This is a genomic window from Streptomyces sp. NPDC050610, assembly GCF_040654875.1.
Lineage (GTDB): Bacteria > Actinomycetota > Actinomycetes > Streptomycetales > Streptomycetaceae > Streptomyces.
The window spans coordinates 163,486-276,882 of sequence record NZ_JBFAIV010000001.1; the positions used below are offsets into that span (position 1 = coordinate 163,486).

Here is a 113,397-nt window from a genome sequence, read left to right on the forward strand (position 1 = left end):
CCCCGCCATTCAGCGACGGCCCACGACCGGCGGCGCCGCACCCATCCACACCAGCCACACCCCGAGCGGCGACACCACGCCCGTACGCCCCACCGAATCCCAACCGGCTGCTCCCTCGACAAAGCCCGCCACCGACAACCGCATCGGGGACACCGTCCAGCGTTCGGCGACGAGCGGCGGCCCCGCGCCCATACGCGCCACCGGCCCCCAGGCCGCGCCGCCCGCGACGGGCCCCACCATCCAGCGGCGGCCCACCACCGGCAGCGCCGCACCCATCCACACCAGCAACACCACGGCAAACAGCGGCACCACGGACCCCGCCACCCCGGCCGTACAGCGCCGGTCGGCCGCGCCCGACGACGCCTCGCCGCCCGTACGCACCGGCCCGACCCCGGGCAGCGACGCCGCGCCCTCAGCCCCCGCCCCCTCCGCCACCACCACCCCGGCCCAGCCCGGCCCCGCCGTGCAGCGGCGGCCCGTGGCCGGCGACTCGGCGCCCCTGCGCGCCGTGGACACGAGCGGCCCCGCCGACACCGATGCCGGCCGCGCCCCGGCCGAGGCGGTGCAGCGGTCGGCGCGCGGCACTGGCCCGGCCCCCGCGCCCGTACGCGCCAGGCCCGTCGTCCAGCGGCGCGCGACCACTGGAGCCCCCGGCAACCGGCTGACGTCCGCGCACGGCGTCGGTGCGGTCGGCCGCGCGCTCCAGCCGGCGGGTCCCGCGGCCGGCCCGCAGCCCGTCAGGCCCGTACAGCGCACGGCGCCCGCGCCCGGCCCCGCCGCCGCCGACCCCCCGGCGGACACCGCGCAGGCAGCCGCGCCGCTCATCCAGCGCAGCGCCGACCCCACATCCGGCGCCCTGGCCAAGAGCCTCGGGCTGGCGCAAGCGGCCGCGCCGCTCGTCCAGCGCCGGACCGACCCCACCGTCAGCGCCCCGGCGGCCCCCCGCTCCCTCGGTGCGGGCACGGTCCCGGCCCCCGAGCAGCAGTCCGCGCCCGTCGTCCCCCTCCGGAGGCCCGTCGCGCCCGCCGCCATGCCCGCGCCCGTACAGCGGCGCACCGCCGAGATCCCGGTGTCCGCGCCGGCCCCGGCGCCCGCTCCCGAGCCGGCGCCCGTTCAGCCGCCGCCGGAGCCGCCCGCCCAGCAGCGGGCCGCCGCTCCGCCACCGTCCCGAACGGCGCCCCGGGCCGCCGAGCAGTCGGCGTCCGCGTCGGCGTCCGCGTCCGCATCGGTGTCGGCGGCCGCGGCCACGGGCTCCAAGCCGAGGCCGGCCACCGCCGCCAGTCCCGCCGAGCTCGACGATCTGGCGCGCCGGCTCATAGCGCCGCTGTCCCGGCTGCTGCGAGCCGAACTGCGCGGGGACCGTGAGCGCGTCGGGCGGCTGCGCGACCACGGGCGCTGAGCGCGACGGCACCACCTCGACACCGGCCCCCACCCCGTACCACTAGCGAGAGAACCCACGCATGCCGAACACCCAGGATCCCGGTTCAACCGTCTTCTTCAAGCTGACCATCGACGGTCAGGACCTCGGGCTGTTCAACGGCTGCGAGGGGCTCGCCTCCGAGGTCGAGGTGGAGCAGCGGCAGGAGGGCGGCAACAACGGCTTCGTCTGGCAGCTGCCGTCCCGCGTGACGTTCTCCACGATCCGGCTCACGCGCCCGCTGACCCACGAGACCTCGCGGGTGGCCGCCTGGATCTCGTCGATCGCCACCGGCATCAGCCGGCCGACGGCGCAGATCGCGGCGCTCCGCGCGAACGGTTCGATCGTCGCGCAGTGGGGGCTGGTGGAGGTGCTGCCGGTGCGCTGGCAGGGTCCGAGTCTCAATCCGGAGAGTCCGAGCGTGGCGACCGAAACTCTGGAGATCGCCCATCACGGTTTCACTGACGCGGGAGGTGCCTGATGGCCGCGCCGACCGGCGGCAAGGCGGGAGCGAGCCTGGTACGGGCGTCGCTCGCGATCCATCAGCCGCCCACCGACCTTGGCGGGTCGATGGGCGGGAGGATCGGAGAAGTGGAGTTCCAGTTCAACCCGACGCAGCTCCAGATGGGGCGCGAGGCGGAGTGGCAGACGCGGCAGGCGGTGGCGTACATGCGCGGCGCGCCGCCGAAGTTCACCGGCACCCGGCCCGCGACGCTCCAGCTTGAGGTGTTCCTGGACGCGTCCGGCACCCCGAAGTCGGGGAAGGTGCAGAAGCAGGTCGAACTGCTGCTGTCCTGCTGCGAGGTGACGTCGCAGAGCTCGCAGTCCAAGCGGCCGTCGCCGCCGTGGGTGCGGTTCTCGTGGGGGTCGTTCAACACGGTGCAGTTCATCGCGTACGTGACGTCCGTCAACGCGAACTACACCCTGTTCAACCCGACCGGCGAGCCGATCCGCGCGACGTGCACGCTGTCGCTCACCGAGGTGGCCATGTCCACCAAGGGGCAGAACCCGACGTCCGGCGCGCTCTCCGCGCGCCGCATCACCCGCACCGTGGCGGGCGACTCGCTGGCCTCCCTGGCCTGGCGGGAGTACGGGGACGCGACGCGCTGGCGAGTGATCGCCGAGGCGAACGGCATCGACGACCCGATGCGGCTGCGCCCCGGCACCGAACTGCTGCTACCGGCCGCCGACGAGGTACGCGCGCCGGACCTGGCCGAGGAGGGCTGATGAGCGAGAAGACCTTCACCACCGTCCTCCACGCGGAGATCGGCGGGGCGGTGCTGATCGACAAACTGGCGGCCCACCTCATCGAGGGCTGGGTGGACGCGAGCGTCAACGTGCCGTCCGCGTTCCAGCTGACGTTCGACGACTCGGGCAGCGACATCCTGAAGAAGTTCCCGCAGATCAAGGTGGGCGCGGAGGCGAAGCTCAGCCCGTTCACGGACGGCAGGCGCGGCGACCCGATGCTGACCGGCGAGGTCACCGCGCTGGAGGCGGACGTCGACGCGGGCGGCAAGTCGCTGGTGGTGCGCGGCTACGACCTCGGGCACCGGCTGCTGCGCAACCGCCGTGTCGAGGGGTACCCGAACATGACGGCCGGGGACATCGTCAAGCGCCTCGCCGGCAAGAACGGCCTGACCATCGGCAAGGTCGACCCGACGCCCACGGTGTACGAGCTGGCGACCCAGCCCAACATCACCGACTGGGACTTCCTCTCCCGGCTCGCCGTGGAGAACGACGTCCACCTCTACTTCGACCAGTACGGCAAGCTCCATTTCACCGACCTGCCGTCGGCCTCCGGCGCGCCCTCCGACACCACCCCGGCCGCGCAGTCCCCGTACGTGCTCGAATTCGGCCACAACACCACCCAGGCGCGGGTGTCCGTCACCGCCGCCGGGCAGGTCAAGCGGGCCTCCGCGCGCGGCTGGGACATGACCGCCAAGCGCTCGCTGTACGCCGACTCCGCGGCCACGAAGAGCGAGGACATCCTCGCGGACATCACACCGGGGAAGGTGTCGTCGCCGTTCGGATCGTCCGAACTGACCGAGACGCAGACCCCGTACACCAAGTCGGGGCAGGTCAAGCACGCCGCGAAGGCGCTCGCCGACGACGTCGCGAACTCCTTCGCGGAGCTGGAGGTCGCGATCACCGGCAACCCCGAGATGCGGCCGGGCCACCCGGTCGCGCTCAAGGGCGCCGGGTTCCCCTTCGAAGGGAAGTACACGGCGACCGGCGTCCGCCATGTCTTCGAGTCGGGGCGGCCGTTCACCACCTGGCTGCATGTCTCGGCGCGCCAGTTCCGTTCGCTGTACGGGCTGGCCTCGGGCGGCTCGGAGGAGGCGCCGGCCATGCCGGGCGTGGTCGTGGCGCTGGTCAGCAACGCCAAGGACCCGCTGAAGCTGAACCGGGTGAAGCTGACCTTCCCGTGGCTCTCGGACACGTACGAGAGCGACTGGTGCCGGGTCGCGCAGTTCGGCGGGGTCAAGGGCGGCGGGCTGCTGATGCCCGAGGTCGAGGACGAGGTGCTGGTCGCCTTCGACCGGGGCTCGCTGGAGCACCCGTACGTCATCGCGGGGCTGTACAACGGGAAGGACAAGCCGACCCCCGACCCGGACGGCATCGCCCCGGTCGACGGGCTCAGCGGCAAGGTCAACTGGCGCAGCCTGACCTCCCGTTCCGGGCACACGCTGGAGCTGGTGGACGCCAAGTCGAAGATGAAGAGCGGCATCCGGCTCCAGACGGGCAACGGCAGGCTCGCCGTGCACCTCGACGAGATCCGGACGAGCGTGAGCATCCTGGCCGACGGCAGCGTGCACATCAGGGGCACCGGCAACGTCGGCATCACGGCCGGCGGCAATCTGTCGCTGAAGGCCGGGGGAGCGATCAGCATCACCGCCGGGGCCGCGGTGGACATCAAGGCGGGGATGAAGTTCGGCGTCACCGCGGGGGCCGAGGCGGACATCAACGCGGAGGGCGCCGTGAACATCGACGCGGGCGCCGCGGTGGAGATCCAGGCAGGTCTCACGGCCGGGATGAAGGCCGGCGGACCGGTGACGCTCACCTCGCCCGCGATCGTGGGTATGGAGACGCCGGTGGTGGTCGTCAACGACATCCCGCTGCCGATCTGATCCATCCGATCCATCCGATCTGCCCGACCCGTCTGATCCATCTGTCCCGTCCGACCCGTCCGACCCGTCCGACCCATCTGATCCGTCTGATCCGGAGGAAGAAATCCGAGTCCATGTCCGAGACTGAGCGCCGACCCGAGACTGAGTGCCTATCCGAGCCTGAGGGGGCCACGGCAGATGAGTGAGCAATTCGTCGGTGCGGGCTGGGCGTTCCCGATGCGCACGGATGTCTCCGGCGGCATCGCGCTCGTCCGCCGCGAGCGCGAGATCGAGGAGTCCATGCGGCTCGTCCTGGCCACCGCGCCGGGCGAGCGGCCGATGCGGCCCGAATTCGGGTGCGCGGTGCACGACATGGTCTTCGCGCCGGTCAACGAGGCGACGGCCGGCCGTATCCGGTACGAGGTGAGGCTGTCGCTGGACCGGTGGGAGCCGCGCATCGAGGTGCTGGACGTGCTGGTGAGCCCGGCGCCGGACGACCCGTCCGTGCTGTACATCGACGTGCAGTACGCGGTGCGCGGCACCAACAACCCGCGCTCCCTCGTCTTCCCCTTCTACGTGATCCCGTCCAGCGAAAGCGACGTCTGATGGCCCTGCCCGCCCCCCACCTCGACGACCGGCGCTTCCAGCAGTTCGTCGACGACGCCAAGCGCTACATCCAGCAGCGCTGCCCCGAGTGGACCGACCACAACGTCTCGGACCCCGGCGTCACGCTCATCGAGGCCGTCGCGCACATGGCGGACCAGGTCGTCTACCGGCTCAACCGGGTGCCGGAGAAGAACCACCTCGCCTTCCTCGACCTGCTGGGCGTCAACCTCTTCCCGCCCGCCGCGGCCCGCGCCGACGTCACGTTCTGGCTCTCCGCACCGCAGGACGAGCCCGTCGTGCTGCCCACCGGCACGGAGGTGGCGACCAGCCGCACCGAGTCCGAGGAGGCGGTGGCCTTCGCGACGGAGAACGATCTGACGATCGTGCCGTGCGAGCTGGAGACCGTACTGCGGCAGGCGGCCGGCTCCTCGCCCGAGGACCGCAGCCATGACATCTTCGGCGGCGACGACGTGCCGGTCTTCGGCGAGACGCCGCAGCCCGGCGACATGCTGCTGTTCGGGCTGTCGGCGGCCGTGCCGCGGTGCGTCGCGGTGCTGAACCTCGACAGCCGGGTGGACGGCGTCGGCGTCGACCCCCGGCAGCCGCCGCTGTGCTGGGAGGCGTGGACGGCCGACGGCTGGATCGAGTGCGAGGTCGACGAGGACTCCACCGGCGGCCTCAACCGGCCCGGCGAGGTCGTGCTGCACATCCCCTCCGGCCATCTGCTCTCCCGCGTCGGCCGCCGCGAGGCGGGCTGGCTGCGCTGCCGGGTGACGGAGGCCGCGCCGGGCCAGCCGTTCTACAGCGCCTCGCCGACCGTACGGGCCGCGTCCGCGTTCACCATCGGCGGCACGACGATGGCCGCCCACGCCGAGGTCGTGCAGGACGAGTCGCTGGGCGAGTCCTCGGGCGTGCCGGGGCAGCGGCTGCGGCTCGCCAACGCGCCCGTCGTCGGCGACCACCCGCCGGTGCTGCTGGAGGTCTCGGACGGCGAGGGCTGGCAGGGCTGGGAGGTCGTCGGCGACTTCGCGCGCTCGGGCCCCGAGGACCGCCACCTCACCCTGGACGCGGCCACCGGGGAGATCGCCTTCGGCCCGTCCGTACGCCAGGCGGACGGCGAGATGCACCAGTTCGGCGCCGTGCCCGCCAAGGGCGCGATGATCCGCGCCACCCGCTACCGCACCGGCGGCGGGCGCGGCGGCAACGTGGCGCGCGGCGCGATCCAGGTACTGCGCAGCTCCATCCCGTACATCGCGCGCGTCGTGAACCGCGAGGCCGCGCGCGGCGGCGTCGACGGCGAGACGGTCGACGAGGCGAAGGTACGGGCCCCGATCGCGCTGCGCGCCCAGGAACGGGCCGTCACGGCGCGGGACTACGAGGAGCTGGCGCGCCGCGCCGCGCCCGAGACCGCCCGTATCGCGTGCCTCGCGGCGGACCAGCACGACCACGGCGACAACGCGGTACGGGTCCTCGTCGTCCCGCAGGCCGTCTCCGACCGGGGCGGCCGGCTCCGCTTCGAGCAGCTGGTGCCCGGCGACGAACTGCTCGGCCGCGTCACCGAGTTCCTCGACGAGCGCCGCCCGCTGGGCACCCGGCTCTCCGTCGGCCCGCCCTTCTACCAGGGCGTCACGGTCGTCGCCACGCTGCACTCCTTCCGCGCCGCGCAGGCCGAGCGGGTACGGGCCGAGGCGCTCGACGCGCTCTACGACTACCTCGACCCGCTGACCGGCGGCGCGCACGGCGAGGGCTGGCCGTTCGGGCGTCCGCTGCGCTCCGGCGAGATCTTCGCGGCGCTCCAGCGGGTGCCCGGCGTGGAGCTGGTGGACGAGGTGCTGCTGCACCCCGCCGACCCGCTGACCGGGCGGCGCGGCGACGCCACGGACCGCATAGAGCTGGCGCCGTCGGCGCTGCTGTTCCCCTTCGACCACCGCGTCCGCGTGATTGAGGCCCGGTAACCGCGATGACGACACCGATCGAGGCGGTACCGCCGCCCGCCTGCCGGGGAACGGTCGACGGGCTCGGCACCCCGCACCCGCTCGGCGACCGGCTCCCCGGCATCTACGCCGAGGACGACTTCGCGCTGCGCTTCGTCGAGGGCCTGGACGTGGTGCTGGCGCCGCTGTTCAACGTGCTGGACTGCCTGGAGGCGTACTTCATGCCGTCCCTGGCGCCGGACGACTTCATCGACTGGCTGACGACCTGGGTGGGCGCGGAGCTGGACGGCACGGAGCCGGTGCCGCTGCGCCGCCACGCGGTGGCGACGGCCGTGTCCCTGCACCGGGTGCGGGGCACCTACCAGGGGCTGTCCGACGCCGTGCGGCTGGCGTTCGGCGTACGGCCAGAGATCGCGGAGAGCGGCGGCGCCACATGGTCGGCGCGCCCCCTCGGCGCGTTCCCGGGCGACCCCGAACCGTATCTGCGGGTGACGCTGCACGTCCCGGACCCCGCGGCGGTCGACGCCCACCGGTTGCAGGCCATCGTCTCCGCGGCCCGGCCCGCACATCTCCCTTTCACAGCCGAGGTAGCCTCAGCCCCCGCTCCCCTGGAAGGAACCGACCATGTCTGACGCTCCCGCCGCCACCTGCCCGGACTGCGGTACCCCGGCGCGCCAGGAGGGCCAGTCCTTCTGCGACTCCTGCGGCGGCTTCCTCCGCTGGGACTCCTCCCCGGCCACGTCGCGGGACGACGACTCGTCCGCGAAGAACACGCCCGAGGTGGACACGACCCCGCCCCCGAGGTCGGCCCCGGCCCCGAAGGACGGCGGCACCATCCAGGGCGGGCGGCCGGCCCCGGCGGACGGCCCGGCCAGGGGCCAGGCCGCCGGGCCGTCCGCCGGGCGGACGTCCGGGGAGGCCGGCGGCGGTACGGACGCGGGGCCGGGAGCGGGCTCCGGCCCGCAGGGCGGTCCGCACGGCTCGCACCCCGCGCCGGCTCCCCACCCGCGCTCCGCTCCGGCCCCGGGCCCGTACACCGAGCAGCAGGCGCCCGGCCCGGCCGGCCGGCCCGCTTCCGCGCCGCTGCCCCCCGCGGGGCCCATGCCGGGCGAAGCCGCACCCGGCGCTGCGCCCGCGCAGCACGGTTACCAGGAGCCCGACACCGAATCCACCGTGCCGCTGCCCCCGGCGCCCGGCGACCGGCGCGCGCGGCGGGGCGCCGACGACGACTGGCCCCTCGCGCAGAACTCCGCCGAGCCCGCCGCGCAGAGCCCCGCAGAACCAGCCGAACCCGCCGAACCCACGGAGCCGACGCAGCCCACCCCCACCGCGCCGCCCGCGCAGCCCGGCGCCGACTGGGAGCCGCACCGCCCCGCGGAGCCCCCGAACCGGTCCGACACCGCGATCCGCGCGCTGCTGGTGCCCGTACCGGAGGCCACGCCGCCGGCCGCCCCGCCGGAGGCGCCCGGCTCGGTGCTGCCCGGCCGGCCCGAGACGCAGCGGCCCCGGGTCCGTACGCCGGGCGTGCCCATGGCCGACTTCGGGGACCCCTGCCGGTACTGCGGCACCGTGAACCCGCCGCGGCGGCACTTCTGCCGGCAGTGCGCCAGCCCGCTGTCCGACGAGCGGGATGCGATCGCCGAGGGCCCGTACGCCGGTCAGCGCCCGCGGCTGCACCGCGAGCACGGCCGCTGGGTCACCCGCATCCTCCTCACGCTGCTGCTGGTCGGCGTGATCGTCGGCGGCGTCTTCGGCGGCCCGCCCGCCGCCCGCGCCATTCAGGACCACTTCGCCAAGCGGGTGCCCGTGCACCCCACGTCGTGGGCGGACAAGCACCACTCGTCCAAGCACGAACCGGAGCAGGCCGGCGACGGCTACTCCAACACCTGGTGGGGCACCGGGTACGCGGGCGACTCGGCGGGCCAGTGGATCGAGGCGCGGTTCCAGCAGCCCACCGACCTGCTGGCGATGCTGGTCACGCCGGGCTCCTCGGCCCGTTCGGCGCAGTCCGCGGACGAGGCCCGCCCGATGGACTTCGACCTGATCGTGACGGACTCCGCGGGCAAGACGCACACCTCGCACCACACCCTCAACGACGGCGGCGTGCAGAAGGTCGACGTACGGGTGCGCAACGCGGTGACCGCGCGGTTCGTCATCCGCTCCGCGTACGGCACGGGCAAGGACAAGCAGGTGGCCATCGCCGAGCTGGAGTTCTACCGCCGCGCGACGAACTCGAACTGAGCACGCGAAGAGGGCCCCTGAACCGCGAGGTTCAGGGGCCCTTCTCCGTCTCCGCGGCGACTACTTCACTTCAGCGGCGGCTTGCGCAGCGACAGGTGCAGCTCCTTGAGCCGCGACTCCTCCACCTCGCTCGGCGCGCCCATCAGCAGGTCCTGAGCGTTGCCGTTGAGCGGGAACGCGATGGTCTCGCGGATGTTGGGCTCGTCCGCCAGCAGCATCACGATGCGGTCGACGCCCGGGGCGATGCCGCCGTGCGGCGGGGCGCCGAACTTGAAGGCGCGGAGCATGCCGCCGAACTCGTGCTCCACGGTGTCCTTGTCGTACCCGGCGATCGCGAACGCCTTGTACATGACCTCGGGCTCGTGGTTGCGGATCGCGCCGGAGGACAGCTCGACGCCGTTGCAGACGATGTCGTACTGCCAGGCGAGGATGTCGAGCGGGTCCTTGGTCTCCAGCGCCTCCAGGCCGCCCTGCGGCATGGAGAACGGGTTGTGCGAGAACTCGATCTTCCCGGTGTCCTCGTCCTTCTCGAACATCGGGAAGTCGACGATCCAGCAGAACCGGAACTCGCCCTCGACGAAGTGGCCGGTGCGCTTGGCCGCCTCGACGCGGACCGCGCCCATGATCTTGGAGACCTCGTCGAACTCGCCGGCGCCGAAGAAGATCGCGTGGCCGGGCTTCGCGTCCAGGGCCTCGACCAGCGACTTCACGTCGTCCTCGGTGAGGAACTTGGCGATCGGGCCGGTCAGCGTGTTCTCCTCGCCCACGCGGACCCAGGCCAGGCCCTTCGCGCCCTGCTGGACGGCGAAGTCACCCATCTGGTCGAAGAACTTCCGCGGCTGCTCCGCGGTGTCCGGCACGGCCAGCGCCCGTACGTGCTTGTCGGCGAAGGCCTTGAAGCCGGAGCCGGCGAAGACCGACGACACGTCGACCAGCTCCAGCTCGGCGCGGAGGTCCGGCTTGTCGGAGCCGTACTTCAGCATCGACTCGCGGAACGGGATGCGCGGGAACGGCGAGGTGACCGTGCGGCCGCCGCCGAACTCGGTGAACAGCTCCGTCATGAGCTGCTCGATCGGCCCGAAGACGTCCTCCTGCTCGACGAAGCTCATCTCCACGTCGAGCTGGTAGAACTCGCCCGGCGAGCGGTCGGCGCGGGCGTCCTCGTCGCGGAAGCAGGGCGCGATCTGGAAGTAGCGGTCGAAGCCCGCGATCATCAGCAGCTGCTTGAACTGCTGCGGGGCCTGCGGCAGCGCGTAGAACCTGCCCGCGTGCAGCCGGGAGGGGACCAGGAAGTCGCGGGCGCCCTCGGGGGACGTCGCGGACAGGATCGGGGTCGCCATCTCGTTGAAGCCCAGCGCGGTCATCTTGTGCCGGATCGCGGAGATCACGGCGGTGCGCAGCATGAGGTTGCGGTGCATGCGCTCGCGGCGCAGGTCGAGGAAGCGGTATTCGAGCCGCTTCTCCTCGTTGACCCCGTCCTCGGCGTTGATGGTGAAGGGGATCTGCTCGGCGGCGCCCAGCACCTCGACGGCGGTGACCTCGACCTCGACCTCGCCGGTCGGCAGGTCGGGGTTGACGTTGTCCGCGCCGCGCGCGCTGACCCGGCCGTCGACGCGGACGACGGACTCCTTGGTCAGCGAGGCCAGCGCCTCGTTGGCGGGGGTGCCGGGGCGGGCGACGAGCTGCACGAGGCCGTAGTGGTCGCGCAGATCGATGAAGAGGATGCCGCCCAGATCACGACGATTGTGCAGCCAGCCGCTCAGCCGGACGTCGGTGTCGACGTCAGCCGCACGGAGCTCGCCGCAGGTGTGGGACCGGTACCGATGCATCGTTCATCCAAGTCGTCTGATCGGGGGCGGGTGGCCGGCGGATGGCCGGGGGCGGGGGCCTGAGGTCGTCCAGTACAGGCCAGTGTGCAAGCCTACCGTTACGCCCCTCGCTGGTATCCCTGACTTAAGTCCACATAAAGTGGGGCAATGCGCACCGAGGATGTCCTGGCCGCCGTCGCGACCGGCCTGTGGCGCTGGAACAACGTCACGGGCCTCGTGACCTTCGACGCGGAGGCCGCCCGGCTGATGGGGCTGCCCGCCGAGCCCGTGGAGGTGGCCGAGTCCGCCGCGCGCGCCCGCTTCCACCCCGTCGACTGGGTCGAGGTCCAGGGCATCGTCAGCCTCGCCGTCGCCGAGGGCACCCTCGCCGAGGCCCGGCTGCGCGTCGTCGACCACGAGGGCCGGGTGCTGCGCACCGTGCGCAGCCGCACCAAACCGGTCGCCGTCGACGGCTCGTACGAGCTCGTCGGCACCCTGGCGGAGGTCCCCGAGCCGCAGCCCGGCACCTCCGCCGCCCGCGCCCCCGTCACCGGCGACTGGCGGCGCAACCGCGAGGCGTTCCTGCTCGACGCGGGCCGGGCGCTCGCCGAGGCGCGGTCCACGGCCGAGGTGCTGCGGGTCGCGGCCGGGCTGTCCATGCCGGGGTTCGAGCCGGCCGGGCTGGCCGTCTTCGGCATCGACGGCGACCGGATACGGGTCATCGGCCACCACGGGCACCGGCAGGGCGAGGAGGAGCCCTTCCTGGACATGCCGCTGGCCACGGACTACCCGGCCGCCGAGGTCATCCGGACCGGCCGGGCGATCTACCTGCCCGAGCCCGACGAGTACCGCCGCCGCTTCCCCACCACCTGGCCGCTGGCCGAGAAGTTCGACCGCCGCTCCTGGGCCTTCCTGCCGCTGATCAACGCGGGCCGCACCATCGGCGCCTGGATGGCCGGCTTCTCCATACCGGTCACCTTCAGCCCCGACGAGCGCTCCGTGCTGACCACGGTCGCCCGGATGCTCGCCCAGGCCCTCTCGCGCGCCAGCGTCCACGAGTCGGAGCGGGAGCTGACCGACGGGCTCCAGCGCTCGATGATGCCGACCGTGCAGCCGGACATCCCCGGCATGGCGGTGGCGGCCCGCTATGTGCCGACCGGCGGCGGGCTGGAGGTCGGCGGCGACTGGTACGACATGATCACGCTGCCGTCCGGGAAGATCGCCCTGGTCATCGGGGACGTGCAGGGCCACGACGTACGGGCCGCCGGGCTGATGGGGCAGCTGCGGATCGCGCTGCGCGCCTACGCCTCCGAGGGCCACCACCCCGACGCGGTCCTCTCCCGCGCCTCCCGCTTCCTGGCCGGCATCAACGACCTCGACCAGACGGCCGACCCGCGCTTCGCCACCTGCCTCTACATCGAGGTCGACCCCGGCACCGGCCTCCTCGACATCGCCCGCGCCGGCCACCCGGACCCGGCGATCCGGCTGGTCGACGGCACCATGCTGGTACGGGCCACCGCGGGCGGCCTGCCGCTGGGCATCGACCCGGACACCGACTACCCCACCACCCGGATCGTCCTCGAACCCGGCGAGACGATGATGGTCTGCACCGACGGCCTCATCGAGACCGGCGGCCACGACCTGGAGACCGGCTGGAACCGGCTCCGCTCCATCATCGAGGGCCACGACCTGTGGGAGGCCGAGGGCTCCGGCGGCCTGGAGACCCTCGCCGACGCGCTCGTACAGGCCGTGCACGGCCCCTCCTCGCACCACACCACCGGGCCGCTCGTGGACCGCCGCGAGGACGACATCGCGGTGCTGCTGCTGTGCCGCGAGGGCGGCAGCTGCGGCGTCGGCTCGTACGGCCAGACGCCCGCGCCCGTCCGCCGCACCGTCCTGACCGTGGCCCAGGCCGAGCCCGAGCGCATCGCGGCGGCCCGCCAGCAGCTGCGCGACCTGATGCACGACTGGGCGGACGAGGACCAGGTCGACTCGGCCGTCCTGATGGTCTCCGAGATGGTCACCAACGTCCTGGTGCACACCGACGGGGACGCGCTCCTCGTCGCCGAGATCACCGGTGAGCACGCCCGGCGCCGCATCCACGTCGAGGTCGCGGACGCCAGCGACGACATGCCGCACCTGCGCCAGCCGGGCGAGATGGCCTCCTCCGGGCGCGGGCTGGTGCTGATGGAGCTGCTCGCCGAGACGTGGGGGGTGGACCCGCGGGGCGAGGGGAAGTCGATCTGGTTCGAGCTCTACGAGGGCTCGTCGGCCCCCGCGGCCCCCTCCGTGGAACCCGCCGCGTAGCGCTCCCGCAGCTCGGAGACGACGCCGAAGGCCGCGGCCGTCAGCGGCACGGCCAGCAGCATCCCGACGATCCCGGCGACGCTCGCGCCCGCCGTGATCGCCACCATCACCACGGCGGGGTGCATCTGCACCGTGCGACTCTGGATCACCGGCTGGAGCACATGCCCCTCCAGCACCTGTACGGCGAGGACGACGCCGAGCGCCCACAGGGCGATCACGAACCCCCGGTCCGCGAGGGCGACGAGGACGGCCACCGCGCCGGAGATGAACGCGCCCAGGTACGGGATGTACGCGCCCACGAACACCAGCGCCCCCAGCCCCACCGCCCCCGGCACCCCCAGGATCAGCAGCCCGACGGTGATGCAGACCGCGTCGATCAGCGCGATGACGGTCGTCCCCCGCATGAACCCCTCGACCGCCCGGAACGCGCGCCGCGCGATGGCCTCCAACTGCGGACCGCTGGACCCCGGCGCCATCGACCGCAGGGTCGCCGCCGCCCGGTCCGAGTCCCGCAGGAAGAAGAAGGTCAGCAGCAGCGCGAGCACGGCCGCGGCGGCAGCCTGGCCCACCACGCTGATCCCGGACAGCAGCCCGGAGGCGGCGGTGCCGCCGAACTTCCCGAGCCAGTCCTTGGCGTTCGACGCCATGTCGTCGAGGGAGGTGCCGGCGGTGCCGAAGTGATCCGACAGCGAACGCGACGCGTCCTTCAAGGACGCCACGATCTCGTCGCCGGTGTCGATGAGCGCGCTGACGACGATGTACCCGGCGCCGCCGACCACGGCGACGAGCGCCGCGCAGGTCACCCCCGCGGCCAGCGACTTCTGCACCTTCATGGCCACCAGCCGCCGGTACAGCGGCCCGAGCAGCCCGGCCCCCAGCACCGCCAGCAGCACGGGCGTCACGGCGGCCTTCAACTGCACGCACAACCACACCCCGACCGCCCCCACCGCGGCCAGGAGCAGCACCACCACACTCCACGCCGCCACCCGCCGCGCCGCCTCGGGCAACAACGCCCGCCCGGCCTCCACCTCGTTCTCCACCACCTCACCGGATCATGGGGGCGGCGGGGCGGCGCGCTGGGCGGGGCAGGCGGGTGACGGAGCGTCATATGCCGTACGCGAATGACACCTCCGAACACTCCATCGAACAATCGGCCTGACCAGCCCACTCATACGAGTGATCACACGCCGAACGCCGGGATTAGACGTTTAAACGGTCCTACCGTCCGCTCATGGTCAACTCCTCGCACGAGGCCTCGCACCGGATCTTCCAGGACCGGCCCGAACTCGTGACCCCGGTCTTCCGCATCCTGGGCGTGCCCCTGGCCGCGAAGGTCTCCATCGACGTACTCACCGGCGACGTCACCGAGATCCGTCCGCTGGAGCGACGAGTCGACAGCGTGCTGCGCGTCGAACCGTCCGACGGCGGCGCGTTCCTGCTGGCCATCGAGGCCCAGGGCCGCCGCGACCCGGACAAGGCGGCGAGCTGGACGTACTACCTGGCGTATCTACGGGCGAAGTACGGCATCCCCGCCCTGCTACTGGTCATCTGCCAGGACCGGGCCACGGCCCGCTGGGCGACCGGCCCCTTCCGCACCGGGGTAGAAGGCTGGACCGCCCTCAGCACCCACCCACTGGTCATCGGCCCCGACAACATCCCCGTCATCACCAGCCCCACCGAAGCCGCCCGCAACCTCGACATGGCCGCCTTCTCCGCCATGACCCACGCAAAAGCCCCGGACGCCACGGCCATACTGGAAGCACTCGCGAACGCCCTGGGAACGGCCGAGTCGGCGACTCTGCAGTACTACACGGAAATGCTGGAGATCGGCCTGGGTGACACCCCGGCAAGAGACATTTGGAGGAACCTGATGCGCTTGGACCCCAATGCCCCCGGCACCTACTTCCCCGGCCGCGGCACTCTCATCGAGGAGACCTACCTGAAGGGGGAGGCCAACGGAGAGGTCAAGGGAAAAGCTCAGGCAATTCTGCAACTCCTGGCGGCCCGTGACGTCTCCGTCCCCGAGCCCGCCCGGGAACGCATCACCACCTGCACCGACCTCGACACCCTGAACCACTGGTTCAACCGCGCCGTCACAGCCACCGACGCCGAGGAACTGTTCGCCGACGCGGACGTCGAACTCGGGCAGTAGCCGCCGCTCCTCACCCCAGCCGCCTGGCCACCCCGGCGAGACAACATGGAGGAACCTGATGCGCTTGGCCCCCGACGCCCCCGGCACCTACTTCCCCGGCCGCGGCACTCTCGTCGAGGAGACCTACCTGAAGGGGAAAGCCAAAGGATGGGCCCAGTCGATTCTGCGGCTACTGGAGGGCCGCGGCGTCCCCGTCTCCGAGTCCGTCCGCGAACGCATCACCAACTGCACCGACCTCGACACCCTGAACCACTGGTTCAACCGCGCCGTCACAGCCACCGACGCCGAGGAACTGTTCGCCGAAGAGGAGGACCAGCCCTCGCCGTGACCGCGCGGCGTGGCCTCATACAGCGGAGGGCGGGCTCCCCGAGGCAGGGGGCCCGCCCTCCGCTGTCGTGCTCGCCGCGAGGCGCTGGGCGCTGGGCGTCACGACTCGTCGGCCGGCACCGTCCCCAGCCGCCCCGCCTGGAAGTCGTCGAAGGCCTGGGCGAGTTCGGCGTGGGTGTTCATGACGAACGGGCCGTAGTGCATCATCGGCTCGCGGATCGGGCGGCCGCCCAGGAGGACGACCTCGAAGTTGGGGCTGCGGGACTCCTGTGTCGCGTCGGCCTTGATGGTGATCGAGTCGCCGTTGCCGAAGACCACCGACTGCCCCATCCGGAACGGCCGACCCTCCGCGCCCGCGGTGCCGCGGCCGGCGAGGCCGTACGCGAGGGCGTTGAAGTCGGGGCGCCACGGCAGCGTCAGCTCCGCGCCCGGATTGATGGACACGTGCATCATCGTGATCGGCGTGTGCGTGATGCCCGGCCCGGCGTGCCCGTCGATGTCACCCGCGATCAGGCGCAGCAGCGCCCCGCCGTCGGCCGAGGTGAGCAGCCTGACCTGGCCGCCGCCGATGTCCTGGTAGCGGGGCGCCATCATCTTGTCGCTCTTGGGCAGGTTGACCCACAGCTGGAGGCCGTGGAAGAGCCCGCCGCTCATGACGAGCGACTCCGGCGGCGTCTCGATGTGCAGCAGTCCGGACCCGGCGGTCATCCACTGGGTGTCGCCGTCGTTGATGGTGCCGCCGCCGCCGTGCGAGTCCCGGTGGATGAAGGTGCCGTCCATGATGTACGTGACGGTCTCGAAGCCGCGGTGCGGGTGCCAGGGGGTGCCCTTGGGCTCTCCGGGCGCGTACTCCACCTCGCCCATCTGGTCCATCATGATGAACGGGTCGAGGTACTTGTAGTTGATCCCCGCGAAGGCCCGGCGCACCGGGAAGCCTTCGCCTTCGAAGCCGCTGGGCGCGGTGGCGACGTGCAGCACCGGTCGCTGCTCGGCGGCCGCCGGCGCGGCCACGCGCGGCAGGGTCAACGGGTTCTCCACGGTCACTGCTGGCATGACGGGCCTCCTCGGCTCTTGCCCCCAATTTAGTTGAACAGTGAACATCCAGCAAGGCGGCAGAAATTCCCCGCGGAGCGCGAGGAGGGAGCGAGAGGGGTCCGGACCGCGCGAAAAGGCCCGCCGCTTCACGCGGCGGGCCCTCATAAAAGGCGGAAGAGCAGGACTTATCCGTACATGCGGCGCATCGCGAAGTCGACCATCTGCTCCACCGCCTTCGCGTCGAACACCATCCGGTGGTCGCCCTCCATGTCGAGGACGAAGCCGTACCCGGTCGGCAGCAGGTCGATCACCTCGGCGCCGGTGATCACGAAGTACTTGGACTCCTTCCCGGCGTACCGCCGCAGCTCCTTGAGCGAGGTGAACATCGGGATGACCGGCTGCTGGGTGTTGTGCAGCGCGAGGAAGCCCGGATTGTCACCGCGCGGGCAGTAGATCTTGGACGTCGAGAAGATGCCCTGGAAGTCCTCGGCCGACATCGAGCCGGTCGTGAAGGCGCGCACCGCGTCCGCGAGGGACGGCGGCGACGGCTCGGGGTAGAGCGGCTGCCCGCCGTAGCCGCCGGGCTGCTGCGGCGGCGGCGCGGCGTACCCCTGCCCCGCGCCCGCGTTCTGGTCGTAGCCGTACATGCCTACGAGCGTACCGAGCGTGCTGGGTCACAGTTGGCCCTTTGGGGGTTGCCTGTTATTACCCACGGGTAGCATCATGGTGGTTACCGATTGGTATGCATAAGAGATCACTGTCTCCCGAGCCTTACGGAGCCGTCGCCATGGGGCATTACAAGTCGAATCTCCGCGACATCGAGTTCAACCTCTTCGAGGTCCTCGGCCGCGACAAGCTGTACGGCACCGGCCCGTTCGCGGAGACGGACGTCGACACCGCCAAGAGCATCCTCTCCGAGATCGCCCGTCTCGCCGAGAACGAGCTGGCCGATTCCTTCACCGAAGCCGACCGGAACCCGCCGGTCTTCGACCCGGAGACCAGCACCGCGCCGGTTCCCGAGAGCTTCAAGAAGAGCTACCAGGCGTACATGGACGCCGAGTGGTGGCGGCTCGGCATCCCGGAGGAGATCGGCGGCACCACCTCGCCCCGCTCCCTGCTGTGGGCCTTCGCCGAGACCGTCCTCGGCGCCAACCCCGCCATCTGGATGTACGCCTCCGGCCCCGCCTTCGCCGGCGTCCTGCACGAGGAGGGCACCGAGGAGCAGCACGCCGTCGCGCAGCGCATGGTCGACCGCCAGTGGGGCTCCACCATGGTGCTCACCGAGCCCGACGCGGGTTCCGACGTCGGCGCGGGCCGCACGAAGGCCGTCCAGCAGGACGACGGCTCCTGGCACATCGAGGGCGTCAAGCGCTTCATCACCTCGGGCGAGCACGACATGTCCGAGAACATCATCCACTTCGTCCTCGCCCGCCCCGAGGGCCACGGCCCCGGCACCAAGGGCCTCTCCCTCTTCATCGTGCCGAAGTACGACTTCGACTGGGAGAGCGGCGAGCTCGGCGAGCGCAACGGCGTCTACGCGACCAACGTCGAGCACAAGATGGGCCTCAAGGCGTCCAACACCTGCGAGCTGACGTTCGGCGCCAACGGCCCCGCCAAGGGCTGGCTGCTCGGCGAGAAGCACGACGGCATCCGCCAGATGTTCAAGATCATCGAGTTCGCGCGGATGATGGTCGGCACGAAGGCCATCGCCACCCTCTCCACCGGCTACCTCAACGCCCTGGAGTACGCCAAGGACCGCGTCCAGGGCCCCGACCTCGCCGCCTTCACCGACAAGTCCGCGCCGCGCGTCACCATCACCCACCACCCCGACGTGCGCCGCTCGCTCATGACGCAGAAGGCGTACGCCGAGGGCATGCGCGCCCTGGTGCTCTACACCGCGTCCGTACAGGACGACATCATCCTCCGGGAGGCCGCCGGCGAGGAGGCCGAGGCCAAGGCCGCGCACCGGCTCAACGACCTGCTGCTCCCCATCGTCAAGGGCTACGGCTCCGAGAAGTCGTACGAACAGCTCGCGCAGTCCCTCCAGACCTTCGGCGGCTCCGGGTACCTCCAGGAGTACCCGATCGAGCAGTACATCCGGGACGCCAAGATCGACACCCTCTACGAGGGCACCACCGCCATCCAGGGCCAGGACTTCTTCTTCCGGAAGATCGTCCGCGACCAGGGCCAGGCGCTGACCGCCCTCTCCGAGGAGATCAAGAAGTTCCTCGCCGAGGCCGCCGGCGGCGAGGACCTCGCGCCCGCCCGCGACGAGCTCGCCAAGGCCGCCGTCGACCTGGAGGCGATCGTCGGCGCGATGCTGACCGACCTCGCCGCCACCGAGCAGGACGTCAAGTCCATCTACAAGGTCGGCCTCAACACCACCCGGCTGCTGCTCGCCTCCGGCGACGTCGTCATCGGCTACCTGCTGCTCAAGGGCGCCGCCGTGGCCGCCGGCAAGATCACGGACGCCAACGCCAAGTCCTCCAAGGACGCGGCGTTCTACGCGGGCAAGGTCGCCGCCGCGAAGTTCTTCGCGCACAACGTCCTGCCGAACGTCTCCGTCGCCCGCTCGCTGGCCGAGTCCGTGGACCAGTCCCTGATGGAGCTGGACGAGAGCTCTTTCTGAGCCCTCCGCCCGGCCGTCCGGCCGTCCCGGGCCTCCGCCGAGCCGCGGTGCGCTCTCCCCGATCACGTTCTGAATACTTTCCGAGCGCTCGGTGAGCCACCGCGGCAGCCATGGTGGAGGCCACGGCGGCAAGGCTCGTACGAGCCGCACAGCGAGCCGCACAGCGAGCCGCACAACGGGCCGGTGAACGGGCCGGTGAACGGACCTCCGGTCCGAAAACCGACGGCAGTCCCCGCGGGCGGGGTCCGATTCCCTCACAGAGGGGACCGGACCCCGTCCGTTCTCCAGTTCTGATCCTTATCCTGAGGCCATGAGCTCTGCGCACCGCTTCGACCGCGGCCACACCGACGACATGATGTCCTTCCTCGCCGCGAGCCCGTCGCCGTACCACGCGGTGGCGAACGCGGCCGCACGGCTGGAGAAGGCCGGATTCCGCCAGGTCTCCGAGACCGAATCGTGGACCCCGCCCGCCGGCGCGGCCGGGTCCGACGAGACGGCCGGCGGCAAGTACGTACTCAGAGGCGGCGCGATCATCGCCTGGTACGTGCCGCGCGGCGCGACCCCGGCCACCCCGTACCGCATCGTCGGGGCCCATACGGACTCCCCCAACCTGCGCGTCAAACCCATCCCCGACACCGGCGCGCACGGCTGGCGGCAGGTCGCCGTCGAGGTCTACGGCGGCGCGCTGCTCAACACCTGGCTCGACCGCGACCTCGGCCTCTCCGGCCGGCTCTCGCTGCGCGACGGCACCACCCGGCTCGTCAACGTGGACCGCCCGCTGCTGCGCGTGCCGCAGCTCGCCGTCCACCTCGACCGGTCCGTGCACACCGAGGGCCTCAAGCTCGACAAGCAGCGCCACATGACGCCGATTTGGGGCCTCGGCGACGCCCGCGAGGGCGACCTGATCTCCTTCGTCGCCAACGAGGCGGGCGTGCCGGCCGCCGACGTCACCGGCTGGGACCTGATGGCCCACAGCGTCGAGCCCCCCGCCTACCTCGGCCGCGACCGCGAGCTCGTCGCCGGGCCCCGGATGGACAACCTGCTGTCCGTACACGCCGGGACGGCCGCTCTCGCGGCGGTGGCCGGCGCCGCGGCGGCCGGCGGCGACCTCCCGTACATCCCGGTGCTCGCCGCCTTCGACCACGAGGAGAACGGCAGCCAGGCCGACACCGGCGCCGACGGCCCGCTCCTCGGCAACGTCCTGGAACGCTCCGTGTTCGCCCGCGGCGGCGGCTACGAGGACAAGGCCCGCGCCTTCGCCGGCACCGTCTGCCTCTCCTCCGACACCGGCCACGCCGTGCACCCCAACTACGCGGAGCGCCACGAGCCGGGCCACCACCCGCTGCCCAACGGCGGCCCCATCCTCAAGGTCAACGTCAACCAGCGCTACGCCACGGACGGCAGCGGCCGGGCCGCCTTCGCCGCCGCGTGCGAGCGCGCCGACGTACCCTGGCAGAGCTTCGTCTCCATCAACTCGATGCCCTGCGGCACGACCATCGGCCCCATCACCGCCGCCCGGCACGGCATCACCACCATCGACATCGGCGCCGCGATCCTCTCCATGCACTCCGCCCGCGAACTGTGCGGCGCGGACGACCCACACCTGCTCGCCTCCGCGCTGAGCGCCTTCCTGGAGGGCTGATTTGGAGTTCTCACTGCTGGGCCCGGTCGCCGTCTCCACCCAGTCCGGTGAGCTGCCGCTGGGTCCGGCCAAACGCCGCAGCGTGCTCGCCATGCTGCTGCTGCGCCCCAACACCACCGTATCCGTCGAGCAGTTGACAAGTTCCGTATGGGAGGACGAACCGCCCGAGCACGCCCGTACGGTCATCCAGGGCCATGTCTCCAAGCTCCGCGCCACGCTGGCCGACGGCGGCGCGGACGCCTACGGCATCGAGCTGACCACCCGCGGCTCGGCGTATCTGCTGCGGCTCCCCGAGGAGTTGATCGACACCTACCGGTTCAGCGAACTGGTCAACCTGGCGCGCCCCGAGGAGGCCCCGGACGACGCCGTGTCGCTGCTGCGCGAGGCGCTGTCCCTGTGGCGGGGCCCCGCGCTCTCCGGCACCGTCTCCAGCCCCCCGCTGGCGGCCGCCGCGCACGCCCTGGAGGAGCGCCGGCTGACCGGCGTGGAGGCCCTGGCCGCCGCCCACGGCGCCCTGGGCGACCACAGCCGGGCCGCCGCGACGCTGCACTCGGCCGCCGTCACCCACCCGCTGCGCGAGGGCCTGATCGCCGCCCTCATGCAGTCGCTCTACCGGGCGGGCCGCCAGTCCGACGCCATCGACTGGTACCACCGCACCCGCCGGCTCCTCTCCGACGACCTGGGCGTCGACCCCGGGGAGCAGCTCCGGTCCTCGTACGAGCAGATCCTGCGGGCGGGCGGCCCGTCCGCTCCGGCCCCCGCCCAGAAGCAGCAGCCCCGTACCCGCCCGGCCGCCGGCGCACCCGCCGGGGGCGGCGGGTCCGCGCAGGGTACGGGCGGGCAGCCGGCCCGCAGGCTCGCGCCCGCCGCCGACCCCCGGATCGCGGCGAGCACGGGCCGCCCGCCGCAGGCGGCCCCGCCCGGCGCGACGGCCCGCGACCCCCGGGAGGCGGGCGGTACGGGCTACGGGCGGGCCCTCGCCGAACAGCCGGCCTACGGCGCGAACCAGGCGCAGGGCCAGCAGGGCTACGGACCGGAGCAGGGCCACCAGGGCTACGGACCGGAACAAGGCCACCAGGGCTACGGACCGGAGCAGGGCCAGGGACAGGGCTACGGCCCCGGCTACGGCGGCCCCTCCGCCCCCACGGCCTCTGCCACCGCCCCCGCCGCCGCCGCCGCCGAAGGCCGAGACGCGCCCGTAGCGCCGCGCCTGCTGCCGCGCCCGCCGGCCGGGTTCCTCGGCCGCGGGGACGAGCTGGCGGAGATCACCCGGCTGGCGCTGCCCGGCGCGGCCACCGGGGCGCCGCTGCCGCCGGACGCGGACAGCACCGTGGTGCTCGTCACCGGCCCCGCCGGGGTCGGCAAGACGGCCTGCACGGTGCGCTGGGGCCACACCCACGACGCGCACTTCCCCGACGGGCTGCTCTTCGCGGACCTGCGCGGGTTCGGGGAGAGCGACGAGGCGGCGCCGATCGAGGTGCTGAGCGAGTTCCTGCTGGCGCTCGGCACCCCGCCGGAGCGCATCCCCACCTCGCCGCAGGCGGCGGCCGCGCTCTACCGCTCGCTCGCGGCGAACCGCAGGCTGCTCGTCATCCTCGACAACGCGCGCGGCTCCGCGCAGGTGCGGCCGCTGCTCCCGGCGGGCCCCGGCTGCACCACCCTGGTCACCAGCCGCAGCAGGCTGGACGGCCTGGTCGCCACGGACTCCGCCCGGCCCGTACGGCTGCATCCGCTCGCGCCCGAGGACGGCGTGGCGCTGCTCGGCGCGCTGCTCGGTCCGGAGCGGGTCGCCGAGGACCCGGACGCGGCGCACGAGCTGGCGGCCCTGTGCGACGGGCTGCCGCTGGCCCTGCGCGCGGCGGCGGCCCAGCTCACGGCCCGCCCCCGGTGGCGGCTGGCGCGCCTCGCCACGGCGCTGCGCGACGAACGCCGGCGCCTCGCCCTGCTGTCCGCCGAGGACACGGGCGTCGCGGCGGCGCTGCGTACGTCCGTGGCCCGGCTCTCGGCGGACGACGCCCGGCTGCTGCGCTCGCTCGGCACGAGCTTCACGCGGGTCGTGGACGCCTCGGCGGTGGCGGCGCTCGACGGCGCCGACCCCGACGTGACGCGGGACGGGCTGGACCGGCTGGCGGAGATGCATCTGATCGACGAGGAGGCCACCAACCGCTACGTGATGAGCGATCTGGTGAAGCTCTTCGCCCAGCGCAAGGAGAAGAAGGAAGAGGAAAAGGAAGAGAAAAAAGAGCTCTGACCTGGAGCTTGAGGGGTCGTTAGCGGTGCATTAGCGCAGCGGCAACGATGCGGAAGCGCCCCCGGCCAGGATTGGTGTCACACCGAGAGAACGACACCGACCGACCCGGGGGGACCCGCCATGAACGCCACCGCTCGCCGCACCCGCACCCGCAGCCTCCGCGTCGCCGCCGCCGTCCTGACCGCGGCGGCCGCGCTGACCCTCTCCGCCTGCTCCGGTTCGGACGCCTCCGGCACGAAGACCACCGGCAAGGCGGACACGTCGGCGGGCGCCTCGGACACCTCCGCGGGCGGCTCCCTCCCCGGTTCCGGTTCGAACGAGCAGGGCGGTTCGGACAAGCAGGGCGGTTCGAACGAGCAGGGCGGTTCCACCGCCAAGGGCGGTTCCGGCGCCAAGGCCGACGGCGCCGCCGGGGGGAACGCGAGCGAGAAGTCGACGGCCCAGAGCGGCAACAAGGCGGGCAGCAGCTCCAACAGCGGCGGCGCCTCCGCCTCCAAGCGCTGCCACACCTCCGAGCTGCGCGGCTCCTTCGCGACGGGCGAGGACGCGGCCCCGGACGAGAACGCGGACGGTGCGACGACCACCAGCATCGTGCTGACCAACAAGGGCAGCCGCACCTGCGTGATCGGCGGCTTCCCCGGCGTGGACCTGACCTCGGAGAACGGCGGCGAGCGCTGGTCGCTGGCCCGCTCGTCGGCCAAGTTCAGCTCGATCACCCTGAACCCCGGTGACAGCACCGACTTCAAGCTCAACGTCCTCATGACCAAGGACGACGAGAACTTCTACCAGCCCGCCCACGTCGAGGTCACCCCGCCCAACGAGACCAGCTCGCTGAACCTCAACTGGCCCTGGGGCACCCTCGTCAAGCAGGACGGCGCCACCCACCCGGGCACCTTCGTCAACCCGATCGGCTGACCCCCTGTACCTGCCGCCGCATCCTCCGCCTCCACTGCCTGATTAGCCGTTCCGAGCCCGGGTACCCGAAGGCGTACCAGAGCCCGGAACGGCCAAGTCAGCTTCAGTTCGGAGGCGTTATCCATGGGCATGGGATGGTGCATCGGTCTCGTCGCGATCGGCGCGATCCTCACATTCGCCGTCGACTGGCAGATGCAGGGCGTGAACGTCCACCTCGTCGGCCTGATCCTGATGGCGGTCGGCATCATCGGCGTCTGCGCGTACGTCAGCATCTTCAAGCGCCGCCGCATGCAGCCGCCGCCCCCGGCGGCCCCGGTGGTCGAAGAGGACCACCGCTACATCCGCTGACGGCAGGCGCTCCTCACGGCAACCGGCCCCGGCCTCGCTCGGGCCGGGGCCGCGCCTCGGTCGCCTACGCCTCGTCCAGTCCCGCCAGTACCAGCGCCAGCCGCCCCGTGCCGCCGTCGGCGACGCGGAGCGGGACGCCCCAGTCCTGCTGGTGTACGTGGCAGGCGGGGTACTCGTTCGCCGGGTCGTCGTCGCAGGAGGCGGCCATGGCGGAGACGTGCAGTACGCCTTCGGTGGCCCCCTCCGCGAGGAGGATGTCGCGGCGCAGGTCCGTACCCGGGCCCGCGCCCTCCGCGAGGAGGTCCGGCGGGGTGGAGCTGATGAGGAGGCGGGTGGAGGGGCCGTAGCGGGTGTCGAGTTTCTGGCCCGCGGGGGCCTGGAAGACGATGTCGACGGTGAGCTTGCCCGCGCTCACGTCGGTCGCGGCGCGCTGGGTGCGGTGTGCGACGGACTCGACCCGCACGGCCTCCTCGGGCAGCCGCAGCCTGGTCAGCCGGTGGCGTGCGGACTCGACCACGACGATGCCGCCGGAACCGCCCTCCACGAGCACCGCGGCCGACGGTTCCCGCAGGTCGGTGGCGAGGGTGGTGACCTCGTCCGTCGCCGGGTCGTAGCGGCGCAGCGCGTGGTTGTACGTGTCCGCGATGGCCACTGAGCCGTCGGGCAGCGCCGTGACGCCGAGCGGGTGCTGGAGCAGCGCCTGGGCGGCGGGGCCGTCCCGGTGCCCGAAGTCGAAGAGTCCGGTGCCCACGGCCGTACGGATCACGAAACCGTCGCCGTCGCCGGACCGCTCGGCCCACCGCACCGCGCTCGTCTCGGAGTCCGCGATCCACAGCCGCTCGCCGTCCGCCGACGCCGCCAGCCCCGACGGCTGCGCGAACCACGCCTCGGCGGCGGGCCCGTCCACCAGGCCCTCGTTGGTGGTGCCGGCCTCGGCCCGTACCGTCCCGGCGGCCGGGTCGTACGACCACAGCTGGTGCACGCCCGCCATCGCGATCCACACCCGGTCCGCGAACCACGCCACGTCCCACGGCGACGACAGGTCCACCTCGCGCGCGCCGCCGCTCGTCGGCGATCCCTGCCACCACTGCCGCCCGGTCCCGGCGACCGTCGTGACCTGGCCGTTCTCCGGGTCGTACGCGCGCAGGGTGTGGTTGACGGTGTCGGCGACGATCACCCGTCCGTCCGGCAGCAGCGCCAGCCCCTGCGGCTCGCTGAACCGCGCCGTCTCGGGCCCGCCGTCCACGAGCCCCCGCTCGCCCGTGCCGATCCGCCGGACGACGCTCTCCCCGTCCGGGGCCAGCTCCACGAGCGCGTGCCGCGTCGAGTCCGTGACCAGCAGGTTCCCGCCGGGCAGCGCCAGCGCCTTGCCGGGGAAGCGCAGATCGGTCGCGACGGGCTCGGGGGCCACGTACGGGCCGTCGCCGCGCCGCAGCGTCCCGCGCTCCCCGTGTACGGTCTCCAGCTCCGCCACCAGCGTCTCGATGGCGTGGGCGTGGCCTTCGCCGGCGTGCTGGGCGACGACGTACCCCTCGGGGTCGATGACGACGAGCGTGGGCCAGGCCCGTACGGCGTACTGCTTCCAGGTGGCGAGCTCGGGGTCGTCCAGCACCGGGTGGTGCACCTCGTACCGTTCGACCGCGTCGACGACCGCCTGGTGCTCCGCCTCGTGCACGAACTTCGGGGAGTGCACGCCGATGATCACGACGGTGTCGCGGTGCTTCTCCTCCAGCTCCCGCAGCTCGTCCAGGACGTGCAGGCAGTTCACACAGCAGAACGTCCAGAAGTCCAGGATGACGATGCGTCCTCGCAGGTCAGCGAGGGTGAGCGGGTTGCCGCCGGTGTTGAGCCAGCCGCCTTTGCCGGTGAGTTCGGGGGCGCGGACGCGTGCACGTGAAGCCATGCTCCCATCCAACATCACCGGCCCCCGCGCGCATTCCTGCGGCCGCCGGGGGAACCTGTCTGCCATGAAATACCAGGTGCGTGAACGCATGCTCGCCATCGGCGACGACTACTGGATCACCGACGAGCACGGCGAGAAGGCCTTCCTCGTGGACGGCAAGGCCCTGCGGCTGCGGGAGACCTTCGAGCTGAAGGCCGCGCACGGCCCGGTGCTGGCCGTGATCCACAAGAAGATGTTCGCCTTCCGCGACACCATGGAGATCGACCGGGACGGCGAGACGCTCGCGACCGTCAAGAAGAAGCGTTTCTCGCCGCTGCGCGACCACTACCGCGTCGAGCTCTCGGACGGCACGGAGCTGGATGTGTCGGGGGACGTCCTCGACAAGGAATACGGCATCGAGTACGACGGCGAGCTGCTCGCCCACATCTCGCGGAAGTGGTTCCGGCTGCGCGAGACGTACGCCGTGAACGTGGTCCGCGAGGACGCGGACCCCGCGCTGCTCATCGCGGTGGCGGTGTGCGTGGACCGCCTCGCGGAGCACGAGCACGAGGAACATGAGGAGCACGGGCACTGAGGGCAGGCACGGACACGGGCGCTGAGGCCAGGGCATGAGCACGGGCGCTGAGGCCGGGCACCGGCACGAGCGCTGAAAATCGAGGCGGGGCCACTGCCCGTACGGGCTGCGCCCCGCCCCCTCGTCAGCGCCCCAGCACCCGGTCCTTCAGCGCCGGGAACTCCTCGCGCGTCTTCGCCACCCGCGCCATGTCCAGCTCCACGGTCAGCACCTCTTCCCCCGCCCCCGCCTCGGCGAGCACCTCGCCCCACGGGTCGACGACGACGCTGTACCCGGCCTGCTCCACCCCGGCGTGCGTGCCGGCCGTGCCGCAGGCCAGGACGTACGCCTGGTTCTCGACGGCGCGGGCGCGGGCGAGGAGCGACCAGTGGGCGCGGCGGCGGGCCGGCCAGCCCGCCGGGACGACGAGGGTCTGCGCGCCCGCGTCGACCAGGGCCCGGAACAGCTCCGGGAAGCGCAGGTCGTAGCAGGTGGCGACGCCGATCCTGGTGTCGGGCAGGCCGACGGTGGCGAGCTCGTCGCCCGCGCTCATCAGCACGGCCTCGCCCTTGTCGAAGCCGAACCGGTGGATCTTGCGGTACGTACGGGCGAGTTCGCCGTCCGGGGAGAAGATCAGGGAGGTGTTGTAGAGCGGCCCGTCCGGGTCCCGCTCGACGATCGATCCGGCGTGCAGCCAGACTCCGGCGTCCCGCGCGGCCGTTGACATGGTCTCGGCCGTCGGGCCGTCCAGCGGCTCGGCCTCGGCCGCGAACGAATCGAAGGCGAAGGCCCCCACCGGCCAGAGCTCGGGGAGCACCACCAGGTCGCTGCCGCGCTGCTCCCGTACGAGTGAACCGGCGCGCACCCGACGGGATTCAACCGTTTCGTCCGGGTCTACCTCGATCTGGATGAGAGAGGCGCGCACACTACCACCGCCTAATAATTCGAGCCGTCGATCCGGGCCTACGATCAGAGACGAAAGCACTGCCGGGGTGCTCTTGCGCAGCGTAACTTAACTGCACAACAGCACCCAGACCGCGTACGAACCGCCCGAGGGGTTCCGTGACCGTCCACCCAAGCCTTCAGACCTCCATCGACGCCTGGACCCAGTCCATCGAAGCGATATCGGAGTTGGTGACACCGCTCGTGGAGAGCGAGTGGAACCGGGCCACCGAGTGCCCCGGCTGGTCCGTGCGCGACATCGTCTCGCACGTCATCGGCATCGAGTGCGAGATGCTCGGCGACCCGCGCCCCATCCACACGCTGCCGCGCGATCTCTACCACGTCACCGACGAGTTCTCGCGCTACATCGAGGTCCAGGTGGACGTGCGGCGCTGCCACACCTCGCCGGAGATGACCTCCGAGCTGGAGTACACGCTCATCCGCCGCTCGCGGCAGCTCCGCAACGAGACCCGCGACCCGCAGACCCCGATCCGCTGGCCGCTCGGCAGCGCCACCGAGCAGACCCTCGAACGGGCCCTCAAGGTCCGCGCCTTCGACGTCTGGGTGCACGAACAGGACCTCCGGCGCGCCCTGGGCACGCCGGGCGACCTCGACTCGGCCGGCGCGCAGCTCACCCGCGACTTCCTGCTGCGCGCGCTCCCGAAGGTCGTCGCCGCCGACGCGGGCGCGCCGCCCGGCTCGGCGGTCGTCTTCGATGTGCACGGCCCGCTGGAGTTCATGCGGACGGTGCGGGTCGACGCGGAGGGCAAGGGCACCATCGACGGCAGCGTGTCGCTGGGGCCGACGGCGACGCTGGTCCTGGACTGGGAGACGTATCTGCGGCTGGCGTGCGGGCGGGTCCGGCCGGAGGCGGTGAGCGACCTGGTCAAGATCGAGGGGGACCGGCCGCTGGCGGAGGCGATCCTGCGGGAGTTCGCGGTCACTCCGTGACTCCGGCTCCGTAGCGCCGTAGCGCCGCGTAGCGCTTCGCGTGCGCCGCCGCGCCCGTACGGACTGACGGACGCGGGATGCGCCCGTACGCTCGCACACCGCCCCCACATGCAGACATACCGACGTACCGGCATCCCGACATACCGACGTCCCGACATACCCGACATGCCCGGCTAAGCCGGTACGTGCACCGTCTCCACCCGCGATGCCAGGACGCGCTCCTTCTCGCGGCGGTGGGCGCGGGCCCGTAGGCGCAGGATCTGGGAGAGGCCCAGTGCCTCCAGGACGAAGACCGACGCGAACGCGGCCCGGTAGCTGTTGCCGGTCGCGTCCAGCAGGATGCCCACCGCGAGCAGCGTCGTCATCGACGCGATGAAGCCGCCCATGTTCACGATGCCGGAGGCCGTGCCCTGCCGTTCCGGCGGATTGGCCGGGCGGGCGAAGTCGAAGCCGATCATCGAGGCCGGTCCGCACGCGCCGAGCACGACGCACAACACGACGAGCAGCCACATCGGCGCGGGGCCGGCGGGCCAGAAGACGGTCACGGCCCACAGCGTGGCGGTGGCCGCGACCGTGCCGAGGGCGAGCGGCAGTCTGGCCCCGTGGTGGCGGCCGATGACCTGCCCGTAGACGAGCCCGACGGTCATGTTGGAGAGGACGATCAGCGTCAGCAGTTCGCCCGCCGTGCCGCGCGAGAGCCCCTGCGACTCGACCAGGAACGGCATGCCCCACAGCAGCAGGAAGACCATCGCCGGGAACTGCGTCGTGAAGTGCACCCACATCCCGAGCCGGGTGCCGGGCTCCCGCCAGGCCAGCGCGATCTGCCGGCGTACGAAGCCCTTGCCGAGGTGGGGGTGGGGCGCGGGCTCGTACCCCTCGGGGTGGTCCTTGAGGAAGACCAGCATCAGGGCGAGCACGGCGACGCCCGCCAACGCGCTGCCCGCGAACGTGCGCTCCCACCCGGCGCTGTGCAGCAGCCGGGCCAGCAGCATGGTGGAGACGAGGTTGCCGGCCATTCCGAAGAGCGCGGCGACCTGCGCGATCATCGGGCCGCGGCGGGCCGGGAACCAGCGCGAGCCGAGCCGCAGCACGCTGATGAAGGTCATCGCGTCGCCGGAGCCGAGCAGGGCGCGGGAGGCGAGCGCCATCGCGTACGAGTGGGAGAAGGCGAACCCGAACTGCCCGACGGTGAAGAGCACCACCCCCAGCGCCAGGACCTTCTTGGTCCCGAGCCGGTCGACCAGCAGCCCCACGGGTATCTGCATGCCCGCGTAGACCAGGAGTTGCAGGATCGAGAACGTGGAGAGGGCGGACGCGTTGATGTGGAACCGCTCGGCGGCGTCGATGCCCGCGACGCCGAGGCTCGTACGGAAGATGATCGCGACGAAGTAGACGCCGACGCCCAGTCCCCAGATGCCCAGTGCCCGCCGCCCGCCCGGCGGGTCACCGGGCAGTCCTATGGACCCGCCGCCGGCGCCGGTACTCGCACTGCTCATCGCACTTCCCCCTGCGCCAGATTCCGCACCCAGCTCACATGCCGGTGCACCGCTTCGGTGGCCGCCGCCTCGTCCCCGGCGCGCAGCGCGTCGAGGATCTCCGTGTGCTCGGTGATGTTCTTCGCGATCCGGTCCGGGTGGGCGTGCATCAGGGCGACGCCCATCCGCAGTTGCCGGTCCCGCAGCTGGTCGTAGAGGCGCGAGAGGATCTGGTTGCCCGCGCTGCGCACGATCTCGGCGTGGAAGGCCCGGTCGCTGACGGAGAGCGCCGCCAGGTCCCCGGCCTCGGTCTGCCGCCCCATGTCGGCCAGCAGCTCCGTCAGCCGCTCGATGAGCCCGGCGGGCGCGGGCACGGCCTTGGCCACCGCGAACTTCTCGACGAGCAGCCGCGTCTCCACCACGTCGGAGATCTCCTGCGCGGACACGGCCAGGACGAGCGCGCCCTTCTTCGGATAGAGCTTGATCAGCCCCTCGACCTCCAGGCGCAGCAGCGCTTCGCGTACGGGCGTACGCGACACCCCGACGGCCTCTGCCAGGTCGCCTTCGGTGAGCAGGGTGCCGCCCTCGTAACGGCGGTCGAGTACCGCTTCCTTGACGTGCGCGTAGACGCGCTCGGCGGCGGGGAGCGGTTTGGGGGCGGAAACGGGTGACGCCGGCGACGCGGATGACGCGGGGGACTCGGGTGACACAGGTGCGTGAGCTGGCGCGGAGGCCGGGGCGGCTGACATGCGCACAGCATAGATACATGAGGTATGCATAGAGCAGCCCCTGTCCAGGATGCGGACGAAGCCTCCGACTCCCGGCACCGCCCCATCACCCTCCCTGACCACAGAGAAGCCCCAAACCTGAACATTGGTTCATGTTCGGGGATGCGCCCCGCGAGAGCGGCCCTCCGCGCGAACGACAAGGCCCTGGCCCCCTTCCCCTTTCGGGGCGGCACGGGAAACGCTGGCGGTGACGGACCTTGGAGGGAGCCGCTTCATGACGACCGACCCGATCACCGACCCGATCACCGAGCCGACGACCACCCCGGACGCCGGCGCCGACGGCTGGTACGTGGACGACCGCTGCACCAACTGCGACGTCGTACGGCAGGTCGCCCCGGACCTGTTCATCGAGACCGACGGCCGCTCGGAACTCCACCACCAGCCGCGCGACGAGCGCGAGTTGGCCCAACTGCACGCCGCCGCGTACGCCTGCCACACCCGCTCCATCCGCCACCCGGCACTGCGACTGGACCCGGCGCTGGACCCGTACCCGATGGAACTGGACGACGGCCTCTACTTCTGCGGCCACAACTCCACCCACACGGCCGCCGCCAACGCCTACCTGCTGAAGCGGCCGTCCGGCCAGGTCCTGATGATCGACACTCCGCGCTGGAACGCCGAACTGGCCACCCGTTACGAGTCCCTCGGCCCCATCGCCGACGTCCTCCTCACCCACCGCGACCACGCGGCCCACGGCCGCCGCTACGCCGACCGGTACGGCGCCCGCCTCTGGATCCACGAGGCCGACCTGGACGCCGCGCCCGACGCCGACCAGGTCCTACGGGGCCTCGACCCGGTCGAGGTCGCCGACGGCGTGATCGCCCACCCCCTGCCGGGCCACACCGAGGGCAGCGTCCTGTACGTGGCCGACGAGCGGTACTGCTTCAGCGGCGACAGCTTCTACTGGTCCCGCACCACCGGCGACATCGAGGTCGCCGAAAACGTCACCTGGTACTCCATCGAGGTACTGGCCGCCTCCCTCGCCCGCACAGCCGGCCGCCTCCGCTTCGAATGGCTCCTCGCCGGCCACGGCGACCGCCGCCACCTACCGGCCGGCGAAATGTCCCGCCGCATGCGTGACTTGGCCGTACGGACACAGAAACTCCGGCCCCGGCCGGTCGACTTCACGGTTCACCGCTGGTGAGGGGACGGCACGGGAACACTCCAGCTGGTCAGATCCTCGATGAATTCGCTATAGGAACGATTCGATCCGATCGGATCGGCTAGAAGCCCGTGCTCCAGAGCATGGGAGACGATCTCGGGTCCGTCGCTCTCCCGGAAACGCGGACGGGTGAGTTCGGCTTCAAGGTCCTTCTTGGGCGTCTGCCGCCGTCCCGTATCCCGGCCTCGCCACTGTGCGGGAACCTTCCACGACGGCCTGTAAAGCGGAAACGCGTCAGGAAAGAGCAGGAGCCAGGCCTCGGATTCGACCGCGGCAAGAGCATAGACGGACGAGGATGACGCGGCCGCCCGGGAAAGGGCATCGGAGACGGTTCGGCGTGCCGCGTCATACGCCGGCCCGAGGCAGGCGTCCATGTCCTCGTGCACGGCGATTCCCACGAACTCGCCCGCCTTGCATTTCGCCTTACCGCGCGCCTTCTTCACCAAAGTATGGGCGGCAGTGTCCAGTTCGACACCCGACTTCTTCCGCAGCCGCACCGGATCGGTGATCTCGGTGAGACTGACGGCAGCGGCGAGTTCGGGGTGGGCCGACTTGATGAGCGCGGCGAGTATGCGGCGATCGTTGGAACTCTCCCCCGCGAGAACGACGATGCCCTTGCCCGGACCCCTGCTTATGCCTCTGCGGGTCATAGCTCGTCCTCCGTCAGGTCCCCGCCGAGCACACCGGAGAACCACAACTCGCCGAGCGGCTGGTCGCCCGTCTCCGCGACGATGTCCTCGACGTCCTTCGCCGAGAGCGCGGGGATGATCGAAGCGCCATCCTCGTCACGGTCGCACACGATGAACTCCTGCGGCGTCAGGCGATCGACGAGCGAGGGCGAGTGGGTCGCCACGATCAGCTGTGTTCGTTCGGACGCCTCCCGCAGCCGCTCCACGATGAGCTCAAGGGCTTGCGGGTGCAGGCCGTGATCGATCTCTTCCACACAGGTGAGCGCCGGCGGGAAGGGGTCGTAGAGCATGGCCAGCAGGCCCAGGAGACGCACCGTGCCGAACGAGGCGTCGGCAAGCGGGGTGGTGCGTCGTAGGCCCCGTTCGTGGAGGACGACCGCAAGGCGATCGGCGTACCCCCCGACCTGCTCGAACTCGATCGCCTCCAATTGCGGCAGTATGCGGCGCGCGTCCTTCGTCAGGTGTTCCCACCGCTCCTCGTCAGCGCTGAGCTGAACCAGGAACGCCGCCAGATTCTCCGCGTGCGACTCCAGCCGGCCGGCCAGAGTGGAGCGGGAACGCGTCGGTTGCCGGGCAGCGGCGACGTCTACGTCGAACACCCTGAACGACGAAAGACGCTCGGCGACCCGAGTGACCTCTTCCCCGCCGTCCGAACGCCCCAGTCGAGGCAAGGTCGACAATCCACTGCTCAGGCGTTGGATGCCGAAGCTGCCGCCGTCGGAATCCCGGCCCGCTTTCCGGTCGACCACCCGGGCCTCCCCGCCCGAGATCGTGATGCGTCGCCCTCGTCCCCGGGTTCGCTTGAATGCGAAACTCTCCTGGCGCGACAAGGTGTACGAGTCGGGATTGTTCGGCATAGAACGCCTGCGAATGGTCAACGAGTACTCATCCGGGGCCCTCAGGCTCGCATGAGTCGTCCAAGTGGCCTTGAGGTGGATCTTCATTGACGTCGGCGGCCGGACACCACCCCAGAAGCCCACTTCATCGAACCCGCCGCGCTCATCGAGTGCGGGTTGGAGGTCGGTCCGGATGATCGAAGCCAGAAAATCGAAGACCTTCAGGACGTTCGACTTGCCCACCCCATTCGGCCCTACGAGCACAGTGAGGGGGCCGAGGGGGATGGTCACGTCACGCAGGCTGCGGAAGTTCTCGACGTGGAGTTCCAGGAGACGGCCGGGCATGAGGCGAACCTATCGGGTGAGTGATCGCGACGCAGGCGAGCGGATGAAATGCCACACCCACGCGGCGCCGCTCCTCTCTCCCCACCCGCCGGCGCGAAATAGCCGCCGATGCCGGTCGCTCAGGCGCGGCGCTCGTCTTCCCGGTCTTTCGCGTTCTCCGCGGGCGACGTGCGGGAGCGGATGCGCCCGAGGAGGGTGCTGCCCGCGATGACCAGGCCGATGGCTATGACTTTGCTCGCCTGGTAGTAGCCGGACGCCGGGTTGTCCGCGGTTCCCGGCAGCCGGAGGAAGGACCATGCCGCCGCCGCGATCCCGACGAGGACAAGGCCGATGGCTCCTAACGGGCCGAGCCCCCACCACCAGGGGCTTTCGCCGTGATGATGGGCGGCGGGCCGGCCGGGTCCATCGGAAAGGTCATTTCCGTCGCGTCCGTCGTGGGGCATGGTGGGCTCTCCTGGCGGCAAGGCGGGGCGGTGATCGTCACCGCAGGCTAGCCTTCGCCGTCAGGCTTCCACTCGGTCGTCATGCGGACGCATTCGGTGCCCACTGCGACGTGCAGGGGGCTGCGGGCGCCGTTCCACTCGGCCGTGAAGTAGTCGGCCGTGTCGGGGTGGGCGAGACGGAGTTCCAGGAAGTCGCGGCCGGACCGTTCGGAGCTGACCGACCAGCCGTCCGCCGTGAGGCGTTCGCGCAGGCGGGCCACGGCGGTCACGGCGTCGGCCCGTGCGACGGGCTCCTTCGTGGCCCAACCGGTGTGGAAGCTGTTGACGCCTTCCTCCGGCTGGTCGTAGTGGGACAGGTACTGCATCCCACGGTAGTAACAAACGGACGTGTGGACGTCCCTCCAGCCGAGCCCGGACATCTCCGGACGCGCCAGCAGGTCGTACGAGCTCCGGGCGGAGTCCTGGATCCGCCCGGCCACCGCGTGCGGGTCCGCCTCGCGGTAGGGCTCGCCCTCCCACCAGCGCTGCAGCCCGAGGCAAGCGGCGATGACCAGCGCCAGCCCCACGAACAGGAGGATGACGAGGCGGATGGCTCCTCGCCGGCTCTCGGGTGTCCCGGGGCTCGCCGGTGGGGTCGCTGGTGCGGAGGCGGTGTCGGTCATGAGCCCGACCCTAGGAAGACGGCCGGGGCCGACGCATGAGTCGGTGTACTCATTTCCGCAGCTCAGAGCGGGTACCAGTACGCAGGGCGGCAGTCACTGGAGGCTGCCGAGGCGCGCGCTGCGGATGAGCGCCCGGCCGTGCGCGGTGGCGACGTGCAGGGCCCGCCCGGCCTCCCGGACCGTGATGAGCAGACCCGCCTCGCGCAACACCGCGACATGCTGGCTCACCGCCGGATTCGACACCCCTAAGCGCCGGGCCACGTCCCCCGTGCCGCAACCGGTCGAGGCCGCGACGAGCACCGCCGCGCGAGTGGGCCCCATCAGCGCGCCCAGCGCCTCGTGCCGCGCGGTACGGGCCTCCTCCGCCCCGGCGGCCCCCTCCGGCCCGGCCGCCGCGAGGCTCGCGTCATGCCGTACGGGGTAGACCAGGACCGGCGGCAGGTCGGTGTCGGCGAGGCTCACCGGGGTCGGCCAGCAGAAGAACGAGGGTTGCAGGATCAGCCCCCGGCCCTCCAGACGGAGCGTCTTCCGCACGGGGTACGCGACCTCCAACACCGGTGGCCGCCAGCGCATTTGCGGGCCCAGCCCCGCCAGTAGTCCGTCCACACCGCCGTCGAACATGACGCGCAGCCGGCTGACGCGGTCCGCCTCCACGTGCGCCCGAACGCGCGGCCAGTACGGTGCGACCGCCTCCGCCTGGTACGTACGTATCGCCCCGCCGAGGTCCCGTAGCGGCTCCACTTCCCCGCGCGCCAGCCGGCTCACCCACGGCGACGCCTCCCGAAAAGCCGCGAACCTTCGCAGTTCCGTTTCCAGGCGAGGGCGGGGTGTGCTCAGCACGGCGTCGACCGCCGCATCGAGCCCGTATTCGTCGTCCGCCCCGGCGCTGACCGCCTCGGCGGCCGGCGTCAGGAAATCCGGGGAATAGCCCTGCGGCGGCAGTAACGAAGACAGCCGCCTGCCCTCGCGCGAAAGCCGTCTCCGTGCCCCACTCCGCCAGGCGCCGAAGGCCGGCGCCCCGTCCCGCCGTTGCAGCGTCTGCACGCTGTTGGCTATCTCCCACATATGGTCCGGCCCCGCGGCCACGCGAACCCTCGCCATGTCATCCGAACTGAATACGACCCGCAACACGACGCCCCCCGCGCAATGTCAACGAACTACGTTCCCACGTTCTTCTGTTGTCGCACGCCGGCCCGCCCACGGGCTGGCGTTTTAAGCCGTGCCTTTCCTCCGTTGCCCGATCAGCACCGCGACGCCCACTCTTTACTCGGTCACAGCAATCGATCTACAGGAGGCACGTTTTGTTGCTCCACAAGCGTACGAAATTCGCACTCGCCGTCTCCTCGGCACTCCTGCTGGGCGGAGCCATGGCCTCGCCGGCCATGGCCGCCTCCGCGTCACCCAAGGTCAAGGTCAACGACGCGGTCCAGACGTTCGGCAACATGGCCACGGGTTCCTGCCTCGACGACAGCAACTACGGTCTGCGCGGCTTCGGTTGCAACGGGCTGAACTTCCAGCAGTGGAGCATTCACGTCTGGAACGACGGCACCCGCCAGATCAAGAACGTGAACACCAACCGTTGCCTCTACGACGACGGCGTCACCCTCGCCACCCGCCCCTGCAACAATTCGCCCCAGCAGAGCTGGTGGATCACCCATCACCGCGCCGACTCCATTTCCTTCCAGAGCCAGGCCACGAACAAGTGCCTGGACGACAGCCAATACGGCCTCCGCACGATCGGCTGCGCCGGCGGCTCCAACGACCACCAGCTCTGGCGCTGACGGTCGCCCCTGACGGGGCGTTGTCGGATACCTTCCGTGATCTCAGGCGATTAGCCAATAGCCGACCGCCTGTGATCTCTCAGTTGACAACTCGTCCTGGGCCATACGGCAGTAATGGATGAGGGTTCAAGCGGTCGTGGGGCCTCGATCAGGCGAGGCCCCACGACGGGATCAGCTGATCCAGGTGGTTCAGCTGGTTCAGACGGTGAGGACGAGCTTGCCCCGGAGGTGCCCGCCGTCGAGCAGCCGGTGCGCGTCCGCTACGCGCTCGAACGGGAACGTCTCCTGCACGTGGACCCGCAGCCTGCCCTGTTCGACCAACTCGACGAGGCCCCGCAGAGCGACCGGATCGGGGTCGACCGCGATGCCGCTGAAACGCATGCCTGCCGCCTCGTACTTGGCGATGAGCTCCGCATCCTCCTCGGCTACCGCCGTCACCAAGTGGCCGCCCGGGCGTAGCACTTCGAGCGACCGCTGGGCCGTATCCCCTCCGATCGTGTCGAGCACGACATCTATGTCGCGCACCGCCTCGGTGAAGTCGACCGCCGTGTAGTCGATCACCTCGTCCGCACCGAACCCCTCGACGAACTTCCGCTTGCTCCCACTGGCGGTCGCGATCACATACGCGCCGAGCGCTTTCGCGATCTGTATCGCTACATGGCCGACCCCGCCGCCACCGCCGTGGACCAGGACGCGGTCGCCCTCGGTCACGCCGCCGAGGTCCACGAGCCCCTGCCACGCCGTCAGCCCGACGATCGGCAACGCCGACGCCTCTACGTGCGAGAGCGACGCCGGCTTGCGTACCAGGTGCAGCGCCGGCGCCGATACGAACTCGGCGTACGCGTTCGCCGCCCGCGGGAACAGCGGCATCCCAAACACCTCGTCGCCGGGCCTGAACCGCCACGACTGCGACGCCTCCTCGACCACGCCGCTGATGTCCCAGCCGAGGACGAACGGCGGCCGGCCGATCAGCGGGAACTCTCCGGCGCGCAGGCGCGCCTCCAACGGGTTCAGCCCGATCGCCTTGACGCGCACGAGCACCTCGGTCGGGAGGGGCCGAGGCTCGGGCGCGTCCACGACGGTGAGCACCTCGGGGCCGCCGAGCGTCTGCTGGGTGATGACTCGCATGTCTCTCCTGGCTCTGGAGGGGGTGGAGAGATCCCAGGCTAGATTTCCGCCAGGAACCCGCAGGTGCCTATGCCGCCATGAGCGGTTTTGGTCCCGGCAGCCCCTTGCTCGGCCACTACTCGATATCGGCCCGGCCGTCGCGCACTACGGCTTCCTGAAAGGCCAGCCACGCGGCGGGGGTTATGCGGAGGGTGGGGCCGGTGGGGGTTTTGGAGTCGCGGATGGCGACGGTCCCGGGGACGTTGACAGCTACCTCTACGCATTCCTGGTCGGGGTGGGGTCCGCTGTGGCTGGACTTCACGAACTCGAACACAGTCATGCGTCACATCTCCTTGTGCAGGCTGTCGATAAGGGAAAGGGTGTCGTGTGGCGAGAGGCCGAGCCTGCTCGTTCTGTCGAAATACGTCCTGTAGGCCGCGCCTTCAGTTTCGTTCTCGACCCACACGGTGGACACCATGGTGTCCACATGGACCACGTCCACCGCCTCCTCCTCGGCGAACGAAACAATGTTGAAGGCACCAGCCATGCATGGATGCCCACCAGACCGAAACGGCAGTACTTGAAGCCGCACGTTCGGAAGCCGAGCGACTTCCTGCAACCGTTCGAGTTGAGCGCGCATCACTTCGCGGCCGCCGACGACTTGGCGCAGTGCGGCTTCCCAGATCACCGCATACACCTGTAGCGGCACTTCATCAGTCAGCCGGGCTTGGCGCCTCGTCCGGACCTCAACTACGCGCTCGATCTCGTTCGGGTCATCCCACGAGCCTTCACCGACAGCCAGTGACCGGACGTACGCAGGCGTCTGGAACAGTCCCGGCACCAATGACAGTTGCCAGCTCCGCACCCGACTCGCCACGTCCTCCATCGCGATGTACTCGGCCAGGCCGCCCCCACTTGGTGAGTGCTGCCACCACCCCTTCGCCCTCCGGCGTTCGCGGTCGAGCTTCGCCAGCCGCAGCAGGCCGTCGACCGCTTTCGGGTCCTCCAGCCCGTACAGCCGGGCGAGCACCAGAACGTCCGGGTCCCGGAACGGCACCCAGCCCCGTTCCATCTTCGCGATCTTCGCGGCCGTCGCGCTCAGCGCCTCCGCCGCCTGCGGCTGGGTGAGCCCGGCCGCGTCGCGCAGCCGCAGCAGTTCGGCCCCCAACTTCCGTGCCAGCACCGTCGATACCCGGTTGCCGAGACCCGCTTGGCCTCTCGCCATATCGTCGCACCTCCCTCGATGCCGCTCAGTCTGCAACCGATCACGGAGCGGCACAACCAAGATCCGGGGATAGATTTCTCCAAGACTGCTTGTGCGGTACGTCACGACATCGCTACTGTCAGTGCGCAACCGCTCACACGGCGGCGCCGCCCGGCGGAAGTGCACCGGCCTGCCCTGCGCAGGCCCGGCATCGACACCGCCAAGGCCAAGCGCCGCAGCGTGTGGCCCCTGCGACCGCACTTGGAGGTGCGTGTCCATGGCTGTGAAGGTCATCGAGCCGGACGATCACTACGACGTCGTCGACTACACCCCGTACCCGTACAACGTCCCGGTGGCCCGGCGGCGCGTGGCGCGGCTGGCATGCGATTGGGGGCACAAGGAAGTGGCCGGGGACGTGGCCCTGCTGGCCAGCGAGTTGATCACCAACGCGCTGCTGCACGGGTGCCTGCGGGAGCGACTGTTCCGGGTGGAGCTGTTCCTCACCGGTACGGTCCTCCGGGTGGCCGTCACCGACCCGAAGGGCGAGCGGCGACCGCGCCCGCGGGAGGCCGATCCCCATTACGACCAGTTCGGACGTGGGCTGCTCATCGTCCGTACGCTCGCGAGCCGTTGGGGCGTGGAGGGCCGTACGGTCGGCAAGACCGTATGGGCAGAACTCAGCACCGGCGACCCCGAGCGCACGCCGTAGCACCCCCGCACCGGGCGACGGACTGGCACGGCCGCCGCCCCAGCAGCAAAATGACGCACTATGCCGGAAGCCCGCCAATCCACCGCACCGTCACCCCCCTCCCAGTCGGCCTCGCCGAACGGTGCGGCCTGGATTCCGCATGGCTTCCAGTTCCATCCGCACTCCCACACCGATGGGCAGCTCGTGTACGCGGCGGCTGGAGCCGTGGCCACCACGACCGAGCGCGGGACGTGGGTCGCGCCCGCGCACCGCGTGACGTGGACGCCGCCGGGGTTCGTACATTCGCACCGCTTCTACGGGAGCACCGACGCCCGCCTCGTCACTGTCCCGGCCGACCTGTGCGACGAGTTGGTGGCGCGCCCCAGCGTGTTCGCGGTGAGCCCGCTGCTGCGGGAGGCGCTGCTCGCGCTGTCCGACCGGGCGGAAACCCGGCCCGGTGCCGAGCGGCGGCTGCTCGCCGTGGTGATCGATGAGCTCGCCGAGACTCCCGAGCAGTCTTTGCACCTGCCCGAACCCCGCGACGACCGGCTACGGGCCGCCACCGATCTCCTGCACGCGGCTCCCGGACGGAGTGCGACCCTGGCCGACCTGGCGCGGGCCGCGGGAGCGAGCGAGCGGACCTTGAGCCGGCTGTGCCACAGCGAACTGGGCATGAGTTTCCATCGCTGGCGCACCACACTGCGCATCCACCACGCGCTGGCCCAGCTCAGCAACGGCCGGTCGGTCACCGACACGGCGATGGAGTGCGGCTGGTCCAACCCGTCGAGTTTCATCGAGGCCTTCAGCGAACTAGTCGGCCAGACCCCCGGCCGCTACCAGGCCGAACTGCGCAACCGGCGCCCGTGAGCGGCGCGGGTGATCGGCACGGGTGAGCGGCACCGGTCCAGTCGGCGTGCTCGTACGTCCGTCGATGCCTTGGCGGGTTTCCGGCATGCGCTGCCCACATCCCGGTTGGTGGCGGACTCGGCCGCGCCCACAGTGGTGGAAGGCCGCACTTTCCGTGCGGCGCGACGGCCGTACGTCTGCGGCGCGGCCGGTTTCCCCTTTCGCCGAAAGGCTCGGAAAACATCATGGTTGAGACAGCGAAGACAGCAGAGACAGCGGAGACGGCGGAGAACACCACCGTCGTCATCATCGGCGCCGGAGCGGCCGGGATGACGCTCGGCAACTTCCTGCTGCGCAGCGGCGTCGACTGCGTCGTCGTCGAGAAGCGCAGCCGCACGTACGTCGAGCAGCGGCAGCGCGCCGGCGTGGTCGACACCCGCGGGGTACGGATGTTCCGCGAGTGGGGGCTGGAGCACGTCGTGAAGGACGCCGCCTCACCGCCGGTGATCACGGGCGGCACCTGGATCGACGGTGTCATGTACGACATCGCGTTCGGGGACGACGAGAGCGAAGCCGTCTTCTGCCCCCAGCAGGTGCTCGTCCGCAACCTCACCAACGCCTTCCTGGAGGCGGGCGGCGATCTGCGCTACGAGGCCCTCGACGTCAGTCTGGAAGACCTCGGAACCGACCGCCCCACCGTGCGCTACCGCTCCCCCGACGGCTCGGCCAAGGCTGTCACCTGCGAGTACGTCGCGGGCTGCGACGGCTTCCACGGCGTCAGCCGGGCTTCCGTACCCGCCGGCGAACTCACCGCCTACTCGCACGAGTACCCGTACTCCTGGCTCAGCGTCCTGGCCGAGGCGCCGTGCGCCCCCTTCGGCATGGCGATCCACGACCGCGGACTGGCCGCGCGGTTCCCCCGCGGTGCGAACGCCAGCCGCCTCTACCTCCAGTGCCCGGGCGACGACACCCCCGAGCAGTGGCCGGACGAGCGCATCTGGAGCGAACTGGGGACCCGTTTCTGCGCCGACGTGACCACCGGCCCCATCGTCGACAAGCGGATCGTGCCGCTGCGGTCGGTGGTGTTCGACCCGATGCGCTACGGCCGCCTCTACCTGCTCGGCGACGCGGCCCACATCGTTCCCCCGATGAGCGCGAAGGGGATACACCTCGCCCTCTACGACACCGAGGTCTTCATCCGCGCGATCGTCGCGAAGATCAAGGACGGCGACGGGAGCCTGCTCGACAGCTACTCCGACACCTGCCTGCGCCACATCTGGAACTACCAGGCGTACGCGGTCTGGATCACCGACCTGATGCACAACGCCGGCGACGCCTCGTACGGGGGAGCCTTCCGCAAGGAGACAGCCCGAGCGGAACTCCAGCGCCTGAACAATTCCCCGTCGGCCGCCCGCCTGTTCAACGACCTCAACGCCGGGCGGCTGTAGGCACCTTGCCGTCCGGCGTCTCACGGCGATCTGTCACGCCCAATGGCTCCAGGCCGATATCCAGCGGCCGTTGGGGGACAAGCGTCCGGTGGGTTCATCCTTATGGGCGACGCGGCATTGGGCAGGGTTGCCGGTGGGTAAATGCCCCGTATCAGGGGTGAATGTGGTGCCCTGGGTTGCTGCCCCTTGGAAGGGCGTGCGGTGAGCATGAGGGAGATGCGCCGGTTCCGGCGCGATCCGCTGGGATACATCGAGGACCGAGCCCGCCGGAGTCCGGCAGAGGTGTTCCAACTCCCTTGGGGCGCCTGGTGTGTGAGGGACACCGAGCTGGCGCTCACGGTGCTGCGCGACCCGCTCTTCCACAGCGGCATGTCCACCTTCTTCGGCGACATGCTGCCCTCGCGGACCGCGCAGCTCGCCCTCGGCCGCGCCGTCCGGAACGTGATGCGTGCGCACCTGCCCGCCTACCGCGAGTGCCTGGCCGAGGCGGTGGCCGGGCTGGGTCCGGTCAGCCAGTGGCCCGGAGCGGGGCCGCTGCTGGTGTACCGGTGCACGGCGGACGCGCTGCTGCACCCCGGCCAACCGACGGACCTGCGGCGGCAGTTGGCGCAGGCAGTGGCCGCCGGGCTGACCGCCCGCCAGCCGCAGATGCGGCAGCGGGCACGGGCGGAGATCCTGCGGCCCAAGCTACTGGCCTCGGTCACCGAACATGTCCGAGGCCGCCGGGCGGAACGCTTCCGAGCGGGCGAGCCCCGGGATGTGTTGGACGCCGTGATCGGCGCCTGCCCCGATGAGCTCGCCGACCAGACCGTAGCGAACCTGTATGTGCTGCTGTTCCAGTCGATCGTGGGAAACATCGGCTACGCGGTGGCGTGGTCGGCCCTGCTGGCCTGCCTGCACCACCCGCCCGGCCCGCCCTGGCCGTGGCCCGCCGACTGGCTGGTGCGCGAGGCCGGACGCCACCGCCCGTTCGTCTGGATGGTCGGCCGGCCCGTTCCGCACCCTCTCGAATTCGGCGGGCGGCCGTTCGCGGCGGGCACGATCCTGTCGGTCAGCCCCTACCTGCTGCACCACGACCCGCGCCACTGGGACCGTCCTGATGTGTTCCGGCCCGAGCGCTGGAACGAACCGGGCGGCCAAGGTCCCTATCTCCCCTTCAGCACCGGCCCGTTCACCTGCGCCGGGGCGTCCGTCGCCCACAGCTTGACCACCGAGGCGGTCGCCGCGCTGGCGCAGGACGCCCGCCTGACGGTCAGCGGCGGCGACGTTCGGCCCCTGGTCTCCGGTTCCGTCCTCCCCCGCCCCTTCGCCCTGCGGCGCACCCTCAAGACCCCCGTCAGGCCCGCGCTCGCGAAAGGAGGTGAATGACATGATCGCTGCCATCCGACGCATCATCTGGAACAAGCCCGCCAGTTACTGGGAGCCTGACCGCTGGCTCTAGGAGCCCTGGTCCGAGCAGTTGCCCCGCATGCCATGGCCAATGGCATGCGGGGCCTCGCTATGGGGGCCGTCGTCACCCATCGGACGGTTCTAGCGGACCAGCGGGAGGAAGATCGTGTCGACGATCTCCTCGATCATCTCGGGCGCGACCGGTCGCAGCGTCATCATCGCCTCGCCCCGCAGCAGGTCGAAGGGGAGCGAGGCGATCCGCGGCGTGAGTTTGGCCGGATCGATCTCGCCGCGCTCGATGGCGCGCTCCAAGATCTCGTCGCGTCCGGAGCGGCGTCCGGCGAGGATCGTCTCGCGCAGCTCGGCGAAGCTGGTCCCGGCCTCGGCGAAGTAGTCGGTGAGCAGCAGGCTGAGCTGGGCGAGGAACGGCCCCCGGCGCTCGCCGAGTTCGGTGAGGGTGGCGATCAGGTCGCCGCGCAGGGACCCGGTGTCGGCCGGGGTGATCGGCCCGATGACGTTGCGGTGCGCGACCGCCGCCCCGATCAGCTTCTGTTTGTCGGCCCAGCGCCGGTAGAGCACCGGTTTGCTGGTGCCGGCCCGCCGGGCGACGGAGTCGACGGTCAGGTTCGCGTACCCCCGCTCGGTCAGCTCGTCCCAGGCCGCTTCGAGGATCGCCGCCTCAAGCGCTTCGCCGCGCCGTCGCCCCACAACACTCCTCCTAAGAACCTTTGACGTTTCTTATCGCCGTACCTTACTCTGCGAATAAGAAACTGCGCCGTATCGTATTTGGTGGGAGGCGTGAGCGCCGCGGCCTCACCCCAGGCGCGCCTGTGAAGAGTCCGGCTCCGCCCCGGCGTGGGGCGGAGAGAGCCCATCGGCAGCGGCCGCGGCAGCAGCCCGCATCTGTACCGACATCCGCACCGTCGCGAGCCCGCCCGTAGTAGGGAGTCCCTGATGCAGAAGAGCAGGACCGGAGTCACAGACGACGCCGGACGGCACGCGAAATGGAGCGGGCGGCTCGTCGGCCTGGTGGCCGTTCTCGCCATGGTGAACTTCGTGGTCGACTCGGCCATCACCGCGCCGCTGATCGTCCTCCCGGAGATGCTCGACCACTTCGGTACGGACCAGCCGGCGTGGCTCAACGCCACCGCGATGCTGGCGGGAGTGGCGTGGGCGCCGCTGCTCGGGAAGAGCGCCGACATCCACGGCAGGCGCAGGGTGCTCGTACTGGCGTTGCTGCTCAGCTGCGCGGGCGCCGTCTTATGCGCCGTGGCCCCCAGCATCTGGCTGTTCGTACCGGGGCGCATGCTGCAAGGGGCCTCCCTGGCCGCCGTGTTCCTCTCCGTCGCCATCGTCCGCGGCGTCTGCGCGCCCCGCATCGCGATGATCATCGTGGGCATCGTGACCTCGGGCTCCGCGGTGCTCAACATCGCGTCCCGCTTCCTCATCGAGAAGCTGGCCACGCAGTTCGGCTTCCAGATCCTGTTCCTCGGATCGGCCTTCGTCGCGGTGGTGATGGCGATCTGCGTGCACAAGCTTGTGCCCGACTCCCCGGTCAGGACACCAGGAAAGATCGACTTTGGCGGTGCCCTCCTCCTCGGCGGAGGTCTCGCCGGGGTGCTCGGCTACATCAGTCTGGGCTCGGACCTCGGCTGGCTCGCCGTCGCCCCGCTGGCCCTCCTCGTCTGCGGCATCGCGGCGCTGGCCCGGTGGCTCCTGACGTCGAGCCGGAAGCCCGACCCCCTGATCGACATCAGGGAGCTCAGCGGGCCGTTGGTGCTCACGCTCCTCGTCGTCTTCCTCGCCGCCGGTTCGTACCAGAGCGTGCTCCAGCTCATCCCGCTCGTCGGCGACGTCTCGGCGGGTCAGCACCTCGGGTACGGACTGGCCGACCAGGGATCGGTGGCGCTGCTGCTCGCCGCGCCGGGGGTCGGCGTCACCCTCGGCGGCCCGGCGGCCGGGTGGATCGCCGCACGCGTCGGACCGGCCTCGACGCTGGCCGGGGCGGTCCTGCTCGGAACGGTCGTGACCATCGGGATGTTCCTCGGCGTCTCCCAACTGCCCGTCGCGCTCTGCTGCGGATTCCTGCTGGGCGTCACGGTGGGAGCGCTCGGGACCTCCGGCTTCAACATGGCGGGGAGCCTGGCGTCCCCCGAACGGCAGGGCATCGTCTCCAGCCTGGTCATGGTCATGGTCTCGATCGGGTCGGTGACGCTCGATTTCGTGGGCGCGGCCGTGCTCAAGTCGACCTCCGTGGTCGTCGACGGCGAGACGACGCGCTCGGTCACGGGCGTGTTCAGCTACATCGCGATCGCCGCCGGCGCGTTCGCCATCGCCGCGCTGCTGGCCGTCCGGCTCGTACGGAGCACCCGCCTCGGCACCGGCTCCCCGTCACGCGAACTTCAGCGGGACGCGGTGTGACCACCTCCGAAGAGATCCGCGGAAGCCGGCAATTCCCCAGCGCAAAAGCAACGCGACGCGACACCACGCGAAGCAAGCCGAATTGGCCTTTGAACGTCTCATAACAGACTCAGGAGTTGGCGAATGGACATGAGAAACGCCCCGAAAGGCACGGTCCTGATATCCGGCGCGAGCATCGCGGGCCCCGCCCTGGCGTTCTGGCTGCGTCGGTACGGATTCGCGGTGACGGTGGTGGAGAAGACCGCCGGACTGCGGACCGGCGGGTACCCCATCGACATACACGGCACCGCGGTGGAGGTCGCCCGCCGCATGGGAATCCTGCCGCGGCTCCAGGAAGCGCATATCGAGTCGCGCCGGTTGACCTTCCTCAACGCCGACGGCAGCAGGGCGGCGGCGGTCCATCCCCAGACCGTGGCCGGCGGGGTCGACGGACACGACATCGAGGTGCGCCGCGGCGATCTGGCGGAACTTCTGTACGGGGCCGTCCGCGACGAGGTGGAGTTTCTGTTCGACGACTCCATCGACACGCTCACCGAACACGAACACGGCGTCGACGTCGCCTTCCGCAGCGGCGCCCGGCGCGGCTTCGACCTGGTCGTGGGCGCGGACGGAATGCACTCGCACACCCGGAAACTCGCATTCGGCCCCGAGGAGCGATTCCACCGCTATCTCGGTTACTGCTTCGCCATATTCACCATGCCCAACACCTACGGCCTCTCCCATGAAGTGCTCCTCTGGAACACCCCCGGAAGGGCCGCGGCGCTCTACGCGGTCGGCGACAGCGACGAACTGCACGCACTCCTCAATTTCGCCCGCCCCGAACCGCCGTACGAGGCCCTGCGCGCCCCCGAGGCCCAACGCGGCCTCGTCGCCGCCGCCTTCGCCGACGACGGATGGGAGATCCCGGCCATGGTCGCCGCCATGCGCCACGGACCCGATCCGTTCTTCGACACCGCGAGCCAGATCCGCATGCCGCGCTGGTCCAGCGGCCGGGTCGCGCTCGTCGGCGATGCCGCCTACGCCCCGTCGTTCCTGACCGGGCAGGGGACCAGCCTCGCCCTCGTCGGCGCCTACCTGCTCGCGCACTCGCTGGCCGCCCACCCCGACCACACCACGGCCTTCGCCGCCTACGAACGCGACGTCCGCGGGTTCGTCGAGCTGAACCAGGCGCAGGTCGGCGAAGGCGACGCGGCGCTCTTCCCCACCACCGCCGAAGCCCTCGCAAAGCGCAACGACAGACTGCGCGGCCTCGCCGCCTCACCGCCGCAGACCGGACGCCCGGCCCACACGGCCGTCACCCTGCCCGAACACGGCCCGGCCCCCGTCGGCTGATCGGCGCCGCGGGCCCGCACGGTTCCGGCGCGTACGGGCGTACGGGCGCACGGCACGCGCCCGCGACGGGCGGCCCGGCCGATACGTGACGCCGTGACCTCCTCGGTCCGCTCCGTTCCCGGGGTCGGACCAGAGCAGGCCGGTTCCGTGATCGCATGCCGGGGCCGACCGGGCGCGGAGGCGGGGACGGAGGCGGGCGGCAGCAGACCTCATGCTCCTGGGAGCGGACCCGCTCCACCGGACCCACTCCACCGAAACAGACCCGTGCCTACCCCGCGCCCCCACCCGCGGAGCCGCGCGGACGCGCACCGAATCGCAGCCCGCGGCGTCGGCTGCGGTGGGGCGGGTGGCTCACCGTGATGCGGCCCCGGTCGGCGAGGCCGGTCAGGTGGATGACGGGGAGGGACGGGGACGTCGGCCGCGTGGCGGTGTTGATGACCTTGCCGTTGCCGCGAACGGCCACCGCGTCGGTGTGCACGGCCCAGCCCGTCGGCACCACGAGGGTGATCGGGCCGTTGCTGACGCATACGGCCTCGATGAACACTTCGCGGTGCCGACAGTCCGCCTCGGTGAAGTCCAGCCGGATGCGGCCGTCCTTCTCCGCGACGGCGCGGATGTGCCGCGGCACCGGCCATCGGCCCTCCTTGCGCACCTTGGCGTTGTGCCCCGCACTCAGATTCATCGGCGCGGGCTCCGGTCCCGGCCGCGGGGCGAGGTCCCGGATCAGCGCCGACAGGTCGTCGCGCGTGGCGGCCCGCCACAGCGCGTCCAGGCGCTCCTGGAGCAGGTCCATATTCAACCGGCCCTCCGCGAACGCCTGTTGAAGGATCTCGGCTCCGCGCTCCCGCTCGGCGTCCGACGCGCGCATACGAATCGACTGCTCGGGCTCGACGCCTTCCACTGTGGTCCCCTCTCCCCGGCCCGCAAGCTCCTGTCAGCTTGGCATCCGCGCGTACGGCAGTCGTCGTCCTCCGGGGTGACCTGGTCCAGTAGGGGGCACGTGTGGGGCAGGCAGCGCCACCGCTCACGGCTCAGATCTGGTTCTCGCCGCCGTCGACGTAGAGGTTGGCGCCGAGGACGTAGCTGCTTTGCTCGGAGGCGAGGAAGGCCACGGCCGCCGCGACCTCCTCCGGGCGTCCCATCCGGCCCATCGCGACGCCCGCGGCGAGGTTCGCCCGGACCGCGGGCGCGTTCTCCTCGCCGAACAGGTCCGTGATCCCGGTGGTGTCGATCGGGCCCGGCGAGATGGCGTTGACCCGGATGCCGCGGCCCTTGAGTTCGTTGGCCCAGCCCCGCGCGAAGGACCGTACGGCGGCCTTCGACGCGGCGAACAGGCTGAACGCCTCCGTGCCGTTGTCGGCGGCGGTGGAGGCGTTCAGGATCACCGAAGCGCCGTCGTTGAGCAGCGGCAGCGCCTTCTGCACGGTGAACAGCGTGCCCCGGACGTTGACCGCGAGGGTCTGGTCGACCTGCTCCTCGGTGATCTGGCCCAGGGGCGCGAGCGAGGCGGTCGCCGCGTTCGCGAAGACCACGTCGAGGCCCCGGCCCCGGGCCCGTACCGCCTCGTACAGCCGGTCCAGGTCGGCGAGGTCCGTGATGTCGCCCGTCACGGCGGTGGCCCTCGCCCGGCCGATGGTCTCCACCGCGGCCTCGATCCGGGCTTCGCGCCTGCCGATGATGAATACGTGCGCGCCCTCGGCCGCCAGCCGTACGGCGGTGGCCAGGCCGATCCCCGTGTGGCCGCCGGTGACCACGGCCGTCTTGCCTTCGAGTTGTCCCATGTGACCGCGCTCCCAGAAGTTCGACATCGTTAAGTACCGACCGGTACTGAACGGGAACGTAGCACATCCGCACCGATCGGTACGGAAGCGTTAGGGTTGAGGACATGGAGACGCGAGAGAAGGGGCCGGTCGGCCGGCCGAGAGGGTTCGACGCCGACGAGGCTCTTGAGCGCGCCATGCGGGTCTTCTGGGAACAGGGCTACGAAGGCGCCAGCCTCACCGACCTGACCAGCGCCATGGGCATCACCCGCACCAGCATGTACGCGGCCTTCGGCAACAAGGAGGACCTGTTCCGCAAGGCCCTGGAGCGTTACGCCGAAGGCCCCGCCGCGTACGGGGTCCGGGCCCTGGAGGAGCCGACCGCCCGCCAGGTGGCCACCGCGCTCCTGCACGGCTCCGTCCAGGCCACCACCCGCCCCGGCTGCCCCACCGGCTGCCTGGGCGTACAGGCCTCCCTCGCCGCCGGCAGCCCCGGCCTCAACGCCCGCGACGCGCTCATCGCCTGGCGCAACGAGCACACCGCCCGCCTGCGCGACCGCTTCCAACGGGCCGTCGACGAAGGCGACCTGCCCCCCGACACCGATCCCGAACAGCTCGCCCGCTACCTCATGACCGTCGCCAACGGCATCGCCGTACAAGCGGCGAGCGGCGCCACCCGCGACGAACTCCAGCAGGTCGCCGACCTGGCCCTGCGGAGCTGGCCGGGCGCCTGACGTCTGACGTCTGACACCTGACGGCAGCCGCCGGGGAGCCCGCGCGCGTCAGCTCGTACGGTCGCGGGCTCGTACGGACGGGCGGGCTCCCAGACCACCCCGCGGGGACCGTCAGCGGCGGATCGTCGCGACGAGGCGGCGCAGGGCGGCCTGGGCGGGCGGGCCCCAGGAGGCTTTGCCGCCGGGGCGGCCGTGGACGCCGGCGTCTCCGACCATGATGCCGCCGAGGGCCTGACGCACCGCCCATCCGCGGGCGCGGCGCCGGGTCGCGGCGTCCGCGGCCGGCCGGTAGCCGCTGTGGAAGCGCTCCACGCAGCCGTCCGGCAGCAGCACCCAGGCGGATGCGAGGTCGCCGGCCGGGTCGCCCGCGCAGAGGTCGCCGAAGTCGATCACGGCGGAGATGGCGCCGTCCGCCGTGAGCACGTTGGCCGGGTGCAGGTCGCCGTGGAGCCACACCGGCGGGCCCGTCCACGCGGGCGCGGCGACGGCGTCCTCCCACACCGTGCGTACGGCATCCGGGTCGGGGATCAGCCCCGCCCCGGCGATCGAGTCGAGCCCCTCGGCGAACCCCTCGGAGAGGTCGGCCAGAGCGCCCCCGCGGTCGCGGCCGGTGGGCGCCCCGTCGGGGGCGGGCTGGTGGAGGGCGGTCAGGAAGCCGGCCAGGCGGTCGGCCGAGTCCTCGCCGCGCGTGGCGGGGGCGTGGTCGGCGGGCGCGCCCGGCACCCAGGTGGTGACGATCCAGGGCCGCGGGAACCGTTCGGAGGGCTCGCCGAGCCGCTGCGGGACGGGGACCGGCAGCGGGAGGCGCGGGGCGAGGGCAGGCAGCCAGGCGTGCTCCTTGCGCAGCAGTTCGTCGGCGCTCTCCGTCGCCCAGGGCAGCCGTACGGCGAGGTCGTCGCCGAGCCGCCACAGCTGGTTGTCCCAGCCGCGCGCGCCGAGGCGCACAGGGTGACCGGCCAGGTCGGGGTGCTGGTCGCGCAGCAGTTCCCGGACCAGTTCCGCGCTGATCTCGATCTCGGTGTGGGTCATGCGGAGCAACCGTAGCTCCAGCGAATATCCGAAGCCTCAACGGGCCGGGTGCGCAGCCTGGTTGGGGCTTTATAGGGACACGTTGGCCGCCGCCCCGCTCGTCCCGGCACTGCCGCCGCCGCACCCGGACCCCATGGACAACACCCGTCATTCCCGCCTATCCACCCCTCCCAATAGCTTGTCCCACAGTGACCGGCTATTCCGCGCCGTACTCGACTTGGCGGTATTTGGGGCTTTCTGCAACCCGCCCGGCATCGGAAGGGTGGGCGTCGTCGGCGGCAGCCGCCGCCGGTCGCACCCGAGAGAGGAACGACGACATGCCCCCAGTCCCTCTGAAGCGCGGTGTCTACAAGATCTACGCCCACATCTTCGGGCTCCCCGCCCTCGCGACGGTCCGCGCCTTCCAGACCTCGCAGGGCTTCCCCTTCGTCACCGACCGCCCCGAGGACCCGCCGTTCCAGCAGGAGTTGGCGATCGAGCCCTTCGAGAACGTCCCCGGCTCGCCGTACCTGATCTACATCGCCGCCCAGCCGCAACTGGGCGTCGTGGAGAACGAGCAGCACCTGTGGTCCAAGGAGGAGCCGCGGGAGCAGTGGACGCGCTGGCACTTCGAGCCCTTCGTCGGCGGTCTCCGCATCGTCGCCGAGAAGAGCGGCTCCGTCTGGCGCGCCGAGTACCACGGCAAGCAGATCGACGTCACGCCGCCCAAGGGAGAGCCCCAGGAGGGGTGGACCCCCGAGTTCGTACGCCCGATTGACGTGTAGCGACGCGGGCCGGCGCCGAGAGACGTAGCGACAGGAGCAGCAGCAGGAGCGGTCGGGGTGATCACGCCCCGACCGCTTCCCTCCCCCGCGCCGCCGTCTCGTCCACCGGCGTGATGAACACGAACCGCAGGTCCGTCCGCTGTATCGGCAGCAGCACATGGCTCGCCACCCGGATCTCCCGGCCGTCGTGGTAGGGCAGGCGCAGCCGGAAGACGTGCCCGTCCCGGTGCTCCACCACCTCGCTGCCCTCCGCCCAGATGCGGCGGCAGTCCGCGTCGGCGTCCAGGACCTCGCGGACCAGGGCGCGCAGCTCGGCGTTGTCCGGGTTGCTGTTGGCGGCCACGCGGAGCATGGCCAGGTACGCGCGGGCGCAGCTGTGCTCCCAGTCCAGCATCTGCTCCCGCGCCTCGGCGGAGAGCAGGGCCCAGCGGATGAGGTTGGCGCCGGGGCGTACGGACCAGGGGAACCACTCGGCCATGAGGCCGTTGACCGCGACCACGTTCCAGGCGATGTCCGAGAGGTACGCGGGGTAGCTGACCTGCTGGTCGAGGAGCGCCTTGACGCCTTCGGGCAACTCGCGCGGATCCCGCGGCGTCTCCTCCGGCGGGCGGCGGCCGCAGACGGCGAGGAAGAGGGTGAGGGTCTCCGCCTCGCTCAGGTCGAGCGCGCGGGCGACCCGGAGCAGGAAGCCCTCCGAGAAGTCCTGCCGCCGGCCGGCCTCCAGCGCGCGGTACCAGCCCTCGCTGACGCCGGTCAGCCGGGCGACGTGGGCCTGGGAGAGGCGGCGGCCGGGCCGGGGCTCGGTGCCGCGCAGCTCGCGGATCTGCCGGGCGTCCGTACGGGCGCGCCAAGCGCGGAGGAGGCGGCTGATGGATTCGCCGTCCGCTGCCCCGGTCAAAAGTCGTCCTCCAGATCCGACACTGCAAGTGTCGGTCAATCCTAGGTAAATTCCCCAGCACGGGCGATTCCACGCTCCTCCCCATGTGGAACCCCCAGGCCGCTCACGCCTGACAGGGGCCCGGACGCTGCGCTCTCTCTTCGCTGGAGGGGGGTGAGGAGAGGGTGTCCGGGCTCTGACTCCGCAGGTCGCAGGCCACGGACCGCGGAAACACGGCCCGTAGGCGGCGGGCTGCGGATCGTGGATCGAGAACTACAGACTTCGGGGTTCGGACAGTCGCGGGGGTCTGTCCGAGGACCGGACACCCGCAGGGGCCGGCCGCGCACGATGCGCGGCCGGCCCCTGCGGTACGTACCGGGAGAATCCTCGGGTGCCAGTGGCCGGGGAAGGGCACTAGCCCCAGGTGATCAGGCGCTTGGGGTGTTCCAGGACCGCCGCCGTGTCGGCGAGGACCTTGGAGCCCAGCTCGCCGTCGACCAGCCGGTGGTCGAAGGAGAGCGCCAGGGTGGTGACCTGGCGGGGCTTGACCTTGCCCTTGTGCACCCAGGGCTGGAGCTTGACCGTGCCGAAAGCCAGGATCGCGGACTCGCCCGGGTTGAGGATGGGCGTGCCGGTGTCGACGCCGAAGACGCCGACGTTGGTGATCGTGACCGTGCCGCCGGCCATCTCCGCCGGGCTGGTCTTCCCCTCGCGCGCGGTGGAGACCAGGTCGCCGAGCGCGGCGGAGAGTTCCGGGAGGGTCTTGGCCCCCGCGTCCTTGATGTTCGGGACGATCAGGCCGCGCGGCGTGGCGGCGGCGATGCCCAGGTTCACGTACTCCTTGCGCACGATCTCCTGGTTGGCCTCGTCCCAGGCCGCGTTGACCTCCGGGTGCCGCCGGATCGCGACGAGGAACGCCTTGGCGACGAGCAGCAGGGGGTTCACGCGGAGCCCGGCCATGTCCGGGTCCGACTTGAGCTCCTGTACGAGCTTCATCGTGCGGGTCACGTCGACGGTGACGAACTCCGTGACGTGCGGCGCGGTGAAGGCGCTCGCGACCATCGCCTGTGCGGTGGCCTTCCGTACGCCCTTGATGGGGGTGCGGATCTCGCGCGCGGCGGTCTCCGCGGGCCGCGGGGCGGCCTCCGGAGCGGTCTCGGGCTCCGCCGGGGCCACCGGGGTGGCGGCGGCGTGGACGTCCTCGCGGGTGACGGTGCCGTCCGGGCCGGTCGCGGTGACCGAGGCCAGGTCGATGCCGAGGTCCTTGGCGAGCTTGCGGACCGGCGGCTTGGCCAGCGCCCGCCCGCCCGGCGGGGCGGTGGCGGGAACCGCAGGAGCAGGAGCAGGAGCAGGAGCGGCGGGGGCCGCCCCGTGCCCGTTCAGCTCCGGCGCGCCCGCCCCCGTCTGGGGCTTGCGGGCGCGGCGCTTGGTGGAGGACGGCGCCGCGCCGTAGCCGACGAGCACGGCCTTGCGGCCCTCGCCCTCTTCCGGGGAGGGCTCCTCCTCGGCGGGCTGTTCCTTCGGCGGGTAGTACGTCTGCTGGTCCGGCACCACTGCCGCCGGCTCCGCCGGGCCCGCTCCCGGCCGGGTGTCCACCACGATGATGGCGGTGCCCACGTCCACCGTCACGCCTTCGTCGAAGCGCAGGTCGTGCACCGCTCCGTCGAAGGGGATGGGCAGTTCGACGGCGGCCTTGGCGGTCTCCACCTCGCAGACCACCTGCCCGTCGGAGACGGTGTCCCCTACGGCCACGTACCACTTGAGGATCTCGGCCTCGGTGAGCCCTTCGCCCACGTCCGGCATCTTGAACTCTCGAAAACGCTGGTCGTTCGCCGTGTTCGCGTTCGCTGTGCTCGCAGTCATCTTCTCGACTCCCCTCAAGCCCTTCAGTACGCCAAGGCGCGGTCGACGGCGTCCAGTACCCGGTCCAGTCCCGGAAGGTACTCGTCCTCCAGCCGCGACGGCGGGTACGGGGCGTGGTAACCGCCGACGCGCAGGACCGGCGCCTCCAGGTGGTAGAAGCACCGCTCGGTGATCCGCGCGGCGATCTCGGAGCCGGTGCCCAGGAAGACGGGCGCCTCGTGGACCACGACCAGGCGGCGGGTCTTCTCGACCGATGCCTGGATGGCGTCGAAGTCGACGGGCGACATGGACCGCAGGTCGAGGACCTCGATCGACTTGCCCTCCTCCTCGGCGGCGGCCGCCGCCTCCAGGCAGGTCTTGACCATCGGGCCGTAGGCGGCGAGCGTCAGGTCGGTGCCGGTACGGGCCGTACGGGCGGCGTGCAGCGCGGCCGGCACGGCGGAGCGGTCCAGCTCCGACTTGTCGTGGTAGCGGCGCTTGGGCTCGAAGAAGATGACCGGGTCATCGCTCTGTATGGCCTGCTGGAGCATCCAATAGGCGTCGGAGGCGTTCGACGGCGATACGCACTTGAGGCCCGCGACGTGCGCGAAGAGCGTCTCGGGGGACTCGCTGTGGTGCTCGACGGCGCCGATCGCGCCGCCGTAGGGGATGCGGATGACGACCGGCAGCTTGATCTTGCCGAGCGCGCGGGCGTGCATCTTGGCGAGCTGGGTGACGATCTGGTCGTACGCGGGGAAGACGAACCCGTCGAACTGGATCTCCACGACGGGGCGGTAGCCGCGCAGCGCGAGGCCGATGGCGGTGCCGACGATGCCGGACTCGGCGAGCGGGGTGTCGATGACCCGGTCCTCGCCGAAGTCCTTGTACAGGCCGTCGGTGACGCGGAAGACGCCGCCGAGCTTGCCGACGTCCTCTCCCATGATCAGAACCTTGGGGTCGTTCTCCAGCGCGGTGCGCAGGGAGGCGTTGATCGCCTTGGAGATCGAGAGCTTCTCGGCGGCCATGTCAGTTGCCCTCCTCGGCGAACGACGCCTGATAGGCGGCGAACTGGGCGCGCTCCTCGTCGACGAGCGCGTGCCCGTCGGCGTAGATGTGCTCGAAGATCGCCATGTTGTCGGGGTTGGGCATGTTCCGTACGGCGTCGCGCACCCGCTTGGCGAGGGCGTCGCTCTCGGCCTCCAGCGCCGCGAAGAACTCGTCGTCGGCGGCGCCGGACTTCTCCAGATACGTCTTCATCCGAAGGATCGGGTCCTTCGCCTCCCACAGCTCGCGCTCCTCGTCCCGCCGGTACTTGGTCGGGTCGTCGGAGGTGGTGTGGGCGCCCATGCGGTACGTGAACGCCTCGACCAGCATCGGGCCCTGCCCCGTACGGGCGCGCTCCAGGGCCGCCTTGGTGACGGCGAGGCAGGCGAGGACGTCGTTGCCGTCGACGCGGACGCCGGGGAAGCCGTAGCCCTGCGCGCGCTGGTAGAGCGGCACCCGGGTCTGCTTCTCGGTCGGCTCGGAGATCGCCCACTGGTTGTTCTGGCAGAAGAACACGACGGGGGCGTTGTAGACGGCGGCGAAGGTGAAGGATTCGGCCACGTCGCCCTGGCTGGACGCGCCGTCGCCGAAGTAGGCGATGACGGCGGAGTCGGCGCCGTCCTTGGCCACGCCCATCGCGTAGCCGGTGGCGTGCAGGGCCTGCGAACCGATGACGATGGTGTAGAGGTGGAAGTTGTTCTCGTTCGGGTCCCAGCCTCCGTGGTTCACGCCGCGGAACATGCCGAGCAGGTTGGTCGGGTCCACTCCGCGGCACCAGGCGACGCCGTGCTCCCGGTAGGTCGGGAAGACGTAGTCGTCCGGGTTGGTGGCCCGCCCGGAGCCGATCTGGGCGGCCTCCTGGCCGAGCAGCGAGGCCCACAGGCCCAGTTCGCCCTGGCGCTGGAGCGTGGTGGCCTCCGCGTCGAAGCGCCGGGTGAGCACCATGTCGCGGTAGAGGCCGCGCAGCTCTTCGGGGGTGAGGTCGATGGAGTAGTCCGGGTGCTCGACCCGTTCGCCTTCCGGCGTCAGCAGCTGTACCAGCTCGACCCCGTCGGCCTGCGCCTTTGCGGGCTTCTTCGCGCTGGTGCGCTTGCTGCTGCGGCGCGGTTTGCGCGCCGTGCTTTCCGCGGTCACGTGTGCTCCTCCGTCTGTCCGGCCCCCGGGGTCGCCGGTGGCCAGAGGGGGTCCCTCCCACCGTGAGGTGGGGGAGGCTCGCTCGGTGTCCGACGGCACACAGGGTGGGTGTGCCGAGGCCGGAACCGGGCGTGACAGGCGCCCCGGCGAATGGCCTGCAACAGGCACGTTACCCAGTGCGTCACAACTCTACGAAACCCCATCTGACCTGCGATTTTGCTTGGATTTCCAAGTAAATCGGGAAAGCGGGGAAACGCCACTGGTCACAGCCTTGCAGGCTGCCGGAACGTCGGCACGTTATCCCGAGTAACAAGAGCAGGGGAAGACTTCGTGTGTGAGACTGATTCCGTGCGCGAACATGGAAAAATCACTGTATTTCTACTCGATGACCACGAAGTCGTCCGGCGCGGAGTCCACGAGATGCTCTCCGTCGAGGAGGACATCGAGGTGGTCGGCGAAGCCGGCACGGCGGCGGACGCGCTGGTGCGCATTCCGGCCACCCGCCCCGATGTCGCGGTGCTCGACGTACGGCTGCCGGACGGCAGCGGCGTCGAGGTGTGCCGCGAGATCCGTTCGCAGGACGAGGGCATCAAATGCCTGATGCTGACCTCCTTCGCCGACGACGAGGCCCTTTTCGACGCGATCATGGCAGGCGCCTCCGGCTATGTCCTCAAGGCGATCCGCGGCAATGAGCTGCTGTCCGCCGTACGGGACGTGGCCGCCGGGAAATCCCTGCTCGACCCCGTCGCCACGGCGCGCGTCCTGGAGCGGCTGCGCGACGGCAACACCCCCAAGGGAGACGACCGCCTCGCGGGCCTGACCGAGCAGGAACGCAAGATCCTCGACCTGATCGGCGAGGGCATGACCAACCGCGCCATCGGCGAACGGCTGCACCTCGCCGAGAAGACCATCAAGAACTACGTCTCCAGCCTGCTCTCGAAGCTCGGCATGGAGCGGCGCTCGCAGGCCGCCGCGTACGTCGCCCGGCTCCAGGCCGAGAAACGCTGAACATATTGCAGCTACCGATATCGCAGATACCGACCGCCGGTGGCGGCGCCCCGCGGCACCCGTCCCAAACCGCCCCAGTACGCCGCAATCGGGACCAACGTCCCTGACCAAAAGGGCGGGTGTCCCTACTTGGCCCGTACCAAGGCGGGCAGAGTAGTCCCTATGCCCACCCACGAATATCGAGCGATCGACCTCCTCGGCCGCACCCCCTACGGCCGGGTCTCGGTGAGCATGCGCGCCCTGCCGTTCGTCACCGTCGCCCGCCACATCGTCGTGGGCGGGCACGTCATGCTGCGGCTGCACCGCGGATTCGGCTACGCGCAGGCCTGCGACGGCAGCGTCGTCGCGTACGGCGCGGACAACATCAGCGACGGCGACGCCCAGGTCTGGACCGTGCAATTCGTGGGCACCGCCCGCGTCTTCACCCCCGGCACGCACGAGCTGGAGCTCTTCGGAGCGGCCCCGCGCACCGCCGACGGCGTCCCCTTCGACCCCACATATCTGTCCGTCGAACCGCAGTTCATCACCGTTCACCACCTCGGAGACGTCCCAGCGCGACGACCCGCGCACTCTGCGTGATCTAACATCTGGCACGTGCCACGCTCACTTGCAGCCCCCGCCGGGGCCCTTCCCCATGCCCCCGCCCACCCGGGCCGCAGCACCCCCGCCCAGGGCCTCAGCGCCCCCTCCCAGGGCCGTGGCGAGGCCGTCCAGGAGCGGGACGCCCCCACCCGGGGAAGAAGCGATTCGGCTACGGGCCGCGGCGCGCCCGACGGACCCGAGGGGCCCGACGGGCCCGACAGCGGCACCCTCCGCGACCTGCTGCGCCGCTACGACCGCACCGGCACCGCCCTGACCTGCGAACCCCTCACGCAGGGCCTGCTGAACCGCGGCTACCGCCTGGCCACCACCCGCGGCCGGTTCTTCCTCAAGCACCACCTCGGGGCCGACGCCGCAGACGGCACCGTCGACCGGGCCGCCATCGCACGCCAGCACCACGCGATCCTGCGGCTCCGCGCCCTCGGCCTGCCGGTCGCCCCGCCCGTCGCCGACGGCGACGGCCGCACCGTCGCCGTCGTCCGCGGCCGCTGCTACGCCCTGCACCCCTGGGTCGAGGGCCGGCACCGCGACGGCGCCGAACTGTCGGAGCCGCAGTCCCGGCGCCTCGGCAAGCTGCTGGGCCGGGTGCACACCTGCCTCGAAGAGGTCATGCCCGGCCCGCAGACGGGCGTCGAGAGCCCTCCGCACGCCCCCTCGGCCCACCCGGAGGCCGCCGCCAGGGCCGAGGACACCTTCGCCCTCATCGAAGAACTGCTGGTGCTCGTACGCCGCCACCCGCGCGACGTCTTCGACGAACTGGCCGAACACCGCCTCGTCGAGCGCCGCGCCCTCCTGGAGCGCCACGCCCACCGGCGCCCCGCGCCGTCCGCCACGCCCGCCCGCGGCTGGGTGCACGGCGACTTCCACCCCCTCAACCTCCTCTACCGGGGCGGCGAACCGGCCGCGATCGTCGACTGGGACCGGCTCGGCGTCCAGCCCCGCGCGGAGGAGGCGGTACGCGCCGCGGCGATCTTCTTCGTGCGGCCCGGGGGCACCCTGGACCTCGCGAAGGTACGCGCGTACGCGCGCGCGTACCGGGCCACGGCGGGAGCGGACAGCGCCGAACTCGCCGCCGCGGCGCACCGGGTGTGGTGGGAGCGGCTCAACGACTTCTGGATGCTGCGCTGGCGCTACCAGCTCGACGACCGCCGCGCCGACCCCGGCTTCCCCGCCTCGTCGGCCCTGTCGGTGTGGTGGACGCGCGAATACGCGGCCGTACGCGGGGCGTTCTGCGACTGAGCGGGCGGCGGGCGGCGAGCGCGCGTAGAACAGGAGGGGGCGCGTACGAAAAAGCCGGGGGCGGCGCCATGCGGCGCCGCCCCCGGCTCTCATCCGGTCCCCTCGCGTCAGTCGTCGTCGCTTCCGGAGCCGTCCCCGCCGCCCGACTTGCCCGGGTCGGGGTCGCCGTCCGGCGGCGGGGACTGGTGGCCGCCGGTCGGGTTCCCCGTCGGCTTGCCGCCGTCGTCGCCGCCGCCGGATTTGGTCGGCGCCGTCGTGGGGTCGCCCGTCGCGTGCGTCGGGTTGGTGTTCGGCGGCGGCGTGGTCTTGTGGTGCGTCGGCCCCTTCGTGGAGTGGTACGTCGGGTAGCCGCCCTCGCTCCGGCCGTCCGATTCGCCGGTGGGGTCGGTGTCCCCGTACGTCTGCGACGCCTCGTCCGACGGCGTCGCGGAGGGCGTCTCGCTCGGCGACTCCGTGACGGTCGGGCTCGGGGTCTGCTTCGGCTTCTTGTCGGTGCCCGAGTTGAGGTTCAGCGCCATGACCACGCCGACCGTGATGGCGATCACCGCGAGGGCCGCCAGCAGCCAGATCTTGCCCTGGCCGCCACTGTTGCGCGGCGGCCCGGAGCGCCCGTCGAAGCCGCCGTCGTCACCGCCGCCCATGCCCGGCGGCAGGATGCGCTGCTGCGAGGTGTCGCCGCCGTGCGGCGGGTGCGGCATGGCGGTGGTGCCCGCGATGCCCATGGCGGGCGTACCGGACGCCATGTGGGCGACGGGGCCGGTGTCCCAGGTGCCGGTGTGGCCGCCCGCGTCGTTCAGCATCTGGAGCCCGTACTGGACCAGCCCGCGCATCTCCTCCGCGCTCTGGAACCGGTCGTCCGGGTCCTTGGCGAGCGAGCGCATGACGAGCCCGTCGAGCTCCGGCGGCACGTCGGCGTAGACCTGCGACGGCGGCACCGGGTTGTCCTGCACGTGCTGGTAGACCACCGACAGCGGCGTCTCGCCGGTGAAGGGCGGGCGCAGCGCGAGGAGTTCGTAGAGCAGGCAGCCGGTGGCGTAGAGGTCGGAGCGGGCGTCGACGGTCTTGCCGAGCGCCTGCTCCGGGGAGAGGTACTGCGGGGTGCCCATGACCATGCCGGTCTGGGTCATGGTGGAGGCGGCGCCGTGCAGGGCGCGGGCGATGCCGAAGTCCATCACCTTGACCGCGCCGCTGTTCGTGATGATCACGTTGGCGGGCTTGATGTCGCGGTGCACGATGCCGTGCTGGTGGCTGTAGGCCAGGGCTTCGAGCACGCCGGAGACGATGATCAGCGCCTGCTCCGGCGGCGGGGCCTCCGCGTTGAGCAGCAGCTCGCGGATGGTGCGGCCCTCGACCAGCTCCATGACGATGTACGGCACGACGCTGGGGCCGCCGGCGCCGTAGCCGCCCTGCGTGGTGACCGTGTCCTCGCCGGAGTCGTAGACGGCGACGACGGCGTGGTGGTTCAGTCCCGCCACGGACTGGGCCTCGCGGGTGAAGCGGGCCTTGGAGACCGGGTCCTCGGCGAGGTCGGCGCGGAGCAGCTTCACGGCGACCGTACGGCCGAGGCGCACGTCCTCCGCGGCGAAGACCTCCGCCATGCCGCCGCGGCCCAGGCGGCCGGTCAGGCGGTACCGGCCGTCGCCTACGAGCCCGCCGTTGCCCCACAACTCCGGCGAATCAGGCATGCCCGCCCCGGTGGCGTCCGGGTCGGACGGCTCCTGGGCGTTATGCGTCTGTGCCATCAGTCCTCGCCGTCAGTATCTGCCCGCTCGCGTGGGGGGCGGTACGGTCTTTCGTTAAGGCACGCTACAGGCTTCGCGCCGCCCGCCGATCCTTGATGGGCGGGTCATCCAACCTGTCGCGACCCGGGCGAGGCAAATCTCGTGACGGCTTCTCGCACATCCGGTCACGGAACGGGCACGTGGCTTGACGTGTCGGTGGCCTGGGGCAGACTTGGCCGCGGTACAGAGGATCAGTACATCAGGCCGTGCGCCGAGGGGGAAGTCGACAATGAGCCAGGACGGCGCACGGGGCCGCTATACGGGCCGCGCGATCGCGGGCGGCCGTTACGTACTGCGGGACCTGCTCGGCGAGGGCGGCATGGCCTCCGTGCACCTGGCGCACGACACGGTGCTGGACCGGGACGTCGCGATCAAGACCCTCCACACCGAGCTGGGGCGCGAGGCGTCCTTCCGCGAACGGTTCCGCCGCGAGGCGCAGTCGGTGGCCAAGCTCACGCACACCAACATCGTCTCGGTCTTCGACACCGGCGAGGACGAGTTGGACGGTTCGACGATGCCGTACATCGTCATGGAGTACGTCGAGGGCCGGCCGCTACGCTCCGTGCTCGACGCGGACGTGCGGCAGTTCGGCGCGATGCCCGCCGAAAAGGCGCTCAAGATCACAGCGGATGTGCTGGCCGCGCTGGAGGTCAGCCATGAAATGAGCCTCGTGCACCGGGACATCAAGCCCGGCAACGTGATGGTGAACAAGCGCGGCGTCGTCAAGGTCATGGACTTCGGCATCGCGCGCGCCATGCAGTCCGGCGTCACCTCGATGACCCAGACCGGCATGGTCGTCGGCACCCCTCAGTACCTCTCCCCCGAGCAGGCGCTGGGGCGCGGCGTCGACGCCCGTTCCGACCTGTACTCGGTCGGCATCATGCTCTTCGAGCTGCTGACCGGGCGGCTGCCCTTCGACGCGGACTCGCCGCTGGCCATCGCGTACGCGCACGTGCAGGAGGAGCCGCCGGCGCCCTCCGCCATCAACCGGTCGGTCCCCCCGGCCGTGGACGCGCTGGTCGCCCGCGCCCTGAAGAAGAACCCGAACGAGCGCTTCCCGAGCGCCGAGGCGATGCGCGACGAGTGCGCCCGGGTGTCCGGGGCGGCGCAGGCCGGCAACGCCCCGCTGATCATCTCGGGCGGCCCGCCGGCGCGCAGCGGCGCGGGCGTGGGCTCGGCGGTCTTCCCTCCGGTCGGCGGGCCGACACCGCCCCCGCAGGGGGTGCAGATGCCGTACCAGCCCACTCCGCCCGCGCCCCACCACCCGCAGCAGCAGTACGGAAGCGGGTACGGCCCCGCCGCGCAGCCGCCCGCGCAGCCGCAGCAGCAGCACGGGTACGGCTACCCCGGACCGCCCACCCCGCCCCCGTACACGATCAACCCGCAGCCCTCCGCGCCGATCCCGGCGAGCGGCGGCGGTCGGCGGGGCGGCGGCCGGGGGCTCGTCGTCGCCGTGGCCGTGGTCGCGGCGCTGGCCGTCGGCGGCGTGTTCGTCGCGATGGCGCTGAACAAGAACGATGACAGCGGAGGCGGGGGCGGCCAGGCCGGCCAGGGCGGCAATCAGGCCGAGCGCGGTGACGGCAGCGGCGGCGGCCGCCAGGGGCGCGACGGCAGCGGTCCCGGTACGGACAATTCCGGAGCCCCCGCGAACGGGCAGGCGAGCACGGGCGGGAACGGCCCCGGCGGATCCTCCGACGCGGGCCCCGACGGGGACGACACGGCGGCGGTCAAGCAGGGCGACCAGACCAAGACCATCAGCAAAGAGAAGTGCACGGGCGCGTACGACTACTTCAACGACAAAAAGAAGAAGACCGCGCCCGACTTCAAGTTCGTCTACATCAACTCGGCGAAGGACTGCCTCACCGCCGCGGGGTGGCGCTACCGCGTCGAGTACACGGACGAGAACACCTGGGGCAAGGGCACGGTGATGAGCCAGACCCCCGCCAACGGCGACCCGTTCGACCCGCACTCGCCCAGCGACCGGTTCGTGCTCACCGTCTCCACGGGCAAGCGCGCCGGCGGCAACTAGCCCGCGGCGATCAGGGGCGGCTCGCGGCCCTCCGCCGGTAGCGGGGACGGCACGGCTGGGAGCAGTCGCGCCTGCCCGCGGCGTCCGGCGGGCCGGGCGTCACAGGCAGGCGCGGTGGTCGTGAGCAGTAGCCGCCGGTCATCGAAAGCCGGCCGGAAACAGCTGGTCGAAGACGGCTGGTCAGAGGTACGGGCCGGAGCGGGCGCCGCCGCTGTGCGGGATGCCGCCCTCCTCTTCCTCACCGAGGCTCACGCCGGGCGGCAGCGCGCGGCGCATCTGCTCCAACTGGGCGCGCGCCGCCATCTGCTGGGCGAACAGCGCGGTCTGGATGCCGTGGAAAAGGCCCTCCAGCCAGCCGACCAGCTGGGCCTGGGCGATGCGCAGCTCCGCCTCGGTGGGGATCGTGTCCTCGGTGAACGGCAGCGAGAGCCGCTCCAGCTCCTCCACGAGCTCGGGCGCGAGCCCGTCCTCCAGCTCCTTGACCGAGCTGGCGTGAATGTCCTTGAGCCGGGCCCGGCTCGCCTCGTCCAGAGGCGCCGCCCGCACCTCCTCCAACAGCTGCTTGATCATGCTGCCGATGCGCATGACCTTCGCGGGTTGTTCCACCATTTCCGTCACCGGGACCTCGCGCGACTCGTCGTCACCCTCCCCGCCGCCGGGGTTGGCGCTGCCGAGAGCCATCCCGTCCGGGCCTACCACCAGGACCTGCGGGCTCTCCTGCGACCGTTCACTCCTCGGCATATCCATGCCGCCATTCTCTCGCACCCGAACCTCCCCACATTGGTGCCCCCGAATGCGCCTGATCCACCACCGTGCGCCCCTCTATGTCGATTTTCGTCTCTGCCGCCCCAGGCCGCCCGGCGTGACGGCCGTCCGAGCCCGGCTGAGCCCGTCCGAGCCCGGCCGAGCCCGGCCTTCGCCGCCGTCGTCGCCGCCGTCGTCGCCGTCGCCGCCGTCCTCAGGTCGCCCGTCGCGGCGCGAGGAGGCGCGAGCGCGTGCAGAGGGCCGCGAGCAGCCCCGCCAGCACCGGCACGCCCACCGCGAGGGCGGCCAGCGTCGGCCAGGGCAGCTCGATGGGGGTGTAGGTGGAGGCCATCGGGTTCCTGCGCAGGTGGGCGAGGGCGTGCTGGCCGTCGGAGAGCCGCAGCGCGACGGCCGGGAGCACCCCGGTGACCGTGCCGAGGAGTACGCCCATGCCGGCGACCACCGCGCACTGGAGGCCCGTATACAGCCGCCGTACCCGGGGCGGCGCCCCGACCGCGCCGAGCGTGGTCAGGTCGGCCTCGGCGTCGGCCTTGGCGAGCCCGGTGGCGATGGCGGCGGCGCCGATGGTGACGATGCCCGCGAAGACGGCGAGGACGAGCAGGGCCGCGTTGTCCGTGGCGGGGTAGCCGCGCTCGACGTAGAGGTCGGTGGCGGCGTCGCCGTGGGCCAGCTCGGTCTCGGCGCGCTGCTGCTCGGCCCTGGTCGGGGTGCGGCTCATGGGGTAGAAGGAGCCCGCGGGGGCGGTGTGCAGGCCCAGCCGGTGCGCGAGGGAGGGGGGCAGCACGAGCCGGATGCTGGGGGTGCCCGCGTAGGCGGCGGGGGCCGTGTACGCGGCCAGGGAGACGTGCGTCGGCTTCTGGTCCTGGCGTGGCCCGGTAGGGCCGCTGTGCAGCCCGGTGATCTTCAGCGTGAGGCGGCCGTGCCGCGCGTACGCGGGGTTGAGCAGCACCGGCTTGCCCTCGGCCAGCGCCCGCTCGGCCGCCGGGTCCCGCAGCCCGACGTAGTTGCGCAGCAGGCTCGCGTCCCCCACGACCATGCGGTCGTCGATGCCGCCGATCATCGAGTACGCGCCGTCGGAGTCCACGCAGCGCGGGGTGCGCATCAGCTGGCGGTGCTCGGCGGCGCTGAGCCCGGCGGCGATCCGCGCGCCGGCCGGGCCGCGCAGCGGGCACTCGTTGCCCTTGGGCCGGACGAGTTCGATGGAGCCGCACTCCACCGCTTCCCGCGAGTAGCAGTCGCCGCCCGCCCACACCCGCTCGACGTCGGCGCGCCCGCCGGAGACCGGAAGCAGACGTTCCACGGTCCGTCGCAGCGCGGGCAGCGCCTTCTCGGGGTGGCCGCCCTGATCGGCGTACGCGTCCACCATCAGCGCGACCGTGCGGGGCTTGAGGCTCGGCACATAGCCGAATCGTTCCTCCGCCTGCTGGCTCACCGAGTACGTGGCCACCGCGACCGTACCCGCCACCGCGGCCAGCACGGCGCTCACGGCGGGCGCGGTGCGGCCCCGGTTGCGGGCCGCGTCGCGCAGCGCCAGCCGCGGCGTCAGCGGCAGCCCGCGGCCGATCCGTCCACAGGCCCCGACCATCGCCGGTACGAGCGCCAGCACCCCCAGCTCGGCGATCACCGAGCCCACCGCCACGAAGAGCGAGTCCAGCCCGGTCAGCGCGGCGACCACCGCCAGCCCCACGCCCAGCAGCAGCGCCGCGAGCCCCAGCACCGGGAGCGTACGAGAGGACCGGCGCACCCCGCGCCGCTCCGTCAACGAGGTCAGCACGGACTGCCGGGCCGCGACGACCGCGGGGGCCAGCGCCGCGAGCACGCCCGCGAGCAGCCCGGTCGCGCCGATGGCGAGGAGTTCCAGCGGTCGGATGTCGATCGCCCCGAAGCGCCGCCCCGCCCACTGCTCGACCAGCGGACGGCACAGCGCGGTCAGCCCGATCCCGCCGGCCACCCCGAGCACGGCCCCCGCCCCGCCCAGCACCACGCCGCCCGCCAGCACCACCGCCCGTACCTGCCCGCGGTCCCCGCCGCACACCCCGACGAGCCCGAGCTGGCGGCGGGAACGGCGCGCGCCGACCGCGAAGGCCGGCCCCGCCAGCAGCACGATCTCCAGCAGCGCCAGGGCGCCGACCGCGGCCAGGTACGCGTTGCGCCAGCTGACGAGGTCCGTCTCCCCGTACGAACCGTCGTAACCGGAGCCCGAACCGAGGTTCATGATCCGCACCGCCGGGACCTCGGCCTCCGGCGGCGGCTTCAGGGCCACCTGGCGGGAGTAGACGACCGCGCCGCGCCGGTTGGCGGCGAGCACGTCGCTCCACGCCACGCCGTGCCCCTTGGTCGTGACGTAGTACTCCTTGTCCGAGGGGTGCGGCGGCGCGGCGACCGCGTCGCGCTTCGCCTGCGCCCGCCACGGGGCGATCACGGCGCCCGGGTCGGCGAAGAGCACCTCGCCCCGCAACTGGCCCGGCAGCTCCAGCTCACCGGTGATCCGGAACACCCGGTTCAGCCCCTTGACCTTGGTGCGCGAGCCCACATGCAGCCCCGAGGACTCAAGGTAGGCACGGGTCGCGGCCATCTCGTCGGAGCCGGAGGGGAAGACGCCCCGGTTGAGACGCACCTTGCCGCGCATCATCGGATCGGCGGCCCGCAGCTCACGGATGGTGGACCGCTTGAGGCCGTGGGCGCTGTGCACCAGGCCGTCCACGTCCTGCGAGGTGACGACGCGGGCGCCGGGGGGAAGGGCGGCGGGGATGTCGACGGGGCGGTGGTCGATGGGGGCGATGGAGCTTTCGCCGTTCGAGTTTTCGTCTTCGTCTGCGTCCTCGACGCCGTCGCCGTCACGGAAGACGTCACCGTCGGCGTCGGTGTCGCCGCCGCTGTCGCTGTCGTCGTGGTGCTGGTAGTCCGCGGGCCTGCCGTGCCGCTGCGCGTTCGGCGTCTGGATCAGGGGAACCGGCCCGAAACCGCCGTCGGTGAACCGCGCGTCGGCGGCGCCCAGCGAACGGTCCACCGTCTCCGCACGCGTCGGGGAGCCGCTGCGGTAGATGACATCGGCCGCGGCGACAGCGAGGACGGGCAGCGCGATCATCGCCACGACAAGGGCGCTACGGGCCTTGGCCCGCAGCGCGTCCCGGCGGGCGATGCGCAGGGCGGCACGCCAGGCGGGGAGGTTCGGGAGGCGCGGGAGGCGCGGGAGGCGCGGGACGGGGAGCCGGATCACCGGGCGGTCCTGCGGGGGGAGGGGTGGTCGGTGGGGGTGGGGTGGGGGGCGTCACGGATGGGGTCGGCCCGACCTTTCTCATCGGCCCCGTCGGTCCCGTCGGACCCCTCTGACTGGGCGGTCCCGTCGGTTCGTACCGCGTGGTCGGCGCCGTTGCCACGGGCCGTGAGCGTCTGGTCGACCATCGTGCCGTCGCGCAGATACACGACCCGGTCCGCCCAGGCCGCGTACCGCGGCTCGTGCGTCACCATCACCCCCGCCGCGCCCGCGTCGCAGCGGGCCCGCAGCAGCGCGAGCACGGCCTCCCCGGTCTGGGAGTCCAGAGCCCCCGTCGGCTCGTCGGCCAGGACCAGCCGGCGGTCGCCCACCAGGGCGCGCGCGATGGCCACCCGCTGCTGCTGACCACCGGACATCTCGTCCGGGAAGCGGTCGGCGACCTCGGTGAGGTTCAGTTCCGCGAGGGACTCCATGGCCTCCCGCCGCGCCTTGCGCAGCGGCAGCCCGTTGAGCTCCCTGGGGAGGGAGATGTTCTCGGCGGCGGTCAGCGCCGGGATGAGGTTGTAGTCCTGGAAGACATAGCCGATGGAACGGCGCCGGGTGGCGGCCAGCGCACCGCGGCTCAGCCGCGCCAGGTCGCGCCCCTCGACGAACACCTGCCCGCCGGTCGGCACGTCCAGCCCGCCGGCGAGGGTCAGCAGCGTCGACTTGCCGGAGCCGGACGGGCCCATGACGGCGACGAGTTCGCCGGGCATGACACTGAGGTCCACACCGCGCAGGGCGTGGACCTCGGTCATACCGGTGCCGTGGGTTCGGGTGAGCTCCTTGAGCTCCAGAACGGCGTCGCGGGAGGAGCGCTCGTACCGCGTGGCCCGCGAGGACCGCGAGGCCGACGAAGGCTTCGGGGGCTTCGGGGGCCGCTCGGCCCGCGAGGGCTGCGGTCGCGCCGCCTGCTCCTGCTCCTGCCCCCGCGCTCTCTTCCGTCCCCCTCCGCTCCGTTCCCTCCCCTTCGGCGTCGCCTTCGATATCACCCTCGATATCGCGTTCGGCTGTGGTGGCTGAGCGGACATGGTGCGGTGTTCCCCTTGGGTGGGTCGGACCCGCCGCGTCGGCCACCTGGTCAGAGCGGCCGCGGCGGATCGGTATACCGCGTATGTATACCCGCTTTGCGCTGTTCGAGGTAGATCGGATCCACCACTTGATCCGCCGCCCGATCCGTCTCCTGATCCGCCGCCCTCGGCCGCTCTCGGCCGGGCGCGACCGCTGCCGCCCGGCGGTCGCGCGGCGGTCGCCCGGCGGTCACGCGGTCAGTGGCGCCTGAGCCGCAGCCCGATGAAGGCCAGTCCGAGCCCGGTGAGCGCCATGCCCGTACCGAGCGGCAGTACGCGCATCACGCGGCTGGTCGGCGCGGGCGCGGCCACCGTGTCCTGCGGGGCGTCGGCGACGGGCTCGGGCGCGTACGGCGGACCTACGGGCGGCGACGAAACGGGCGACGGCGGCCGCACCAGCGCGTACTGCTCCCGCGGCGACCCGAGCGGCTGCCGGGCCGCACCGACCTGATCGTCCCTGGTGGGCTGGGTCGTGGGAACGGCCGACGGATCGTCGGGGGTGGGGGAAGGGGCGGCCGATGACGGGGATGCGGTCGGGGAACCGGAGGGGGTGGGGGAGCCGGTACGGGTGGGTGTGGGAGACGCGGAGGTCGGCGAGGCCGTGGGGGGTGCGGTGGCCGAGGAGGTGGGGGTGCCGGGAGAGTTTGGGGCGCTTGGAGTGCTGGGAGTTTCGCGGGGGTCCGGCGAGGAGGACCGCCCCGGATGCGTACGGCCCTCTCCTGCCCGCCCTCCCGCGAACCGCCCGTCGCCGGAGACGAGCCCGGCGACGGGCGGTTCAACAGCGGGACCGGGCCCGGATGCGCGTCCAGGCCCGGGTCCGTAAGGGCGTATCGCCGCGTCCGGAGACGCGCCCGCGCCTGGCCGTACTGTCACCCCGAACCGGTCCGCCGGGCCCTTACGCGCCGGAGCGCTCGTACTCACCGGTGCGTCCGTACGTACCGCGCCCGGGGCCGACGAGCGTTCGGCGGCGGGCGTGGCGGGCACGGTCGAAGCGGCGTACGCGGCGGGGCCGAGCAACAGGGCAGGGCCGAGGATCAGTGCGGGGCAGAGTCCGCCGACGGTCAACAGGCCGACCGCGGGGAGCGAACGAAGTGCTGGAGCCACGGCTGTGAGCCTCCCGTACCGAGCCGTCATGTCCGGTCCAAGAGTCACATGTCACAACAGAACCGGCATCTCGGACGCACCGCCTGCTCCCCGCTACCCGGCCGGCCTCACCTCGGTTCTTCAGCTGCCTTCAGCTGCTTCAGCTGCTTCAGCTGCTTCAACGCGAGTTGGAGCCGGCCGACTCGGGCTCAGGTCGTGAGCAGCAGTTTGCCCACGTGCGAACTGCCCTCCAGCACCTCGTGCGCCTGGGCCGCCTCGCGCATCGGAAGCGTGCGGTCCACGACCGGCTTCACGCGGCCGCCGGCGATCAGCGGCCACACGTGTTCGCGGACCGCCGCGACGATCTCCGCCTTCTCCTCGTGCGGCCGACCGCGCAGGGACGTCGCCGTGACCGAGGCCCGCTTGGCGAGGAGCGCGCCGAGGTTCAGCTCGCCCTTGCGCCCGCCCTGGAGGCCGATGATCACGAGCCGGCCGTTGACGGCGAGGGCCTGCACGTTCCGGTCGAGGTACTTCGCGCCCATGATGTCGAGGATGACGTCCGCGCCCGCGCCGCCGGTCGCCTTCGCCAGTTCCTCGACGAAGTCCTGCTCCCGGTAGTCGATGAGGATGTCCGCGCCCAGTTCGCGGCAGCACTCCAGCTTCGCCGCCCCGCCCGCCGTGACGGCGACGCGCGCGCCGACCGCCTTCGCCAGCTGGATGGCCATGGTGCCGATGCCGCTGGAGCCGCCGTGCACGAGAAGCGTCTCGCCGGGCCGCAGATGGGCGGTGAGGAAGACGTTCGACCACACGGTGGACGCGACCTCCGGCAGCCCGGCGGCCGTGACGGTGTCGACGCCGTCGGGTACGGGCAGCAGCTGCCCGGCCGGTACGCACACCTTCTCGGCGTAGCCGCCGCCCGCCAGCAGCGCGCACACCTCGTCGCCGACCGCCCAGCCGTGCACGCCGGGCCCCAGCGCGGCGATCCGGCCCGAGCACTCCAGGCCCGGGTAGGGGGAGGCGCCGGGCGGCGGGTCGTAGAAGCCCTGCCGCTGCATCACATCGGCGCGGTTGACCGCGCTGGCCACGACCTCGACCAGCACTTCGCCCTCACCGGGCACGGGGTCCGGAACCTCGGCCCAGACCAGGGCCTCGGGTCCACCGGGTTCAGGAATGGTGATCGCATACATGCTCGCGAGGCTACTCCGGGGCGGCGGGGACGTCCTGGGCCCCGCTCCACGCGCTCTCGACGCCCGCTGCCCGGCCTTCGTCGGGCCCTTGCGGGGGACCTTTCTCGCGGGGCTCCTCGCCGGGCCGCCTCGCCGTCCGCGCGCAGCGGCCTGCCGGAGGGGGCGCGGGTCCGGGGCCGGAGCCTGCCGGAGGGCCGCCGCGACCGAGGCCGGGTCCGGGGGCCGGGGCAGGGACCTACCGGAGGGTCGCCGGTCGCGCCCGTACGATCGTGATCAGGCGGTCCGTCGCCTTGAGCGGGCTCGCCTCCGGGTCGTCGTAGCCGAGCAGGCGGTGGCCGCGCAGTACGGACACGACGAGGTCGTCCGTGTCCCGTACGGACTTGCCGACCTCGGCCTTCACCACCGGCCGTTCCATTATGTCGAGGCCGCTGCCCTGCTGGATCAGGTCCTCCATGACCGTGCCCGCGCTCGGGCTCAGCACGGACAGCCCCAGCAGCCGGCCGGCCGCGCTCGCGCTCGTGATCACGGAGTCCGCGCCGGACTGGCGCAGCAGCGGCGCGTTCTCCTCTTCGCGCACGGCCGCGACGATGTTCGCGGCGCGGTTGAGTTGGCGCGCGGTGAGCGTGACGAGTACGGCCGTATCGTCGCGCTGCGTCGCGATGATGATCTGCCGCGCCTTCTCTACCTCGGCGCGCAGCAGCACGTCGCTGCGCGTCGCGTCGCCGACGACGCCCGCGTAACCGTGCCCGATCGCCGACTCGATCGCCTTCGGGCTCGGGTCGACCACCACGACCCGCTCCTTGGCCAGCCCGGTCGCGCATATGGTCTGCACGGCCGACCGGCCCTTGGTGCCGAAGCCGACGACGACGGTGTGATCGCGCAAGGCGGACCTCCAACGGGTAAGACGCCACTGCTCACGGGTGCGCTCGGTGAGGACCTCAAGGGTGGTGCCGACCAGAATGATCAGGAACAGGACGCGGAGCGGCGTCACGAGGAGCACGTTGGACAGCCGGGCGCTGTCGCTGTACGGGACGATGTCGCCGTATCCGGTGGTGGACAGGGTGACGGTGGAGTAGTAGACGGCGTCGAGGAAGTCGACGCTGCCGTCGGCGTTGTCGTGGTAACCGCCGCGGTCCGCGTAGACGATGAAAACCGTCGCGACCATCACGAGCAGCGCCATGAGCAGCCGGCGTATGACCTGCCGCAGCGGCCCCACGCTCTGCCGGGGGAGCTGGACGCGGTACCCGCTGTTCTGAGGGTCCGCGTGCGCGGCCGGCGGTTCGCCGGGATCCTGCCGAGCGGCCGCGTCGTGGGCGGGCAACTTCACGAGAGGGCTCCGGAGTCGGGGCCGAACGGCAGCGAGGAGTCCAGTCGGCGCGGGGTGTCCAGCCTGTCACGGCCGCCGGAACGCCCGGTCGGCCGCCCCATCAGCTGCTCAGCGGGCCATGCGGGCGGGTGCGGGGACGGCGGCTGTGGGGACGGGTGTGCGCTCGACCGTTCAGCCGGCCGCTTGGCCGACTGTTCCTGCGGGCGTTCCTGCGGGCGTTCTTGCGGGCGTTCTTGCGGGCGTTCTTGCTGGGGTTCCCGCGGCCGTTCCCACAGCCCTTCCTGCGGCCGTTTCTGCGGTTCGGGTTCGTACGCCCAGCGCAGGTCGTCCGTAGCCGTGGAGTCCTGTCGGAACTGTTCGCCCGGCCGGCCGGGTCCGCTCGTACCGCCCGGCAGACCCTGCCCGTCGGGCCCGTCGAGAACGCCCTGCCAGCCCAGCGCGCCCAGCCCACTCGCCCCACTCACACCACTCGGCCCACTCACACCACCCGACCCACTCGTGCCGCCCGAACCGCCGAAGTCGGCAAGGTTGACAGCGGCATCGGCATCGGCATCGGCATGGGCGACGGCCATGGCCACGTCGCTCCCCGCCCCCCACGGCAGATCCAGCGTCTCGACCACGGCCCCTCGCCCCACCCCGCCCGGCGGGATGATCGCCAGCGCGTCGGCGGCGGCGATGCCGCGGAGCATGGCGGGGCCGTGGAACCGCAACGGCCGCACCTCGTCCTGCGCGTAGGCGACGGGGACGAGGCGCGTGTCCTCGGGGTGGCCGTGGACGGCTTCGGTGAGCGGTGCACGGTACGGGACGGGCGCCGCGCGGCCCGCGAGCGTACGGAGCAGGGGGCCGGCGAGGGTCAGCAGGCCGGAGACGGCGGCGAGCGGGTTGCCGGGGAGGCCGATGAGGTGACGGTGCGGTACGAGGTGGGCGAGGAGCATGGGGTGGCCGGGACGTACCGCGACGCCGTCGACGAGGGATTCGGCGAAGACGCGGCGCAGCGTCGGATGCACGTGGTCGACCGGCCCGGAGGCGGTGCCGCCGGTGGTGACGATCACGTCGGCGCCGGAGGCCACGACGGCCTCGTACAGCGCTTCGGAGTCGTCCTTGAGGCGGCGGGTGGCGACGACCTCCGCGCCGAGGGACCGCAGCCAGGGGGTGAGCATCGGGCCGAGGGCGTCGCGGATGCGGCCGTCGCGGGGGAGCCCCTCGTCCAGCAGCTCGTCGCCCAGCACGAGCACCTCGACGCGGGGCCGCGGCACGACGCGCAGCGCGTCGTAACCGGCCGCCGCCGCCATCCCCAGCACGGCCGGCGTCACGAACGTACGCGCCGGCAGGAGCTGGTCGCCGCTGCGGCACTCCTGGCCGCGCGGGCGGATGTCCTGACCGGTGGTCACGGTTCGGGCCGCGTGGAGCCAGGCCGCCTCGTCCGCCGCGCCCGACGCACCCGCCGGGCCCGGCTCCGAGACGGTGCCGTGTTCGCTGCGCAGGACGGCGGTCGCGCCGGGCGGTACGCGGGCGCCGGTGGCGATACGGACCGCCCGGCCGTCGGGGAGCGGTTCGGTACGGGCGTGACCGGCGAGGATGCCGGGGCCGTCGGCGGCGATGCGCCAGGGGCCGGGGCCGGCGACGGTCCAGCCGTCCATGGCGGAGGTGTCGAAGGGAGGCAGATCGGTGAGGGCGGCGAGGGGTTCGGCCAGTACGTGGCCGAGCGCGTCGGGGAGGTCCTTCACCACCGGTTCCAGTACGCGCACCGCCCGCGCCGCACGGGTACGGGCGTCGGCCCAGGCGAGGTTGGCGTGCGGGGCGGGGGCATGCGGTTCGCCCGAACGCGAATGGTCGGCGGCGGCGGCCCGGTCGTCGTCCGTACGCGCACGTGCACATGTACGTGTACGCGTACGGGCGTCGGAGCCGTCCGCCGCGTCGGCCTCCTCCACCCCACTGGCCTCACAGGCGCCGCCATCGGTGGCAGCGCCGTCACCGGCCTCACTTCGACCGTGGCGGTCGTTGCGATCGCCGGACAGCAACGCCAGTGCCTCATCCGCGGCGCGGTCCAGTGCGGCGTCCGCCTCCCGGTCGCTCATTCCGGCTCTTCGGCCCAGCGCGTCGCGAGCGCGGACGCCTTGCGCGTCGCCTCGGCGAGCGCTTCGGCGCCACCGCCCTGCTGAGCGGCGGCGTAACCGACGAGGAAGGTGGTCAGCGGCGCGGCGGGCCGGGCCACGCCGTGTGCGGCGTCCCGCGCGAGATCGAGGAGGGCGGCCGTGTCGACATCGAGTTCGATACCCAGTTCGGCCTTGACTGCGGCAATCCATTCATCCAACACATTCCCATCGTCCCTGATCCGCGCGCGTGCCGCGGTGATGTCCTCCCAGGTGTCGCAGTCGAGAGAGGCGGTTGGGTGCGGCAGCCGGGTGAGCGAGAGCCCGGCGGTCAGCAGCCGCAGCGGCAGGCCGGTGAGCGAACCGTGCTCGGCGGCGAGCCGCGCGAGCCCCTTGCGCAAAGGCTCGGTGCGGTAGGCGGCGACGAGCGGCTGATCGCGCCCACCGGGATCAGCGAGCAGCGCGCCATCGAACAACCCACCGGGCTCATCGATCCCATCTGGCCCATCCGACCTACCAGACTCATTGGGCTCATTGGGCTCATCGGGCCCGCCGGGCTGGTCGAACCCGCCGGACCTGCCGGACCCATGGGCCCCATAGGACCCGTCGGACCCACCGAGCCCGTCGGCCCCACCGGACCTGTCAGACCCACCGAGCCCACCGGCACCACCAGACCTGTCGAACCCACCGAGCCCGACGAACCCATCAAGCCCGCCGTCTCCGTCGAGGGCCGCGAGCAGCCGGTGCACCGTCTCCCCGTCCAGGAAGGGCAGGTCGGCGGAGAGCACGACCACGGTCTCGGCCCGTACGCACCGCATTCCGGCCCCGAGCGCCGCGACGGGCCCGCCACCGGCCGGCTCCTCCCGCGTCCAGGCCACCGCGGTACCGGTCGGCCGCTCGGGACCCACGACGACGACGCTCCCGGCGTCCGCGCAGGCACCGAGCACCCGGTCCAGCAGCGTCCGCCCGCCCACGCGCACCGAGGGCTTGTCGACCCCGCCCAGCCTCCGCGCCGCGCCACCGGCCAGCACCACGGCGTCATAACCACTCATACCCCGAGTATCACCACCCCCGGGCCTCCCCCGCCCCCTTGCCCTCCTTCACCCCCGAAATCCCTGATCGGAACCCCGCTCTTGGCACACCGAGGATCAGAGCGGCGACGGCTCAGAGCGACCGCAGCAGTACCGCCGGCCGTTCCACGCAGTCGGCCACGTACCGCAGGAAGCCCCCGGCGGCGCCCCCGTCGCAGACCCGGTGGTCGAAGGTGAAGGACAGCTGCACCACCTTCCGTACCGCCAACTCCCCGTCCACCACCCACGGTTTGGCCGCTATGCGGCCCACGCCCAGCATCGCCGCCTCGGGGTGGTTGATGATCGGCGTCGAACCGTCCACCCCGAACACCCCGTAATTGTTCAGCGTGAACGTGCCGCCCGTCAGCTCCGCCGGGCTCAGCGAACCGGCCCGGGCCGCCTCCGTGAGCCGGGCGATCTCCTCGGACAGCGACACCGCGTCGCGCGCCTGCGCGTCCCGCACGACGGGTACGACCAGCCCTCGGTCCGTCTGCGCGGCGAACCCCAAATGAATGCCCGGCAGCCGCACGATCTCCCGCGCGTCCGCGTCCACCGTGGCGTTGAGCTCGGGGTACCGCGCGAGCGCGGCCGTACAGATACGGGCCAGGACTGCCAGCAGCGAGACCTTGGGGCCCTCGGCGGCGTTCATCGCGGCCCGCGCGGCCAGCAGTTCGGTAGCGTCGGCGTCGACCCAGCACGTCGCGTCGGGGATCTCCCGGCGGCTCCGCGCCAGCTTCTCCGCCACCGCTCCCCGCACTCCCCGCAGCGGTACGCGCTCCACGCCCTTGTCCGATGCCGCACCCAGAGCGGCCGGCACGCCGGCCACCGGCTCCGCGCTCTCCTTCGCGCCCTTCTCCCGTACCGCGCCCTCGACATCCGAGCGCAGGATCAGCCCCTCCGGCCCGGACCCGGCCACCTCGCGCAGATCCACACCGCGCTCCCGCGCGATCCTCCGCACCAACGGCGAGATCACCGCCACCGGCCCAGCCGCCGTAGCGGGACCCGTACCCGTAGCGGGCCCCGAACCCGAACCCGAACTCGTACCCACACCCGTAAGGCCGATGGCACCAGCAGAACCGGTGGCCCCGCCGGAGCCGCCGTTCACCGGCAGCCGCCCGGCCGAGGGGAGGAGCCGGCGGCGACGCGCCGCCGGAGCGGCCGTGCCGTAGCCGACAAGCACATTGCCCGAACCCTCACCGCCGACCGCCCCCTCACCGGCCGCGCCCGAAGCAACGCCCCCAGCCGTGCCCGGACTAGCGGCGCCCGTACCCGCGCCGCCACCCCCGGCCCGCTCCCCCACCGCGACCGTCAACAGCGGTGCGCCGACCGGCCGTTCCGACCCTTCTTCTCCGAAGCGGGCCGTCACCACGCCCCCGTACGGGCACGGCACCTCGACCATCGCCTTGGCCGTCTCCACCTCGACCACCGGCTGGTCCACGGCGACCACGTCGCCGACCTCGACGAGCCAGCGGACGATCTCCGCCTCCGTAAGCCCCTCGCCGAGGTCCGGCAGGGTGAACTCGCGCACCACGGCCATCACCGACCACCGCCCTCGGTCCACTCGGACTCCCACTGCAACCGGGCCACGGCGTCCAGCACCCGGTCCACGCCCGGCAGGTGATGCCGCTCCAGCATCGGCGGCGGATACGGGATGTCGAACCCCGCCACCCGCAACACCGGCGCGTTCAGATGGTGGAAGCACCGCTCCGTGATCCGCGCGGCGATCTCCCCGCCCGGCCCGCCGAATCCGGGCGACTCATGGACGACGACCGCCCGCCCGGTGCGTCGTACGGACGCGCACACCGTCTGCTCGTCGAAGGGCACCAGCGAACGCAGGTCGACGACCTCCAGGTCCCAGCCCTCGGCGGTGGCGGCCTCGGCCGCCTCCAGGCATACGGGTACGGACGGCCCATAGGTGATCAGCGTCGCGGACGTGCCGGGCCGGCGTACGGCCGCCCGGCCGATCGGGTCCACCGGCTCCGGCCGGTCGGCGGACCAGTCGGCCTTGGACCAGTACAGCCGCTTCGGCTCCAGGAAGACCACCGGGTCGTCGGAGGCGATAGCGGCCCTGAGCAGCCCATACGCGTCGGCGACGGTGGCGGGGGCGACCACGTGGAGCCCCGGCGTGGCCATGTAGTACGCCTCGGAGGAGTCGCTGTGGTGCTCGACCCCGCCGATCCCGCCCCCGTACGGCACCCGCACGGTGATCGGCATCGGCAGCGCGCCGCGCGTCCGGTTGCGCATCCGGGAGACGTGGCTGACCAGCTGCTCGAACGCCGGGTAGGCGAAGGCGTCGAACTGCATCTCCACGACGGGGCGCAGCCCGTACATCGCCATGCCCACAGCGGCCCCGAGGATGCCGGCCTCCGCCAGCGGGGTGTCCGTACAGCGGTCCTCGCCGAACTCCTCGGCCAGCCCGTCCGTGACCCTGAAGACGCCGCCGAGCGTGCCGACGTCCTCACCGAGCACGTGGACGGCCGGGTCCTCTGCCATGGCGTCCCGCAGCGCCCGGGTCAGCGCCTGCCCCATCGTCGCGGGCTTGCGGGCGGTGCCGCGAGCGGTCTCCACTGCCGTAGTCGTCATCGTCGCTCCCCCTCCGACGGCTGCCCGGCCGACCGCTCGGCCGTCGGCTCGGCCGTCGGTCCGCCCTGCTGCTCGGACTGCTGCTCGGACTGCTGCTCGGCCGCCAACTCGTCCCGCAATTGGGCCGCCTGTTCCCGCAGCTGCGCGGTCTGCTCCGCGTAGACGTCCGCGAAAAGGTCCATCGGGTCGAGCGCGGGATCGTCGTTCATACGGTCGCGCAGGTCGGCGGCCATCCGCTCGGCCGCGTCCCGCTCGGCCCGTATCCCCTCGTCGTCGAGCAGGCCGCGCCTGGTCAGCTCGCCCTCCAGCAGCGCGATCGGGTCATGCGCACGCCACGCCTCGACCTCGGAGTCGGAGCGGTAGCGAGTGGCGTCGTCCGCGTTGGTGTGGGCCTCCACGCGGTAGGTGACGGCCTCCACCAGGGTCGGGCCGCCGCCGCTCCGAGCCCGCTCGACGGCCTCGCCGAGCACCGCGTGGACGGCGGCCGCGTCGTTGCCGTCCACGAGCCGTCCGGGCATGCCGTAGCCGACCGCCTTGTGCGCGAGGGAGGGGGCCGCGGTCTGCTTGGCGAGGGGCACGGAGATCGCGAAGCCGTTGTTCTGCACGAAGAAGACGACCGGCGCCCGCCAGACCGCGGCGAAGTTCAGCGCCTCGTGGAAGTCGCCCTCGCTCGTGCCGCCGTCGCCGACCATGGCGAGCGCGACGACGTCGTCCCCCGCCAGCCGCGCGGCGTGCGCGAGCCCCACGGCATGCGGCAACTGGGTGGCCAGCGGCGTGGAGAGCGGTGCGATGCGCTGCTCACGCGGGTCGTAACCGGTGTGCCAGTCGCCGCGCAGCAGCGTCAGCGCCGCCACCGGGTCCAGGCCGCGGGCGACGACGGCGAGGGTGTCGCGATAGCTGGGAAAGAGCCAGTCCTGGGCCTGGAGCACGAGCGCTGCCGCGACCTCGCACGCCTCCTGGCCGGTGGAGGAGGGGTAGACCGCGAGCCGGCCCTGCCGGGTGAGGGCCGTGGCCTGGGTGTTGTAGCGGCGGCCGCGCACGAGCTGCCCGTACAGCCGACGCAGCAGCTCCGCGTCCAGCTTCTCGACGGCGTCGGTGCCCAGCAGGCGATACGGCTCCGCGTCGGGCAGCAGCGGCGCGGGGTCGGTGCGCGGCTGCCAGGCGGGCGGCGGTGCGGGCCGGTAGGAGCCGGGCTGCTCAAGGACCGTCATGTCGAGCACCTCCTCGTATGGGCGGGCTGGGAGCACGCTGAGGGCCGGGCCGAGTAGCCGCCCCGCTCTCCCTACCGATTGTTCGGTCGCCGGCACATTTTGGCTACAGGCGACCCGAGCCTGTGGACAAACGGTTCTCCACAGCCTGAGATAAGAGCAGTACGTCCATCAGCGGAAGGCACGACGGCATGCGGGACGAACAGATGGCCGGATCAGGCGGCAGGCCGCCCGCCCGGCCTCTCGACGACATCGACCGCGACATCCTGCGCATGCTCCAGGCCGACGGCCGCGCCTCGATACGGTCGGTGGCCGAGCGCGTGCACATCTCGCGCGCCAACGCCTACGCACGTATCAACCGGCTGATCGACGACGGGGTCATCCGGGGTTTCAGCGCCCGCGTCGACCAGGAACGCGCCGGTCAGGGCGCGTCCGCGTACATCACCTTGAAGATCGTCCAGAACTCCTGGCGCAGCGTGCGCGAGAAACTGCAAGCGCTGCCGGGCGCCACCCATATCGCGCTGGTCAGCGGGGACTTCGACGTGCTGCTCCTCGTCCACACCGAGGACAACCGGGCCCTGCGCGAGCTGGTCCTCACCCGCCTCCAGTCGATGGAGGAGGTCCTGAGCACCCGCACCCTGCTGGTCTTCGAGGAGACCGACCTCCAGGAGAACCAGGGGCTGCTGTAGGCGCGTAGGGGGACGCGAGGGGCGCACGAAGAGCGAGGGCGCGCGGGACGCAGGCCGCGCGCCCGCCCCCGCCAGGCCGCGCCCCCGCCAGGCCGCGCCCCCGCCAGGCCGCGAACCGCCCGCCCGCCAAGCCAGGGGCTGTACGACCGTCAGGCCGCGCCCCCGCCCCCACCCGTCCGGAAACCGCGCACCAGCCGAGCCCGGGGCTGTACGACTGTCAGGCCGCGTCCCCCGCCCTCGCCCAGCCGGAAACCGCGCACCAGCCGAGCCCGGCACCGTTCGCCCACCGAGTTGGGAACCGTACGACCTCACGGGCGGCACCATCGGCACCATTCGCCCGCCGAGCGCGGGCGGAGCTACGTGCGCAACCCCTTGAAGGCCATCCGGGCCACCGCGTCGGCCACCTGCTGGTCGTCGGTCGTCACGCCGTTGTGCGGCCGGTACCACTCGACGATCGAATTGATCATGCCGAAGAGGAGCCGGGTAGCGAGCCGCTCGTCCACGTCCGTCCGCAGATCGCCATCGGCCGCGGCCCGCTTCAGCAGCTCCGCGACCTCTTGGTCGAACTCGCGCCGCCGCTCCATCGCCCACCGCTCGGTGTCCGTGTTGCCCCGTACGCGCAGCAGCAGGGTGACGTACGGCAGCTCGGCCATCAGCACCTCGGCGGTGCGCCGGGTCACGTACTCCAGCCGCTCGACCGCGCGCCCCTCGGTCGCGCCCGGCTCCTGGAGGATTCCGAAGAGGCCGTCCAGCGCGCGGGCTATGGCGAGGCGGAGCAGCTCCTCCTTGCCCTTGACGTGGTGGTAGATGGAGGATTTGGAGATTCCGGCCGCCTTGGAGAGGTGCTCCATGGAGGTGCCGTCGTAGCCGCGCTCGTTGAACACCTGGACGGCGACCGCGAGCAGCGATTCGGGCGTATAGGTGTCGCGCTTGGTCATGGTCATGATTAGAGCACCTGCTCCTCGGCGGACGCACGGCGGCGCAGCGCCGTGGAGGGCCCGTAGCGGCCGGTCGGATACGCGTAGTGCAGCGCGTCCAGGACGCCCTCCAGCCATGTCGCGCCGAGCCGGCCGGCCCACTCCAGCGGCCCGCCGGGGTAGTTCACGCCGAGCCGCATGGCGATGTCGACGTCCTCCGGGCCCGCCACGCCGCGTGCCACCGCATCGAGCGCGAAGTCGGCGATCATCGCGACCGTACGGGCCACGATCATGCCGGGGACGTCGTCGATCACACTGACCCGCTTGCCGAGCGCCTGGAAGAGGCCGATCGCCTCGTCCACGTCCGCGGCCGCGGCGGAGTCCCCGGGAGCGAGGACGATCCGGGTGGCGGCCCGGTAGTCGAGTGCCAGGTCGAAGTAGATGTGCGTGCCGGACGACGCGTAGCCCGAAGCCGTGCCGCCGTCGCACAGCAGCAGCCGCGCCCCGCCGGGCAGCACGACGCAGCCCGCCTGGCTCGCCAGCTCCGCCGGGTCGTCTTCCCCTACGACCTTGACTCCGGCTTCCTCGATCAGCTCGCGGAGCACGTCCGCGGGGCCCAGGGAGCCCTCGATCGTGACCTCGCGCGGGGCCGTGCGGGGCTCGGCGGTGTGCGGGGCCGGGGGCGCGGCGTCCGGGCCGTGGTCGTACCAGCCGCGGCCCGACTTGCTCCCGTGCAGCCCGGATTCGACGAGGCGGCGTTGGGCGAGGGAGGGCGTGAATTTCGGGTCCTGGGAGAAGGACTCCCATACGGACCGGGTGACGGCCTCGTTGACGTCCTGGCCGATGAGGTCGGTCAGTTCGAAGGGCCCCATTTTGAAGCCCCCGCTCTCGCGCAGCGCCGCGTCGATGGTGGCGGGGTCGGCGGAGCGCTCCTCGTACACGCGGAACGCCTCGGCGTAGAAGGGCCGGGCGATCCGGTTGACGATGAAGCCGGGGGTGTCCGCGCAGCGCACGGGGGTCTTGCCCCAGGCGGCGGCCGTCGCGCACGCCCGGTCGGCGGCGGCGTCCTCGGTGGCGGAGCCGCGGACCACCTCGACGAGCGGCAGCAGCGGCGCCGGGTTGAAGAAGTGCAGCCCGACGAAGCGGCCGGGTATCCGCAGCGCTCCCGCGACGGCGGTCACGGAGAGGGAGGAGGTGTTGGTGGCGAGCAGGCAGGCGTCCGTCACGAACTCTTCGAGTTCGGTGAACAGCTTCTGTTTGACCGCCAGTTCTTCCACCACCGCCTCGACCACGAGCTCGGCGTCGCCGAGTTCGGCGAGCGCCGCCGCCGGGCGGAGGCGGTCGCGGGCCGCGTCGCGGTCGGCGGCCGTGAGCCGGCCCTTCTCGACGAGGCGGTCGAGGCGCGCGGCGATGGACGCCGCCGCCTCCGCGGCGCGGCCGGGCGCGGCGTCGTACAGCCGGACCGGGTGGCCGGCGACCAGTGCGACCTGGGCGATTCCCTGGCCCATGGTGCCGGTCCCGACGACGGCGACGGTGCCGGTGACGGTGCTGCTGCGGTCGATTGCGGTCATGCCGCTGATCCTCCCCGATGAGTTGTCCACAGGTTCGCCAGGCCCCCTTGCCCCGACCGATCGTTCGGTTAATCTAGCGGTGTTGTCACCGTTCCGCGTCCCCGCGGTCTCTCCGCAGGGCCGCTCCACCGTCCGCCCGTCTCCACCACCGCCCGCTGAGGGCGCGCCCGCGCCCCTCACCACCGGCTCGACGAGGAGTTGGTCAGTCGTGACCGCCGAGCTCACCTCCGCGCAGTTGATCGAGAAGCACCGACCCACCCTCGACCAGGCTCTGGACGCGATCCGCAGCCGTGCCTACTGGTCGCCCCACCCCGAGCACCCGAAGGCGTACGGCGAAGGCGGCAGCCTGAGCGCGGCGGACGGGCAGGCGGCCTTCGACGCCCTGCGCGGCGCGCGCTTCGAGCTGGACCAGCCGGGCGCCGACGGCTGGGCGGGCGCCGAGGTCTCGCCGTACGGGCTGGAGTTGGGCATCGAGTATCCGCACGCGGACCTGCACGCGCTGCTGCCCGCGATGCGCGCCGGCATGGCCGCCTGGCGGGACGCGGGTCCCGAGGTGCGCGCCGCGGTCTGTCTGGAGATCCTCGCGCGCATCAGCGCCCGCACGCACGAGTTCGCGCACGCGGTCATGCACACCAGCGGCCAGGCGTTCATGATGGCCTTCCAGGCGGGCGGGCCGCACGCCCAGGACCGCGGCCTGGAGGCCGTGGCGTACGCGTACGAGGAGCAGACCCGCACGCCGCGCACGGCCGACTGGTCCAAGCCGCAGGGCAAGCGCGACCCGCTCGATCTGCGCAAGGAGTTCACGGCCGTGCCGCGCGGCATCTCCCTGCTGGTGGGCTGCAACACCTTCCCCACCTGGAACGGCTACCCGGGCCTGTTCGCCTCCCTCGCCACCGGCAACCCGGTGCTCGTCAAGCCGCACCCGCGCGCGGTGCTGCCGCTCGCGCTCACCGTCCGCATCGCGCGTGAGGCGCTCGCCGAGGCGGGCTTCGACCCCAACCTGGTCGCCCTGGCCGCCGAGCGGGACGGCGAGGGCATCGCCAAGCCCCTGGCCCAGCGGCTCGAGGTCCGCATCATCGACTACACCGGCTCCACCGCCTTCGGTGACTGGCTGGAGAGCCACGCCCCCCAGGCGCAGGTCTTCACGGAGAAGGCCGGCGTCAACACCGTCGTCGTCGACTCCACCGACGACTACAAGGGAATGCTCGCCAACCTGGCCTTCTCCCTGTCGCTCTACAGCGGCCAGATGTGCACCACCCCGCAGAACCTCCTCATCCCCCGCGACGGCATCGCCACGGACGCCGGGCCCAAGACGTACGACGAGGTGGTCACCGACCTCGCGGCCGCCGTCGACGGACTGCTGGGCGACGACGCGCGGGCGAACGCCCTGCTGGGCGCGATCGTCAACCCGCAGGTCAAGGAGCGCGTCGAGGCGGCGGCCGGGCTGGGCGAGGTCGCGCTGGCCTCGCGGACGGTCACCAACCCCGACTTCCCGGGCGCCACGGTCCGTACGCCCGTCATCGTCAAGCTCGACGGCGCGAAGCCGGACTCCGAAGCGGCCTATCTCTCCGAGCACTTCGGCCCGGTGTCCTTCGCCGTCGCCGTCGACTCGGCGGCCGACGCGGTGGAGCTGCTGCGCCGCACGATCCGGGACCGGGGCTCGATGACGGTGGGCGCGTACACCACCTCCCCGGAGGTCGAGGGCCTGGTCCAGGAGGCGTGCCTGGAGGAGTGCGCCCAGTTGTCGCTCAACCTGACCGGCGGGGTGTACGTCAACCAGACCGCCGCGTTCTCCGACTTCCACGGTTCGGGCGGCAACCCGGCGGCCAACGCGGCGCTGTGCGACGGCGCGTTCGTGGCGTCCCGGTTCCGTACGGTCGAGGTGCGCAAGCCTGCCTGAGCCGCCCGGAGCCAGGCGTGTGCCTCGCTCCGGGCCCCGCGGGGCCGGCCGCTACGCGGCGGCGGTCTCCGGGGTGCCGGGCGAGGCGCCGCCCCAGTGGAAGAGGGCCATGGCGACGCTGGTGGCGAGGTTGTAGCTGGAGACCTGCGGCCGCATGGGCAGCGCCACGAGATGCTCGGCGCGGGCGCGCAGCTCGGGCGAGATCCCGTGCCGTTCGGAGCCGAAGGCGATGAGGGCGTCATCGGGGATGGCGAGGGACCGGATGTCCTCGCCCGCCGGGTCCAGCACGTAGAGGGGGCCGGGCGGCAGGTCGTCGAGCGGCAGTTGTTCGACGGCGGTGGCGTAGTGGAGCCCCGCCCCCGCCCGTACGGCGTTGCCGTGCCAGGGGTCGAGGTCTCCGGTGGTCACGACACCCGTGGCGCCGAAGCCCGCGGCGAGCCGGATCACCGCGCCGACGTTGCCCAGGTTCCGGGGGTTGTCCAGGACGACGACCGGCGAGGGGCGGGACGGTGCGCCGAGCCGGTCCAGGTTGGCGCGGCGCTCCCGGCGGACCGCCAGCGCCGCCACGCCGGTGGGGTGCAGCCTGGGCACCAGTTCGCGCAGGGTGGCGGCGGGCACCTCGACGACGGACCGGCGGAGCACCTCGGTGAGGTCGTCGGCCAGCTCGTCCGCGAGGGACAGGACGGAGTCCTTGTCGGCGGCGAGCGCCAGGGGCACGTCCGCGCCGAACCGCAGGGCGTGTTTGAGCGCGTGGAAACCGTCGAGCAGCACGGCGCCGGGCGCGCTGGCCCGCCACCGTTCCGCGGCGGCCGTCGCCTCGTCTTCGATCATTCCCTCAGCCTACGGAAGTGACCTCAGAGGCGCCGGGGTCACCAGGTGCCCGTCGGCGACGACTCGTGCGTCGGTACCCCCGCCTCCCCGGCCGGCCGACTCCGCCCGCGCCGACGGGTCAAGTTCCCGTCCACATTCCAAACAACGCCCCCGCTCAACTCACGAGTGTGCGCGGCGATGCCTCCTTGTCGCCCGTGCGTTGGGCGGGCAGTGCGGCGCGGCGAACGGCGGGCAGCCGGTCGCGGACGCCGCCGATCCGGCGTCCTGCCGCGCGCAGGAAGTTAGTCGGCAGGAAGACGGCGTCCGCCGTGATCATCGCGAGGGAGAAGAAGGGCAGCCCCAGGAGGAACGCGATGGAGAGGTGCTCGACGATCATCAGGGCCAGCAGCGCGTTCTTGATCCGCCGGTTGAAGAGCGTGAACGGGAAGGCGACCTGCACGATGACCGTTCCGTAGGTCACCGCCATGGTGATGATCCCGCTGCTGGTGAAAGCGTCGGACAGCGCGGGCCACGGCGTGAAGTAGTCGAGGTGCATCGGGTAGAAGAGCGCGGTGCCGTCCTGCCAGCGGGAGCCCTGGACCTTGTACCAGCCCGCGGTCGCGTAGATCAGGCAGACCTGCACCAGGATCACCAACAGGGCGCTGTTGTGCGCGAGATGAGCGAACGCGTCGAGCACAGTGCGCGGCTCCCCCGGCGCATACCGCCGCACCACCCACCACGCGGCGTGCACGAGCCACAGGCCCCACAGGACCGTCGCCCAGCCGAGGCCCGGCAGCGGGCCGTTCGCCGTCCAGGACAGGTGGACGGCGCCGAGAAGGTGGGCTGTCGCCAGGGCGAGGCCCGCGAGCAGCCACAGCACGACGCCGGTCGTGTCCCGGCCAGGCCCCCGCTCGCCGGCGCGCCGGGCCCGCCGGGCGTCCAGCGACCACACCTGGCCGCAGCGGGTGAGGACCAGATACATCGACATCAGGTGGATGACGTTGTCGCCGCCGTCGCCCACGAAGACGCTGCGGTTCTGCATCGACAGCACGCCCAGCATGAACAGCACGGACATCGTGCGGGTGCGCCAGCCGAGCATCAGCAGCGCGCTGGAGGCGATGGCGAGGCAGTAGACGGCCTCGAACCAGAGGTTCCCGTCCGACCACATCAGAGCCGTGAAGGAGTGGTTGTCGTCGACCAGTCGCCGGGCCATCTCCCAGTTCCAGGTCCCGCCCGGCCCGTACAGCTCATGGCGGTGCGGCCACTCGCGGAGCAGGAAGAACAGCCAGGTGAAGGCGTAGCCGATGCGGATGACGGCGGTCTGGTACGGGCCGATGGACGTCCCGGTGACGCGGGCGAGGCCGCTGGTCAGCGCACGGTCGAGGCGGGCGGCGAGCGGCGCGGCAGCAGCGGAGGGCCGGACGGCGGACGGCGCGGAGGCCGACGGTTGAGCGGAGGACAGTGCGACAGCAGGCGGCCGGGCAGCAGACGGCACGGGACCGGTCGGATGGGCAGCGGACTGCGGGGGAACGGGCAGCCGGGCGGCAGACGGCTCGGAGGCCGGCGGCTGGGCGTCAGGCGCCTCGGAAGCCGGCGGCTCGGGGGAGTCGGTCACCTGTTCTTCGCCTCCGGAAGGTCGGCGGCGGTCACCGGCCACCAGCGCAGTTCGTGGTACGCGGTCTTGAGGTCGGTCTTCTCGTCGCTCCAGGACGGCGGAGGGACGTTGGACGTCGCCGAGCGCAGCTGAACCCGCTGCACCTTGCCGCCGTCGTGTTCGGCGCCGAAGCGGAACATGACCACGCGCCGCAGGTACTGCTCGGACAGCTCGCCTCGCAACCCGTTCGGCCGATCCTCGGTGTCATGCGTGGCGACGTAGGAGTCCCAGGCCCGGCGGAGCTCGTTCTGCTGGGTGTGGCTGGGCAGCGGGTTGTGCCGGATGGCGGCGGCGTCCTGTGCGGTGAGGTCGACCCAGCCGCCGGTCACCAGGCGGCCGTCCGCGCGACGCGCCTCGGTCCGCGCCTGCACCGCGACGTTCTGCTGGAGGGGGTTGGGCGCGAACAGCTTCCAGTTCTGCTCGAATTCCGGATACACGTAGTCGTCGACGGCCGCGCCGTGCTTCTTGGTGACCGTGTTCGAGGGCGTGACCTGCAAGAACATCATCGCGATATGGATGGTGGCGGCGACGGCCGCGACCGCGACGCCGAGGGCCACCGCGATGCGGGATGGCAGAGAGAGCGCGGCGATTCCGCGCGATGGCTCATGGTCGTCCGGCTCCACACCCGCCCCGATCCCGTGTACTGCCTGCTTCTCGCGGTCTCCCGCGCCCCTGCGCCGCCGCGCATCTGCGCATCTGCGTGTCTGCGTGTCCCTCGTGTCACGGAACCGTACCCACGCCTCTGCGCCGAGCACAGCGATCCTTCGGTTATCCACAGGCTTGACACCCCGCGAGCGCTCGGCACACCATTGAACCGAACGATCGGTCGGTTGGCTGAGTGCTCGGATCCCCGCGCACCCACCCGCCGCCCGGTGACCCGACGACACATCCAGTGGAGAGCCAGGGGGCACCGCATGACGACGATGGCGCCGGACACCGAAGCGGCCTACGAGCCGGCCCTGGAAGCGGCCTTCGACGCCACCGTGGCCGCGGACGAGCGCGTCGAGCCGCGCGACTGGATGCCCGACGCCTACCGCGCCTCGCTGGTGCGGCAGATCGCGCAGCACGCCCACTCCGAGATCATCGGAATGCAGCCGGAGGCCAACTGGATCACCCGCGCGCCGTCCCTGCGGCGCAAGGCGATCCTGATGGCGAAGGTCCAGGACGAGGCCGGCCACGGCCTGTACCTCTACAGCGCGGCGGAGACGCTCGGCACCAGCCGCGACGAGCTGCTAGACAAGCTCCACGCGGGCCGCCAGCGCTACTCCTCGATCTTCAACTACCCCACTCTGACCTGGGCCGACGTCGGAGCCATCGGCTGGCTCGTGGACGGCGCCGCCATCACCAACCAGGTCCCGCTGTGCCGCTGCTCGTACGGGCCGTACGCCCGCGCGATGGTGCGGATCTGCAAGGAGGAGTCCTTCCACCAGCGCCAGGGGTACGAGCTGCTCCTCGCCCTGAGCCGGGGGACCATAGCCCAGCACGCGATGGCCCAGGACGCCGTGGACCGCTGGTGGTGGCCGTCCCTGATGATGTTCGGCCCCCCGGACGACGAGTCCGCGCACTCCTCCCAGTCCATGGCCTGGAAGATCAAGCGGCACTCCAACGACGAGCTGCGCCAGCGCTTCGTGGACATCTGCGTCCCGCAGGCCGAAGCGCTCGGACTCACCCTCCCCGATCCGGACCTCGCCTGGAACGAGGAGCGGGAGGCGTATGACTTCGGCCCCATCGACTGGGCCGAGTTCCACGAGGTGCTGCGCGGCAACGGGCCGTGCAACGAACAGCGCATCGCTCAGCGGCGGCGCGCCCACGACGAGGGCGGCTGGGTCCGCGAGGCAGCGAGCGCGTACGCCGCCAAGCACGGGGAGGCACGGGCATGACGACATCCGAATCGGGCTGGCCGCTGTGGGAGGTGTTCGTGCGCAGCCGCCGCGGGCTGTCCCACACCCACGCCGGCAGCCTGCACGCGCCGGACGCCGAGATGGCCCTGCGCAACGCCCGCGACCTGTACACCCGCCGCTCGGAGGGCGTCTCGATCTGGGTGGTGCCGTCCGCCGAGATCACCGCCTCCTCGCCGGACGAGAAGGACCCGTTCTTCGCCCCGGCCGCCGACAAGCCGTACCGCCACCCGACGTTCTACGAGATCCCCGAGGGGGTGCGACACCTGTGAGCAGCCCATCCACGGCGGCCGCGCTCGCCCTCGGCGACGACGCGCTCGTCCTGTCGCACCGGCTGGGCGAGTGGGCCGGGCACGCGCCCGTGTTGGAGGAGGACGTGGCGCTGGCCAACATCGCGCTGGACCTGCTGGGCCAGGCGCGGCTGCTGCTCTCCCTCGTCGGCGACGAGGACGAGCTGGCCTACCTCCGCGAGGAGCGCGCCTTCCGCAACACCCAGCTGGTCGAGCAGGAGCGCGGCGACTTCGCGCACACCATCGCCCGGCAGCTGTACTTCTCCACCTACCAGGCACTGCTGTACGGGCAGTTGGCCGACGGCGAGGGACCGCTCGCGCCGATCGCCGCGAAGGCCGTCAAGGAGGTCGCCTACCACCGGGACCACGCCGAGCACTGGACGCTGCGGCTCGGCGACGGCACGGCCGAGAGCCATGAGCGGATGCAGCGCGGCCTCGACGCCCTGTGGCGGTTCACCGGCGAGCTCTTCGAACCCGTCGAGGGGCTGGAGGTGGATGCCGCCGCGCTGCGGGAGGGCTGGCAGGCAGGCGTCACCGGCGTCGTGGAGCGCGCCACGCTGACGGTGCCGACCGGCCCGCAGCACGGAGGCTGGAGCGCGGGCGGCGGGCGGCAGGGCATCCACACCGAGGCGTTCGGCCGGATGATCGCCGAGATGCAGCACCTGCACCGCAGCCACCCGGGGGCGACATGGTGACCGACACCGCCCTCGAAGCGGAGCTGCGCGAGCTCGCCGGCTCGGTGCCGGACCCCGAGCTGCCCGTGGTCACCCTCTCCGAGCTGGGCGTGCTGCGCGATCTGCATGTCCTCGGGCCCGGCCGGGTCGAGGTGGAGCTGACCCCCACCTACAGCGGCTGCCCGGCCATAGAGACGATGTCCTCCGACATCGAGCGGGTGCTGCACGACCACGGCATACCGGAGGTCGAGGTCCGTACGGTCCTCTCGCCGCCCTGGACCACGGACGCGATCAGCGCCGAAGGCCGCCGCAAACTCGCGGAGTTCGGCGTAGCGCCGCCGCGGCCGGTCCCGAGCGGGCCCGTCGCGCTCCGGCTGGCCATCCGCTGCCCGCACTGCGGCTCGACCGACACCACCCTGCTGAGCCGCTTCTCGTCCACGGCCTGCAAGGCGCTGCGCCGCTGCGAGTCGTGCCGCGAACCCTTCGACCACTTCAAGGAGTTGTAGATGGCCGGGGCCCGCCACGGCGCCTTCCACCCGCTGCGGGTGACGGCGGTCGACCGCCTCACCGACGACGCGGTCGCCCTCACTCTCGCCGTGCCCGAGGAACTGCGCGCGAGGTTCCGCTACACCCCGGGCCAGCATGTCGCGGTGCGGCTGTTCGTCGACGACGCGGAGGTCCGGCGCACGTACTCGATCTGCTCGCCGGTGACAGACCCGGACGGGCCGCGGTCGCTGCGGGTGGGGGTGCGGCGGGTCGAGGGAGGCGAGTTCTCGACGTACGCGCTCAAGGAACTGGCCGCCGGCGACACGGTGGACGTGATGGCGCCGGCCGGGCGCTTCGTCCTGGAGCCGAGGGCAGGCCGCTTCGCGGCGCTGGTCGGCGGCAGCGGCATCACGCCGGTGCTGTCCATCGCCGCGACGCTGCTCGCGCGCCGGACCGACGCGAGTTTCTGCCTGATCCGCAGCGACCGCACGGCCGCTTCGACGATGTTCCTGGAGGAGGTGGCCGACCTCAAGGACCGCTGTCCGGACCGCTTCCACCTGGTGCACGCGCTCTCTCGCGAGGAGCAGCAGGCCGGCCTGGCGTCCGGGCGGCTGGACGAGGAGCGGCTGTCGTCGCTGCTCCCCGCGCTGCTGCCGGTGGGCGAGGTGGACGGCTGGTTCCTGTGCGGCCCGTACGGCCTGGTGCAGAGTGCCGAGCGGGCGCTGCGCGGGCTCGGGGTGGACCGGCACCGGGTGCACCAGGAGATCTTCCACGTGGACGACGGCACGGTCGCGGTGCCGCTGGACGCCTCGGCCACGAGCACGGCCGCCGGGGCCGCTGGGGGCTCCGGGTCGTCGGCGCCCGCGCACAGTTCGGTCACCGCGACGCTGGACGGCCGCAGCGGCGACTGGCCGGTGCTGGACGGCGAATCGCTGCTGGACACGGTGTTGCGCAACCGCGGCGACGCTCCGTACGCGTGCAAGGGCGGGGTGTGCGGCACCTGCCGGGCGTTCCTGGTCTCGGGCGAGGTGCGGATGGACCGGAATTTCGCGCTGGAGCCGGAGGAGGTCGAGTCGGGGTATGTGCTGGCCTGCCAGTCGCATCCGGCGACGGAGAGGGTGGAGTTGGACTTCGACCGCTGAGCCCATTCCCAATTCCTGCAACCTGTTCTACCTTGACGACCCGTCAGTTCAGTCGGGGTGCGCGGGAGGACAGGCAGTGGACTTCACCTTCACCGAGGAGCAGCAAGCGGCCGTCGAGGCGGCGAAAGCGGTCTTCTCAGGCGTCGCCCCCGACAGCGTGCCCAGTCCGGCGCTCACCGCGGGCGCCGTCGCGGACGACTTCGACCGGACCCTGTGGCGCCGCCTGGCCGGGGCCGACCTGCTGAGCCTGCTCCTCGCGCCCGAGCACGGCGGAGCGGGGCTCGACGCCATCGCGCTCTGTCTCGTACTGCGCGAGTCCGCCAAGGTGCTCGCCCGGGTGCCGCTGCTGGAGACGAGCGCCGCGGCGCTGGCCCTGGAGACCTACGGCGGCGACGCGGCACGCTCCGAACTCCTGCCACGGGTCGGCCGCGGGGAAGTCGTCATCACCGTCGCGTCCAACGGCCGTACGGGGCACGACCCGGCCGAACTCTCCGTGGCGGCGCGCCAGGACGGGGACGCCTGGGTGCTCGACGGCGTCCACACCGCCGTCCCCTGGGCCCAGGCAGCGGACTTCGTCCTGCTGCCCGCCCACACCGGCGAGGGCCGCGCCGTCCTCGCCCTCGTCCCCCGCGCCCACGAACGCCTCACCCTCGCCGACCAGGTCTCCACCAGCGGCGAGCGGTACGCGCGACTGCACCTCGACGCCGTACGCGTACCGGCTCGGGACATGATCACAGCCGACGGCTGCTGGGAGTGGCTGCGCTGCCTCCTCGCCGCCGGCACCTGCGCGCTGGCGCTCGGCCTCGGCGAGGCCGTGCTGTCCATGACGAGCGACTACGCGGGCAAGCGCGAGCAGTTCGGCTTCCCCATCGCCACTTTCCAGGCCGTCGCCGTCCAGACCGCCGACCGCTACATCGATCTGCGCGCCATGGAAGCCACCCTGTGGCAGGCCGCCTGGCGCCTCGGCAACCCTTCGGCAGGGGGCCCGTTGCCGGTTGCCGCGGACATCGCCGTCGCCAAGATCTGGGCAGCGGACGGCGTGCGCCGCGTCGTGCAGAGCGCGCAGCATCTGCACGGCGGATTCGGCGCGGACACCGACTACGCGCTGCACCGCTACCACGCCTGGGCCAAGCAGCTGGAACTCTCGCTCGGCCCGGCCGCCGCCCATGAGGAAGCCCTCGGCGACCTCATCGCGGCCCACCCTCTCGGGTAGCCGTCCCGGGCCGGCGGGCGGGGGCGGGGGGCAAGGGGCGACGGTTACGGGCCGCGGTAAACCGGCCTTCCCGCCCACGGGAAACGCAGCCGGGCCGAGCGAGAGCCCGCGTACCCGCAACCCCTGCCGCCCCCAGTCGCAGTCCCTGCCGACATGCCGCAACCAGCCGCGGCAACCACCCGAAGACCGGCCTCAGGTACCAGCGACAGCCGTTCGCAGCCGGTGGCGCGGGGGGCTAGATGACCGTGCCGGAGCCGCCCGTGCCGTCCGCCACCGGGCGGCCGGCGGCCTCCCAGCGCTGCATGCCGCCGGCGACGTTCACGGCGTCCAGCCCCTGTTGCAGCAGGTACTGCGCGACCTGGGCGGACCGGCCGCCGGAGCGGCAGATCACATACACCTTGTCGCCCTCCGGAGCCCGCTCGGTCAGCTCGCCGTAGCGGCCGACGAAGTCGCTCATGGGGATGTGCAGCGCGCCCTCGGCGTGACCGGCCGCCCACTCGTCGTTCTCCCGGACGTCCAGCAGGAAGCCGTCGGACGGCACGGACGCCGCGTCCACCTCGGGGACCTGGGCGAAATTCATGGAAAGCCTCTCTCGGTTCGCGTATCGGGGTCGAGTGCGTGTATCGGGCCGAAAGAAGCTACCCGACCAGCGAGGCCAGGTACGCCTCCCGCTCGGCGACCTGTGCCAGCAGCCGCTCCGCGATCTCCTCCAGCAGCCGGTCCGGGTCCTCCGGCGCCATCTTGATCATCGCGCCGATCGCGCTGTTCTCCAGCTCCGCCGCCACGGCCGCCAGCAGTTCCTTGCGCTGGGCGAGCCACTCCAGCCGCGCGTACAACTCCTCGCTCCGGCTCGACCGCCGCTCCTCGGCCACCGGCCCGGCCGCCCACTCCTCGGCGAGCGTGCGCAACGCCTTCTCGTCGCCGTCCCCGTACGCGGCGTTGACGCGCACGATGAACGCCTCGCGCCGCTCCCGGTCCGGCTCGTCCCGCGCCAGGTCCGGATGCGCCTTACGGACCAGCTCCCGGAAGACGCGCCGCGCCTCCTCGCTCGGCCGCACCCGCTTGGGCGGCTGCACGGGGCGCTCCGTGAGCATCGAGGACGCCTCGGGCGACAGCCCCTCGGAGTCCATCCAGCCGCCGAACAGCTCGTCCACGCCGGGCATCGGCTGTACCAGCGACCGCGCCTCCTGCGCGCGGCGGAGGTCCTCCGCGTCGCCCGTACGGGCCGCGACGGCCTCCGCGACCAGCGCGTCCAGCTCATCGAGGCGGGAGTACATCGGACCGAGCCGCTGGTGGTGCAGGCGGGAGAAGTTCTCCACCTCCACCCGGAACGTCTCCACCGCGATCTCGAACTCGATCAGCGCCTGCTCAGCCGTCCGCACCGCCTGCTCCAGCCGGTCCGTCGCCTGCTCCCCGGCCCCACCGTCCGGGCCGCCGGCCGCGTCACCGGAATCGCCGGCTCCATCACCCGTACCGCCCGCACCACCGGCCGGGCTGCCGGACGGGTCGCCCCCCGCACCGCCCGCCCGGCCTGCGGCCGAATCTGCGGAGTGGTCTTCGGCCTCTGGCTGCGCCTGCTCGGCTTCCGGGTTCGTCACCCGTACAGCGTCTCAAATGTGCCGGGGTTTTCCTGGATCGGGCCGAGTTTCCGGGCACGGGGTCCCACAGACCGGACCCCGACCCGTACACACCCGAACCCCGGCCCCATACGCGCACACCCGACCCGTACGCACCCGAACCCCGGTCCCGTACGCGCGCACACCCGGCCCGTACGCGTACGCACCCCGACTCCCGGGCAGCCCGGCCCGCCGAAACCCCCTCCACACCCCGGCGAAAGGCGCCCTCACTCCCTCGCAGAGCCCGCGTCACACCCCGCACCGCACAGCGAGGCGCCCTCACACCCCCATCTCAGCCGGGACACGCCCGTCCCGTACCGCCTCCACCAGCTCCGCGTGGTCCGCCTCCGTACGGTCCGCGTACGCCACCGCGAAGGCGGCCACCGCCTCGTCCAGCTCCTCGCTCTTGCCGCAGTACCCGCCGATCAGCCGCGGGTCCACGCTGTGCGCGTGCGCCCGTGCCAGCAGCGCGCCCGTCATCCGTCCGTAATCGTCGATCTGGCCGGGTTCGAGGGCGGCCGGGTCCACGCTGCCCTGCCGGTTGCGGAACTGCCGGACCTGGTACGGCCGTCCCTCGACCGTCGTCCACCCCAGCAGCATGTCGCTGACGGTCTGCATCCGCTGCTGCCCCCGCACGACGCGCCGCCCCTCGTGCGCGACCTCGGGTATCACGAACCCGGCCTTCTCCACGTGCGGCAGCAGCGACGACTGCCTGGCCTCCTTCACCTGGAGCACCACCGCCTCGCCCCGGTGGTCCAGGAGCAGCACCACATACGAGCGCAGCCCGACGCTCCCCGTGCCCACCAGCCGGAACGCCACGTCGTGCACCGCGTACCGGCCCAGCAGCGGCAGCCGGTCCTCCGGCAGCGACCGCAGATACCCGCCGAGCGAACCGGCCACGGCCGCCGCCTCGTCGTCCGCCACCCGCCGCAGCACCGGCGGAGCGTTCACGAACCGCAGCGTGCCGTCCGGCAGTTGCCGCGTCGACTTCTCGGCGAAGCGCGCCCCGGTGTTGCGCCGCGCCTTGTCGGCCACGCGCTCCAGCGCGCCCAGGAGGTCCCGCGCGTCGGCGTGCGAGACGAACTCCTCGTCGGCGACGGCGTTCCACGCCTCGGCGGCGGGCAGCTTGGCCAGCAGCCGCATCGTGCGCCGGTACGCGCCGACGGCGTCCCGCGCCGCGTCCCGGCAGTCGTCCTCGTCCGCGCCCGTCTCCCGGCCGGCCAGCACCAGCGAGGCCGCGAGCCGCTTGAGGTCCCACTCCCACGGGCCGTGCACCGTGTCGTCGAAGTCGTTGAGGTCGACGACGAGCCGGCCCTGCGCGTCGCCGTACAGCCCGAAGTTGGCGGCGTGCGCGTCACCGCATATCTGCGCGCCGGCCCCGGTGACGGGCGTCGTCGACAGGTCGTACGCCATCAGCCCGGACGTGCCGCGCAGGAAGGCGAACGGGGAGGCGGCCATCCGCCCGACCCGTATCGGCACCAGCTCCGGCAGCCGCCCGGCGTTGGACTCCTGGACCGCCTCGACCGCGCCCGGCCGCCCGGCCCCGAGCTCCAGCTCGGCGTGGTCGCGGCGCGCCACGCGCGCCCGCAGCGCCTTCCCGGCAGCCTTCGGCGACTCGGCGCCGCCGTCCCGCCCCTTGCCCCCCAGCCGAGCGAACCCCGGTACGTACGGCAGTCGCGCCATCGCGGCCACCTCCCCCTTCACCCCATGGCACACCGTCACGCTAAGTCGACTGCTCATGACCGTACCGCTCCCCACTGACAACGGTCAGACCCCGACCGCCTCCTCCATCTCCTCTTCCTCCTCCCGCTGCTCCCGAGCCCCCTCGGCACGCTCCCGTACCTGCTCCGGAGCCCCCTCGACCGCCCCCGCCGAAGAACCCGCCCCGGCACCCGCGGACCCCGCGGAAGCGGACCCGACAGACCCTGCGGAAGCGGCCCCGACAGAGGCAGACCCGCCAGAAGCAGACACAGCGGAAGCCGCCCCCGCACGCCGGGACTCCACCGCCCCCGCCGCCCCCAGCACCGCCAACGCGGCGACGAGCCACAGCGCCAGCGTCCACACATGCCCGCCCAGCCCGGTGCCGTCGAAGTAGACGAGGCCGCGCGTGCCCTCAAGGAAGCCCGCGCCGTTCCAGAAGGCGTGCAGCGCGGCGAAGAAACCGTTCTGCAACTCGGGCCGGAACACCCCGCCGGAACTGGTGAAGTTGAGCATCACGAAGAGCGCCATCACCCCGAGCGTGGTCCACCGCTTGAGGAAGACATGCAGGCCGGTACCGAGCAGCAGAATGCCCGCCGAGTAGATCCAGGCCATGCCCCACACGCCCCACAGCCCGCGGTCGACGAGGTGGAAGACCGGCCCCGCGAACAGCGCGCCGATGACGCTGACCACGAGCGACAAGCCGGCGGCCAGCAGCGCCCGCAGCCGCACCGGCAGCGCGGCGCCCGCCCCGCCGATCACGGCGACCGAGGCGTACGAACCGATGCTGACCGCGACCAGCAGGAAGAAAACGCCCTGCCCGGTCGGGTCTCCCTGGGACGTCGGCACGACGTCCGTGACCTTGAGCGGCGCGCCCTGGCCCGCGGCGATGGGCGTGAAGACCTTCTGCACGGCGGAGGCGGTGGTGTCCGAACCGGCCGTGGCGACCAGCAGTTCCGGCGACGCGCCCGCGACGTAAGCGCCGAAGACGTCCTGCGCCTTGAGCTGCCGCACCGCCTCGCCCCGGTCGGCGACCGTCCGTACCGTCAGTTCGCCGCCCGACTTGTCGTTGATCGTCTGCGCCAGCACCTGGGCGCTCGGCCCGGAACCGACGACCGCCACGGGCAGCTGGTGCGGAGCCGGGTGCGCGAAGGCGCCCAGATAGGCGAATCCCATCCCTACGCACATCAGCAGCGGGGTGATCAGGTGGGCGAGGACGTGGCGCAGGGCGGCGGCATCACCGGAACGGCGTGCCGGACCGGCCGGACCGGCACGGTGGGCGGAACTCATGAGCAGCCTTCTCAAACTTTCTCGTACTTCGCGCAACTCGCGTATCGCCTGTATCGCGCGTACTGCACGTACTGCACGTACTGCGCGCGCTTCTCGGACGTCTCGTAGTCCTCAGAGACCCCAATGGTTGGCTTCTACAACTCTCACTTCAGGTTGTACTATACAACCAGTTGACTGAAAGGCAGCACCGTGTCCCATCGAGACGACTCCGTCGAGACGATCCAGCGCGAGATGACCGCGTTCGCCCGCCGGGCCCGCGCCACGGCCGCCCGGATGCATCCCGAGCTCTCGCTCGTCTCCTTCACGCTCCTGGCTCACCTGGAGGACCGGCGGGGATGCCGCGCGACCGACCTCGCCGCGCACTACCTGCTGGACAAGTCCACGGTCAGCCGCCAGGTCTCGGCGCTGGAGCGGCTCGGCTTCGTCGAGCGCCGGGTCGACCCCGACGACCACCGCGTCCAGGTGCTGCATCTCACCACGGCGGGCGCCGAGATGCTCGGCAACGTCACCGCCAGCCGCCGCGTCGCCTTCCATGAACGCCTGGCCGACTGGGACGAGGCCGACCTCGACCGCTTCGCCTCCTACCTGCTGCGCTACAACGCCGCGCAGGAAGCAATGGAGTGAGCGACGCCGCACGAACCACCCCCAAGCACCCCGAGCAGCCCTGAGCACCCCGAACACACCCGCGAGAGCGCCCTGTACGCACAGCCCCCGTACGCACCGGGGCCGCGCAGCACCGCTACCGCAGCGCCTCCGGACACCCGCCCCCATCGGCCAGGTGCTTCTCAGCCCATCGCCCCAGCTCCTTGAGCGCGGGCTCCATCGCCTCGCCCGCGGCGGTCAGCCGGTAGGCGACGCGCAGCGGCGGCCCCACTTCGACCTCCCGCAGCACCAGCCCGGCCGCGGCCAGCTCCGTGAGCCGATCCGACAGCATGCGCTCGCTGATCCCCGGAATCGCCCGCCGTAGCTCGGCGAAGTACACCTCCCCCGGCATCAGCGTCGCCACGATCAGCCCCGTCCAGCGCTTCCCGAAGAGCTCGAAGACGCGCGTCATCCCCGCATCGACACTCTTGCACCTCTGCTCATCATGGTCCGCCATACGGACAGGGTACTGCTTTCCCGTACGTGGCTATAAAAAAGTAAGCTACTGTGTTATTCATAGCTGCGCATGTGAAGAGCTAGAAGAGCTAGAAGAGCTATCGGCGCACTGCCACTACCGACACGCACCCTGGAGCCACCATGGCCACGCTGCTGCACCTCGACTCGTCCGTCTTCCCCGCCGAATCCTCGGCCTCCCGCACCGTCACCGCCGCCTTCCGCGACGCCTGGCTGGCCCAGCACCCCGAGGGCACCGTCGTCTACCGCGACCTCGACGCCGACCCGCTGCCGCACTTCGACGCCGCCGCCGCGTCCGCCGGCTCCGTCGACCCGGCCGAGCGCACCCCCGCCCAGCAGGCCGCCGCCGCCCTGCGCACCGAGCTCGTCGAGGAGCTCGAAGCCGCGGACGCGGTCCTCATAGGCGCGCCCATGTACAACTTCACGATCCCCTCCACGCTCAAGACGTGGCTGGACCAGGTGTTCATCATCGGCCGCACCGCGGGGGACAAGCAGTCCATCGCGGGCACCCCCATCACCGTCGTCGCCAGCCGCGGCGGCTCGTACGCCCCCGGCACCCCGCGCGAGGGCTTCGAGTTCGTGCAGAACTACCTGGAGAAGGTGTTCACCATGTTCGGCGCCGAGGTCGACTTCATCGTCCCGGAGCTGACGCTCGCCCACGTCAACCCCGCGATGGCCGACCTCGTGCCGCTCGCGGAGAAGTCCCGCGCTGCGGCCCTCGAAGCCGCCGCCGCGAAGGGCGGGGAACTCGCCGCCCGCCACGCCGACTCCGCTGCGCCGGCGCAGAGTTGAGAATGGCCGGAAACCGTCGGTCACCCCGTAGCCGCTGGTCAGCGCGGGGTGGCGGGCGGTGCCCGGTGAGGGTGGCTCAATCTTTAGCTGAAACTAAGCTTTTAGCCATGCCTAAAGGTGGCATCCTTCTTTAGGTAACGGACACCAGAGACCACCTAGCCTTTGGGGGTGCGCCATGGCCTGGCGAAACAGTGCTGAGCACGGTCGTGCCGCGGAGTTGGCGGGTGCTCAGCTGGCGAGACAAGCGACGGCCTCCCTGGCGGGACTGTTGGCAGAGCGCGGTATGACCCGCAAGGACCTGGCCGACTCCCTGGGGGTGTCCCCCGGACGGGTCAGTCAGATCCTGTCCGGCGACGAGAACCTCACGCTGCGGTCGCTGGCCGCGGTCGCCGAGTCACTCAACGCCCGTGTGGAGATAGCGTTCTACGATCCTCCCTCGGCAGAGTACGCGGAGACCACCGAGACCGCAGTGCCCGAGGCGGAACCGACGCGGCCCTTCGCGCCCCACTACCACTCCGCCGGGTCCTACCGATGACCGTCGGCCGCTGACCGCCCAGGACTGCCCAGGACCGCCCACGACCGTACGGGCCCGGCTCAAGGCTTCCGCACCCGCTCAGCGAAGCGGCGAAGCCAGGCCGCCCAGGTCGGGCCGATCAAGCCAGACCAACCAGGCCAGGCTGAGCCAGGCCCGCCAAGTCAGGCCCGCCCGATCAGACCGGCCAAATCAGACCGGCCAAGTCAGACCGGTCGAATCAAGCCCGCCGAATCAGGGCCACCAGGTCAGCGCCGCCAGGTCAGCGCCGGTGCCGCAGCAGGCCGGCCAGGCTCAGTCTGCGGGGCCGCGGAATGCCGGGCATGGCCATCGGGCGCCGCAGCGGCAGATGCCGCGCTCTGAGTTCGGCGATCTTCCTGTCGCTGCTGCGCTTCCCGTACGTGTGCGCGAGTTCCAGCAAGTGCCGGCAGTACTGCTCGGCCTCCCCGAACGCCCGCTTCGCACGCCGTTCCTCCTCGCGGGTGCGCGGCCGGCACTGCTGCAGACAGGTCTTGCCGATGTCCGTCTCGGCCTTGGCCCACCGCTGCGCCGCCGTCTGCACGTCCTTGTAGCGGTCGGTGATCTCGCGCCGGATGTTGCTGCGGCTCCGGCCCGTACGCCCGCGCACGTCGACCCGCATCAGCAGGTGCCGCTTGACCTCGTCGGAGAAGACGTCGAGGTCCCAGCAGTCGTGGAAGCCGCCGACCAGGTTGTCGCACCAGTCGGCCCGGTCCTCCTGGAGCCGGCGCGCGAGGCTGGCGAGCAGCAGCGAGTCGCCCAGCGTCAACACGGCCATCAGGGCGCGCCCGCTCGTCTGCTCCCCGCGGCCCCTGGGGACCACACCGGAACCGGCCACCGCGCCCACCGCGATCGGCGGCACGCTCGACGCGTGCGGCAGCAGAAAACCGCTGGCCAGCGCCGCCACCCCGGAAGTCCACAGCACGACGGAGACCGCCAGCGCCGCCGACCGGACCGTACCGAGCAGGCGCCCGTCCTCACGGAAGCGGTAGATCAGACCCACCCACGCCACCGCCGCGCACACCGCGGCGGGCAGGAGCCACTCCGTCAGCCAAGACGCCTGGCCCAACGCCACATCGTCCCCCACTCCGGTACTCCGGTCACAGACGACGAGGCTCTCCACGCACCCGAATCGGCGAAGTCCGAACCAGCGGCGCCCCTGCCGCACACCCAACGCGACGTGACGCCTCTCGCAGCGCCCCAGTGCGACTACAGGTCGATGCTCCCACCGCGGCCCCGCCGACATGCGGCGATCCGGCCAAGCCCCCGCAGGAGAGAAAGATTCCCGCCAACAATGAAAGCGATACGGTCGCGAGCGCGCCCCCGCGGCGCGCGCATCGGCTCCGGACAACGAGAAACGGGCCCCACCGACGACTTCCGTCACCGGTGAGACCCGTCTCACTGATATGTGCGCGAGGGGGGAGTTGAACCCCCACGCCCTTTCGGGCACTGGAACCTGAATCCAGCGCGTCTGCCTATTCCGCCACCCGCGCATGGGTGCTGTCCTCCGACTCTCCCACAGCTTCCGAACTGGCCTGTTCGGGTCTGGTGCGAGCGCCTTCCGACATCCAGAAGATTAGCACGCCGGTGGGGGTGGATTCACATCCCTTGTCGAGCGCCCGCTCCGCCGACGACCACCCCGGTTGCGGGACACTGACTTGGGGCCGCCTCTACGATCCCTAGTGGAACCTCGCGGAGACGCCCCCGGAACGCGACACTCGTCACTCCTGGCGCCAAAGGGGAACCAGCCGTTTCCACGACGCGTGGATACGATCAGTAAGCAGTATCAGGACGACACTCGGCCCGACACCGAGGAAGGAGGTGCCCGGTGGGAGTTATGAAGCGCTTCGAGCAGCGTCTCGAAGGTCTCGTGAACGGCACCTTCGCCAAAGTATTCAAGTCCGAGGTGCAGCCCGTCGAGATCGCGGGCGCTCTTCAGCGTGAGTGCGACAACAACGCCACCATCTGGAACCGCGACCGCACCGTCGTGCCCAACGACTTCATCGTCGAGCTCAGCACCCCGGACTTCGACCGGCTGAGTCCGTACTCCGGTCAGCTCGGCGACGAGCTGTCCGGGATGGTGCGCGACTACGCCAAACAGCAGCGCTACACCTTCATGGGCACCATCAGGGTGCACCTGGAGAAGGCCGACGACCTCGACACCGGCCTCTACCGCGTCCGCAGCCGCACCCTCGCCTCCAGCGAGAGCCAGCAGCCGCCGACCGACAACAACCCCTACGCGGAGCGCGCCACCGCCCCGCGTTCCGGGCCCGGGCCCGCCCAGGGCGGCGGATACCCCGCGCAGCCCGCGAGTCCGCCCCCCATGCCCGCGAGTCCGCCCCCCGGAGCCGCCCGCCCCGTGCCCCGTACGGGCGCGCCCGGCGCGGGCCCGCTGCCGAGCGGGCAGACCCGCCGCTGGATCGAGATCAACGGCACCCGCCACCAGATCTCCCGGCCCACGCTCGTACTGGGCCGCAGCACCGAGGCGGACGTACGTATCGACGACCCCGGCGTCTCCCGCAGGCACTGCGAGATCCGGGTCGGCACCCCCGCGACAATTCAGGACCTGGGGTCCACAAACGGCATCGTGGTGGACGGGCAGCACACCACCCGCGCTACGCTCCGCGACGGCTCGCGGATCGTCGTGGGCAGTACCACCATCGTTTACCGGCAAGCCGAAGGGTGAAGCGGGGGCAATGTCAGAGCTGACCCTCACGGTCATGCGGTTGGGTTTCCTCGCCGTACTGTGGCTGTTCGTCATCGTGGCCGTACAGGTCATCCGCAGCGATCTGTTCGGCACGCGGGTGACCCAGCGCGGTTCGCGCCGCGGCGGCCAGGACCGGCAGCCGCAGCGGGGAGCCGCGGCGCAGCAGGCCGCCGCCGCCGCGCCGCCGCAGCAGCGCCAGCAGTCCGGCGGGCGGCGGGCCAAGGGGGGCGGCCGTGGCGCCCCCAGCAAGCTCGTCGTCTCCGAAGGGACCCTGGCCGGCACCACCGTCGCGCTCCAGGGCCAGACCATCTCGCTGGGCCGTGCCCACGACTCCACGATCGTCCTCGACGACGACTACGCCTCCAGCAGGCATGCCAGGATCTATCCGGACCGGGACGGCAAGTGGATCGTCGAGGACCTCGGCTCCACCAACGGCACGTACCTGGACCGGACCCGATTGACCACCCCGACCCCGATCCCGCTCGGCGCGCCGATCCGCATCGGCAAAACCGTCATCGAGCTGCGGAAGTAGTAGGACCATGACGACCGGAGGGTGGGCAGCGTGGCAGCAAAGGGGCTGTTCCCGGAGCCGACGGGCGAGGTGCGCATGAGTCTGTCACTGCGTTTCGCCGCCGGATCGCACAAGGGCATGATCCGAGAGGGCAACGAGGACTCCGGTTACGCCGGCCCCCGCCTGCTCGCCGTCGCCGACGGCATGGGCGGCCAGGCGGCCGGCGAGGTCGCCAGTTCCGAGGTGATCTCCACCCTCGTCTCGCTCGACGACGACGTGCCGGGCTCGGACATCCTCACCTCGCTCGGCACCGCCGTGCAGCGCGCCAACGACCAGCTGCGCGTCATGGTCGAGGAGGACCCCCAGCTCGAAGGCATGGGCACCACGCTCACCGCCCTGCTGTGGACCGGCCAGCGCCTCGGCCTCGTACACGTCGGCGACTCGCGCGCGTACCTGCTGCGCGACGGCATCCTCACCCAGATCACCCAGGACCACACCTGGGTGCAGCGCCTCGTCGACGAGGGCCGCATCACCGAGGAAGAGGCCACCACCCACCCGCAGCGCTCCCTGCTGATGCGCGCGCTGGGCAGCGGCGACCATGTCGAGCCCGACCTGTCCATCAGGGAGGTGCGGGCCGGGGACCGCTACCTCATCTGCTCCGACGGTCTCTGCGGGGTCGTCAGCCACCAGACGATCGAGGAGACCCTCGCCAGCTACCAGGGCCCGCACGAGACCGTGCAGATGCTCATCGAGCTGGCCCTGCGCGGCGGCGGGCCCGACAACATCACCTGCATCGTCGCCGACGTCCTCGACGTCGACAGCGGTGAGGCGCACGCGAGCCAGTTCAACGACACCCCCGTCATCGTGGGCGCGGTCGCCGAGAACCAGCTCCAGATGGGCGACGGCGGCGCCGCCATGCAGACCCCCGCCGGCCGCGCGGCCGAGCTCGGCCGCGCCAACCGGTCCGTGCCGTCGCAGCCGGGCGGCTTCGGACCGCCGGGCAGCGGCGATCAGCAGGACGGTCAGTCCTCCGACGGGGCCTACGACGACTACGCCGACGACGACTTCGTCAAACCCTCCGCCGGCCGCAAATGGCTCAAGCGGTCGCTGATCACCCTGGTGGTGCTCGGCATCGTCGGCGGCGGCCTGTACGGCGGCTACCGGTGGACCCAGGCGCAGTACTACGTGGGCGCCAAGGACCAGCACCTCGCCGTCTACCAGGGCATCAACCAGGACCTCGCCTGGTTCAAGCTGAACAAGGTCTACCAGGACCACCCCGAGATCGAACTCAAGTACCTGCCGGTCGACCAGCGCAGCCTCGTGCAGGACACCATCACGGTGGCCGACCGCGACCAGGCCGAGCAGAAGGCCAAGGACCTCGGCACCCTCGCCGGAGCGTGCAAGAAGCTCGACGAGCGCAAGAAGGCCGAGGCCGAGGCGAAGAAGCAGAAGGAGAAGGCGGACAAGGAGAAGGCGGAGAAGGAGAAGAAGTCCGGCGGGGCCCCCGGCTCCAAGCCGCTGCACGGTACGAACCAGAACGGCACCCGCCTCAACGCCGCCCCGACGCCGACCCCCGGTCCCACCCTCAGCGAGGAAGAGCAGAAGTTGGTCCCGCAGTGCAGCAGCAGCCAGCAGTAAAGGCATAGGGGGCCACTACCGATGAGCAGCGCCACCACCACAGCGACCACCACCATCAGCACGATCGGGCCGCCCAGCAGGCGCAACACCGAACTGGCCCTGCTGGTCTTCGCCGTCGTGATCCCGTGTTTCGCCTACGCCAACGTGGGCCTCGCGCTCAGCAACGAGATGCCCTCCGGCATGCTCGGCTACGGCGTCGGGCTCGGCCTCCTCGCGGGCGTCGGCCACCTCGTGGTCCGCAAGTTCGCCCCGTACGCCGACCCGCTGCTGCTGCCGCTGGCGACGCTGCTCAACGGGCTCGGCCTCGTACTGATCTGGCGGCTCGACCAGTCCGAGCGGCTCGCGCGCACCGCCAAGGCGCAGGGCTTCACCTTCCAGGCGTCGGCCCCCAACCAGCTGCTGTTCTCGGCCATCGCCATCGCCCTGTTCGTAGCCGTCCTGATCTTCCTCAAGGACCACCGGATCCTCCAGCGCTACACCTACATCTCCATGGTGGTCGCGCTGATCCTGCTGGTCGCGCCGATCTTCTTCCCGGGCAAGAACGGCGCCAAGATCTGGATCACGCTCCCCGGTCTCGGCTCCATCCAGCCCGGCGAGTTCGCGAAGATCATCCTCGCGGTCTTCTTCGCGGGCTACCTCATGGTCAAGCGGGACGCCCTCGCGCTGGCCAGCCGCCGCTTCATGGGCCTGTACCTGCCGCGCGGCCGCGACCTCGGGCCGATCATCGTCGTCTGGGTGCTGTCGCTGCTCATCCTGGTCTTCGAGACCGACCTGGGCACCTCGCTGCTCTTCTTCGGCATGTTCGTCGTCATGCTGTACGTCGCCACCGAGCGCACCAGCTGGATCGTCTTCGGCCTGCTGATGTCCGTCGGCGGCGCCGCGGTCATCGGCACCTTCGAGCCGCATGTGCACGTCCGCGTGATGGCGTGGCTGCACCCCTTCGACGTCTTCAAGACCGGCCAGGGCACCGAGCAGATCGCCCAGTCCCTCTTCGCCTTCGGCTCCGGCGGCGTCTTCGGCACCGGCTGGGGCCAGGGCCACTCCGACCTCATCAGCTTCGCCGCCAACTCCGACTTCATCTTCGCCACCGTCGGCGAGGAGCTCGGGCTGGCCGGCACGATGGCGATGCTGCTGATCTACGGGCTGATCGTGGAGCGCGGCGTACGCACCGCCCTCGCCGCCCGCGACCCCTTCGGCAAGCTGCTGGCCGTCGGCCTGTCCGCGGCCTTCGCCATCCAGGTCTTCGTCGTCGCCGGCGGCGTCATGGGGCTCATCCCGATGACCGGTATGACGATGCCGTTCCTCGCCCAGGGCGGTTCGTCCGTGATCGCCAACTGGGCCCTGATCGCCATCCTCATGAAGGTCAGCGACACCGCCCGCAGACCGGCTCCGGCCCCTGCCCCGTCCCCCGACGCCGAGATGACCCAGGTGGTCCGACCGTGAACAAACCCCTGCGCCGTATCGCGATCTTCTGTGGACTGCTGGTCCTCGCGCTGCTGGTCCGTGACAACTGGGTGCAGTTCGTCCAGGCCGACGAGCTCAAGAACCACAAGCACAACCGCCGCGTCACGATCGCCACGTACAGCAAGCCGCGCGGCGACATCATCGTCGACGGCCAGCGCATCACCGGCTCCACGAAGACCGACAGCCTCGACTTCAAGTACAAGCGGACGTACAAGGACGGCCCGATGTGGGCGCCCGTCACGGGCTTCGCCTCGCAGGTCTACGACGGCCGGGGGATCGAGAAGCTGGAGGACAAGATCCTCACCGGTGAGGACGACCGGCTCTTCTTCAACCGCACCATCGACATGGTCACCGGCAAGGGCAAGAAGGGCGGCGACGTCGTCACCACCCTCAACGCCAAGGCGCAGGAGGCCGCGTTCAAGGGCCTCGGCAAGAACAAGGGCGCCGTCGCCGCCCTCGACCCGCGCACCGGCAAGATCCTCGCGCTGGCCTCCACCCCGTCGTTCGACCCGTCCGTGATCGCGGGCAGCGGCAAGAAGGACGAGGAGATGTGGAAGAAGCTGTCGCCGGACACGGGCGACAAGCCGATGCTCAACCGGGCGCTGCAGGAGACCTATCCGCCCGGCTCCACCTTCAAGCTGGTCACCGCGTCCGCGGCGCTGGAGAACGGTCTCTACAGCAGCATCGACGAGGCCACGAAGTCGCCGCTGCCGTACTACCTGCCCGACACGAACAAGCAGCCGCTGCCTAACGAGGGCAACATCCCCTGTGAGAACGCCACGATGCGGGAGGCGCTCCGGTGGTCCTGTAACACCGTCTTCGGCAAGATCAGCGCCGACCTGGGCAACGCGACGATGAAGAAGGAAGCCGAGAAGTTCGGCTTCAACGACCCCAAGGTCGACACGCCGACGCGCGCCGCCCCGTCCAAGTACCCCGAGGACAACCGGCCGCAGAACGCCATGGCCGGTATCGGCCAGGCGTCCAACACGGCCTCCCCGCTCCAGATGGCCATGGTCGTCTCGGCGATCGCCAACAACGGCAAGCTCATGCAGCCGTACATGGTCGACAAGCTGCGGGCGCCGAACCTCAACGTCATCGAGCAGACCGAGCCCAAGGAGTACAGCCGGCCGCTCTCCAGCGCCAACGCCCAGAAGCTGCAGGAGATGATGGAGACCGTCGTCGAGAAGGGCACCGGCACCGCCGGCAAGATCCCCGGCGTCACGGTCGGCGGCAAGACCGGTACCGCCCAGCACGGCGAGAACAACAAGGCCAACCCGTACGCCTGGTTCGTCTCGTACGCCAAGACGGACAAGGGCTCCCCGGTCGCCGTCGCCTGCGTCATCGAGAGCTCCGACACGCTGCGCGACGACATCGCGGGCGGCAAGCTCGCCGCGCCCGTCGCGAAGGCGGTCATGGAGGCGGTACTCAAGACAGCGAAGTGACCCCGGTCACCCCGCAACCGAGCGCCGCATGTGGCGGTACCGGTCTGATATCGGGTGACGGTCGCGCCCGGATCACCGAAGGCGCGCCGGGTACGGTATGCCCGGACAGCACACCGCCGGACCCCACACCGGTGCGGTCAGGATTGACGGAGAGGGCTGGATCTATGGAAGAGCCGCGTCGCCTCGGCGGCCGGTACGAGCTGGGCTCGGTGCTCGGCCGCGGTGGCATGGCGGAGGTCTACCTCGCCCATGACACCCGGCTCGGCCGCACCGTGGCTGTGAAGACCCTGCGGGTGGATCTGGCCCGCGACCCGTCCTTCCAGGCCCGGTTCCGCCGAGAGGCACAGTCCGCCGCCTCGCTCAACCACCCGTCGATCGTCGCCGTCTACGACACCGGCGAGGACTATGTCGACAACGTCTCCATCCCCTACATCGTCATGGAGTACGTCGACGGCTCGACCCTCCGCGAGCTCCTGCACTCCGGCCGCAAGCTGCTGCCCGAGCGCTCACTGGAGATGACCATCGGGGTCCTCCAGGCCCTGGAGTACTCGCACCGCGCCGGCATCGTGCACCGCGACATCAAGCCCGCCAACGTCATGCTGACGCGCACCGGGCAGGTCAAGGTCATGGACTTCGGCATCGCCCGCGCCATGGGCGACTCCGGCATGACCATGACGCAGACCGCCGCCGTCATCGGCACCGCCCAGTACCTCTCCCCCGAGCAGGCCAAGGGCGAGCAGGTCGACGCGCGCAGCGACCTCTACTCCACCGGCTGCCTGCTGTACGAGCTGCTGACGGTGCGGCCGCCGTTCATCGGCGACTCGCCCGTGGCCGTCGCCTACCAGCACGTACGGGAAGAGCCGCAGCCGCCGAGCAACTTCGACCCCGAGATCACGCCCGAGATGGACGCGATCGTGCTGAAGGCGCTCACCAAGGACCCGGCGTACCGCTACCAGTCGGCCGACGAGATGCGCGCCGACATCGAGGCGGCGCTCGACGGCCAGCCGGTCGCCGCCACCGCGGCCATGGGCGCCGTCGGCTACGGCGAGGACCAGCCGACCGCCATGCTGCACGCCCAGGACCCGGCCGCCGGCCAGACCTCCATGCTGCCGCCGATGCGCGACGACGGCGGCTACGGCGGCTACGACGACCGCCCGGACCGGCGGCGCGGCAGCAGCGGCGGCAAGAAGAGCCGCGTCTCGATGATCCTGCTGATCATCGCGGGCATCCTGGTCCTCATCGGCGCCATCTTCATCGGCAAGGCCCTCATGGGCGGCAAGAACAACAGCAGCCAGGTGCCGGTGCCGGCGCTCGCGGGCGAGACGCTGGCGAAGGCCAAACAGATGGGCGAGAACGGCAGCTTCAAGGTCGTCGAGGACGGCTCCAAGTTCTGCGAGGACCAGAAGAAGGGCACGGTCTGCACCCAGAACCCGGCGGCCGGGTCCAAGGTCGACCGCGACGGCACGGTCACCGTCGTCATGTCCAAGGGCGTCGAGAAGGTCTCGGTGCCGCCGGTCACCGGCCTCTCCCTGGACGACGCGACGTCCACCCTGAAGGACAAGGGCTTCAAGGTCGAGCAGAAGCAGGAGGAGTCCGAGAAGACTCCCAACTCGGTCATCAACCAGGACCCGTCCTCCGGCACCAAGAAGGAGAAGGGCGCGACGGTCACCCTGACCATCGCCCAGGCCCCGCAGACCAAGACGGTTCCGCCGGTGGTCGGCAAGAACTGGGACGAGGCCAGCAAGCAGCTCACCGATGTCGGCTTCACCCCGCAGAAGCAGGAGCAGGAGTCGTCCCAGCCCCCGGGCACCGTCCTCAAGCAGACCCCGGACGGCAACTCCCAGGCGCAGCCGAACTCCACGGTCACCCTGACCGTCGCCAAGGCGGCCGAGAAGTTCCCGATGCCGGCGCTGTCGGGCAAGAAACTCAAGGACGTCAAGAAGGAGATCAGCGACGCGCAGCTGACCCTCGGCGGCGTCTCCGGCCCCCAGGACGACAACGCGACCGTGATCCTGTCCGACCCGGTCGCAGGCGCCCAGGTCAGCAAGGGCCAGTCGGTCTCCCTGACGACCACTTCGCTCGGCTCCAGCGACGGGGACGGGGACGGGGACGGCGACGGGAACGGCACCCAGTTCTGGGACCTCATAGGGAAGGGCCACCACCATCACTAGCGGCCGGCCGCGCTTGAGTCTTGAAGCTTGAGCCGCTTGAGAAGGGCCCCGGCGCCCTCCCTGAACCACTGGGGAGGGCGCCGGGGCCTTTTTCCGTTTGGGGTTCCGTACGGGCGCCGTTGGGGTTCCGTACGGGCGCCGCAGGAGGCGGCTACCGCAGTTCCGCCGGGGGCGTGCGCTTGGCGTCGACCTTCTCCGTGCGCTCCAGCTGCGCCCAGACGACATAGCGGTAGTCGGAGGTGTAGACGGGGGTGCAGGTCGTCAGGGTGAGGTAGCGGCCGGGCTTCTTCTTGCCGGATTCCCCGGGGACCTGGTCGATGACCTCGACGTTGTACTTCGAGGTCGAGCGCAGCTCCGCGTAGACCTTGTAGACATACCAGACATCGCGCGTCTCGAAGACGACCGCGTCGCCGTCCTTGAGCTTGTCGATGTTGTGGAACTTCGCGCCGTGCCCGTCGCGGTGCGCGGCCAGCGTGAAGTTGCCCTTCTTGTCCCAGGGCATCGCCGACTTCACCGGAGAGGTGTAAAAGCCGGCGACCCCCTCATTGAGCGTCCCGGTATTCGTCCCCTTCTTTACGAGGACCTCGCCGTTCTTCATGGCCGGTACGTGCAGGAAGCCGATGCCGTCCTTGGTGTTCAGCGCCCCCGGGCCCTTGGCCCAGTTGTCGCGGACGTGATGGCCCTGGCGCGACGCCTCGCGGTCGGCGAGCACGTTGGTCCACCACAGCGAGTAGACGACGAACAGGGCCAGCAGCAGGCCCGCCGTGATCAGCAGTTCGCCGATGAAGCTGACGGTGGCGGCGATCCGCCCCCGGCCGCGGCGCGCCGGCCGTCCCGGCGGCTCCTCGTGATCGGTCCGTGCCACGGCGCTCGTACCCCTTGTTCACTGATTCGCTGGTGTGTCGGCCCCGTTGGATCGCCGGCCCGCCGAACGGCCCGTCCGCCCGCTGCCGGGCTCACTCGACGAGCGCGTCCGGCTTGCCCTTGTCACGCGGCCGTTCGTCGACCATCTTGCCCCAGACGATCATTCGATACGTACTGGTGAATTCCGGCGTGCAGGTCGTGAGCGTGATGTACCGGCCGGGCTTCGTGAAACCGGACCCGGTCGGCACCGGGCGGATGACGCTGGTGTTGGACGGCGCGGTCTGCGGGAGCGCGCTCGTCATCTCGTACGTGAAGTACGCGCTCTTCGTCTCCACGACGACCTTGTCGCCCGGCTTGAGCTGGTTGATGTAACGGAACGGCTCGCCATGGGTGTTGCGGTGCCCGGCGAGCGCGAAGTTGCCCTTCTTGTCCCAGGGCATCGCGGTCTTCAGCGCACCGTCGGCGTAGTGGCCGACCATGCCGCGGTCGAGGACCTTCGGCTTGCTGATGCCCTCCGCGATCGGCGCCTTCACGTCCAGCTTCGGGATGTAGATGATCGCGAACCCCTGGCCGGGCGAGAACGCCCCCGCGCTCCGGTCGTCGCCGTCGCCCTTGTCCCACTTGTGCTGAAGGCTGTTCGCGGCGCCGCCCGCCTGCTGGTGGGCTATCACGTTCGTCCACCACAGCTGGTACGTCACGAAGAGCAGCATCAGCACGCCGATCGTGATGAAACCCTCGCCGAGCAGCCGGCTCACGATCACGCCGGGGCTGTCCTTGCGGGCCCGCTGCGCGCGGCGCGCCTCCAGCCTGGTGCGCGGCGCCGCCGCCGCGCTCTCGGGGGCGGCGGCAGCGGGAGGCGTACGGCGGCCCCGGCCGCCGCGCTTGGCGGCGTCCTGAGCGGCCTTCCGGCGCTCGGCCCGGCCGCCTGGCCGCGGAGCGGCTCCCGCGTCCGTACCGGCCGCTGTGAGGGGCGCGGCGGGGTCGATCCGCCGCAGCGCGACCGTCCTGTCGTCCTCGTCCTCGCCCCCTCGCCCGCGTTCGCCGCCCGCGCGCGGTGCGGCCGTCGCGGCGAAGTCCGGGCCGAGATCGAGGGTCAGGGTCCCGCCGTCGGGGGGCGGGGGCGGAGGGGTCTGCGGGGCGCGGTCCTGCGCAGGTCTCGGCGCAGCCGGTTCCGGCGTGGCCGGTTCCGGCTGCTCGTGCGGGCGGAACCAGGGCGACCCCTGGGACTGCGGGGACCGCTCGGGCGGCAGCGGCTGCGCGGCCCGCCGCCGGGTCGGGGGCTCCTGCGGCCGTACGGACTCGTGCGCCGGCTGGGGCGCCTGGGAACGTATGGGCTCGGGCTCGGGGGCGCGTACGGGCTGCTGCGTGCCTACGGGCTGCTGCGTGGGCGTGCGTACGGGCTCGGGCGCTTGTACGAGCTGCTGCGCGCGTGCGGCATGCGCCTGCTGCCGTGCGTCATGCGCTTGCGGACGTACGGGCTCATGTGCCCGTACGGACTCGTGCGGCTGCGCGGGCTGCTGTGGCCGCGCGGGCTCCTGTGGCCGCTGGTGCCGGGGCCGGGTCTCTCGCTCCGGCGCGGCTCCCCGCGCTTCCGCCTCTTCCCGGGCGGGCGGCGGCGTCGGCCGCCCCGGCAGCGGGTCGTTCAGCGGGTCGTCGAGCAGTTCGACGGCCGCCGCGAACGCGCCGGTGTCCTCGTACGGGTCGTACGGCGGCACGGGCTCCTGGGCGCTCTGCGCGGCGCCCTCACGCTCGGGGCGGAGTGCGGTCACGCGCCGACCTTGCCGACCACCGGCGCGAGCCCCGCCGAGCGGTCCACGGCGGCCGCGTCGCCGCACATCACCAGCCAGTTGGCGAGCATCAGGTGCCCCCACTCCGTGAGCACCGACTCGGGGTGGAACTGCACGCCCTCCACGGGCAGGTCGCGGTGCCTGAGCCCCATCACGATCCCGGTGTCCGTACGGGCCGTGACCTGCAACTCGTCCGGCACGGTGCCCTGTTCGAGCGCCAGCGAGTGGTACCGGGTGGCGGTGAACGGCGACGGCAGGCCGTGGAAGACGCCGACGCCCTCGTGGGTGACCGACGAGGTCTTGCCGTGCAGCAGCTCGGGGGCGCGTCCGACGACGCCGCCGTAGGCGACCGCCATGGACTGCATGCCGAGGCACACGCCGAAGACCGGGATTCCGTGCTCGGCGCAGTGCCGGACCATGTCGACGCAGACGCCCGCGTGCTCGGGCGTGCCCGGGCCGGGGGAGAGCAGCACGCCGTCGAAGCCGTCCCGCGCGTGCGCGAGTTCGACCTCGTCGTTGCGGACCACCTCGCACTCCGCGCCGAGCTGGTAGAGGTACTGGACGAGGTTGAAGACGAAGCTGTCGTAGTTGTCCACGACCAGGATGCGAGCGCTCACCGGGCCGTACCCGCCATTCCGTTGTCGACCGTCACATCGTTGAACGGAAGCAGCGGCTCCGCCCACGGGAAGACGTACTGGAAGAGCACGTAGACGATCGCCAGCACCAGTACGAGCGAGATCAGCGCCCGCACCCACGCGTTGCCCGGCAGATGCCGCCAGATCCAGCCGTACATGCTGTCCCTACTTGCCGATGACGAGGACGGAAATCCAGCCGCCGCGACGGGTCGCGGCGGCGCGGTGCAGCACCAGGGTAAGGCTCCGGGCCTGTGGCGGGTGGGTCACCTGGGCAAAGCGGCGGGCTTGCCCCGCTCGACCGGCTGGGTCGCGTCCAGGTGCGCCCAGGCGATCAGCCGGTGGCTGTGGCCCCACTCGGGCTCGCAGGTCGTGAGGGTGAGGTAGCGCCCGGGGCCCTTGAACCCCGACTTGCGCGGCACGGGGTCGATGACGCCGATGTCGGAGGGCAGCGTCTTGTACGGCCTGTTGTCGACGCGGTACGTGAACCAGGTCGCGCCGTCCCGCACCACCACCGCGTCCCCGGGGCGCAGCTCGGGGAAGTCCTTGAACGGGTCGCCGTACGTACGGCGGTGCCCGGCCACCGCGAAGTTGCCCGTCCCGCCGAGGCGCACGGTGCCCGAGTAGTGGCCGAGGCCCTTCTTCAGCACGGAGGTGCCGGTGCCCTCCAGGACGGGCTTGGACCAGCCGGACCCGAATCGCGGGATG

Annotated in this window: 101 protein-coding genes, 1 tRNA gene and 1 pseudogene (1 of these 103 only partly in view); 51 read left to right on the forward strand and 52 right to left on the reverse strand. The window is 71.7% G+C overall.

Annotated features, from left to right (window positions below):
* From AB0I22_RS00765 to AB0I22_RS00800, 8 genes and pseudogenes are all read left to right on the forward strand, one after another.
* Positions 1-1,399, forward strand: a pseudogene (locus AB0I22_RS00765) (hypothetical protein); the annotation flags it as partial.
* A gap of 61 nt (positions 1,400-1,460) precedes the next feature.
* Positions 1,461-1,898, forward strand: a complete 438-nt coding sequence (locus tag AB0I22_RS00770) for a phage tail protein (protein ID WP_363128419.1) — start codon at positions 1,461-1,463, stop codon at positions 1,896-1,898.
* Positions 1,898-2,644: a LysM peptidoglycan-binding domain-containing protein gene (locus tag AB0I22_RS00775; RefSeq protein WP_363128420.1), complete on the forward strand. Its 747-nt coding sequence runs from the start codon at positions 1,898-1,900 to the stop codon at positions 2,642-2,644. The genes AB0I22_RS00770 and AB0I22_RS00775 overlap by 1 nt, the downstream gene beginning before the upstream one ends.
* On the forward strand, positions 2,644-4,545 hold the full coding sequence (locus AB0I22_RS00780; RefSeq protein ID WP_363128421.1) for a VgrG-related protein: 1,902 nt from the start codon (positions 2,644-2,646) through the stop codon (positions 4,543-4,545). Before AB0I22_RS00775 ends, AB0I22_RS00780 begins: the two co-directional genes overlap by 1 nt.
* Before the next feature lie 177 nt (positions 4,546-4,722).
* Complete coding sequence (locus AB0I22_RS00785; RefSeq protein WP_363128422.1) at positions 4,723-5,130, forward strand: GPW/gp25 family protein; 408 nt, start codon at positions 4,723-4,725, stop codon at positions 5,128-5,130.
* Positions 5,130-7,085, forward strand: coding sequence for a putative baseplate assembly protein (locus tag AB0I22_RS00790; protein ID WP_363128423.1), 1,956 nt, complete (start codon positions 5,130-5,132; stop codon positions 7,083-7,085). The genes AB0I22_RS00785 and AB0I22_RS00790 overlap by 1 nt, the downstream gene beginning before the upstream one ends.
* Positions 7,086-7,090: 5 nt before the next feature.
* Positions 7,091-7,696, forward strand: a complete 606-nt coding sequence (locus AB0I22_RS00795) for a phage tail protein (protein ID WP_363128424.1) — start codon at positions 7,091-7,093, stop codon at positions 7,694-7,696.
* Positions 7,689-9,305, forward strand: coding sequence for a hypothetical protein (locus AB0I22_RS00800; RefSeq protein ID WP_363128425.1), 1,617 nt, complete (start codon positions 7,689-7,691; stop codon positions 9,303-9,305). Before AB0I22_RS00795 ends, AB0I22_RS00800 begins: the two co-directional genes overlap by 8 nt.
* A 65-nt stretch (positions 9,306-9,370) precedes the next feature.
* Here the strand turns inward: AB0I22_RS00800 and aspS are convergent, their stop codons facing one another.
* On the reverse strand, positions 9,371-11,134 hold the full coding sequence (gene aspS, locus AB0I22_RS00805; RefSeq protein WP_363128426.1) for an aspartate--tRNA ligase: 1,764 nt from the start codon (positions 11,132-11,134) through the stop codon (positions 9,371-9,373).
* A 147-nt stretch (positions 11,135-11,281) separates the two neighbouring features.
* On the opposite strand from aspS, the gene AB0I22_RS00810 reads away from it, so the two are divergent.
* The gene (locus AB0I22_RS00810) at positions 11,282-13,420 is read left to right on the forward strand and encodes a SpoIIE family protein phosphatase (protein WP_363128427.1); all 2,139 of its coding nucleotides are present in this window, start codon (positions 11,282-11,284) and stop codon (positions 13,418-13,420) included.
* On the opposite strand, the gene AB0I22_RS00815 is transcribed toward AB0I22_RS00810, so the two are convergent.
* On the reverse strand, positions 13,369-14,448 hold the full coding sequence (locus tag AB0I22_RS00815) for an AI-2E family transporter (RefSeq protein WP_363128696.1): 1,080 nt from the start codon (positions 14,446-14,448) through the stop codon (positions 13,369-13,371). The genes AB0I22_RS00810 and AB0I22_RS00815 overlap by 52 nt on opposite strands.
* Positions 14,449-14,651: 203 nt before the next feature.
* Here AB0I22_RS00815 and AB0I22_RS00820 point away from each other — a divergent pair, with 203 nt between their 5' ends.
* Positions 14,652-15,572 carry a hypothetical protein gene (locus AB0I22_RS00820; RefSeq protein ID WP_363128428.1) on the forward strand — a complete coding sequence of 307 codons (921 nt, stop codon included), beginning with the start codon at positions 14,652-14,654 and terminating at the stop codon, positions 15,570-15,572.
* 58 nt (positions 15,573-15,630) lie between these two features.
* Positions 15,631-15,900, forward strand: coding sequence for a hypothetical protein (locus tag AB0I22_RS00825; protein ID WP_363128429.1), 270 nt, complete (start codon positions 15,631-15,633; stop codon positions 15,898-15,900).
* 98 nt (positions 15,901-15,998) lie between these two features.
* Here AB0I22_RS00825 and AB0I22_RS00830 read toward each other — a convergent pair whose 3' ends face one another.
* On the reverse strand, positions 15,999-16,952 hold the full coding sequence (locus AB0I22_RS00830; RefSeq protein WP_363128430.1) for a pirin family protein: 954 nt from the start codon (positions 16,950-16,952) through the stop codon (positions 15,999-16,001).
* Positions 16,953-17,119: 167 nt separating this feature from the next.
* On the reverse strand, positions 17,120-17,581 hold the full coding sequence (locus AB0I22_RS00835; protein ID WP_363128431.1) for an SseB family protein: 462 nt from the start codon (positions 17,579-17,581) through the stop codon (positions 17,120-17,122).
* Between the two features lie 140 nt (positions 17,582-17,721).
* On the opposite strand from AB0I22_RS00835, the gene AB0I22_RS00840 reads away from it, so the two are divergent.
* The 5 genes from AB0I22_RS00840 (at position 17,722) to AB0I22_RS00860 (ending at position 24,719) form a co-directional block, all read left to right on the forward strand.
* A complete protein-coding gene (locus AB0I22_RS00840) occupies positions 17,722-19,563 on the forward strand; it encodes an acyl-CoA dehydrogenase (protein ID WP_363128432.1) in 1,842 nt (613 codons plus the stop codon).
* Between the two features lie 310 nt (positions 19,564-19,873).
* Positions 19,874-21,205 (forward strand): M18 family aminopeptidase, encoded by a 1,332-nt coding sequence (locus tag AB0I22_RS00845; RefSeq protein WP_363128433.1) that lies wholly within the window; start codon positions 19,874-19,876, stop codon positions 21,203-21,205.
* 1 nt (position 21,206) lies between these two features.
* Positions 21,207-23,456 carry a BTAD domain-containing putative transcriptional regulator gene (locus AB0I22_RS00850; protein ID WP_363128434.1) on the forward strand — a complete coding sequence of 750 codons (2,250 nt, stop codon included), beginning with the start codon at positions 21,207-21,209 and terminating at the stop codon, positions 23,454-23,456.
* 120 nt (positions 23,457-23,576) lie between these two features.
* Entirely contained in the window at positions 23,577-24,371 is a 795-nt protein-coding gene (locus AB0I22_RS00855) for a DUF4232 domain-containing protein (RefSeq protein ID WP_363128435.1), read from the forward strand.
* A 123-nt stretch (positions 24,372-24,494) separates the two neighbouring features.
* Positions 24,495-24,719, forward strand: a complete 225-nt coding sequence (locus tag AB0I22_RS00860) for a DUF6458 family protein (RefSeq protein WP_363128436.1) — start codon at positions 24,495-24,497, stop codon at positions 24,717-24,719.
* A 64-nt stretch (positions 24,720-24,783) separates the two neighbouring features.
* Here the strand turns inward: AB0I22_RS00860 and AB0I22_RS00865 are convergent, their stop codons facing one another.
* Positions 24,784-26,622: an NHL domain-containing thioredoxin family protein gene (locus AB0I22_RS00865; RefSeq protein ID WP_363128437.1), complete on the reverse strand. Its 1,839-nt coding sequence runs from the start codon at positions 26,620-26,622 to the stop codon at positions 24,784-24,786.
* Between the two features lie 64 nt (positions 26,623-26,686).
* Between AB0I22_RS00865 and AB0I22_RS00870 the strand changes: the two genes are divergently transcribed.
* Complete coding sequence (locus AB0I22_RS00870) at positions 26,687-27,196, forward strand: LURP-one-related family protein (RefSeq protein WP_363128438.1); 510 nt, start codon at positions 26,687-26,689, stop codon at positions 27,194-27,196.
* 124 nt (positions 27,197-27,320) lie between these two features.
* On the opposite strand, the gene AB0I22_RS00875 is transcribed toward AB0I22_RS00870, so the two are convergent.
* A complete protein-coding gene (locus tag AB0I22_RS00875) occupies positions 27,321-28,100 on the reverse strand; it encodes a carbon-nitrogen family hydrolase (RefSeq protein WP_363128439.1) in 780 nt (259 codons plus the stop codon).
* Between the two features lie 137 nt (positions 28,101-28,237).
* Between AB0I22_RS00875 and AB0I22_RS00880 the strand changes: the two genes are divergently transcribed.
* Positions 28,238-29,068 (forward strand): maleylpyruvate isomerase family mycothiol-dependent enzyme, encoded by an 831-nt coding sequence (locus AB0I22_RS00880; RefSeq protein ID WP_363128440.1) that lies wholly within the window; start codon positions 28,238-28,240, stop codon positions 29,066-29,068.
* Positions 29,069-29,241: 173 nt separating this feature from the next.
* Here AB0I22_RS00880 and AB0I22_RS00885 read toward each other — a convergent pair whose 3' ends face one another.
* Complete coding sequence (locus AB0I22_RS00885) at positions 29,242-30,564, reverse strand: MFS transporter (protein WP_363128441.1); 1,323 nt, start codon at positions 30,562-30,564, stop codon at positions 29,242-29,244.
* Entirely contained in the window at positions 30,561-31,292 is a 732-nt protein-coding gene (locus AB0I22_RS00890) for a GntR family transcriptional regulator (RefSeq protein WP_363128442.1), read from the reverse strand. The genes AB0I22_RS00885 and AB0I22_RS00890 overlap by 4 nt, the downstream gene beginning before the upstream one ends.
* Before the next feature lie 253 nt (positions 31,293-31,545).
* Here AB0I22_RS00890 and AB0I22_RS00895 point away from each other — a divergent pair, with 253 nt between their 5' ends.
* Entirely contained in the window at positions 31,546-32,475 is a 930-nt protein-coding gene (locus AB0I22_RS00895; protein ID WP_363128443.1) for a ferredoxin, read from the forward strand.
* Here AB0I22_RS00895 and AB0I22_RS00900 read toward each other — a convergent pair.
* From AB0I22_RS00900 to AB0I22_RS00920, 5 genes are all read right to left on the reverse strand, one after another.
* On the reverse strand, positions 32,463-33,143 hold the full coding sequence (locus tag AB0I22_RS00900; RefSeq protein ID WP_363128444.1) for a hypothetical protein: 681 nt from the start codon (positions 33,141-33,143) through the stop codon (positions 32,463-32,465). The genes AB0I22_RS00895 and AB0I22_RS00900 overlap by 13 nt on opposite strands.
* Positions 33,140-34,363, reverse strand: a complete 1,224-nt coding sequence (locus AB0I22_RS00905) for an AAA family ATPase (RefSeq protein WP_363128445.1) — start codon at positions 34,361-34,363, stop codon at positions 33,140-33,142. Before AB0I22_RS00905 ends, AB0I22_RS00900 begins: the two co-directional genes overlap by 4 nt.
* Positions 34,364-34,482: 119 nt before the next feature.
* Positions 34,483-34,806: a hypothetical protein gene (locus AB0I22_RS00910; RefSeq protein ID WP_363128446.1), complete on the reverse strand. Its 324-nt coding sequence runs from the start codon at positions 34,804-34,806 to the stop codon at positions 34,483-34,485.
* 47 nt (positions 34,807-34,853) lie between these two features.
* On the reverse strand, positions 34,854-35,468 hold the full coding sequence (locus tag AB0I22_RS00915; protein ID WP_363128447.1) for a hypothetical protein: 615 nt from the start codon (positions 35,466-35,468) through the stop codon (positions 34,854-34,856).
* Between the two features lie 93 nt (positions 35,469-35,561).
* Positions 35,562-36,599 (reverse strand): ArsR family transcriptional regulator, encoded by a 1,038-nt coding sequence (locus AB0I22_RS00920; protein ID WP_363128448.1) that lies wholly within the window; start codon positions 36,597-36,599, stop codon positions 35,562-35,564.
* A 170-nt stretch (positions 36,600-36,769) separates the two neighbouring features.
* On the opposite strand from AB0I22_RS00920, the gene AB0I22_RS00925 reads away from it, so the two are divergent.
* Positions 36,770-37,249: an RICIN domain-containing protein gene (locus AB0I22_RS00925; RefSeq protein ID WP_363128449.1), complete on the forward strand. Its 480-nt coding sequence runs from the start codon at positions 36,770-36,772 to the stop codon at positions 37,247-37,249.
* Positions 37,250-37,447: 198 nt separating this feature from the next.
* On the opposite strand, the gene AB0I22_RS00930 is transcribed toward AB0I22_RS00925, so the two are convergent.
* The 3 genes from AB0I22_RS00930 to AB0I22_RS00940 form a co-directional block, all read right to left on the reverse strand.
* A complete protein-coding gene (locus tag AB0I22_RS00930) occupies positions 37,448-38,377 on the reverse strand; it encodes an NADP-dependent oxidoreductase (protein ID WP_363128450.1) in 930 nt (309 codons plus the stop codon).
* A 115-nt stretch (positions 38,378-38,492) separates the two neighbouring features.
* Positions 38,493-38,696, reverse strand: coding sequence for a DUF397 domain-containing protein (locus AB0I22_RS00935; RefSeq protein WP_363128451.1), 204 nt, complete (start codon positions 38,694-38,696; stop codon positions 38,493-38,495).
* A 3-nt stretch (positions 38,697-38,699) separates the two neighbouring features.
* A complete protein-coding gene (locus AB0I22_RS00940) occupies positions 38,700-39,581 on the reverse strand; it encodes a helix-turn-helix transcriptional regulator (protein ID WP_363128452.1) in 882 nt (293 codons plus the stop codon).
* Between the two features lie 256 nt (positions 39,582-39,837).
* Between AB0I22_RS00940 and AB0I22_RS00945 the strand changes: the two genes are divergently transcribed.
* From AB0I22_RS00945 to AB0I22_RS00960, 4 genes are all read left to right on the forward strand, one after another.
* Positions 39,838-40,269, forward strand: coding sequence for an ATP-binding protein (locus tag AB0I22_RS00945; RefSeq protein WP_363128453.1), 432 nt, complete (start codon positions 39,838-39,840; stop codon positions 40,267-40,269).
* 60 nt (positions 40,270-40,329) lie between these two features.
* A complete protein-coding gene (locus AB0I22_RS00950) occupies positions 40,330-41,115 on the forward strand; it encodes an AraC family transcriptional regulator (RefSeq protein WP_363128454.1) in 786 nt (261 codons plus the stop codon).
* Between the two features lie 224 nt (positions 41,116-41,339).
* Positions 41,340-42,542 carry a 4-hydroxybenzoate 3-monooxygenase gene (locus AB0I22_RS00955; protein ID WP_363128455.1) on the forward strand — a complete coding sequence of 401 codons (1,203 nt, stop codon included), beginning with the start codon at positions 41,340-41,342 and terminating at the stop codon, positions 42,540-42,542.
* Between the two features lie 312 nt (positions 42,543-42,854).
* Positions 42,855-43,910, forward strand: coding sequence for a cytochrome P450 (locus tag AB0I22_RS00960; protein WP_363128456.1), 1,056 nt, complete (start codon positions 42,855-42,857; stop codon positions 43,908-43,910).
* A gap of 162 nt (positions 43,911-44,072) precedes the next feature.
* On the opposite strand, the gene AB0I22_RS00965 is transcribed toward AB0I22_RS00960, so the two are convergent.
* On the reverse strand, positions 44,073-44,639 hold the full coding sequence (locus AB0I22_RS00965; RefSeq protein ID WP_363128457.1) for a TetR/AcrR family transcriptional regulator: 567 nt from the start codon (positions 44,637-44,639) through the stop codon (positions 44,073-44,075).
* Positions 44,640-44,885: 246 nt separating this feature from the next.
* Here AB0I22_RS00965 and AB0I22_RS00970 point away from each other — a divergent pair, with 246 nt between their 5' ends.
* Complete coding sequence (locus tag AB0I22_RS00970; protein WP_363128458.1) at positions 44,886-46,352, forward strand: MFS transporter; 1,467 nt, start codon at positions 44,886-44,888, stop codon at positions 46,350-46,352.
* A gap of 123 nt (positions 46,353-46,475) precedes the next feature.
* A complete protein-coding gene (locus AB0I22_RS00975; protein ID WP_363128459.1) occupies positions 46,476-47,684 on the forward strand; it encodes an FAD-dependent monooxygenase in 1,209 nt (402 codons plus the stop codon).
* A gap of 268 nt (positions 47,685-47,952) precedes the next feature.
* Here AB0I22_RS00975 and AB0I22_RS00980 read toward each other — a convergent pair whose 3' ends face one another.
* Together AB0I22_RS00980 and AB0I22_RS00985 are read right to left on the reverse strand one after the other, a co-directional pair.
* The gene (locus AB0I22_RS00980) at positions 47,953-48,585 is read right to left on the reverse strand and encodes a DUF1707 domain-containing protein (RefSeq protein WP_363128460.1); all 633 of its coding nucleotides are present in this window, start codon (positions 48,583-48,585) and stop codon (positions 47,953-47,955) included.
* 130 nt (positions 48,586-48,715) lie between these two features.
* Positions 48,716-49,465 (reverse strand): SDR family oxidoreductase, encoded by a 750-nt coding sequence (locus tag AB0I22_RS00985; protein ID WP_363128461.1) that lies wholly within the window; start codon positions 49,463-49,465, stop codon positions 48,716-48,718.
* 104 nt (positions 49,466-49,569) lie between these two features.
* Between AB0I22_RS00985 and AB0I22_RS00990 the strand changes: the two genes are divergently transcribed.
* Entirely contained in the window at positions 49,570-50,178 is a 609-nt protein-coding gene (locus tag AB0I22_RS00990) for a TetR/AcrR family transcriptional regulator (protein WP_363128462.1), read from the forward strand.
* 111 nt (positions 50,179-50,289) lie between these two features.
* On the opposite strand, the gene AB0I22_RS00995 is transcribed toward AB0I22_RS00990, so the two are convergent.
* Positions 50,290-51,207 (reverse strand): aminoglycoside phosphotransferase family protein, encoded by a 918-nt coding sequence (locus AB0I22_RS00995; protein WP_363128463.1) that lies wholly within the window; start codon positions 51,205-51,207, stop codon positions 50,290-50,292.
* A 317-nt stretch (positions 51,208-51,524) separates the two neighbouring features.
* On the opposite strand from AB0I22_RS00995, the gene AB0I22_RS01000 reads away from it, so the two are divergent.
* Positions 51,525-51,971, forward strand: a complete 447-nt coding sequence (locus AB0I22_RS01000) for a hypothetical protein (protein WP_363128464.1) — start codon at positions 51,525-51,527, stop codon at positions 51,969-51,971.
* A 61-nt stretch (positions 51,972-52,032) separates the two neighbouring features.
* Here the strand turns inward: AB0I22_RS01000 and AB0I22_RS01005 are convergent, their stop codons facing one another.
* From AB0I22_RS01005 to pdhA (AB0I22_RS01020), 4 genes are all read right to left on the reverse strand, one after another.
* Entirely contained in the window at positions 52,033-52,869 is an 837-nt protein-coding gene (locus AB0I22_RS01005) for a helix-turn-helix transcriptional regulator (protein WP_363128465.1), read from the reverse strand.
* A 393-nt stretch (positions 52,870-53,262) separates the two neighbouring features.
* The gene (locus AB0I22_RS01010; RefSeq protein ID WP_363128466.1) at positions 53,263-54,711 is read right to left on the reverse strand and encodes a dihydrolipoamide acetyltransferase family protein; all 1,449 of its coding nucleotides are present in this window, start codon (positions 54,709-54,711) and stop codon (positions 53,263-53,265) included.
* Between the two features lie 23 nt (positions 54,712-54,734).
* The gene (locus AB0I22_RS01015; protein ID WP_363128467.1) at positions 54,735-55,715 is read right to left on the reverse strand and encodes an alpha-ketoacid dehydrogenase subunit beta; all 981 of its coding nucleotides are present in this window, start codon (positions 55,713-55,715) and stop codon (positions 54,735-54,737) included.
* Position 55,716: 1 nt separating this feature from the next.
* Entirely contained in the window at positions 55,717-56,868 is a 1,152-nt protein-coding gene (pdhA, locus tag AB0I22_RS01020; RefSeq protein WP_363128468.1) for a pyruvate dehydrogenase (acetyl-transferring) E1 component subunit alpha, read from the reverse strand.
* 348 nt (positions 56,869-57,216) lie between these two features.
* Here pdhA (AB0I22_RS01020) and AB0I22_RS01025 point away from each other — a divergent pair, with 348 nt between their 5' ends.
* The 3 genes from AB0I22_RS01025 to AB0I22_RS01035 all read left to right on the forward strand — a co-directional run bounded on the left by AB0I22_RS01025 (position 57,217) and on the right by AB0I22_RS01035 (position 59,715).
* Positions 57,217-57,876, forward strand: a complete 660-nt coding sequence (locus AB0I22_RS01025) for a response regulator transcription factor (protein WP_363128469.1) — start codon at positions 57,217-57,219, stop codon at positions 57,874-57,876.
* A gap of 162 nt (positions 57,877-58,038) precedes the next feature.
* A complete protein-coding gene (locus AB0I22_RS01030; RefSeq protein WP_363128470.1) occupies positions 58,039-58,455 on the forward strand; it encodes a pyridoxamine 5'-phosphate oxidase family protein in 417 nt (138 codons plus the stop codon).
* A 240-nt stretch (positions 58,456-58,695) separates the two neighbouring features.
* Positions 58,696-59,715: a phosphotransferase gene (locus AB0I22_RS01035; protein ID WP_363128697.1), complete on the forward strand. Its 1,020-nt coding sequence runs from the start codon at positions 58,696-58,698 to the stop codon at positions 59,713-59,715.
* A 107-nt stretch (positions 59,716-59,822) separates the two neighbouring features.
* On the opposite strand, the gene AB0I22_RS01040 is transcribed toward AB0I22_RS01035, so the two are convergent.
* Complete coding sequence (locus AB0I22_RS01040) at positions 59,823-61,457, reverse strand: protein kinase (RefSeq protein WP_363128471.1); 1,635 nt, start codon at positions 61,455-61,457, stop codon at positions 59,823-59,825.
* A 268-nt stretch (positions 61,458-61,725) separates the two neighbouring features.
* Between AB0I22_RS01040 and AB0I22_RS01045 the strand changes: the two genes are divergently transcribed.
* Positions 61,726-63,525, forward strand: coding sequence for a protein kinase (locus AB0I22_RS01045; protein ID WP_363128472.1), 1,800 nt, complete (start codon positions 61,726-61,728; stop codon positions 63,523-63,525).
* 180 nt (positions 63,526-63,705) lie between these two features.
* Here the strand turns inward: AB0I22_RS01045 and AB0I22_RS01050 are convergent, their stop codons facing one another.
* From AB0I22_RS01050 to AB0I22_RS01060, 3 genes are all read right to left on the reverse strand, one after another.
* Positions 63,706-64,272, reverse strand: a complete 567-nt coding sequence (locus AB0I22_RS01050; RefSeq protein WP_363128473.1) for a bacterial proteasome activator family protein — start codon at positions 64,270-64,272, stop codon at positions 63,706-63,708.
* A 211-nt stretch (positions 64,273-64,483) separates the two neighbouring features.
* Positions 64,484-67,510 carry an FtsX-like permease family protein gene (locus tag AB0I22_RS01055; RefSeq protein WP_363128474.1) on the reverse strand — a complete coding sequence of 1,009 codons (3,027 nt, stop codon included), beginning with the start codon at positions 67,508-67,510 and terminating at the stop codon, positions 64,484-64,486.
* On the reverse strand, positions 67,507-68,304 hold the full coding sequence (locus tag AB0I22_RS01060; RefSeq protein ID WP_363128475.1) for an ABC transporter ATP-binding protein: 798 nt from the start codon (positions 68,302-68,304) through the stop codon (positions 67,507-67,509). The genes AB0I22_RS01055 and AB0I22_RS01060 overlap by 4 nt, the downstream gene beginning before the upstream one ends.
* Positions 68,305-68,332: 28 nt before the next feature.
* Between AB0I22_RS01060 and AB0I22_RS01065 the strand changes: the two genes are divergently transcribed.
* Both AB0I22_RS01065 and AB0I22_RS01070 read left to right on the forward strand, forming a co-directional pair.
* Positions 68,333-68,569 (forward strand): hypothetical protein, encoded by a 237-nt coding sequence (locus tag AB0I22_RS01065; protein WP_363128476.1) that lies wholly within the window; start codon positions 68,333-68,335, stop codon positions 68,567-68,569.
* Positions 68,570-68,869: 300 nt separating this feature from the next.
* A complete protein-coding gene (locus AB0I22_RS01070) occupies positions 68,870-69,067 on the forward strand; it encodes a hypothetical protein (RefSeq protein ID WP_363128477.1) in 198 nt (65 codons plus the stop codon).
* Between the two features lie 841 nt (positions 69,068-69,908).
* On the opposite strand, the gene AB0I22_RS01075 is transcribed toward AB0I22_RS01070, so the two are convergent.
* The 7 genes from AB0I22_RS01075 to pdhA (AB0I22_RS01105) all read right to left on the reverse strand — a co-directional run bounded on the left by AB0I22_RS01075 (position 69,909) and on the right by pdhA (AB0I22_RS01105) (position 79,170).
* A complete protein-coding gene (locus AB0I22_RS01075) occupies positions 69,909-70,886 on the reverse strand; it encodes an NAD(P)H-quinone oxidoreductase (protein WP_363128478.1) in 978 nt (325 codons plus the stop codon).
* 235 nt (positions 70,887-71,121) lie between these two features.
* Complete coding sequence (locus AB0I22_RS01080; RefSeq protein ID WP_363128479.1) at positions 71,122-72,213, reverse strand: potassium channel family protein; 1,092 nt, start codon at positions 72,211-72,213, stop codon at positions 71,122-71,124.
* A complete protein-coding gene (locus AB0I22_RS01085; protein ID WP_363128480.1) occupies positions 72,210-74,291 on the reverse strand; it encodes a molybdopterin molybdotransferase MoeA in 2,082 nt (693 codons plus the stop codon). Before AB0I22_RS01085 ends, AB0I22_RS01080 begins: the two co-directional genes overlap by 4 nt.
* On the reverse strand, positions 74,288-75,358 hold the full coding sequence (locus AB0I22_RS01090; protein WP_363128481.1) for a DUF6457 domain-containing protein: 1,071 nt from the start codon (positions 75,356-75,358) through the stop codon (positions 74,288-74,290). Before AB0I22_RS01090 ends, AB0I22_RS01085 begins: the two co-directional genes overlap by 4 nt.
* A 112-nt stretch (positions 75,359-75,470) precedes the next feature.
* The gene (locus AB0I22_RS01095; RefSeq protein WP_363128698.1) at positions 75,471-76,913 is read right to left on the reverse strand and encodes a dihydrolipoamide acetyltransferase family protein; all 1,443 of its coding nucleotides are present in this window, start codon (positions 76,911-76,913) and stop codon (positions 75,471-75,473) included.
* Positions 76,913-77,959, reverse strand: coding sequence for an alpha-ketoacid dehydrogenase subunit beta (locus AB0I22_RS01100; RefSeq protein WP_363128482.1), 1,047 nt, complete (start codon positions 77,957-77,959; stop codon positions 76,913-76,915). Before AB0I22_RS01100 ends, AB0I22_RS01095 begins: the two co-directional genes overlap by 1 nt.
* On the reverse strand, positions 77,956-79,170 hold the full coding sequence (gene pdhA, locus AB0I22_RS01105) for a pyruvate dehydrogenase (acetyl-transferring) E1 component subunit alpha (protein ID WP_363128483.1): 1,215 nt from the start codon (positions 79,168-79,170) through the stop codon (positions 77,956-77,958). The genes AB0I22_RS01100 and pdhA (AB0I22_RS01105) overlap by 4 nt, the downstream gene beginning before the upstream one ends.
* A 188-nt stretch (positions 79,171-79,358) precedes the next feature.
* Here pdhA (AB0I22_RS01105) and AB0I22_RS01110 point away from each other — a divergent pair, with 188 nt between their 5' ends.
* Entirely contained in the window at positions 79,359-79,856 is a 498-nt protein-coding gene (locus AB0I22_RS01110; RefSeq protein WP_363128484.1) for an Lrp/AsnC family transcriptional regulator, read from the forward strand.
* 356 nt (positions 79,857-80,212) lie between these two features.
* Here the strand turns inward: AB0I22_RS01110 and AB0I22_RS01115 are convergent, their stop codons facing one another.
* Complete coding sequence (locus AB0I22_RS01115) at positions 80,213-80,800, reverse strand: TetR/AcrR family transcriptional regulator (RefSeq protein ID WP_363128485.1); 588 nt, start codon at positions 80,798-80,800, stop codon at positions 80,213-80,215.
* Between the two features lie 2 nt (positions 80,801-80,802).
* Entirely contained in the window at positions 80,803-82,344 is a 1,542-nt protein-coding gene (locus tag AB0I22_RS01120; RefSeq protein ID WP_363128486.1) for a 3-hydroxyacyl-CoA dehydrogenase, read from the reverse strand.
* A 208-nt stretch (positions 82,345-82,552) separates the two neighbouring features.
* Between AB0I22_RS01120 and paaN the strand changes: the two genes are divergently transcribed.
* The gene (gene paaN, locus AB0I22_RS01125; RefSeq protein WP_363128487.1) at positions 82,553-84,244 is read left to right on the forward strand and encodes a phenylacetic acid degradation protein PaaN; all 1,692 of its coding nucleotides are present in this window, start codon (positions 82,553-82,555) and stop codon (positions 84,242-84,244) included.
* A gap of 51 nt (positions 84,245-84,295) precedes the next feature.
* Here the strand turns inward: paaN and AB0I22_RS01130 are convergent, their stop codons facing one another.
* From AB0I22_RS01130 to AB0I22_RS01140, 3 genes are all read right to left on the reverse strand, one after another.
* Positions 84,296-85,075, reverse strand: a complete 780-nt coding sequence (locus AB0I22_RS01130; protein ID WP_363128488.1) for a TrmH family RNA methyltransferase — start codon at positions 85,073-85,075, stop codon at positions 84,296-84,298.
* Between the two features lie 154 nt (positions 85,076-85,229).
* Positions 85,230-86,426 carry an HTTM domain-containing protein gene (locus AB0I22_RS01135; RefSeq protein WP_363128699.1) on the reverse strand — a complete coding sequence of 399 codons (1,197 nt, stop codon included), beginning with the start codon at positions 86,424-86,426 and terminating at the stop codon, positions 85,230-85,232.
* Between the two features lie 239 nt (positions 86,427-86,665).
* Positions 86,666-87,331: a DUF5819 family protein gene (locus AB0I22_RS01140; RefSeq protein WP_363128489.1), complete on the reverse strand. Its 666-nt coding sequence runs from the start codon at positions 87,329-87,331 to the stop codon at positions 86,666-86,668.
* Between the two features lie 291 nt (positions 87,332-87,622).
* Between AB0I22_RS01140 and paaA the strand changes: the two genes are divergently transcribed.
* From paaA to AB0I22_RS01170, 6 genes are all read left to right on the forward strand, one after another.
* Positions 87,623-88,588: a 1,2-phenylacetyl-CoA epoxidase subunit PaaA gene (gene paaA / locus AB0I22_RS01145; protein WP_363128490.1), complete on the forward strand. Its 966-nt coding sequence runs from the start codon at positions 87,623-87,625 to the stop codon at positions 88,586-88,588.
* Entirely contained in the window at positions 88,585-88,878 is a 294-nt protein-coding gene (paaB, locus tag AB0I22_RS01150) for a 1,2-phenylacetyl-CoA epoxidase subunit PaaB (protein WP_363128491.1), read from the forward strand. The genes paaA and paaB overlap by 4 nt, the downstream gene beginning before the upstream one ends.
* The gene (paaC, locus tag AB0I22_RS01155; RefSeq protein ID WP_363128492.1) at positions 88,875-89,591 is read left to right on the forward strand and encodes a 1,2-phenylacetyl-CoA epoxidase subunit PaaC; all 717 of its coding nucleotides are present in this window, start codon (positions 88,875-88,877) and stop codon (positions 89,589-89,591) included. The genes paaB and paaC overlap by 4 nt, the downstream gene beginning before the upstream one ends.
* A complete protein-coding gene (gene paaD, locus AB0I22_RS01160) occupies positions 89,585-90,076 on the forward strand; it encodes a 1,2-phenylacetyl-CoA epoxidase subunit PaaD (RefSeq protein WP_363128493.1) in 492 nt (163 codons plus the stop codon). The genes paaC and paaD overlap by 7 nt, the downstream gene beginning before the upstream one ends.
* A complete protein-coding gene (locus AB0I22_RS01165; protein ID WP_363128494.1) occupies positions 90,077-91,198 on the forward strand; it encodes a 2Fe-2S iron-sulfur cluster-binding protein in 1,122 nt (373 codons plus the stop codon).
* Positions 91,199-91,274: 76 nt separating this feature from the next.
* Positions 91,275-92,411 (forward strand): acyl-CoA dehydrogenase family protein, encoded by a 1,137-nt coding sequence (locus AB0I22_RS01170; RefSeq protein ID WP_363128495.1) that lies wholly within the window; start codon positions 91,275-91,277, stop codon positions 92,409-92,411.
* A 235-nt stretch (positions 92,412-92,646) separates the two neighbouring features.
* On the opposite strand, the gene AB0I22_RS01175 is transcribed toward AB0I22_RS01170, so the two are convergent.
* The 4 genes from AB0I22_RS01175 to AB0I22_RS01190 form a co-directional block, all read right to left on the reverse strand.
* Positions 92,647-92,991 carry a rhodanese-like domain-containing protein gene (locus AB0I22_RS01175; protein ID WP_363128496.1) on the reverse strand — a complete coding sequence of 115 codons (345 nt, stop codon included), beginning with the start codon at positions 92,989-92,991 and terminating at the stop codon, positions 92,647-92,649.
* Positions 92,992-93,049: 58 nt separating this feature from the next.
* Complete coding sequence (locus AB0I22_RS01180) at positions 93,050-93,805, reverse strand: hypothetical protein (protein ID WP_363128700.1); 756 nt, start codon at positions 93,803-93,805, stop codon at positions 93,050-93,052.
* Between the two features lie 501 nt (positions 93,806-94,306).
* Complete coding sequence (locus AB0I22_RS01185) at positions 94,307-95,767, reverse strand: DUF2252 domain-containing protein (protein ID WP_363128497.1); 1,461 nt, start codon at positions 95,765-95,767, stop codon at positions 94,307-94,309.
* Between the two features lie 27 nt (positions 95,768-95,794).
* Positions 95,795-97,015, reverse strand: a complete 1,221-nt coding sequence (locus tag AB0I22_RS01190; RefSeq protein ID WP_363128498.1) for a hypothetical protein — start codon at positions 97,013-97,015, stop codon at positions 95,795-95,797.
* A 189-nt stretch (positions 97,016-97,204) separates the two neighbouring features.
* Here AB0I22_RS01190 and AB0I22_RS01195 point away from each other — a divergent pair, with 189 nt between their 5' ends.
* A complete protein-coding gene (locus AB0I22_RS01195) occupies positions 97,205-97,639 on the forward strand; it encodes a MarR family winged helix-turn-helix transcriptional regulator (RefSeq protein ID WP_363128499.1) in 435 nt (144 codons plus the stop codon).
* Positions 97,640-97,754: 115 nt separating this feature from the next.
* Here the strand turns inward: AB0I22_RS01195 and AB0I22_RS01200 are convergent, their stop codons facing one another.
* Positions 97,755-98,114, reverse strand: a complete 360-nt coding sequence (locus AB0I22_RS01200) for a helix-turn-helix domain-containing protein (protein ID WP_363128500.1) — start codon at positions 98,112-98,114, stop codon at positions 97,755-97,757.
* 140 nt (positions 98,115-98,254) lie between these two features.
* Here AB0I22_RS01200 and AB0I22_RS01205 point away from each other — a divergent pair, with 140 nt between their 5' ends.
* Together AB0I22_RS01205 and AB0I22_RS01210 are read left to right on the forward strand one after the other, a co-directional pair.
* Positions 98,255-98,923, forward strand: coding sequence for an NAD(P)H-dependent oxidoreductase (locus AB0I22_RS01205; RefSeq protein WP_363128501.1), 669 nt, complete (start codon positions 98,255-98,257; stop codon positions 98,921-98,923).
* A gap of 175 nt (positions 98,924-99,098) precedes the next feature.
* Entirely contained in the window at positions 99,099-99,458 is a 360-nt protein-coding gene (locus tag AB0I22_RS01210) for a helix-turn-helix transcriptional regulator (RefSeq protein ID WP_363128502.1), read from the forward strand.
* A 259-nt stretch (positions 99,459-99,717) separates the two neighbouring features.
* Here AB0I22_RS01210 and AB0I22_RS01215 read toward each other — a convergent pair whose 3' ends face one another.
* Positions 99,718-100,542 carry a hypothetical protein gene (locus AB0I22_RS01215; RefSeq protein WP_363128503.1) on the reverse strand — a complete coding sequence of 275 codons (825 nt, stop codon included), beginning with the start codon at positions 100,540-100,542 and terminating at the stop codon, positions 99,718-99,720.
* 340 nt (positions 100,543-100,882) lie between these two features.
* Positions 100,883-100,966 (reverse strand) — tRNA-Leu (locus AB0I22_RS01220).
* A 335-nt stretch (positions 100,967-101,301) separates the two neighbouring features.
* On the opposite strand from AB0I22_RS01220, the gene AB0I22_RS01225 reads away from it, so the two are divergent.
* The 6 genes from AB0I22_RS01225 to pknB all read left to right on the forward strand — a co-directional run bounded on the left by AB0I22_RS01225 (position 101,302) and on the right by pknB (position 109,406).
* A complete protein-coding gene (locus tag AB0I22_RS01225) occupies positions 101,302-102,159 on the forward strand; it encodes a DUF3662 and FHA domain-containing protein (protein WP_363128504.1) in 858 nt (285 codons plus the stop codon).
* 10 nt (positions 102,160-102,169) lie between these two features.
* Positions 102,170-102,712 carry an FHA domain-containing protein gene (locus tag AB0I22_RS01230; RefSeq protein ID WP_363128505.1) on the forward strand — a complete coding sequence of 181 codons (543 nt, stop codon included), beginning with the start codon at positions 102,170-102,172 and terminating at the stop codon, positions 102,710-102,712.
* Positions 102,713-102,742: 30 nt separating this feature from the next.
* Entirely contained in the window at positions 102,743-104,329 is a 1,587-nt protein-coding gene (locus AB0I22_RS01235; RefSeq protein ID WP_363128506.1) for a PP2C family serine/threonine-protein phosphatase, read from the forward strand.
* A 21-nt stretch (positions 104,330-104,350) separates the two neighbouring features.
* Positions 104,351-105,772, forward strand: a complete 1,422-nt coding sequence (locus AB0I22_RS01240; RefSeq protein WP_363128507.1) for an FtsW/RodA/SpoVE family cell cycle protein — start codon at positions 104,351-104,353, stop codon at positions 105,770-105,772.
* Positions 105,769-107,235 carry a penicillin-binding protein 2 gene (locus tag AB0I22_RS01245; protein ID WP_363128508.1) on the forward strand — a complete coding sequence of 489 codons (1,467 nt, stop codon included), beginning with the start codon at positions 105,769-105,771 and terminating at the stop codon, positions 107,233-107,235. Before AB0I22_RS01240 ends, AB0I22_RS01245 begins: the two co-directional genes overlap by 4 nt.
* A gap of 164 nt (positions 107,236-107,399) precedes the next feature.
* Positions 107,400-109,406, forward strand: a complete 2,007-nt coding sequence (gene pknB, locus AB0I22_RS01250) for a Stk1 family PASTA domain-containing Ser/Thr kinase (protein ID WP_363128509.1) — start codon at positions 107,400-107,402, stop codon at positions 109,404-109,406.
* 151 nt (positions 109,407-109,557) lie between these two features.
* Here pknB and AB0I22_RS01255 read toward each other — a convergent pair whose 3' ends face one another.
* From AB0I22_RS01255 to AB0I22_RS01275, 5 genes are all read right to left on the reverse strand, one after another.
* Positions 109,558-110,271: a class E sortase gene (locus tag AB0I22_RS01255; RefSeq protein WP_363128510.1), complete on the reverse strand. Its 714-nt coding sequence runs from the start codon at positions 110,269-110,271 to the stop codon at positions 109,558-109,560.
* Positions 110,272-110,362: 91 nt separating this feature from the next.
* The gene (locus AB0I22_RS01260; RefSeq protein WP_363128701.1) at positions 110,363-111,520 is read right to left on the reverse strand and encodes a class E sortase; all 1,158 of its coding nucleotides are present in this window, start codon (positions 111,518-111,520) and stop codon (positions 110,363-110,365) included.
* Between the two features lie 515 nt (positions 111,521-112,035).
* Positions 112,036-112,674, reverse strand: coding sequence for an aminodeoxychorismate/anthranilate synthase component II (locus AB0I22_RS01265; RefSeq protein WP_363128511.1), 639 nt, complete (start codon positions 112,672-112,674; stop codon positions 112,036-112,038).
* Complete coding sequence (locus AB0I22_RS01270; protein ID WP_030888691.1) at positions 112,671-112,850, reverse strand: hypothetical protein; 180 nt, start codon at positions 112,848-112,850, stop codon at positions 112,671-112,673. Before AB0I22_RS01270 ends, AB0I22_RS01265 begins: the two co-directional genes overlap by 4 nt.
* 105 nt (positions 112,851-112,955) lie before the next feature.
* Positions 112,956-113,397, reverse strand: the 3' portion of a protein-coding gene (locus tag AB0I22_RS01275) for a class E sortase (protein WP_363128702.1). 293 nt of this gene lie beyond the right edge of the window; the window shows 442 of its 735 coding nt (coding positions 294-735); its start codon lies off the right edge, out of view — the gene reads right to left on this strand; its stop codon occupies positions 112,956-112,958.

Excerpts from the sequence above, each read along its gene's own strand:
- AB0I22_RS00770 (WP_363128419.1), top strand. The coding sequence starts at position 1,461 with ATGCCGAACACCCAGGATCCCGGTTCAACCGTCTTCTTCAAGCTGACC.
- AB0I22_RS00775 (WP_363128420.1), top strand. The coding sequence starts at position 1,898 with ATGGCCGCGCCGACCGGCGGCAAGGCGGGAGCGAGCCTGGTACGGGCG.
- AB0I22_RS00780 (WP_363128421.1), top strand. The coding sequence starts at position 2,644 with ATGAGCGAGAAGACCTTCACCACCGTCCTCCACGCGGAGATCGGCGGG.
- AB0I22_RS00785 (WP_363128422.1), top strand. The coding sequence starts at position 4,723 with ATGAGTGAGCAATTCGTCGGTGCGGGCTGGGCGTTCCCGATGCGCACG.
- AB0I22_RS00790 (WP_363128423.1), top strand. The coding sequence starts at position 5,130 with ATGGCCCTGCCCGCCCCCCACCTCGACGACCGGCGCTTCCAGCAGTTC.
- AB0I22_RS00795 (WP_363128424.1), top strand. The coding sequence starts at position 7,091 with ATGACGACACCGATCGAGGCGGTACCGCCGCCCGCCTGCCGGGGAACG.
- AB0I22_RS00800 (WP_363128425.1), top strand. The coding sequence starts at position 7,689 with ATGTCTGACGCTCCCGCCGCCACCTGCCCGGACTGCGGTACCCCGGCG.
- aspS (WP_363128426.1), bottom strand. The coding sequence starts at position 11,134 with ATGCATCGGTACCGGTCCCACACCTGCGGCGAGCTCCGTGCGGCTGAC.
- AB0I22_RS00810 (WP_363128427.1), top strand. The coding sequence starts at position 11,282 with ATGCGCACCGAGGATGTCCTGGCCGCCGTCGCGACCGGCCTGTGGCGC.
- AB0I22_RS00820 (WP_363128428.1), top strand. The coding sequence starts at position 14,652 with ATGGTCAACTCCTCGCACGAGGCCTCGCACCGGATCTTCCAGGACCGG.
- AB0I22_RS00825 (WP_363128429.1), top strand. The coding sequence starts at position 15,631 with ATGCGCTTGGCCCCCGACGCCCCCGGCACCTACTTCCCCGGCCGCGGC.
- AB0I22_RS00830 (WP_363128430.1), bottom strand. The coding sequence starts at position 16,952 with ATGCCAGCAGTGACCGTGGAGAACCCGTTGACCCTGCCGCGCGTGGCC.
- AB0I22_RS00835 (WP_363128431.1), bottom strand. The coding sequence starts at position 17,581 with ATGTACGGCTACGACCAGAACGCGGGCGCGGGGCAGGGGTACGCCGCG.
- AB0I22_RS00840 (WP_363128432.1), top strand. The coding sequence starts at position 17,722 with ATGGGGCATTACAAGTCGAATCTCCGCGACATCGAGTTCAACCTCTTC.
- AB0I22_RS00845 (WP_363128433.1), top strand. The coding sequence starts at position 19,874 with ATGAGCTCTGCGCACCGCTTCGACCGCGGCCACACCGACGACATGATG.
- AB0I22_RS00855 (WP_363128435.1), top strand. The coding sequence starts at position 23,577 with ATGAACGCCACCGCTCGCCGCACCCGCACCCGCAGCCTCCGCGTCGCC.
- AB0I22_RS00860 (WP_363128436.1), top strand. The coding sequence starts at position 24,495 with ATGGGCATGGGATGGTGCATCGGTCTCGTCGCGATCGGCGCGATCCTC.
- AB0I22_RS00865 (WP_363128437.1), bottom strand. The coding sequence starts at position 26,622 with ATGGCTTCACGTGCACGCGTCCGCGCCCCCGAACTCACCGGCAAAGGC.
- AB0I22_RS00870 (WP_363128438.1), top strand. The coding sequence starts at position 26,687 with ATGAAATACCAGGTGCGTGAACGCATGCTCGCCATCGGCGACGACTAC.
- AB0I22_RS00885 (WP_363128441.1), bottom strand. The coding sequence starts at position 30,564 with ATGAGCAGTGCGAGTACCGGCGCCGGCGGCGGGTCCATAGGACTGCCC.
- AB0I22_RS00890 (WP_363128442.1), bottom strand. The coding sequence starts at position 31,292 with ATGTCAGCCGCCCCGGCCTCCGCGCCAGCTCACGCACCTGTGTCACCC.
- AB0I22_RS00895 (WP_363128443.1), top strand. The coding sequence starts at position 31,546 with ATGACGACCGACCCGATCACCGACCCGATCACCGAGCCGACGACCACC.
- AB0I22_RS00900 (WP_363128444.1), bottom strand. The coding sequence starts at position 33,143 with ATGACCCGCAGAGGCATAAGCAGGGGTCCGGGCAAGGGCATCGTCGTT.
- AB0I22_RS00905 (WP_363128445.1), bottom strand. The coding sequence starts at position 34,363 with ATGCCCGGCCGTCTCCTGGAACTCCACGTCGAGAACTTCCGCAGCCTG.
- AB0I22_RS00910 (WP_363128446.1), bottom strand. The coding sequence starts at position 34,806 with ATGCCCCACGACGGACGCGACGGAAATGACCTTTCCGATGGACCCGGC.
- AB0I22_RS00915 (WP_363128447.1), bottom strand. The coding sequence starts at position 35,468 with ATGACCGACACCGCCTCCGCACCAGCGACCCCACCGGCGAGCCCCGGG.
- AB0I22_RS00930 (WP_363128450.1), bottom strand. The coding sequence starts at position 38,377 with ATGCGAGTCATCACCCAGCAGACGCTCGGCGGCCCCGAGGTGCTCACC.
- AB0I22_RS00935 (WP_363128451.1), bottom strand. The coding sequence starts at position 38,696 with ATGACTGTGTTCGAGTTCGTGAAGTCCAGCCACAGCGGACCCCACCCC.
- AB0I22_RS00940 (WP_363128452.1), bottom strand. The coding sequence starts at position 39,581 with ATGGCGAGAGGCCAAGCGGGTCTCGGCAACCGGGTATCGACGGTGCTG.
- AB0I22_RS00945 (WP_363128453.1), top strand. The coding sequence starts at position 39,838 with ATGGCTGTGAAGGTCATCGAGCCGGACGATCACTACGACGTCGTCGAC.
- AB0I22_RS00950 (WP_363128454.1), top strand. The coding sequence starts at position 40,330 with ATGCCGGAAGCCCGCCAATCCACCGCACCGTCACCCCCCTCCCAGTCG.
- AB0I22_RS00955 (WP_363128455.1), top strand. The coding sequence starts at position 41,340 with ATGGTTGAGACAGCGAAGACAGCAGAGACAGCGGAGACGGCGGAGAAC.
- AB0I22_RS00970 (WP_363128458.1), top strand. The coding sequence starts at position 44,886 with ATGCAGAAGAGCAGGACCGGAGTCACAGACGACGCCGGACGGCACGCG.
- AB0I22_RS00975 (WP_363128459.1), top strand. The coding sequence starts at position 46,476 with ATGGACATGAGAAACGCCCCGAAAGGCACGGTCCTGATATCCGGCGCG.
- AB0I22_RS00985 (WP_363128461.1), bottom strand. The coding sequence starts at position 49,465 with ATGGGACAACTCGAAGGCAAGACGGCCGTGGTCACCGGCGGCCACACG.
- AB0I22_RS00990 (WP_363128462.1), top strand. The coding sequence starts at position 49,570 with ATGGAGACGCGAGAGAAGGGGCCGGTCGGCCGGCCGAGAGGGTTCGAC.
- AB0I22_RS00995 (WP_363128463.1), bottom strand. The coding sequence starts at position 51,207 with ATGACCCACACCGAGATCGAGATCAGCGCGGAACTGGTCCGGGAACTG.
- AB0I22_RS01000 (WP_363128464.1), top strand. The coding sequence starts at position 51,525 with ATGCCCCCAGTCCCTCTGAAGCGCGGTGTCTACAAGATCTACGCCCAC.
- AB0I22_RS01010 (WP_363128466.1), bottom strand. The coding sequence starts at position 54,711 with ATGACTGCGAGCACAGCGAACGCGAACACGGCGAACGACCAGCGTTTT.
- AB0I22_RS01015 (WP_363128467.1), bottom strand. The coding sequence starts at position 55,715 with ATGGCCGCCGAGAAGCTCTCGATCTCCAAGGCGATCAACGCCTCCCTG.
- AB0I22_RS01030 (WP_363128470.1), top strand. The coding sequence starts at position 58,039 with ATGCCCACCCACGAATATCGAGCGATCGACCTCCTCGGCCGCACCCCC.
- AB0I22_RS01040 (WP_363128471.1), bottom strand. The coding sequence starts at position 61,457 with ATGGCACAGACGCATAACGCCCAGGAGCCGTCCGACCCGGACGCCACC.
- AB0I22_RS01045 (WP_363128472.1), top strand. The coding sequence starts at position 61,726 with ATGAGCCAGGACGGCGCACGGGGCCGCTATACGGGCCGCGCGATCGCG.
- AB0I22_RS01050 (WP_363128473.1), bottom strand. The coding sequence starts at position 64,272 with ATGGATATGCCGAGGAGTGAACGGTCGCAGGAGAGCCCGCAGGTCCTG.
- AB0I22_RS01060 (WP_363128475.1), bottom strand. The coding sequence starts at position 68,304 with ATGACCGAGGTCCACGCCCTGCGCGGTGTGGACCTCAGTGTCATGCCC.
- AB0I22_RS01070 (WP_363128477.1), top strand. The coding sequence starts at position 68,870 with ATGCCCGTACCGAGCGGCAGTACGCGCATCACGCGGCTGGTCGGCGCG.
- AB0I22_RS01075 (WP_363128478.1), bottom strand. The coding sequence starts at position 70,886 with ATGTATGCGATCACCATTCCTGAACCCGGTGGACCCGAGGCCCTGGTC.
- AB0I22_RS01085 (WP_363128480.1), bottom strand. The coding sequence starts at position 74,291 with ATGAGCGACCGGGAGGCGGACGCCGCACTGGACCGCGCCGCGGATGAG.
- AB0I22_RS01090 (WP_363128481.1), bottom strand. The coding sequence starts at position 75,358 with ATGAGTGGTTATGACGCCGTGGTGCTGGCCGGTGGCGCGGCGCGGAGG.
- AB0I22_RS01095 (WP_363128698.1), bottom strand. The coding sequence starts at position 76,913 with ATGGCCGTGGTGCGCGAGTTCACCCTGCCGGACCTCGGCGAGGGGCTT.
- AB0I22_RS01100 (WP_363128482.1), bottom strand. The coding sequence starts at position 77,959 with ATGACGACTACGGCAGTGGAGACCGCTCGCGGCACCGCCCGCAAGCCC.
- pdhA (WP_363128483.1), bottom strand. The coding sequence starts at position 79,170 with ATGACGGTCCTTGAGCAGCCCGGCTCCTACCGGCCCGCACCGCCGCCC.
- AB0I22_RS01110 (WP_363128484.1), top strand. The coding sequence starts at position 79,359 with ATGCGGGACGAACAGATGGCCGGATCAGGCGGCAGGCCGCCCGCCCGG.
- AB0I22_RS01115 (WP_363128485.1), bottom strand. The coding sequence starts at position 80,800 with ATGACCATGACCAAGCGCGACACCTATACGCCCGAATCGCTGCTCGCG.
- AB0I22_RS01120 (WP_363128486.1), bottom strand. The coding sequence starts at position 82,344 with ATGACCGCAATCGACCGCAGCAGCACCGTCACCGGCACCGTCGCCGTC.
- AB0I22_RS01130 (WP_363128488.1), bottom strand. The coding sequence starts at position 85,075 with ATGATCGAAGACGAGGCGACGGCCGCCGCGGAACGGTGGCGGGCCAGC.
- paaA (WP_363128490.1), top strand. The coding sequence starts at position 87,623 with ATGACGACGATGGCGCCGGACACCGAAGCGGCCTACGAGCCGGCCCTG.
- paaB (WP_363128491.1), top strand. The coding sequence starts at position 88,585 with ATGACGACATCCGAATCGGGCTGGCCGCTGTGGGAGGTGTTCGTGCGC.
- paaD (WP_363128493.1), top strand. The coding sequence starts at position 89,585 with ATGGTGACCGACACCGCCCTCGAAGCGGAGCTGCGCGAGCTCGCCGGC.
- AB0I22_RS01165 (WP_363128494.1), top strand. The coding sequence starts at position 90,077 with ATGGCCGGGGCCCGCCACGGCGCCTTCCACCCGCTGCGGGTGACGGCG.
- AB0I22_RS01175 (WP_363128496.1), bottom strand. The coding sequence starts at position 92,991 with ATGAATTTCGCCCAGGTCCCCGAGGTGGACGCGGCGTCCGTGCCGTCC.
- AB0I22_RS01185 (WP_363128497.1), bottom strand. The coding sequence starts at position 95,767 with ATGAGCAGTCGACTTAGCGTGACGGTGTGCCATGGGGTGAAGGGGGAG.
- AB0I22_RS01190 (WP_363128498.1), bottom strand. The coding sequence starts at position 97,015 with ATGAGTTCCGCCCACCGTGCCGGTCCGGCCGGTCCGGCACGCCGTTCC.
- AB0I22_RS01200 (WP_363128500.1), bottom strand. The coding sequence starts at position 98,114 with ATGGCGGACCATGATGAGCAGAGGTGCAAGAGTGTCGATGCGGGGATG.
- AB0I22_RS01205 (WP_363128501.1), top strand. The coding sequence starts at position 98,255 with ATGGCCACGCTGCTGCACCTCGACTCGTCCGTCTTCCCCGCCGAATCC.
- AB0I22_RS01210 (WP_363128502.1), top strand. The coding sequence starts at position 99,099 with ATGGCCTGGCGAAACAGTGCTGAGCACGGTCGTGCCGCGGAGTTGGCG.
- AB0I22_RS01230 (WP_363128505.1), top strand. The coding sequence starts at position 102,170 with ATGTCAGAGCTGACCCTCACGGTCATGCGGTTGGGTTTCCTCGCCGTA.
- AB0I22_RS01240 (WP_363128507.1), top strand. The coding sequence starts at position 104,351 with ATGAGCAGCGCCACCACCACAGCGACCACCACCATCAGCACGATCGGG.
- pknB (WP_363128509.1), top strand. The coding sequence starts at position 107,400 with ATGGAAGAGCCGCGTCGCCTCGGCGGCCGGTACGAGCTGGGCTCGGTG.
- AB0I22_RS01270 (WP_030888691.1), bottom strand. The coding sequence starts at position 112,850 with ATGTACGGCTGGATCTGGCGGCATCTGCCGGGCAACGCGTGGGTGCGG.